Source organism: Legionella sp. ST3F1, assembly GCF_048553315.1.
GTDB lineage: Bacteria > Pseudomonadota > Gammaproteobacteria > Legionellales > Legionellaceae > Tatlockia > Tatlockia donaldsonii.
The window spans coordinates 1-109,546 of record NZ_JBLZIO010000011.1 but is presented as its reverse complement, the minus strand read 5'-3'; the positions used below and the strand labels follow the sequence as shown (position 1 = coordinate 109,546).

Sequence of the window (109,546 nt, the reverse complement as noted above, 5' to 3'; positions counted from 1 at the left end):
TTTTGTTAGCTATTTGCGCAAGTAAATTGCTAAACGAACACTAATGTTTCCAATACTCACTGCACGGGTAGGAACAGTCGCGTCTCTTGCTCGTGTTCTTTTTAATGTAGGTCGGGTCAAGACCCGACGAGCTGTTGGGCGAGGCGCCCAACCTACGTTGGAGAAAAACATGGAACTTAAGAGGATTAACAAACAAGATTTTATTCATTACTATACAGCGAAACAAAACCAGTTTTTTAAAGCCTTTGCGAGAGATTACTTAAATTATTTGGGTAATCCCAATCCTACCAACAAGCAGCTTGCTGAAGTACAAACCTTGTTGTCACTGGCGTGGGTGCAGCGGCCGCTTTGTATCGATGGGCGTTTAACCAAACGTGAGCAGCAGTGTTTGTATTTATCGTCTCTGGGGAAAAGTATTAAAGAGATTGCTACCTTTTTTGCTGTGTCGGAACGGCAGGTGGTCTGGCATCGCAATAACATTTTTCAAAAACTGGCGTGTAAAAACATTGCGGAAGCGATAGCTAAAGGTATACGTTATGGGGAAATCGGATCGCCTGCTTAAGGCCGGTGGTAAACCAGTGGTTTGCCGCCTCGCGGAAAGGAGGCACGGGAGAATAAGAGGACGGCGTGAGGAAGCGCTGTAACCGGATTAAATGACCGCTTTTACAACAGATTATGAAAAGGACAATCATGACACAATTATTAATCATTGAAGACAATTTCATTTGCCAGCAAATATACCGTTCATTATTGAGCGACGACTATCAATTAACGTTGGCAGAAACAGCGCAGCAAGCATTGGAAACACTGACCAACCAATTCTTTAATTGCATCCTTCTGGACTTGGGATTACCGGATAAGCGAGGCGAGGAAATCCTGCCATTGATTCGTGCGAATCCTTTGCATAAGGATACCACGATCATTGTCATTTCAGCCCATGTCGACGAACCCTTGGGGCAACAGTGTTTGGCTTTGGGGGCAAACCATATCTACATCAAGCCAATTTTGCCGACGATGCTGCGGCAAGCCGTGGAAAATGCGTTGGTTCATTAGAATTTTAAATCGGGAAACCCGGTTGCTAGCAACCGGGCTACCCAATACGTTGCTATGGGCAGGCTGTTTAGATGTGATTGCGCAGCATTAGCTCTTCAGGATAAGGCGACAAATAGCTCTGCATTTCCAGATAGGGTTGGGGATGGTGGCTTAGATGGTGCTTTAATAACGTGATAGGCACAATTAACGGCAAAAGCCCGCGTTGATAATTGCTAATCGTGTTCAGTAACTCTTGTTTATCTTGTGCACTTAAGACCTTTTTAAAATACCCCAAACAGTGTTGCAGGACATTGGCATGCTTGGCGGGCGTTGCAATAAAGCTTAAAATAGTCATCAAACCTTGCAGGTACTCAAGCATTAACGTCGAGCCATTCTCTTTATCCAGTGTACCGACCAGGCGCCCCAGCTCCCTGCTTTTATGCGGGTGATGAGCCATTAAGGTTAACTTATGGCGGGTGTGGAAGTTAATGAGCTCCTTCCCGGTAAAACCAGGCTCCATGGTGACTTGCCAATCATGGTAGATAAAAAGCCTTTCGATAAAATTTTCCCGAATCTTCGCGTCATTTAATCGCCCTTCTTCTTCAATGGGCAAATAGGGAAATGCCTTTTTCAATACACTGGCATATAAACCTTCCCCCAATAGCGGCGCCTGCTCTTTTCCCCGGTAAATTTTCACCCGCTTTAAACCGCAGGTGGGTGACTTGCTCTTTAAAATATAACCACTAATCGTAGTGAGTGCCTTCATCGTCTCATGGGCAAAGTCCAGCATCGGCTGCGTGTAATCGCGTTGGTGATTTTTGACCTCCACCAGGCGCGGGGAACCAGCCTCGCCAATCAAACGGATAGCCGGTCTGGGTATCCCCATACCAATAGCCACTTCCGGACAAACAGGTAGAAAATCAACATAATGGGAAAGGAGATCACAGATATAATTATCACGCTTGTGTCCCCCATCAAAGCGAACTTTCTCACCAAGAAGACAAGAAGAAACCCCGAGCAGAATCCGCTTTTTCATATTCTTTCCTATTGCTTACCGTTTAAAGCATTAACAACTGTGATAATCTGTAACGTTATAAAATAATGAAAGGGTTATCAATGTCTGCAGCAATTATTTGGTTTAGACAGGATTTACGTTGTCATGATAATCCCGCCTTTATCTCGGCTTGCAATAATCACCCTGTCGTCATCCCGCTTTATATTCTGGATGACCAAACCCTCCTCGGCAGCGCTCAAAAATGGTGGCTCCACCATAGTTTGCTGGCCCTGGAAGAAAGCCTGCAAAAACAGGGCTTACCGTTATTGCTCCGTCGTGGCAAAGCAATGGACATAATTTCTCAGCTAAGCCAGGAATTTAAAGTCGATACGGTCTATTGGAATCGATGCTATGAACCTTCGGCAATCCAACGTGATAGCCTGATCAAGAAAACACTGGGCGGGCAAGGGATTAACGTCCTAAGCTCTAATGGCAGCCTGCTCAATGAACCCTGGACCATTAAAAACAAAAGCGGAGGGTATTTCAAGGTATTTACGCCGTTCTGGCGGCATTGCCTTACAGAAATGAGTATTCCTGAGCCGATGGTTAAATATGGCCACCCCTCCGCGCCGCCTCTTTACAGCGAACCCTTGCAAGACTGGAATTTATTACCTGAAAAACCAAACTGGGCAGCAGCTTTTCATACCTATTGGCAACCGGGAGAGGACGGTGCGCAAAAACGCCTGGATCGTTTTATCAATAACGCCTTAAACGGTTACCACACATCACGTGATATTCCCGAGCTGGATAGCACGTCCAGGCTATCACCCCATCTTCATTTTGGTGAAATTAGCCCCTGGCATCTTTGGAGAACATTAAAACAAGCGCAATTTGCGAAGGATATCGATTCAGCGTCCATAGACCGTTTTTTAGCAGAACTGGGTTGGCGGGAATTTTCCTACCATTTGCTTTATCATTTTCCAGCACTTCCCGATTGCAATTTTAAATCCGAGTTTAACGCCTTTCCCTGGCAAATCGACGACAGCGGGCTACAGTGCTGGCAGCAAGGCATGACGGGATATCCCATTATTGATGCCGGGATGCGTGAGCTATGGCAAACGGGCTATATGCATAATCGTGTCCGTATGATTGTTGCTTCCTTTCTGACGAAAGATTTAATGATTGACTGGCGACAGGGTGCCGCCTGGTTTTTAGATACCCTGCTGGACGCCGACCTGGCAAATAACTCTGCCAGTTGGCAATGGGTAGCGGGAAGCGGTGCTGATGCGGCGCCCTACTTCCGCATTTTTAATCCCATCCTCCAAAGTAAAAAATTTGATCCCCAGGGAAACTATATCCGGCAATGGCTGCCAGAGCTTGCAAAAGTCCCAACCGAATGGATCCATCAACCCTGGTTAGCACCACAACCCGTCTCGGGCTTAATTGGCAAGAAGTACCCAAAACCAATCGTTGATCATGATGAAGCCAGAAAAAATGCACTCAGTCTTTATAAAATGCTCCAAAGCAATTAGGCAAATAAACCAGCTAAAGCATTGTTAAGAATGGGAACTAGAATGGGCGAGGCAAGCTGTCATAGATACACTCCTCTTCCAGGTAACTTTCCTCTTCTAAGCGGGATTTCTTTTTACCATCCTCATTATTTGCAGCCGAACGTTTCGGTTGCGATGCTCTGGGTTCTTCGTATTCCCTCTCGGTTTTTTCGTTTTGACTCATGTAGGAAGTGGTGAGCACTTCACCAAAGCAAGAAAAAATATCTCTGGCGTCATCGTCATTAGGCTCTCTTAATTTCAAAATGACCGTTTCTTGTTGCGGTATGATTGTCAAATTAAAAAGCGCCAGCGTGTGAGTCTCAGCAAGTGCTCGATACATTGGTTCCCTTAAGTTTTCATCGATTGAAAAGATTAAACAGGTTCCTTCTACTCTTGCATGACCTGAACGATACCTGTCAGCCAGTAATTGCATCATGGAATAATTGGTTTGAGTTTCCAAGGGAGCATCTGGATCTTCTGCTGCCAAGGGATCCTCCCCTCTTTCTGAAGGGCTAGGATTGCTGAAGAAAGTGGGGCTGTATTGCCTTCTCAATTCGAGTACAGGAAGAGTAAAAGAGCCTATTCTTACCGTTTGAAATTCTGATTCGGTTTCAACGGCATCAGGAGCACCGGCTTCTCCATCGGGGCTTACCTGAGCCTGAGAAAAAAACATTGCGGTAGCATCTGGTGAACCAGCAGGAAAAGGCGGCACAACGCTTTGTTGCTCGCTGGTTTCCAATACAGGAGGGGAAAAAGAACTCTCTTCTATTCCTTCTACATCATTGGCAAGGAATTCTTTGCGTTTAAAATGCTTCAAGAGGATGGCATGAGTCTCGGCGGGATTTAAGGTGGGTATGATTAAAGTTGGCTGAGGAGCTGTTTCTATTATCCAAATTTGTTCCCGTTTTAATTGGAATAGGGACATGGCTGCTTTTAGGATTTCTCGTGCGGCTTGCGGGGAATAAATAGCTAATTGCAAATCATTATATTGCTCTAATTTCAGACAATTTTCTAACATAAAGCGCGGGCTATCTATTAATTTTGGGTTGTCTATAATTAGCTGGACAGTGAGTTTTATGCCATCTACATGCAGCCCCTTTAAACGCTTGGTTAAATAGTTAGGATAAATACCAATTTCCCCTGCTGCCCCGGTTAGCGTCTTTTTCCCGAGAATAGCCTGCCACATAGTGGCTAAATCCACTTCTCTATTTAATTTGTTACCCGTTGTGTGTGGTTTATCATAAAAATCTTTAAATACTTCCTGTTCAGCTGAGCCCACAGACATTGTTTTGAGGTCTATCAAGCGAAGCTTCTCTCCGTTGTAACGAAACTTGGATAAAGAAATTTGTAAACTGCTAATGCTGACACCTAATGCTGCAACTGCATCATCAATCGCTCGACAATCGGCGAGCATAGAATGAACCTGCCGCCAGGTAGGAGCGGAGGCTTTTCTGGGTTTTGAAAATTTTACCGTATAAGAGTCACCAAAGAGTGTCGGTGCCTCTTCCAGACTAATTGTTTTTAAAAGATTAAAGGTAAGGGCACGGCCGTTGTATTGATAACGGGCCAAGCCTCGTTTCAGGCTGTCACGGCCTAATCCTAATTCGAATGCCAGGGAAGATAGACGTTTATCTTTATCATTCATTGCCAGCACATGAATCTCTTGCAAACTATAATCGCTTACTGATCCTTGTTTTAGAATTACCGGTTTATCGTAATCGCTACCAAATAGCTCTTTGGCTTTTTCTATGCTGAGTGTTGATAAGGTCTCAAAAGACAAGGTAAATCCCTTATAATCGGCTGCTTTTCTAAGGAAGGCCGCCAGTACCACGCTAACACCAAGTTTATTTTCAGCTTCTGAGATATGATTTGATTTGAGAATGGCTTGGTGTATCTGCGAAACTGTTTTGAGGGAAATTGTCTTTTTCACGAGAATTCTTATTGGAGTTAAATGGAAATGGGCAAAATTTTATCATAATTCCCTCATAAAGTGTTCGCTTTTTAAAAATGGCAACCGGAGAAAAACAAACATCAACGAGGTATCAATTCCTATCACCCAACAGGTAGGCGTGTATTTTTCAGCCAATATCGATTAAAATTTGCTACCCTCAACCGCTTGTAGACAACCGTTGATTATCACCGACCAACTGGAAGATGAGATCTGTACCCAGGGCTTCCATATTATTGATAATTTTCTTCCTATCGAGGATTATCAAACGCTGCGTGACATCGCTGACGAGATGCACACGAAGGGCCAATTCAAAAGTGCGAAAATAGGCCGTCAATTCGGAGCTGGCCATCACAGCGCCATTCGTAACGACCAAATCTGCTGGTTAGATGAAGAGTCTGCCAATCAATCCATCAAGGCCTATTTCAATAAAATTAGCCTGCTGGCAGACAAGCTGAATCAAACCTTATTTCTAGGCCTGGTCGATTTTGAAACCCATTTTGCTATTTACCAACCGGGGGCTTTTTATAAAAAACACGTTGATCAATTCGCGACAACCAAAGAGCGGCGGATTTCTTGTGTTTATTATCTTAATACTGACTGGCAAGAGTCCTTTGCTGGAGAATTAAACCTCTATGGGCTGAACGATCAGCTCATCACGTCAATTCTTCCTTGTGGAAACCGGTTTGTTTGTTTTAACAGTGAGCTACCCCACGAAGTTTGCCCAACCCGTCAAACCCGCTATAGCATAACGGGTTGGATGAAGACACGATCGATGTCCTTAGTCACGTAATGATTCAATGCCTCTACGGAACAACATTGAAAAGGCCGTCTTTGCATGCGTTAGCGAAGCAATCCGGACCGATCTTCAAACAAAATCCCTAAGGAAATTACTCTCTCATTATTCATAACCAACTTCTTGTGTATAATAGAGATTTGCTTGCCAAAGATTCTCATGTACGCCTTAGAAATTAACCAGCTGCGCAAAACGTATGCGAATGGTGTGGAAGCCTTAAAAGGCATTGATTTAAGAGTCAAGGCCGGTGATTTTTTTGCGTTGCTGGGTGCTAATGGGGCAGGAAAATCGACCACCATCGGTTTAATAACCACCTTACTAACAAAAACCTCAGGCAGTATCCATATCTATGGTCATGATCTGGATGAAAAACCCGAGTTGGCTAAATCCTGCCTGGGATTAGTCCCTCAGGAATTTAACCTTAATATTTTTGAAACCTGCGAGCAGATCTTAATCAGTCAAGCCGGCTATTATGGAATAACACGCGCCCAGGCGAAACCCCATGCCCAAAATTTATTGAAACAACTTGGCCTATGGGATAAACGGAACTCGATTGTGCGCCACTTATCCGGTGGGATGAAACGCCGGCTCATGATTGCCCGTGCCTTGATTCATCAACCCAAGGTTTTAATCCTTGATGAGCCTACTGCAGGCGTGGATATAGAAATTCGTCGGAGTATGTGGGAATTTTTAACTCAAACGAATAAACAGGGAACAACGATTATTCTCACGACCCATTATCTCGAAGAGGCCGAGCAGCTTTGTAAACATATCGCCATTATTGACCAGGGCAGCATTGTTGAAAACACATCGATGAATGCCCTCTTAAAAACGTTAAGGCATCAAACCTTTGTATTCAATACAGAAAGCCCCATCGATGAGTTGCCGGTGATAGAACCTTTCGTGACAACCCTGGTTGATAACTATACCTTTGAATTACGCGTCGATAATAACTGGTCACTGAATGATGTTTTTTCGGTATTAACGCAGCACGGTCTTCGCATTCATAGTATGCGCAATAAAACCAACCGCTTGGAAGAGCTTTTTCTGGATCTTATCAAACATGGCCATTAAACAACAAACGATTGCTCTTTATACGCTGGTAAGGCGGGAACTGGTCAGAATGTTCCGTATCGCCTCGCAGGTATTTTTACCACCGGTCATCACTACCGCGTTATATTTTATGATTTTCGGCAGTTTAATGGGGCAACGCATTGGCCCCATTCAAGGAGCCAGTTATCCTGAGTTTATTGCACCCGGTTTGATTATGATGTCCGTTATTACCAATGCATATAGTAACGTTTCTACCTCGCTCTTCAATGTGCGCTTTCAAAGGAGTATTGAAGAAATGTTAGTCAGTCCCATGCACAATGGTATTATTCTGCTGGGTTATATCCTGGGTGGCGTATTGCGGGGGCTAATTGTTGCGCTCCTGGTTTTTCTTGTTTCCTGTTTTTTTGTCGATCTGGATTTCCACAGTTTGCCGCTGACACTTTTTATTGTTCTTCTGGCCTCGGCCCTGTTCTCCCTGGCTGGATTTACCAATGCCATGGTCGCCCGCAATTTCGATGACGTGATGCTCATCCCAACTTTCGTTCTGACACCATTGATTTATTTAGGGGGTGTTTTTTACGCGACCAGTATGCTTCCGCCTTTTTGGGAAAAGCTCTCTCATCTGAACCCGATCTTATACATCGTTAACGCCTTACGTTATGCCATGATTGGTCAGCAAGAAGTCAGTATTTGGTTTGCAATCCTGATCATTTGTTTCATGGTAATCCTTTTAAGTGCCCTCAATATGGTCTTGTTGAAGAAAGGGGTAGGGTTGCGAGATTAGCCATGGCAGGTTCTGGAAATGAATAAAGACGACTTTTAAAAGGAGAACGCCGTCTCTATACCCGACAGAACGAAGTCTGGACTCACCTAAAATACCCTCTCCTTTAAGCTAATTGGCTCTAAAAATGCGCTTAAAGGGCAAATTTATGTTATATTTTGCCCTTTGATGTATAAAACAAGTCCAATTGATAGAGGTTCTTCTCGGCACAATGAATTGCTTATCAGCGCGTTATTAGCCCAATCGACCGATTAAATCCTATCCGTTAACGTTGAGGAAAAAGAATGGTAGTCAAAAAACTGATAGGCAGTTTATTCACTCTCTTATTTTCGATTCATTGCTACGCTTTTTACACCCAGGACGCGGTGATTTACGATAAGAATAACAAGCCGGTTAGCATTGATGGGATCTCCTGGTCAGGTTTTCAAGATTCTAAAATTTTCCAGGGATTAGCGTCCCATCCCTTTTATGCAGTCGGTGATATCCCCACTTCTTATAATAAAACCTATGGGATGCTGGATGCTCTGGTACACCCGTGGGATTTTATTGATAGTGGTGTTGATCATTCCACTGGCGTTAATTTCAAAACTGTTCGTGTCCCCATTCAACCAGGTGTACTCTACGATACGGCGTCATCTGTCGATTTAAATAAATCCATTAGCAACAAAGCTCAGCCCACCAAAGGGAATGGTGTTTTTTGTAAAACTTGGGCAAGTACAGGCTCGACCTGTGCTGCCGCCGTGTCACCCAAAGAGGCCTTTTGGATAAGCCTTGCCGAATTTAAAAAAAATAATGTCAAAGTCCTCATTGATATTCATCATGGCTATGGTTATGGCGATAACTATCGGGACGGTACAGTTTATAACCTGAATCAATATGAAGCCGATTTAAAATTAATACTGGCGGAGATTAAAGCCCGTGACCTCAGCAATGTCATTGGTATCGATGTTTTTAATGAACCCTATGCCCTCCATTGGTATCGCAGTAATAATAGTCAGCCTGCCTGGATAAAGGTTATCGCTACTGCAGCTAAAATCATTCAGCAAAATAATCCTGATTTACTCTTGTTTGTTGAAGGCCCTGGGCCCGGTTCAGGCGATCCTGATCAACCCGTTATCTGTGTGAAAAATGAGGAACTGATCCCTGATGAAGCTTATGCAATTATCAATGATCCAGCGAATTGCATCGCTCATACCAAGCGCCTGGAATTCAAGGGCAATTGGGGCGAAGATTTCAAAACCCTATTGGCAAAGAATCCAGCCAGGCAAGGAGACGCTCGTTTTGACAGAGCGGGATTTATTCAACAGTTGCAAGCAACGGGTTTAAATGAGACCGCGATAACCTGGTTAATGGGCGATGAAAATGCCAGCCACGCGCATCTGATTTTCTCACCCCATGTTTACCCGCGCGAGGTTGCTACCTGGGAATCCGCCCCCGGCAAACCAAGTGAATTGCGATTTGACTGGAGTTGGGGCTTCTTAAAAAAAGCGGGGTATTCCGTAGTCTTGGGAGAAGCGTCATGGAAAAGCACCGAAGGATTAGCCTTTTTTCAAAAGGCATTGATTCCTTATCTGGAAAAAAACAATCTGCAAAACAATCTGTTTTTTTGGGCCGTAGGCTATTTGGGCGATACGGTCAGCATGATCGATCCCAATTCTGCCAAACTTGATCTGCAAGCCCAAAGGGTTTTACATAACTTGTTTAACCAGAAAATAGATCAAGGAAAGTTGTCTATCACTTTTGCTGATCCTGGCTTCAACTTAACTGGTGCGGCAGAACTCAGGTTGCAGGAAACGGGGCAATCGTATACTTGCAGCTATGAAGGATGTTCATTCAATCTGGCTGGCGGAACCTACCACCTGTTGCTGGCAGACAGCTATCAATTGGATAATCAGGCTCATCAAAGTTACCGGGTTAAATCGAGTACCGCTCCTGTCGCTTTTCAGGTTACTGAAGGTCAAAACAATGCGCTAACTATTTCCCTGGAAGGCGAGCAAACAGGACCTCAACCTGCGTCAACGATCGATTATCAAATGAATCTACTGGATGAAAGTGGCAAGCCAGTGAATAATCAAACTGTCGCTGCCACTATTCAATTTCATTCAGAATTCAATCATCAAGAGACGATCAATTGTGTCGTTGAGCAACGCCATTGCACCACGTTGATTTACAATCAAACTATCAATAGCAAAACAGGGACTTTTGGCATCGAAACCTATCACATTGAACTTCCCCATACAGTTCATTATCTTGAGAAGACCTACACACTGGTCAGTGAGAAAACGGATAACAAGCTGATATTACCAGCCAAGCCTTCGGAAATAGTGCTTAATGCTTTTTACCAGGCAGGAACTACTTCCAGTGATCAACACTGTACTGTCAATTTAGTCTTACAAAATCGCTGGGAGGGTGGCGCAGTATTTCAAGGAACGATCACCAATACCAGTCAAGAACCTATCCATAATTTTAGTGTTAAATTGAGTTTTAACACTGACGACATTGCCAATCCAATGATTGTTAACCACTGGCTTGGTAATCATGCGTCCCTGGTAGAGTCCGAAGGAATTTTTACCTTAAGCGCGCAACCTTCCGACACGAGTAACGGTTTGCTTCCTGGTAAAACGCAGTCAATAGGATTTCAACTATCTGGAAACCTTTCGCAGAAACCGACGCTTAAGGTGTTAAGTTGCGAAGCGGAATAAGCAGTGACTCAGGCAAAAAATATATCGGATAATCATTAATAGTTGCAACGCATTGAATTTCTATCTTTTACCGATTATTTTATTCAGTCAAGGTAATTGAATAAGGATGTGGTGATGGTTAAAAAAATTGCCGTACTGGTAGGTAGTCTGCGCAAGGAATCATGGAATCGCAAGCTCGCTTTAACCTTAATCAAACTTGCCCCTTCTTCCCTTGCTTTGCAAATCATTGAAATCGGACAGCTACCGCTTTATAACCAGGATCCTGATGATCAAAATAGCCCCTTGGCTGAATGGGTCGCTTTTCGTGAAAAAATCAGCAAGGTAGATGGTCTTTTATTTGTTACCCCGGAATATAACCGCTCCATCCCTGCCCCCCTTAAAAATGCCATCGATGTAGGCTCAAGACCCTACGGTAAAAGTGTTTGGGATGGTAAACCAGGCGCAGTGATTAGCGCCTCTCCAGGTGCAATCGGCGGCTTTGGTGCCAACCAACACCTGCGTCAAACCTTCGTATTTTTAAATATCCTCTGCATGCAACAACCAGAAGCTTATATAGGCAGCGTTAATACGCTTTTCGATAAAGAGGGCAATCTGACCCAAGAGAAAACAGAAGAGTTTTTACGCCACTACATGGAAAGCTTTGCCAAATGGGTCGCGCAATTTTAGGCTTGTAAATATTACTCGATTGCATCCCTCCCCTGCAGGGAGGGGGGCATTTGCTATAATAAAATAGATAGTTAAGATTTGCTTAATAATTAACAACTATAGTAAGCCACGACTTAAAAAAATGGTTGTCTTATGGGTACAAGAAGTAAAACCCCGGTGACTTGGGAAGAATTTTTTAAGCGCAATCCTTATTTTGGCCGCATCAACTCGCGCCTTCAGGTCGTTGTCACTCAGCAAAGCAGCTCACCTGATACGAACAACAATAATGCACCAGTTGCACCAACTGGAAGCGGACAACCTCCAATCTCTGTTGCAAAAATACAGCAATTCTGGCGTAAAAAAACGTCAACGGATACTAAAGTAAAAGTACAGGCAGGATCAGCTCATCTTCCACCGCAAGCCAAATTGATGGCTAATATTCGCTCTGATAAGGAAGTCAAAAAAATACTGGAAGAGGCAGCAAGAAAAAAACGATTGCATACAAATCTTGTACAAACCATTTTACATCAGCCCAATGCAATCAAATGCGCGTATGAGTTATATAGAGAGAATAAATTAACGAAGGACCAGTTCTTTCGCATCACTGAATTGCATAAGAACTATATCAAGGACGAAGAACATGTTATTTATAAATCAGTAAATATTAGTAAAATCAAAAAATTAGCACAGTTAGTTAACAATGGACTTAGAAATGTTAATGATCCTGGGCATAACGATCAATTTGCAGAATTAAAAGAATTTTTAAAAGATCCAACGTTTCCCGAAATTGTTGTTGGTTTATATGACTCAAATTATAGTCATGGTATGCAAGCCCAGCAATTACTGACCTTACTCGAATTGTATCAGTCACAACTGCAACGCCCTGGATTGCGGCCAGTTAGAAATCGCGCTGGGGAAGTTGAAATGCTTCGATCGCCGCAACCTTATATTACCAGTATTAATCGAATACTTGATGAGAATGGGCTGTTTACTGAAGAAGCAAAAAAATTTCTGCTCCCTTTGTTAAATCAGCCAGGTCGTTTAAAATCCGTGAATGAAAATAACGACTATGAAGAGTTCCGACGCTTAGTGGCGCAATTACCACCATCAGAACAAATCTTTTATACTGTTATTGCATCCTCTACGGCACAATTGACACGGAATGTTCTGGGCGAATCCGCGGTGACAGAAATACCATTTCAATTGGCTGACCATTTTAACAAACTCGATGGCGTAAAAATTAGCGATGAGTTACCGTTGTTGATCCCAACTTGCGGTTTACGAAATGCCATTGGTATATTGCGCTATGGTGTAGACAATTATATACCAATAGAGCCGCAGTTCGGTGTCAAATCCATGACTGACATTGAAGAAGCGTATAGAGAACGTCACCATCGTTTGGCATTTTTATATTATCCTTATACACCCGATCCAGGTGCGGTGCATAATAGCCCTTTAGATACTTATCTTGGTGTATTTGCGCATGATAAATACCATAGTGATGTTGTTTCATCCATGCCTGATTATGCTAGAAATGGCCTTTTGCGATTTGCAGATATTATTCGCGGCAAAACAGGTATTGATTGGTCTGATGAGCTTTGGATCTGGATTGATGCTGATTTTCGTTATTTTAAATCGAATGAAGTTGATCCTTTGTCTGCACCCGGGATTGTCCACTTTTGTACCATGCTTGATACGCTTCAACTACCAGACATTGAGTCTGGTAAACCCTATGGACAAATCCTTATCAAAGGGATTGGGCCATCCTCTGTAGGCCTATTAGCCATGCTGGATATGGTTGAGAATAAAAAAGACTGGCAAGCGATAGGCCTCGATCCAGACTTGTTGCCTGATGCCAGTCAGATGCGTACTCTGCCCACAAGGCGTTCTACAAAGCTGTTACACAAGCCTTTAGACTATAAAAAATATTTTACGCGTATTGAAGAAATGGTTAATCACCATCAATCCATTTTAGCAAAACCACCCGCTGCGCAATTATTAGAAATCATGGTTTATTTAAGCCAACCCAACAAACTAGCCACAAAAGAGATCAGTGAGTTTGGCAACTTTGTCGATGAATTGCAAAAACAGGGGCTTTTAAAAATAGAAAAAGAAGGCATCAATATACATCTAAAATTTGCTGGCAAACATTTAGAATATAATGAGTCTCTCAATCATAACACGCTGCATCCTTTAATATTAATGTATAAAGTTTATCGTCAGAAAAGGGCCTATTGGAACAAAGATGATTTTGTGAAAGCGTATGATGAAAGCAATGCCGTGATGAATACAATGATAAGTTTACTTAAAGATAATAATCTCAAAGATCCTGCCAAAAATATATTGGACAGAATTATTCAAACAATTCTTCTGCAGACATCGAATCTTTCTACCGAGGATATCTCTTTTGATACCTTGAAAAAATCAATTGACGCCTACTCCACGAGACAAACCTATTTATTTCAGACACCGAAAGAAGAAAAGAAAACGTCTGATAAATTACTCGATAAGGTATTTGCGAATGCCTACAGTTATGACAAGAAGACGATTAGTTTGATTGAACTTATTGATTCAATTACTCAATATAAAGATAGCCTGACACAGGAACAACAAGTAGAAAAACAACAAACTACAATGACGCCCAAGAAGAAATGATCACAGCAATGATTGTTAGTTTTTCGAAGAATTACTAAGGGACATAAATCACAATAGATGCCCTAAAATGAATCAGACAATTTTAGATTTTAGAAATCGTTTGATCAGCTATGCACCAAGGGCAACAATCCCCTGAGTAATTGCTGTTGAACTTTCTTCCTCAATATCAATGCCTACTACATCATGCAATTTGTTGTGAACCAGGTTAACCCCTATTGAATAAGCATTAATCTCTGTTTTATCAGACAAAACCCCGGTAGCAACAGGCGTTTGAGAAATTAAATTTTCACCTTCAACTATCCATACACCAGAACGCTTTAATGTATTATGCCCATCGGCCTGAATGAGTAGACCCTGCCCGGTTTTAGGGGTAACAATCTGTTGGGCGCCATTATCCGAATTAACAAGATCACTACGTTTCTTAAACCCTTGAGATAAAGTCATTGAGCTGGAAGAAATGATTTGCACTGCCGGGCCGAACTCATCCTCACTAAACGAAGGAAATTGTTTACGCAGGTATTTTCCGATCACACCTTCAGCAGCATCAATGCATACGCTACCAGCAAAAGTGATCCCCTTAAATTGTTTAAGGTAATCGAGTTTCATAACCCGTCTATCTGCAGTTGCATGGTAATAAGAATTGCGTTCTGATTCGACCGATAACCGTTCATCCTCAGGAATATCGGCAGGCCCTTTATTGACTTTGTAGTTGATATAAACGACTTCTCCATTTTTAATGCCGAACAATATATTTGTTTTTTGTAATCTGGCCCTGTGTTCAAGAGACTTCCCCAACTCATCCACCACATTATCTTTCGTAGTAGCCGTGATATTGACCATGATTAACAATTCAGGAAATTCTTTACTGACCGCACAATAGCCGGCAAGCAATTGCTGTTGCGTATCATAAGGCATAAATAATCGGCTAGTCTCTCCACTCCTGCAATGACTATAAAATTCGGGTAGTACGCAAATAGCTGCCTCGTCAGGAAGCAAGGCTCCTTGCTTAAGCATGAGTTTATAGGCTGCGCCCACATGCATTGCAAATAAACCGACTTGTTCTTTAACCGTTCTTGGTGCAAGACGAGTGAAGCCTCCCGTTGGTGTGGCTACCGTCGCTACCCGCATAATCCGCTGCTCAGTTAAATGATCTTTTCTCTTTGTCATGGAAGGACTTGTCGCAAGCATGAATTTACCGAGCTCGGTGCTCATCGGTTTTACATTGATTTTTGGAACGGTGATTCTTAAAAAATGAGGGGTGAATTCAAGACTCATCTTTTGGCGAATGCTTGCAGGTATTTCCAAGAGTAACGCGCATTTTGCAAACTCTTTATAGGAGACATAAGCGACTGCATCAACTTGCAAATCATCATCAGCCCAACCAAAAAAATCAAGTTGAGTAACATGACGCAAAAATCTTACAGCGGTGGTGTATGTTTTTCTTCCCATAAAAATAAGCACACAAAAAGAACACAATGCGATAAATATAATCTTTTTTTATTAATAAAATATTAACTGCTATTTCAATGAGCATTTATTCATGCTATGTTTTGCTTGTTTAAAATTCAGAACAGCACACAGGAGTGGATAAAATGGTGCGATTAACGGCTTTACTTTTGCTTTTAGTGAATCAATTTGTGTCTGCAGCCACCTCAACCTGCGAAACAAAACGTGAATTGTTAATAGAAAATAAGCTGACCAAAGTCTGGAAAACCACGATCTGCCCTAAACAACAGTTACCTTTCCATACCCATCAATTTGCTCGAATCGTCATCCCGGAAGAAAGCGGCATCCTCAAAGTTATTTATCAGTCAGGAAAAGAAACCTTTATAAAATTGCATCCGAAAAAACCCATTTATCTCAGTGTTACTCAGGGTAAAGAAGCGCATCAGGATTTAAATATTGGCCAGGAAGCATTACATGTTACAGTCATTGAATTAAGACAAGGCTAACCTGATCCACAAAAATCTATGGCACAATCCAATATAACCCAATCGCTGTTTACGTCGCTGGATAATCCCTTCTGGCAATTTTCATTGCAGGTTTATCGCGACGAACAGGTTAAAGAGGCTTGCCTGGCTTTTCAGCAGCAGGAAGGCCTCAATGTTAATCTATTATTGCTTTGTTGCTGGCTGGCTTATGCTGTCGAAGAAATATCCCAATCGGAATTAGTAAATGCCTGCCATTGCATCAACGACTGGCATGAAAAAATAACCCAAACCTTGCGTTCAGTCCGTCAGCAATTGAAAGAAAGTTGTGCTGACGATTGGGTGAATACCTTTTATCAACAGATATTACGTGATGAACTTGACTCCGAAGCGTATCAGCAACATCGTCTATATCAATGTTTCGCCGCTCAACAGAAAACCACTGGCAGTAAAAATGAATCCCTGGCGATTCGTTATTTGCATTGGCTTTTTCTTAATAAACACTTAACGATGGATCGCCCTCTTGCTTCTCGAATAGAGCATTTTGCCCAAATAGTACTAGAAAAATTGCCCTAGATTAACAATTATTGTACAATTTGGAGATTTGTTAATTTTTGTGGTCTTATTATATGAAATTTGTTATTGAAAAGGTCGAACTGATTAGGGGTGAAAAACCCACTGTTATGATTAGCTGGTCATCAGGTACCACCGATTTTTACCCATGGCACTCCTACCCGGCGCTACCGGATTTAACTGGGTTTAAACCTTGGTATTATTGCAATACACCAGGCCTAACCTTATTTAGAGCCCCTGCTACTACGCCCCTCAGCGAGATAAGAATGCATAATATCCGGCATTATCAACGTGACCCGCAGCAAGCCCCTATTTTTGATCTTGCACAACGGTTGGAAAAAGCGGCCGATGAGATCGAAGATCTATCAAGACAACATTGTCTTTACCCTGTAAAACAAAAACAAGTAGTAACAACTAAAGCGCCAGTAGCAATAGCAAAATCTGCAGTGGCAGGAAAGATACCCGCTACTGAACACACAACGGAAGACAATCAAGACGAATCAACGCCAAGTTTTCCAGCCCTGACCTGAAACAGAAGGACAGAGATAGTTCATGAGGGGAAACCATTAGAACGTCTTTCAAGAAATTTTCAGATAGGGGAACTCGGCCTGCAGGATTTGGATGACCTGCTCCAAATCCACTTTGCTTTTGACAATAAGAAGCACCGTATCATCTCCCGCGATAGTCCCTAGAATCCCTGAGTTATTGGCTTGTTGCGGGTAAAAAGCGACATATTTTTTATCAATAAACAAAGCAAGGCTATTCGCATGGCCTGGCTGAGTATGTAAAACAACCAAACCATACTCTGATACCTGTGCATTTAAAACCAAAGGTAGATTTGGCGGATTAAAATCAACGACCCGATAAATGCCTGCCACTTTTGCAATTTTCAATTTTTTAAGTCGACGAGACAAGGTCGCTTGCGGGATATCATAACCCCTTTCTTTCAACGCCTGCTGCAAATCGCTTTGCTCAGCAATCTCGTGTATTTGCACGATACTCAATATGTGGCCATCAAGCAGATTATCATGTGACATTCCTCGCCCCCAAAATGAATGCAGAATCATAAAAATAGAAATTATATTCATTAATGATTGACATCACAAGGCAAAATCAAATATAGTCGTAAAATGGATATACTTTGGATATATAACTATTATGAGAAAACTGATACCCTGCCTGTTAAGTGCATCAATTCTTATTGTTTCTGGATGTGGCAACGAAAAAGAGAGGGGTAAAATCCATTTTGTCACCTCCGCAGAATATCCACCTTTTGAATATCAAGAGCAAGGTGAAATTAAGGGGTTCGATATTGATCTGGCAAAGCTTGTTGCTAAAGAATTAGGCAAAAAAGCCGTTTTTGACAATATGCAATTTAGCTCTATCTTACCAGCGCTAAGTGCGGGACAAGCTGACATTGCCATCTCAACGATTACCATCACTGAAGATCGGAAAAAGAATTTTGATTTTAGTACACCCTACTATTTTGAAGGAATGGCAGCGGTGTTTAATCAAACAGACCCCATCAATAACCCGTCACAACTGGCAGGAAAAAAATTGGCCTGCCAACTAGGCAGCACCATGGAAATTTGGTTGAAAAAACAGTTTCCCCAAGGAAATATTGTGGCAATGGATAATAACAACCAGGCAATAGAAGCATTAAAAGCCGGTCATGTGGATGTCGTTCTTGTCGATGGTGCTCAGGGAGCCATCTTCAGCAAAAAAAATCCCGGCTTAAACTACACCATTATTGCTAAAGCAACCGATGGTTACGGCTTGGTCTTCAAAAAGAATTCCTTATTGAAAGCACAGGTTAATCGAGCCCTCAATACGTTAAAAACCAAAGGGGAAATCGCCAAACTTCAAAAAATCTGGTTGGAGGGTGGCAAATGGACGAGTTAAAACAAAATCTCCTCTTTATCGGTCAAGGCACTTTACTTACGTTAGAACTCCTGGCAGGCGGGATGCTCATAGGCATCCTGCTGGGGACAATTCTTGCCATTTTGCGTTATAACGGGATGGCGAAATTACTGATTAATCGTTTTGTTTCAATAATAAGAGGAACACCATTAATTCTACAATTAAGCTTCATCTATTTTGCCGTACCTGGGTTGCTCGGTTTGCGACTCGATATCGTGGTTGCTGGAATACTGACCTTCGGTCTTAATAGCTCTGCTTATATTGCTGAAATTCTGCGATCCGGAATAGAAAATTTGCCTAAGGGGCAATTCGAGGCAGCAAAAACACTACAAATTCCAACCTTTTATTTATGGAAAGATATTATTTTACCGCAGGTCATCAAGAATATTTTGCCAGCCCTCATTAATGAAATGATCGCGCTTCTTAAAGAGACCGCTTTGATCTCCACTATTGGTGGTATGGATCTGATGCGCAAAGCACAATCCATTGCTGCCGAACAGTTTACCTATTTTTTACCGTTGTGTATTGCGGGTTGTTACTACTACGGTCTGGTTTTACTCATTGAATATTTAGGCAAAAAAATCGAACAAGGAGGGCATGATGCTGTACATCAATAATGCCTGCAAAAATTTTGGCTCTACCCCTGTATTAGATCAGCTGAATCTGAGTATTGCTGCCCATCAGATTATTGGGTTGGCTGGTCCTTCTGGTGGAGGAAAATCGACGCTGCTGCGTTGTATACAGAAATTGGAAGTCCTTGATTCTGGAACTATCGACTTCTCAGGTAAAAGCGGATTTATGTTTCAAGACTTCCAGCTGTTTCCTCATATGACGGTGTTAGAAAACTTAACTTACGCTCCCAAACTGCAAAATAAGGCAAGTCAGCACGACAAGGAAGCACTAGCCCTGTTAAATACACTTGGCATAGCAGACAAAACAGCGTCTTACCCTCATCAACTCTCCGGGGGACAAAAACAACGTGTAGCCCTGGCTCGCAGTTTGATGATGCAACCCAACTTATTACTTTGTGATGAACCAACTTCCGGCCTGGATCTGGCAACCATTGAAGACGTTGTTAGCTTACTGCATTCCGTTAAATCCATGGGGGTTACCATGGTGATTGCCTCGCATGATTTGGATTTTCTCACCAAAATGAGTGATCGCCTGGTCGTTCTCAAAGGCGGTCAATTGGTAGCTGATGTTAAACCCCAGGAATTAACCAACCCTGTTCACGACTTAAAGAAATACTATTAGGAGACACGAATGACCACAACCATTAAAAAAATTGCCTTAGCTTATTCAGGAGGCCTCGATACCTCTGTCATGATCCCCTGGCTGAAAGAAAACTACCAGGCTGAAGTGATTGCAGTCATTTGTGATCTTGGCCAACAAGAAGATTTGCAAGCCATTAAGCAGAAAGCGATTAACAGTGGCGCAACCAACGCTTATGTGGTCAATGTACAGGAGGAGTTTGTCACCAATTACCTGTGGCAATTGGTGAAAGCTGGCGCTTTGTATGAAGAGCAATATATTTTAGGAACGATCTCAAGACCTTTGATTGCACAAAAGCTGGTTGAAATTGCTTTGCAAGAAAACGCTGATGCGATTGCGCATGGCGCAACTGGCAAAGGCAATGATCAAGTTCGTTTCGAGTACACCGTGAAAGCACTGGCTCCTCAATTGCAAATTATTGCCCCTTGGCGATCCTGGGAAATTAAGTCACGCCAGGAAGCAATCGATTATGCCAAAGCACATGGTATTGATGTCCCGGTAACACCAAAGGCGCCTTATTCTCGCGATCATAATATTTGGTACATCTCCCATGAAGGCGGTGTCTTGGAAGATCCCAGTCAGGGGCAACCTGACGATTTATTGCTAATGACCGCGACGCTTGAACAGACACCTGATACGCCTGAACTGATGACTATCGATTTCGAACAAGGTGTCCCTGTGGCGTTGAATAATAAAGCCATGGAGCCAGTCGCTTTATTAACAGCGCTGAATCAGCGGGCAGGAGCCCATGGTATCGGTGTGGCTGATATCGTTGAAAATCGGCTGGTAGGGATGAAAATCAGGGGAGTCTATGAAGCACCGGCTGCCGCAGTGCTTTATAAAGCGCACAAGATGTTGGAAAGCCTATGCCTTGATCGAGCCACGCTCCATTTGAAGCAATCTCTACAACAAAGCTATGCCAATCTTGTTTATGAAGGGCGATGGTTTTCTCAAGCGAAAGAAGCCCTGGACGCTTTGATTGCAGTGACGCAGAAACATATCACCGGCACAGTCAAGTTAAAACTGTTTAAAGGCAATCTGATTCCCTGCGGTATGCAATCTGAATACAGTTTACATAATCCGGCTCTCGCTACCTTTGAAGAGGATAATGTTTACAATCAAAAAGATGCGGAAGGGTTTATCAACCTTTTCTCTCTGTCAGCAAAAGTATACGGCATGGTTCATAAGGGGTGGCAAGTATGACGAATAAAACCTGGGGCGGCCGATTTAAAAAGCCGCTTGATCCAAGTGTTGTGAAATTTAATGCGTCACTGGCTTTTGATCAGATCCTTTACCGTCATGATATTGCTGGCAGTCAGGCACATGCCAGCATGCTCGCACGGCAGGGTCTTTTAAGCCATGATGAAGCACAGTCTATTAATAAAGCACTTGCCGAAATTGAGTTGGAAATAACAAAAGGACAACATGTCCTTGATGAAAGCTGTGAAGACATTCACATGTTTGTTGAACAGTTGCTCATTCAAAAAACAGGCGATATTGGTAAGAAATTACATACTGGCCGCAGCCGTAATGATCAGGTCGCTCTCGATCTGCGACTTTATACCAGGGAAGCAGGTGCACAGATAAACAGCCTCTTGCAAACACTCAAGGAAGTTCTGCAGGATTTGGCCACCCGGCATGCTAATACCAAGATGCCTGGATACACTCATCTGCAACAGGCTCAGCCTATTTATTTGGGTCACTATTTTGCGGCTTTTGATGCCATGTTCAGCCGTGACCTGAGCCGCATGCATGATTGGCATGAACGAATGAATTTTTCGCCCCTTGGTGCTGGTGCCCTCGCAGGGAGTAATCTGCCTTTGGATAGACACTGGGTCGCCGAAACACTGGGCTTTAAGGGAGTGATTAGTAATACACTGGATGCAGTCAGCGATCGCGACTTTATCATTGAGTTTTGCTCTATTGCGGCTCTTATCATGATGCATTTATCACGTTTGGCAGAAGATCTTATTCTTTGGGCAACCCAGGAATTCAATTTTATTACCCTTGATGATGCCTTTTCGACCGGCTCGTCGCTAATGCCCAATAAGAAAAATCCTGACGTGCTAGAACTGATTCGTGGCAAAAGCGGGCGGGTCTTTGGTCATTTAACCGGTATCTTGACGGTGATGAAAGCCTTGCCGCTTGCTTACAACAAAGACATGCAGGAAGACAAGGAAAGTTTATTTGATACGGTCAATACACTGACTGCTTGCCTGCAAATTATTTCCCCTTTTCTGCAAAGCCTCACCTTCAATACCGAGTTAATGCACAGAAAAGCAACCAGTGGTTATTTGGATGCAACAGCGATCCTGGAGTCCCTGGTTTTACAAGGGATGCCATTCAGAGATGCACACCATCAAGTCGGTCTTTGGGTAAGCGAAGCCGTTGAAAAAAATTGCTCGCTTTCCGAGCTTCTTAAGGAGACAAAAAATGGCTTTCCTCATCTTGGCTGATGGCACTCTCTTTCAAGGGAAAGCGATTGGTGCAAAAACCCACGCCTTGGGAGAGATGGTCTTTAATACCTCACAAACAGGCTATCAGGAAATTTTGACCGATCCGTCCTATTTTGGCCAAATTATTAATTTTACGACCCCCCACCTCGGCAATGTCGGTGTTAATCAAGCCGATCATGAATCAGAAAAAATCCATGCCGCAGCGGCCGTGTTCAGAGACTACTCACCTCATTATAGTAACTGGCGCGCACAAGATAGCCTGGAGAATTTTCTTCTGAAACATCATATTGCTGCCTTGACAGAGATAGATACTCGCGCACTCACCCTGCATTTGCGCGAGCAAGGCAGTCAAAATGGTTGTATAGTGACCGTCGATTCCATCACGCCTGACCAGGCGCTGTTGATGCTACAAAGTGCGCCAGCCATGCAAGGGAGTAATCTGGCAACCTTGGTTTCGACCAAAAAAGCGTATCTCTATGCTGATCCCATCGATGCGTTAGCGCATATTGTCGTTGTTGATTGCGGCGTTAAGACAGCCATTTTAAAAACCCTGGCAACCTACCCTATCAAAATTTCAGTAGTACCCGATACGATTAGTTTTAGCGAATTAACACGCTTTTCTCCTGACGGAGTATTACTCACTAATGGCCCCGGCGATCCGGAAAGTTGTGAATCCGTGATTCTACTGGCTTCACAATTATTAGAGCAACAAATCCCTGTCTTTGGCATTTGCCTGGGCCATCAGATTTTAGCGCTGGCAGCCGGTGCAAAGACAAGGAAAATGAAATTTGGCCATCACGGTGCCAATCACCCCATTAAATGCTGTAAAACCGGTACGGTCTTTATTAGCAGCCAGAACCACGGTTTTGTCGTCGATGAGCGCTCATTACCCGAGCATTTAATCCCTACTCATATTTCCTTATTTGATGGAACAATTGCCGGGCTTGCCCATCGCAATGCCCCCGCCTTTTCCTTTCAAGGACATCCAGAAGCGAATCCAGGACCTAACGAACTCATGATCCTGTTCCAGCAGTTTTTTCACGAGGTGCAGTATGCCAAAAAACACTAATATTAAAAGCATTTTGGTAATCGGCTCTGGTCCAATCCATATTGGCCAAGCCTGTGAATTTGATTATTCAGGTACCCAAGCCTTAAAAGCCCTGCGTGAAGAAGGTTATCGAGTCATTCTCGTTAATTCGAATCCAGCTACTATTATGACCGATCCTGATTTAGCCGATGCGACGTATATTGAACCCATTACGACTGCTTCAGTGAGCGCAATTATTGCCAAAGAGCGCCCTGATGCCCTTATTGCTACCCTGGGCGGGCAAACCTCTCTTAATTGCGCTTTAGCGCTGCATAAAGAAGGTATTTTAGCCCAATATCAGGTTGAATTAATTGGGGCATCCATTAACGCAATCACGATTGCCGAAGACAGAACCTTGTTTCATGAGAAAATGACAGAGATTGGTTTAAATGTTCCTGAAAGTTACTCCGCTACCTGCCTGGATGGTGCTAAACAAATCATGCAGAATTTGGGCTTACCTCTCATTGTCCGCTCTTCCTTTACCCTGGGTGGTGCCGGAGCAGCCGTTGTACATAGTGAAGGAGAAGCCATAGCGGCGTTCAAACACGCTTTTTCCCAACCAGGTTGCCAGGAAATTTCCATCGATGAAGCGCTTATCGGTTGGAAAGAATTTGAATTAGAAGTGGTACGCGATAAAAAGGATAATTGCATTGTAGTCTGTGGTGTTGAAAATTTTGACCCCTTGGGAATTCACACGGGTGACTCGATCACCGTCGCCCCCATCCAAACGCTTACCGATGATGAATATCAAGCCATGCGTGACGCAGCCTTTGCCGTACTGCGTGCGGTTGGTGTTGACACCGGTGGTTCAAATGTTCAATTCGCTCTTAATCCGAAAAATGGCAGGATGGTGGTCATCGAAATGAACCCGCGGGTCTCTCGCTCTTCCGCGCTGGTTTCAAAAGCAACTGGTTTTCCCATTGCCAAAATTGCTGCCAAGCTTGCGGTCGGTTATACCCTGGACGAATTACCAAACGAAATTACCGGCGGCATCTTACCCGCTTCTTTTGAACCAAGCATTGACTACACCGTGGTCAAAATTCCTCGCTTTCATGATGAGAAATTTAACGCGCAAGACCTGGCTCGCGGCCCACAAATGCGCTCTGTGGGAGAAGTGATGGCGATTGGTAGTACTTTCGCGGAAAGTTTGCAACATGCCATCTTAAGTCTGGAAATTAATGCGTCGGGTTTCGATTCGTTACCTGAATTAGATGATGATGCGTTAAAAGTGTTACTCAAACGACATACCAGTACGCATCTCTGGTGTCTTGCGGAAAGTTTTCGTCGCGGCTTTAGCGTTGAAGAAGTGCATGCTGCTTCGTTTATTGATCCCTGGTTTTTACACCAAATTAAAACAATCGTTACCCTGGAACAAAACCTTGGCGGCCAATCGTTGTATGATCTCGATCAAACCACCTTGTTAAGTCTGAAAAAACATGGTTTTTCTGATCAACGGCTCGCCAAACTTATCCATAGCACAGAAGCAGAGGTGCGATCTTACCGGCAAGAACTTGGGATACAACCAGTCTATAAATGTGTCGATAGCTGTGCCGGTGAATTTCGAACAGCCACTGCCTATCTCTACAGCACCTACCAACAGTATTGCGAATCGAAGCCCGGTACGAAAACCAAGATTATGCTTATTGGCAGTGGTCCCAATCGTATCGGACAAGGCATCGAATTTGATTATGTCTGCGTCAAAGCCATGCAGGCATTTGCCAAGTCAGGCTTTGAAACCATCATGGTTAATTGCAATCCGGAAACCGTGTCTACTGATTATGATGTCGCTGACAAACTTTATTTTCTGCCACTAACCTATGAAAAAGTACGCGATGTGATTGAGCATGAAAAACCGACAGCCGTCGTTCTGCAATTTGGCGGACAAACGCCGTTAAATCTGGTAGACAAGCTCCATCAGGATGGCGTTCCTTTGCTAGGATTAACTGCTGAACTGGTCAACATCACCGAAGACAGGGATAAATTCCGGGATTTAATCGTCCATTTAGGCTTAAAACAACCTAAAAATCGAGCGATTACCCATCTTGATGAACTCGATCAGGCTTTAGAAACGCTTGGTTTTCCCCTGATTATTCGACCCTCTTTTGTCCTGGGTGGCCGTGGTATGGAAATTGTGGCCAATAAAGAGAGCCTGGTTGCCAAGCTTAAAACGCTCTTTAAAACGACATCACACGCGGTTTTACTGGAGGAGTTTCTTACGGGTGCGATTGAGGTCGATATTGACGCTGTATCGGATGGCGACGATATCTTTATTCCCACAGTCCTCGAACACATCGAAGCAGTGGGTGTTCATTCGGGTGATTCAGCATGTATAACGCCCCCTTATAAACTTCCTTTGGCTCTCACTAATCTTCTTCATAAACAAACGAAAATTCTGGCGCGTGCCTTAAAACTGAAAGGTCTTATGAATGTGCAATTTGCAGTAAAAGGGTCTGAGGTATTTTTGATTGAAGTCAATCCCAGAGCATCAAGAACCACTCCTTTTATCTGCAAAGCAACAGGTATTCCTTTAATAGAAATTGCAGTCAATTGCATGCTGGGCATTTCACTCAAAGAACAACGCTGTTTAACGCCCGTCACTTTACCCTATTATTGTGTGAAAGAAGCCGTCTTACCTTTCCGCAAGTTTTCAACGTCAACCCCACTCCTTAGCCCGGAAATGAAGGGTACTGGCGAAGTCATGGGTATCGGTTTGACACCTCATGAAGCCTACTTAAAAGCACAGATTGCTGCAGGTAATCACTGCGATGAGCAAAACGCCAAGGTTGTTTTTACTTCTGGTTTTGCTAAAAATGATCCATTGCTGATAACCCTGGCAAAGGCAGGATTTACGCTTATCGACGAACTCCAGCCAGGCAAGAATCCTGATCTGATCCTGGTGGTTGACGCTCATCTGGATTTTTTATCGTTTGCTCTGCAACACCATATTCCCTACGCGTCCACTTATGAAGCATCTGCAATGATGGTACAAAGTCTTTGCCATAACCGTGCAGAAGAACCTTTTGTCAAACCGTTGCAAAAACTCTATCAGCAAATCAGGCATCCTTCGAAAACCAGGCATGTTTTAACAGGGATGGAACTCAACGACCAGGATATCATGGCCATCTTGACACTCGCCAAACTCGTGAAAGAGAAACCAGAAAATTATTCTAATGCCTTATTGCATAAGAATCTGGCCATGATTTTTGAAAAACCCTCTTTCCGGACCCGGTTAAGTTTCTCTCTTGCCATGCAAAGTCTGGGGGGTACAGCTGTAGAAAGTGTCAGCACGACCCGAAAATCGGAAGAACCACGAGACCTGGTCCGAGTATTAAATGGTTATTGCGATTTCATTATGGTGCGAACCCATGATGATCAAGGTTTGGAAGAAATGGCGACTTACGCCAACGTCCCCCTTATCAATGGATTATCCGCCTTGTATCATCCTTGCCAGATCCTTGCTGATTTACTGACCCTACAGGAATATTTCGGTACCCTGGCCGGTTTAACGATGGCCTATATTGGTGATGGTAATAATATTCTTCATAGTCTGTTATTAATGGCACCCCAACTCGGCATAACAATAAACTATTGCTGTCCTGCAGCCAATCAACCTAATGAGGGGCTTCTTGCCAAGAGCATGGCGGCAACACCTGGAATGATTCACGGTCATTCAACACCGGAAACAGCAGTTCGTGACGCTCACGCAGTTTACACAGATGTGTGGACAAGCATGGGATTTGAGCAAGAAACCGACGAGACTTCATTTACTGATTTTCAGGTGAATGAACAACTCATGGCTCATGCCAAACCAGAAGCTATTTTTATGCATTGTATGCCGATGGTTCGTGGTAAAGAAGTCTCTGTAACCCTGCCAGACGAACCTGCAGCCGCCTTGTTTAGCCAAAGCGAAAATCGCTTGCATGTGCAAAAAGCCTTGCTGCTTTTTTTACATGCGTATTGCGCATAGGGACTTGTCTACCTAGGATGCAGAATAATAAGTACAAACCACAACACCGGGCTTAACTCGGTGTTGGATGTCTTTAAAATGGGCTTGTATCCTCATCCCGAAATAGACAAAACTTGCGCAAAAAGAATAAATAATATACACTCAAGCTACCTACCTAAACTAGAGGTTAACTATGAAAGGGATAGCATTGATACCGATAGTAGTCAGTCTAACTGGTTGTGGTTGTATGGATATGGCTGGAAGCGATTATACTGTTTCACCCGTTGTTGCCACCCCCTGTTGCGGAAATGTAAGAACTGCTGTTGTTGACAGTACTTGCTGTAAAACAGTCGTGGTTGCCAGACCTGTTGTTACCAAACGTTGTTGCCCAACCTGTTACGATGCTACTTGTTACTAATAGTTAAAGGTAATCCGGGTTAGGGGCTCACCTGATCCGGACGCCAATACCTCAATCAATACCTCAATACAGACTCTATAGAGACCGTTGACTCTAAGCTACCTTGTTATATTGCAATCCAAGTCTGAACAATACTTATCCGTACAAAGACTATAATAAGAGTATCAATACACAATTAACTTTTTCATTTAAAGAACATTTGTTCTTTTTAATATGCAATTTGTCAATTTTTAAAACTGTATATATACTATGTATGTCAACACTTATGCAAGGATGCTAATAAATGAAAACAATCATCTTTTTAGTAGCAATCGTCGGTTCTACTGCCCTGGTTTCAGGTTGTGGTCTCTTTTGTCCAGCATGCCCAGCCTACACGAGCACTAAATAATAAGGAAATGCCATGAAAACAATACTATTTTTAGTAGCAATCGTTGGCTCTACTGCCCTGGTTTCAGGTTGTGGTCTCTTTTGCCCAGCATGCCCGGCCTACACTAGCACTAAATAATAAGGAAATGTCATGAAAACAATAGTATTTTTAGTAGCAATCGTTGGCTCTACTGCCCTCGTTTCAGGTTGTGGTCTCTTTTGCCCATCATGCCCAGCCTATACCAGCACTAAATAAGTACCCTGTAGCAACTGTTTTGAATTTCCATTTCAAGACAGTTGCTACACCTATCCAGTGTATTATCGTATCTTGTTCAAAATTGCATGCTTTACATTAGCAATTGCGCACCGAATTTTTTGTTCAGCGCGAGGTCTGTAGAGGGGATTCAGAAAAGAATTAATATTTAAATAAGGTTCGCCTGCCGGTGATTGCTCGGAAAAAAAGTAATTGAATACACAACAGCGGGGCGCATCACATAAGACTTTATTAACAGAGTGCCAAGAAATGCGATTGGTTTCCATCACAACCAGGCGATTAAAAAAGCAGGGAACAACAATGCGATTTTTAAGTGATTGATCCCATAATTCGTAATTGCCGCCATTTTCTTCCTTCCAATTCGGTGAAACATAGAGAAGTAAATTAACAGTGCGATAGAATTTTTTATCGATATCATGCGAATTATCTAAATGAGGATTGATGTAATATCCCTTGAGTAACATACTGATACCACCCGCAAATCGCGAGGGATCGGGTATTTGGTTTTTGATCCCCGTAATCGCTTCAATTTCAGCAACCACCCGTGGGTTTTGAATCGCCTTGTTTATATCCTGTATCAGACTGGATGTATCCTTTAGATGACTATATCGTAGCTTTAATTCCCCACGATGACTTAATACATGCATGTCCTTGGGTTTAGGAAAGTTAGCATAGATTTCCTCTGCGATTTCCTTAGGAAGAAGATTATCCAGAGCGAAATGGCGTGCAACTTTTACAGGATGCTCAAAGGAAAATTGTTTTTTCAAATCGTCCCTGGCCTCACTTAACCTTTTTACGATCAAGTCAGTTAGCTGCTCCGGTAATTCAGTGTTCATATTGATAACCTTCTAAAATTTATCACTAGTCCAATGACACTTTGTTCTAAGATAACATCAATGTTATTGATCTAATTATAACAATGCCTGGCTTTGAAAAAGCAAGGCTCGTGTCATTCGGTTTTAATAACCTGACACCGTTAGACCATTAAAAACACGCCTTGGTCATTCTCTCCGACTCGTTAAGTCTCATTCCTTTCAGGTATCGATTTCAGACAATATTTCTCTGTATTATTCTCATCTAAAATGAGAAAATAAAAAACAAGGAATTCATTTAAATTACAACATGCATAAATCAATGATTAATTGAGGAAAAAAATATGAGCAGTTTGCGTATATCTATTGTTAATGAGCAAGCACTAAGGTTTCAAAATCTCGGGTAATATAATCTGCCTGCAGTAACTCTGCTTCCTGATAGGAAGTGAGTAGAGCAACGACAGGCATTCCAGCTTCTTTTGCGGCCCTAATGCCGTGCGGTGAGTCTTCAATAACCAAACATTGGTTAGGAAGAAGTCCTAATTTTTGCGCGGTGAGTAAATAGCCCTCAGGCGAGGGTTTTCCATAGCGCACCTCATCGGCTGTCACGATGGCATTGAAATGAGACACCTGAATGTCAGGCTCTAGTTTTTTCAATACGGTTAAAATTTCTTTTTGGGCTGCGCCACTGCAAATGGCAAGTTTTTTTGCTGCGTTAACAGCTTGTTTGATGTATTGGGCCACACCGTTAATAACCGGCAATGTCTTTTTATTACGAATGAGAGACGTAAAATAATTTTGTTTTTTATCGATCATTTGATCGATTTTATCCAATGGCAGACTCAATCTTTTACTAGCCAATAATTGCGGAAATAATGTTTTGTCAGCTAAACCTAAATAATTTTTTTTAAATTCTTCGTAATCAAGATTAAAGCCAATGTCTTTTAGTACATAGTTACAAGCTTCGAAGTGAATCGGCTCGCTATCCAAAATGACACCATCAAAATCAAAAATAATTGCGTTAAACAGACGGTAATTTGGCTTCATAGGAGCAGAGCAATTTAACTTATTAGGTGGGGAATTCGATTATCCAGAAATTTTTAACCAGCGACAAGACTTTCATTCCATTTAGGAATCAGGGGAAGATAATTTTTCGTTTTTTTTAATTTTTTGATTGTTATCAAATGATCCCCTTTTAATTCAAGGATCTAGGAATGACTTTTCTTGGTTTTAGTCTCTATGAGACAGAGGGCATTATCCAAATAAAACTTACCTCCATACAACCAGCAGATTCGGTGCCTGCCGATGGGGGACTACGGGCTAAAAGCTATTTTTTCAACAATGACTATATAGGTATGACTCTGAACTTTCATCCACATTTCCAGGACTTAAGCGATACTCTCAAAACGATTATTGGGGACAATAGACAAGAATATAAATTCCAGGCCTGTGTGGAGGGTATTTATAATGAATTTTCTATGGAGACTCGTTGTTGTGAGTTACCCAAAGATCGAATCCTGGCTCTTGCCCTGTTGGATTTTATAAATACCTTTACCAAGTTTACCAAAGATGATTTTACCTATCTTACCAACTATGACTATTTTGCTGTCGATCATAAGAGGCTCGAAGATAACTTTGTTGTAGACAAGGAGACAGGGCAAACTAGACTACCAAGCCCTCTCCACGATTATTTTCATGGCCAGTTCACGAATAAGCGGGATGTATTTCAAGCAATCCTTAAAGCGATCTTAACCTTCCGTAATACCGCAGATTATCAAGAGACTATGTCCATAGTAACTATGTTACTTAGGAACCCGGCTGATGAATTAGGGGAACCTCTAAGTAAAACCCTTTGTCTTCTTGGCTTTATAAAACAGCTTATTCAGAATGATCGCCAAATAGAGTTGGCTAGAATTATTCCTATACTCAATGAAATAACCAAAGGGGATCTCATGGCAATTGGGGAAGGGGCAATGATAAGAGGACGTGATTTTATGGAATCTGATGCACGTCTCTTCACTGAGCAAGCAACCTTTTTCTTAAGAGGGGATGGCAAGATAGGACTCTTTGGAATCAGTAATAATCCTATTTATCAGGTACGGTATGCGCCGGGCAGAATGCAAGAGAGATTTTTTGAACACGATATGAGGGAGTTGGCAGCGATTTTAAGGTTAGATTACGACCCTGAGAGTGATTTCCAAAAGAAGATTATTTTTACAGACGAGAGTTCTACACGGTTAAAACACATGGGCCTACATTTAAATTTAAATTATGTTAAACAGCTTCTATTTCAGAAAAATCGTCTTCGTTTCTTTATGTCTGAAATAGCGGATCTTGCACAACCCTGTTTACCTCCAGAACTAAGAAAACATATAGCCGAGCAAATTGACAAAGCAGAGTTAGTTCAGACAATAGCAGGAGCCGATCTCCCCGCTGATTTTGTAGAGCATGGCGCGCCTGCAATAGAACGTCCATCAGTAAGCATCTAATTCCAGGATTGAGGAATAGCCAGTTGGGTTTCGCAACCCAACTGGCTATAGAACCCCTGTATTATTAGACTTCTTCGGAAACTCGCTATAGAGAGAACGCTATTTAACCTCACAAGAAACAGGCCCATTATCCAGTTGCAGTTGATTACCCCCATAATCGGCCATAAACTGGCCGTCATAGCGTTGTTTTTTAGTATGGGCTTGCGCAGAAAGAAAGAGCCTCATGCGTGAAGCATCATCCTGATCGACTGCCACCAGAATTAAATTCTTATCTCTCAGACTAAACAGTATCGTCTTGACCGCATAAGGAAAATCGATCTGAGGCAAATCACCTGCTTTGCTCGGTACTACAAAGGAGATGGGATCTTTTAAACCCTGCAAAACACAACGCACTGATTGTTGTGCTGCATTTGCCACAATCATTGGGCTAAAAAATAACAGTATAACGATGCAGATTTTGTTCATCCGATTAGTCCTTTTCAATGAATTGATACGGTTAATACCCTTCCCATGCAGCTAAACAAATCGACCACGAATAAGCCCTATCCTCATTAATAAAATTTCAGCCGTTGACTAGCTTGTCACCGCTAAATAGATTAACTTAATTTAACAGCATGAGAAATGAGAATCGGATGATTACAGCCTACCTGGATCATGGTGCCCTGCAAGTTCATGAAATTACTGAAAATAATCTTCCTTTACTGAACGATGCCATTTGGCTTGATTTACTTCACCCTTCAAAGGAAGAAGAGCTACTCATTGAAAAATTCTTAAATTTAAATATTCCCACTCGTGAAGAAATGCTTGAAATTGAACTATCCAGCCGACTCTATAAAACCAAAGAAGCCCTGTTTATGACCGCGTTAATGATTGCACGATCAGCCTCTCCAGATCCCAAACATGACGCGGTCACTTTTGTGCTTACCAAGCAACAGCTGATTACTATACGTTATATCGAACCGCTGGCTTTTAAATTATTTACAGCAAAGGTACAAAAAATTGATATTAACTTCCATCAACCAGCTAACCTGCTCATCGAACTAATTGAATCGGCAGTCGATAGATTGGCCGATATGCTGGAAACTGTTGGCCACCGTTTGGAAGAAGCCTCCAATACCATTTTTCGCCAACAGCAAACCCCAAACGCTGAAAAACCGGATTATCAACAAATCATTCAACTCATTGGCGCCAATGCGGATCTAAACACCAAAGCGCGAGAGTGTCTGGTTAATTTTAATCGCTTGATTACTTTCTTTGGGCAGTCAGCTGGTCCTCAAATTGATAGTGAAGGGCAAATCAGGCTAGGTACTTTAGCCAAAGATGTTGGTGCACTGAGCGACCACGCTAACTTTATTTCCAGTAAAGTCAATTTTCTTCTTGATGCAACGCTGGGAATGATTAATATCGAACAGAACGCCATCATTAAAATATTTTCCGTAGCGGCTGTTATTTTCCTGCCGCCCACCTTGATCGCCAGTATTTATGGTATGAATTTCCATTTCATGCCGGAATTAAACTTCAAATGGGGTTATCTTGTCGCGCTTGGTCTCATGATTTTATCAGCCCTGATACCTTTTAAGTATTTTAAACGCAAGAAATGGCTTTAAGAATACAAAAAGTAAAATTTAAAATCAAAAACACCCAATTTAATACAGTCTTAATAATTCTTTTTTAAAATGACGCAAACTAGTTAGTCATAGTAGACGTCATGCCAACAGATAGCTTTAATTCAGAAAATGCGAATAATATCCGACTCCGCGGGATTGCATTAAAAGATAATTGTCGTCCCGAGAGAAAACGCCAAAGAAGATTGCAAGCCAACTATGAAGAATCTAGTTACCTTCCCGAGGTATTATTGAAATTTGCTGCAGAATTACACACGAATGAGAACGGTATTTTTGCATTCGCTGATGGAACAGTGCCTCATGGTAAATATCTTTATGTACGAATCTTGTCAGGAGCTCTCTTTGCTGCCAAAGAAGAGGATATTGCACATCATTCCTATCTAAGTAATGGCAAAAAAGTCACTTCAGCAGGTTATTTGGTCTTTGAAAAAGGAAAATTGTGTTTAGTCAGCAATGAAAGCGGCCATTATAGACCGACTAAGGAAGAAATGCTGGAAGATCTTCAGCATTACTATAACCTGTCAAAAAATGAACTTTTAGTTTATGAAGATCATTCAAGTATTCTTACTGAAAAATGTATTAAAGAGTTCTCCGTCAAAGCAATTGTAGCGAGTCAAACCTTTGATGACTTACTGCCTCTGGCTATTTTTGTTAAAGACTCGCGTTATAACAAGGCATTAAAAAAAGGTGAGCAAGTACCTGTTCCCGCAGCTCCCCCTCCAGGCCCAGTGCCTTCTGTCTCTGCCTCGAAGCTCAGTAAACCAAATAAAGCCGTAGCCACTTCACATTACCTGCCTGATCGTTTTTTCCTTCTTGATCCGTTAGATTACGAAGAGGACAAAAAACATCTAAAAGATCCCGAATTTCCTGGTTATGATGCTAATGAAAAATTATTTGTATAGCCCCCCCTATTCTTTCCTGGCTTGGCTTGTCAATAATTAAGTTTAGATGCTATAAAGATGAGTCAATTGCCAGGGAGAGCCCAGATGAGATTCTCTTTTATTATCTTAAATCTCATGGTGTTAAGTCTTACAGGCTGTGAACGAATAGCCTTAATGACTACTCCACAGAAGCGCGCTATTCCATCGCATAGCGAACTGGCTAAGAAAGCAGAACTTTTTTTTTGGGATACCTTGCATCAAGGACGCTATAACGATCTGAACAAAGCAGATTACTTATTGATGGCCGCTTATCTTCAAAATCCGAATGATCCCAAGCTTGCTGCCCATATAGGCTTTACCCATATCTGGAAGATCACCGAACGTCAACGCCTGCCCCAGGAATCACCTAAAATTACTAATGAAATTGTCTTGGCAAAAAAATATTTTTCTGATGCCTTTACTCTTGATCCGCACAATGCTGTCTTCGAAGGTTTCCTGGGGGATGCCCAATTAATTGAAGGCAAAATTTTTCATGATAAGCGCGAAGAAGTGCGCGGTTATTTTACCTTGCAGCGCGCGATCGCTAATTGGCCGGAATTTAATTATTTTACCGCAGGCTATCCAATGAGTACCTTAGCGCCGCAATCCGATTCTTTTAAAGAGGGCTTGGAATGGCAATGGCGTACTCTCGATTTGTGTGCAGGAAAGAAAATCGACCGCAAAAATCCTGATTATAACTCCTATATGGCTCGTGAAACGCAGCAAGGTAAGGCGCGCGCTTGCTGGAACTCATGGGTTGCCCCTCATAATTTTGAAGGATTTTTTATGAATATGGGCGATATGTTAGTGAAAGCCGGCGATTGGCAAACCGGTATCAAAATCTATCAAAACGCCAAACTTGCCAAAAATTATTCATCCTGGCCCTATCGCCAAATGCTGGAAAAAAGAATTTTGAACGCGAAGGCTAATGTTGCCAATTTTCAGAAAGACCATTCTGATCCAGACAAAGCAATCCTGTTTAACTCTGGCTATGGTTGCGTAGCCTGCCATCAACGCTGAGTATCCAGAAGAAGCAAAAGGCTGATACCCTTTATTCCTGAGGCTCTTCCTTCGTTTCTTTAGGACTCTTGCGTTTAAAACCCAAAGCACGTAGACGCTCATCAATCGAAGGATGAGTAGAGAAAGCATTACTAAATGATTTCACCGGATCAATACTGGAAGGATCAAACAGGTAAGAAGCATGCCGCACCTGTTCATGCGGTGTTTGCCCATATTGACCGCTATATTGCTCAGCGTGCTGTTGATGATCTTGGGTTATTTTCAGCAGTGCACGCGCCATGGGTTCATTATCGCGCATTAATTCAACGGATCCGGCATCTGCCATATATTCACGTGTACGGCTTACAAAGAGCGCTAAAACCACGGTAATGACAGGCAGGATATACCGTAGTAAAGTGATAACCAATACCAGGCGGTTATCTTCACGTCGATCACGCCGATAAATCACGCTGTAAAATAAAATATCAATTACAATCAACAGAATATTACTTAGCACTGCAACCATCAGTGTCAACTTGATGTCATGATGGCGAATATGACTTAATTCATGCGCCATAACGGCCTGTAATTCCGCACGATCCAATTTTTCCATTAAACCGCGAGTAATAGCGACCATGGCTGATTTTTCACTGTAACCACTGGCAAAGGCATTCATGTAGTCTGCTTCAATGAGATAAACCTTGGGCATATACCGCAGGCCTGCTGCAACCTTCATTTCCTCAACCACGTTATAAAGTTGTTTTTCCTGTAACGTTTGGGCAAGGTTCTCGTTAATCTCGCGTGAATCAGTACCGAGTAACATAATGCGATCATAGAGCGTATAGGTAACCAATAAGGAGATAGCTGCAAAAGCTATCATTAATATCGTTGCATAAGGCATGACACGCCAGGTGACCAGAGCATAGATACACTGCTGCAAAGTTGCCTGGGGATAGAGCGACTGCACAATAACCACATCCGCAAACATACCGACGCCCGCATAAACAGCAAGGAAAATCATAATTACCCAGAAAGTCCTGCGTTCATTACGGCGCAACTGCTCGCGCCAATTGCCTACGGATGCATGATAATCAGAAAGAGCCATAAATTACTCAAAATTTCACGGTATAGTCTTCGCGTGCCTTAATTTGATCATCAGGCAATGACCAATAGTCAAATACTTTATCCAATTTATCACGGAAAAAACTAACTACCATGGATTCAAAAAAGGATTTTTTCTTCGCGTAATAACGTTCAATACTATCGTTATAAGCTTGCTTGGAATAGGCCAGTTTATTTTCAGTATTGACGATTTCTTCTTGCAATTGCAAAACGTTCGAACTTGCCTTCAAGTCAGGATATTGCTCAAACACCACATTCAAGCCAGATGCAATTTGCGAAATCCCGTTTTCTGCCGCCATCCGGGCTTTTTCATCGCCAGCAGCCTTGGCTGCCTGCGCTTGATTACGTAACGCCACGACATCCTTCAAAGTGGTTTTCTCGTAATCCATGTATTTTTTTACTGATTCAATTAAGGATTCAAATACCTTGAAGCGCCTATCTAATTGAATATCAATTTGGCGTTTATTGTTATTAATCGCCTCAATTAAGCCAATTAAGCTATTAAAAATGCCTATCGCCCAGAAGACGAGTAACACAATGATGACTAAAATCGCTATGAGAAAGGTACTCATTGCTCTATCCTTTTGGTTTATCTCCAATAAGTTATAGCTCTAAACTAAGGGAAAAAGCAAACTCTTAAACAAGAGTCGCTCAAGGTTTATAAAAGTCCAGCTTGGGCCAGAGATGATAAAAATGATGTAACGGCCCATGTCCCAAGCCAATTTGCTCATTTTTCGCGGCGTCTATTGCCTTAAACACATAGTCTTTAGCTATTTTACACGCTTCCTTTAACTCAACACCTAAAGCCAGGCACGCACTGATAGCAGCGGATAAGGTACATCCCGTTCCATGTGTATTGTTTGAATTAATTCGGGTTCCCTCTAGCCAGCAAAACTCCCCCTCCCGGTTAAGAAGCAGATCATTCGAGTGGGATGCGGATAAATGCCCGCCTTTTAATAAGACATTTTGCGGGGCCAGTTTAATCAGCTTTTGCGCTAGCTCCAGCATGGTGTCACTCGCAGCATTCGTCTCACCAGTTAATGCCCAGGCCTCGGGTAAATTCGGTGTAATGATTGTTGCAAGCGGAATAAGCACTGATCTCATGGTATCCAGGGCATCAGGTAATAGCAGCCGATCGCCGCTTTTAGCGACAAGTACAGGATCAAGGACAATCGGGATTCCTGCTGCGTAGCGCCTGAGGAAATGGGCCACTAACTCAATAATATCTCGTTTAAAAAGCATACCGATTTTAATACTGTCTGGGCGGATATCTTCAAAAATAGTATGCAATTGATCATCAATAGCCTGTAAAGGCAGCTCATAACAAGCTTTAACCCCACGGGTATTTTGTACCGGCAACGCGGTTAGCACTGTCATACCATAACAGCCAAAAGCAGAAAAAGTTTTCAAATCGGCTTGAATACCCGCCCCACCGGAACCATCGAAACCTGCTATAGACAGGGTTTTATAGCGCATTGTCATTTTTCTATCTCAGTTAATCGAATTGAACGAGTCAACTATCTCAGAACCTGCAATCCACTCACCGAATAATTCCCAATCGGGTTTATATAATTTATCAATAAATACTTGTCGAAAACCGCCTGGTCCTTGTGTTTTATGCTGGGTTAGTTGTCCACATAAACCAAAATAAGCAGTCGCCAGTAGAGCAGCCTGGTACATGCTTAAGCCAATTGCCGCAAAGGCAGCGATTACAGCAGTCAGCGTGCAACCCATACCCGTCACCAAAGGCATCAGTGGTGAACCAAAGGGTAAATTGATTGCCTGTCTGCCATCGGTTATAAAATCAACCGGGCCACTCACTACAACAATTTTTGATGGTGAAACAGCCAGTTGTTGCGCAGCATTCATTGCCTGATTCACACTACGGGCCGATTCAACGCCTTTCGTATCACCTGCTTCATCGCTTAAAGCCAGAATCTCGCTGGCATTGCCGCGAATGATATCGACATGAGGGAGAAGCGATTTTGCCGCACTGGTGCGTAAACGACTTGCGCCAGCACCAACGGGATCCAGCACAACAGGCTTGTTTTGTGACTTGGCTATTTTTGCCGCCTCTAACGCTCGTTCATAAAAAGCGTGATCGAGGGTACCTAAGTTGATGTTAACGACTTGACTGATCGTAATCAGCTCTTCCATTTCATCCATCGCCTGACTCATCAAGGGTGCCGCCCCCGAGGCCAATAAGCTGTTAGCCATAAATTCCATAGTAACAAAATTGGTTAAACATAAAACCAAAGGCTTCGTTTGACGGAGGCTAACTAACGCCTCTTCCAAATCCTTCAACAGATTCATCATGTTTCACTTCCCTCCATTAATTGACGTAGCGTTGCTGCCATAAGCGCAGGGTTTTCCGCCTTATGAAGAGCACCAATTACCGCAATCCCCTTCGCTCCCGCTGCCATGACTTCCTTGACATTGTGTTGATCAATACCGCCAATACCGATCATTGGATGAGTCGAGCGTAAACTTAAACGGTGCAGCCCATCCAAGCCCCAGGTTGTACGAATATTCTTTTTATGCTGAGTAGGGAAAACAGCACTAGCGGCTACATAATCCACAACAGACTGATTGGCTCGCTGCAAATCATCTTCCGTTTCTATTGATAAACCGAGCAATTTATCCGGCCCCAAACGCTGTCTGGCAAGTTGTGGTGAACCATCAGTCTGTCCCAAATGCAGACCCTGTGCATCGACGGCTAAAGCCAGATCAAGATCATCATTGATGATCAGCGGAATATGGTGGTGATCTAAAAGACTCTTAAGTTCAGAAGCGAATGCTAATAGAAAAGCTGGGGGAGCATTTTTTTCGCGAAGTTGTACAGAACTAACGCCTGCACTGACACATTGTTCAATAAAGAGCAAATACTCCGCTAAAGGACAAGACCCGCGATGGGTGACCAACATAAGTTTGTAAAATGGAGCAGCCATAACATCCTTCTATTCATACAACAGAGGATGTGACGTCAAAGATAAGCCTGCTTAAAAGGCCATTAAATAAGAAAAATATCTCTAACCATCACACTCCCTCCGCAGGTATTAACCAGAGCAGGTTTTAAGGGTTTTTCTCAGCCTTGCAACACGAATCGCTGCAAAGCACCCCCGGTGATAAAAACGACCCTTAATTTAGTTGAAGCGAAAAAACTTGTCAACCTGCGTGCAATTTTGAGCAGAATTAGTAGTTATTTGTCTTGGGAAACTAAGCATCAAAGTTCTCTTATTGTAATGAAATTACAACTCTTTTATGATTAGGAAGACTATATTCATAAGAAATGGATCTTCTATGTTAAAAAAAATCATTGGATTGACCGCCTTTTCTTGCTCAGTTATAACGTCAGCCTATGCTGAGCCGGCGTCTACTCCAGCTACGGCACCTTCTAATTCCCAAGCCTCTGGCGCACCGCCTACCAGCTACATGCCCGTTATCATGCAAGAACCTTTTCAGACAGTTATGAAGCGCATGTCTGCTGCAAAAGACGCGATTAATAAAAAACAGCAGGATTTACTTAACCAGCGTTATGATTTAACCAACAACCCGTCGCAAAATGCGAAAATGTCAAATGGGAAACCCATTCAGGAAGGTGTACGCGTTAAGCTACCTCAAGGAACAACCTGGGATCAACTCGCTAAAATGACGCCCGAGCAAATTAAGGAAGAAGGGTTATATCCTCAAGGTTTCTTGCCTCTGCCGCACCCCAACCATCCTGAAGGGGGTATGCTTTTTCCAAAATTTGCTATCGATGAAATCAACAAGCAGGAACACCGCGATCTGACTCGCTTTGATCTGGATTTTGATATTCCCGATCATTTTTTACCACCCTTTCCTGCCCCGATCTTTTTGACAACACGTCCGGATCTTGGCGATGTATCACAAGGAAAGCTGGTAACTATCAATAATTATTTTGAATTATTTAACGGCATCCTTAACCCTAAACAATTGGAAGGTCTACGGTTGTTGGTAACCCCTTTCCCACAACAACAATTTAACCAAACCGATGATCGGCGCACCATAGAACCCAGCCGTGGTGTTGCTTGTCTTGATTGCCATGCCAATGGCCATACCAACAAGGCAACTCATCTGGTTGGAGACATTCGCCCACAAGAGTTTCGTCATCGTATTAATACCCCGACTTTGCGTGGTGTAAATATTCAGCGGCTCTTTGGCTCACAGCGCGCATTAAAAACAATCGAAGACTTTACTGAATTCGAACAACGTGCTGCTTATTTTGATGGCGACCCGGTCATTGCGACCAAAAAGGGAGTCAATATTCTTGAGCGTGGCAGCCAGGTCCACTTCATGGCTGAATTTCAGGAAATATTGGATTTTCCACCTGCTCCCAAACTGAGTTGGGATGGGAAACTGGATCCAGCTAAAGCAACGCCAGCAGAATTGCGCGGCCAGGAACTTTTCTTTGGTAAAGCAAGATGTGCCACTTGCCACACCCCTCCTTATTACACCGACAACACGATGCATAACCTGCATACGGAACGTTTCTTTAATCCACAAACCATCAATGGGCTCAGAGCAGTAGGTGATGGACCGATTAAAACCTTTCCTTTACGCGGTATAAAGGATTCTCCACCTTACCTGCATGATGGTCGTCTGTTGACTTTGGCTGATACGGTTGAATTCTTTAATTTGGTTCTACAGTTACAATTAAATACTCAGGAAAAAGCGGATCTGACTGAGTTTATGAAAGCCCTTTAATGACCTACCTGCCGTGCTATAGGCACGGCATCTAAAAGTGCTGTTCAAAATAAATCGGTCGAGCCCTCAGAGACTGAGGCTTGGTATAAAATTAGCGACCACATGCCGGTGACTGTTCTGATCTGTTTTTTATTGCTAAAGTAATCTGGTTTTCAATAATGCTGATTAACGCACTTAAAATTGGTTTATCAATTTTTCACAGGGATTAAGTGGATCATGAAAAGATATCAACTCTTATTAGTAGACGATTCCAAGCCAGCCCAGGAAGCGTTTAAGGCCATTTTAGAAGACTTTCACTGTGACGTCATTGTAGCTGAGTCAGGTGAAGAAGCCCTGGAAGAATGCAACCTGATGCATTTTGATCTTATCGTGATGGACTTAAGCTTGCCCAGACATAATGGATTTGAGGTTACAGAGCTAATTAAAACCACCAGCCTGCTTAATAAAAAGACTCCCGTTGTCGCTTTGAGTGTGCATAGTGAAGCGCAATTTGCCAGACAAATTCAAAAAGCCAACATCTCCGGTTTCATCTCTAAACCATTTACCCGCAGAGAAGCGACAGAATTAATGAATAGACTTGAACAGGGTTTCTGAACTCAAATGCATTTGATCATCTGCAAAAACATCGGGCGTGCATCTATTTGAAGCGTTTATATTTCATTAAAGAAGCGAGGGTGAGACCAGCCAGAACTACTGAGTCAATCTCCCCCTCTGTACTGGAAATTATCGTCCTATGAGCCATAGGTTATTATTTCCAGTTACTGGTGGAGCGTAGCCTCCGCTAACATATTGCTGCCAGGTTTCGGCAGGTTGAAGACAAATATTACATCGAACCATGTGCCATCCAGTTCCTGAAAATCCTTCTTGCACGGTACAAGATGCGCATGCAGCTTGGCTTGTTCCCGCTACTGCAATCATCGATGTAGCGAATACTAACCCAGCTATTGTGGATTTAATCTTCATAATAAATCTCCTTATACTACGCTGCATCATTATGATGCAGAATCCCACGGGTTAATTATAGACCAGGTTAAAAGCGACGACAGCAAAAATATTGTTTAACAACATAAATATGTTGTTTTAGATACAATATTTATTGAAAAGGAATAAATTGAAAGCATGGTGTCGGCCAGAATAACAGAGAACTTCTAATGAAAAAATACAACTACACAAGCACATACCACCTATTCTTTACTCAGGTGCCATTGGGGAAACGCGGTCTAATACACCGGTTATTTTAGCTTCAATAATGGACTGCCCGATATAGATAGCCGGGTTAAGAGGACTGCCCAACATGGTTTAGAAAAATTTTGTTTTTTTCTGTGGGCACGGGTCCTCTTCATCTTCTGATGAAGATTCCTTTCTGACATAACTTTTCCCGAAAACACCCTTTAGTGCTAAGGAATTTGGGTAGCCTGGAGTAACTTCAGTGTCTACTTCTTCCTTGCCGGAGGAAGACGTGAACCGATGTTCTTTCTCATCATCGAGTTCGGTTGTAAGCCTATCGACAGCATGCCTCAGAAGGTGTTCAGGCTTGGGTAGCGTATCTTTAGAGAATTTCTTTACGGCCTCTGTATAGCCGTATAACATTAATTGCGCCCGGTGATCGGGGTCAATTTTATCCCCCATTACTAAAATCGCAGCGTCTTTATCAAGCCTATTACTTGAATTATCTGTACTGGTTACTATAACTGCATCAATGACAACAGGTTTGTCGCTGTCATTCAGGTTAAGTTGCGCTCTTACTTCTGGCGAAGCAAGTAAGTAGTGTGTTGCCAGTGGTGTATAACTTTCCTGATGACAGAGTGCTCTTAACAATTGATGTCGGTGGTGATGTGTTTCTTTTATTTGGCCATTCGTATCGATCGTTTCACTCAGTACTCGCTGCCCAGCCGAGCGCAATTGACAGTAGGTCACAAACTGATTCGATTGATGGGGTTCAAAATCCGAATCACTCTCTTGCGCTCCACTTAATCGTCCAAGTCCTTTCAAACAGGCCCTTACTATTTTTTGATATTTCTCCTCGTTAAGCCTATTTTTTAACAGCTCAAGAATCAAGGAATAACGGGCTTTATCATTCAACCCTTCACTCACAAATAAAGAATCAACGAGTTCATCAGCAACACTCCAATAGAAATGGACTAATTGTTTTGGTAATTTGGAATTAGCACTATCTATCTCTGGGTATGCCGTTTTCATCTGCATTAACAACCTGATAATCTCAGCGGTATCCTCTTTCTCAGAGGCAGCCAGTAATGGCTGTACATACCTCTGTTGCAACAATTGATTACGAGCTAACAAACGATCTATCTGAGGACGCAGTTTTGTATCAAGCTCGAATTTGGTCAAATAGATATTATCTTCTAATGCTTCAACCAAGGCCGCCTCGGTCTGGTCGCTAATAGCGTTACCCTCAAGACCCAGTGCAGTTAAACTCGTGTTAGCCCTGATGACTCTGACAAATGATAGTATATTTTCATTCCCCAGTTGCAAGTCACTAAGTAATACGGCGGTTAATGAGCTGTTTTCCATGAGTACTTCGGCTATCCTGGCACCAAGCTTCCCCTGATTATCCTGGCTAGTATAAATTTCATTCGAAGACAGGTCGATTGTAGTCAAAGTGCGATTAATTTTTAGCGCCTCAAATAGAGCTAAAACCCCTTGATAATCGATTGCATTTGCAAAAAGGTTAAGTACTTTCAACGTATTATTCTTTTTTAATACCTTTGCCAAAACGGAAGCACCGGCACTGGTTATTTCATTTTCGGAAAGATTAATCTCCGTCAGAGAAGTATTATTCTCCAAGGCCTGTGCTGAAGCGGCAATTACATCATCTGTAATGTCGTTATTATTAAGAATAAGAATAAGTGGTTTTGGAAATCGCCTTGTCGCCAGCTTCGATAACAAAAAGGTCGCATTTCCACCCATTTCGCTATCCCCCAACTCAAGAAAAACCAAATTAGGATGGCTATTTACCGCCTCAGCCAACGTGGCTAACACAAAACCATCATTAAAATTGTTACCTCCGAGGGCAAGCTTGATCAGACCGGTATTCCTTTTTAAGCTCTTGACTAGCAGGAAGGTCCCTACGCTGGTGAATTTATTACCATAAAGCTCCAGATCCGTTACGGTCGTATTCGATTTCAGGAATTTGCCAATGAGATCCGCGCCAAAAGAGTCAAGCCCATCACTAAAAAAAGAAAGGCAAAGGCCAGGTCCTTTTGCTTCCTCTAACGATTTCTTGATTCGCTCGATGCTGCCTTGCTCGGATGGCATAATTATCTCTTAAATTGTATAAAAATTGCATCTTAGGGTGGGCGACTGTTAGGATCAAGAAATTTTTGCCCTTTTCGCTTCAATGACGGTATTTTACTTAGATTTCTTCTTCGCTTTATCTAACAAAGGCTTTAAGAATTGGCCGGTATAAGAATGCTTACACTCCGCAACCATTTCCGGTGTACCGGTTGCGATGATTTGCCCGCCTTTATGTCCCCCTTCAGGGCCAAGATCAATCAACCAGTCGGCTGTCTTTATCACATCAAGATTGTGCTCAATGATGACAATGGTGTTGCCCTGCTCACGCAAACGGAATAAAACAGCAAGCAGTTGTTTGATATCGTGAAAATGTAACCCTGTCGTGGGCTCATCGAGAATATAGAGTGTACTGCCGGTATCCCGTTTTGATAATTCGCGAGCCAGTTTGATACGCTGCGCCTCCCCTCCTGACAGGGTAGTAGCACTTTGTCCCAAGCGGATATAAGACAAACCGACATCAATTAACGTCTGGCATTTTCTGGCTAGCACCGGTACCGCATCAAAAAAGACACGCGCATCTTCTACGGTCATATCCAGAATTTCGTGAATATTTTTACCTTTATACTGAATTTCTAACGTTTCCCGATTATAACGTTTGCCCTTGCACACATCGCAAGCCACATAAATATCAGGCAGAAAATGCATCTCTACTTTGATCAACCCATCACCCTGACAAGCTTCGCAACGCCCGCCACGGACGTTAAAACTAAAGCGGCCTGGCTGATAACCGCGCGCTCTTGCCTCTGGTGTCCCTGAAAATAACTCACGAATCGGTGTAAACAGGCCAGTGTAAGTCGCTGGATTAGAACGTGGTGTGCGGCCAATGGGGCTTTGATCAATATCAATCACTTTGTCACAAAGCTCCAAACCCTTAATATCGCGAAGCGCCCCCGGCGTTAAAAGGCTTGCGCGATTTAATCGATTCGCAGCGATGGGATAGAGGGTGTCATTAATTAAACTGGATTTACCGGAACCAGAAACCCCTGTTACACAAGTAATCAATCCCAAAGGAATACTAACGCTAATATCGCTTAAATTATTGCAAGTCACGCCGGTTAAATGAATCATCTTTTTTTCATCAACAGCAACCCGCTCCTTGGGAACAACAATTTCTTGTTTGCCGGACAAGTATTGTCCAGTCAAGGAGGATGGCTTGGCCATGACTTCTTCCGGAGTACCGCTGGCAACTATTTTCCCGCCATGTACACCCGCTCCAGGACCAATATCCAGAACATAATCGGCCGACCGAATCGCATCTTCATCATGTTCAACCACGATGACGGTATTGCCGAGATTACGCAAATGAAAGAGAGTCTGCAGTAAACGCTCATTGTCACGTTGATGCAAACCAATCGAGGGTTCATCAAGGATATACATAACGCCTACCAGGCCAGAACCAATCTGGCTGGCGAGACGAATTCGTTGCGCTTCACCGCCGGACAACGTTTCCGCACTGCGGGTAAGGGATAAATAATCCAGACCTACGTTAACCAGGAACCCCAGACGTTCGACAATTTCCTTATTAATCTTGGCTGCAATCTCGCCTCGATAGCCCGGTAATTGCAAATTTTTAAAAAATTCATGCGCTTTTTCGATCGAATAGGCAGTAATTTCAGGTAAATTTTTATCAGCAACAAATACATGGCGCGCTTCTTCTCTTAATCGTGTTCCATGACAGGTCATGCAAGGACGCGAAGAGAGGTATTTCGCTAGTTCTTCCCGAATCATCGCTGAATCTGATTCCCGATAACGACGCTGCATATTAGGAATAATCCCTTCAAAAACATGCTTTTTGACCATATAGCCGCCATGGGGACGCTGGTAATGAAACTCAATTTCATCTTGCCCGCTGCCATAGAGCACAATTTGCCGTATCTTCTCTGGTAAATCACAAAAGGGGCGTTCTATATCAAATTTATAGTGCTTGGCCAGTGACTCCAACATCGGGTAATAATAAGTGGTTTTCTTATCCCAACCCCTGATAGCCCCTTCTGCCAGGCTGGCTGTCTGATCATGTACTACCCGATCCGGATCAAAGAATTGATCAACACCCAGGCCATCACAGGAAGGACAAGCTCCCATTGGATTGTTAAAGGAAAAAAGCCGCGGCTCTAATTCACTCAAACTATAGCCACATTCCGGACAGGCAAATTTCGATGAGAAAACGATCTCATCAAACTCACCCTCCATCGATGCCACGATCACCAAGCCATCAGCCAGATTAAGGGCATTCTCAAATGACTCACTTAAGCGCTGCGCCAAGTCCTCCCTCACCTTGAAGCGATCCACCACCACGTCAATACTGTGTTTTTGCCTCAAAGCCAATTTAGGCGGATCATCCAGCTCACAGAGCTCACCATCGATACGGGCACGAACATAGCCTTGAGCCTGCAATTGCTGCAATAACTGCACATGCTCGCCTTTGCGTTCTCTTACCACTGGTGCAAGAATCATCACCTTAGAGTCTTCTGGCATGGTTAAAACCTGATCCACCATCTGACTGATCGTCTGCGCGTGTAAACTTACATGATGAGTCGGGCAACGCGGCTCACCCACTCGTGCATACAGTAAGCGCAAATAATCATAAATTTCCGTAATGGTTCCCACTGTTGAGCGAGGATTATGAGACGTTGCTTTCTGCTCGATTGAAATAGCTGGTGATAAACCTTCGATGGAGTCAACCTCCGGTTTTTCCATCATTGATAAAAATTGCCGCGCATAAGCCGAAAGCGATTCGACATAACGACGCTGGCCTTCCGCATACAAGGTATCAAAAGCCAATGACGATTTGCCAGACCCAGAAAGGCCGGTAATCACAGTTAATTGATTACGCGGTAAATCCACATCAATATTTTTTAGATTATGTGTTTTAGCACCGCGAATAATAATGGAGTTGGATTGCATTGGACTCTTGGTTTTAACCACAAAAAGAAGCAAATTATACTCTGCTATACTCATTAAACAAATAGACGTTTGTGAAGAAGTCTAATGATTGTTTTATGTCTTATTTGCTAAGCACAGTATAAGGATGATCATGAAAGGAAATCGACTAGCACGCATGCTCCTGATAGGGTTTCTGGTTTTTCCTCCTCTCAATTACGCGGCTAATATCGATGTATCAACCTGGACTCAGAAAGTCCTTCTTGCCACGTTAACTATCGATTACAACATAAAACTACCTGACGACATGGCCGAAGTACGAAAAAATTACTCGTCCAATGCCTGGGAAGGCTTACAAGCCTTTCTTGGTGACAAAATTGATATAGTACGTAAACAGAAACTAAGCTTGCATCCTGTGCCTGTAGGGCCACCCATGATCGTTACCTCCGGTGTCAATTCCGGGATTATCTTTTGGCGGATTAATCAGGTGATTAGCGTTCCAGAATTAAACGCAGTCATTGAATTTTCGGTGATTGTGAGTCTGGCGGATCCTTATTTAATCCAAACTGTGTCGATGATTAAGGGAAAAGTATGAGGATAGATAACGGAATTTTTCACCAAAAAAGCAAAAAATGCATGGAAACCAATACCCATCGAAATACCTAATCGCGGCAAATGTCATCAATCTCATGGTTCCATGTCTGAGAAAAAAGGCAACAGGCCCCCTTCCCAGAATTTTTTATTGTCTTCAACGGCATGATTAATCGCAGGCACAAGAAATTTTGCAAAATGCGCTTCAGGGAAATATTTGACATAATTGGCGGCGATATGAAATCGATCTGTCTCCGAAGTTGCTGATAACAATGTTTTCATCATATCAGCACTCTCACTCGTGGAAAAAAAACCATTTAAATTGAAAAGACCAGACAATCCGTGAAGCCTGGATGATTTATACCCCTCATATTGATTAATTACCTTTTGAATATCGTCTCTGGTGAGTTTGGGCATACAGTCTTGATTCGTGTATAAAGATTGCCGGATATCTCGAGCTCGTGGATCAGCCGCGCTCCGAACGGGGGATTTGAGACCATGTTTATGAATTTCTTTTCCTGATGATGATATTCCTGGTGAGGCTAATAAATGATCAGGATAATAATCCACACGTAGGCGGCTTTGCTCAGATTTGGGCTCAGCCCGTAACGTCTGCAGAAAAGCTTGAGCGACTGGTAGTGCTTTGTTGATGTGATCACAAAAAAATAATTTCAACCTTAAAATTTTTGGATCATCAAGTAATCCATCAGCAATCATCCGCCTGGCAATCTCTTGGACACTAATCGTGTTTTTTCCATCTGTGACGTTATAATTGGCCTGCGATGTTCCATGCAAAGAAATGTAGATCTTTGCATTTGAAGGAATATGGCTTAATTTATCACCATGATAAAGAATGATCACGTCTTTGTGATTTATTCTTTCATTATGGAGCCAACGATCTTTAGCTGCTCTCTCTTCTTCAGAAAGCTCGCTTTCCTTAAAAGGAAAATACATATAATAGGGCATATTGATATCTAAGAAGAGGAATGTTCATAGATTATATGATAATTTATTGAGCACATCAATTAAATAATGAACACCATAGTTGACTATCTAAACAACCTTGTTTTCATTGGGTGATTGATGATCAGCAACGTTCTCTCGTTCATTTGAAAGTTTCTATTTTCATGAATCGCTGTTCAACTGTTTTAAGATCGCAAGAGAGGTTTTTCTAAGGAACAAAAAGAATTTACAATCGGCAAAACCTGTTCAGTTAATTGCTTTAAATGGAGGTCACGCCCTGGCATATCGCGAACTAGCACCATTCGGTAATTTGAAATTAAAATGAGAGGGTGCTTTAATGAGGGACAAAAAGGATTTACCAATCGACAACCCTGTTCAATGAATGGCTTTAAATTGAGGCCCCACATTACGACATTTCTTATACAAAATTTAACATTCTAAGGAAATTAAGCATTATGTTATATAAAAAAATTATGGTAGCTACTGATGGCAGTGACCTATCAAATAATGCACTGCAAGAAGCAATTCAATTGGCAACAGACCAAAAAGCACATTTACGGATCGTCTATGTGGTTGATGAAGGATTTGTCTACCATGGAGGACCAGGCTTTGATTATTCTCTGATTCTTAAAGCGTTTAAAGAGGAGGGACAAAAGATTTTAGATAAGACCGCCGCCATTGTTTCCAAACAATCATCCATCAAATTCGACACAACCCTTATTGAATTAAATCCATTTCAGGGCCGTGTTAGTGAAGTCATTGTTGAGAAAGCAAAAGAATGGCCTGCTGATTTACTGGTTATAGGCACTCATGGTCGACGAGGTTTAAGTCATTTATTTTTAGGCAGCGTAGCTGAACAGATCATTCGAACTGCAACAATGCCCGTGCTACTCATTAGAGGGCAATCCACTTAAGAAATCAGAGCATAAGTTCCGTCTTGTTTAATGAACCCGTAAGCAAAAATGTTCTAATGTTTTTGCTTCAGCACTTTCAGGATTATTTCTAGCTCTGTTTTTTAACGTATTCATTTTTGATGTGCTATCACCAAAATACAGGGAGAGTCTTTGAAAAAAGGAGGCTCCATTTCGCGAATAACCCTGTTTAATAAGTAAACCATTTTTAGACATCACTGATTGGGCGATTTTGTTGTTAACTAAAGCTATTTCAGATTTGTTACCTGGATTTGATAAGAGCTGCCCTAAAATATGGCTGACTATATCGAAAGGCAGTTTTTTTTGTTTTACTAAAGACAACATTGGCAATAAGGCTCTTGCAAAAGCGGCTTCACCATTATGTGACAATTGAAGTCGACCGTTTTGCTCAAAAGGTTGCAAACTTTTCAGCAAACAATCGCGTTCAATAATGGTTTTGTTGGTAAATAAATTATTCTTACCGACATTGATAGAAGTTACTGTTGCAGGAATTGCTTTTAAAAGGAGTACCAATTCGGCTGGAGTGAATTTGTCTAACCCATTATCACTCAAATCCAGTGAGGTTATTGTTCCAGGAATCGCTCCCAAAATCTGGATTAATTCATCAACAGATTTCTCACCCAAATTACTCTGACTCAAATTAAGGGCGATTACGCCTTTAGGAATCGCAGCCAAGGCCTGGCTTAATTCACCACTGGATTTGAGATTAAATCCATTGCCACGTAAATCAAGGGAAGTCACACCCGGAGGAATTGCTGCCAGGAGTTGCGCCAATTCCGTACCGGATTTATGGTTAAGGCCATTCCCACCTAACTTGAGGAAAGTCACCTGTGGGGGAATTGCAGCCAACACTTGAATCAACTCCGCAGCAGATTTTAAGTAAAGACCATTCCCACTTAAATCAAGAGAAACCACACTCGCAGGAACTGCTGCCAAGGCTTGGACCAATTCTGGCACGGATTTATAGTGAAGGCCATTCTCACTTAAATTAAGAAAAGTCACATTCGCAGGAATTGCTGCCAAGGCTTGGCTCAATTCAGCACCGGATTTGAAATGAAGGGCATTCCCCGTCAAATTAAGGGAAGTCACGCCCTTAGAGATGGCCGCCAAACCTTCAGCTAATTCAGCACCGGATTTGAAGTGAAAATTATTCCAGCTTAAATTAAGAAAAGTTACGCTTGCAGGAATTGCTGCCAGACACTCAGCCAATTCAGCGCCAGATTTAAGATTAAGGCGGTTACGACTTAAATCAAGAGCAATAACATTTGCAGGAATTGCAGCCAAGACCTTGGCTAATTCAGCACCGGATTTGAGATTAAGCGAATTTTTCCCCAAGCTAAGGGAGGTTACATGGGGAGGAATCGCTGCAAAGGCCTCCGCCAATTCAACATCAGATTTTTTGCCAAACTCATTCTCGCTTAAATCAAGAAAAGTCACACTCGCAGGAATTGCTGCAAAGATCTTGGCCAACTCAGTCCCAGATTTCAGATGAAAGCCATTATCACTCAAATCAAGACGAGTTACGCTCACCGGAATGGCTGCCAGGATTTGCACCAACTCATCAACACTATAGTGGTAAAGGAAATTTTTGCTCAAATTAAGGAAGGTCACGCTCCGGGAGATTGATGCCAATAGGCAAGCCAATTTAGTACTAGCCAGGTGATGAAGACGATTATTTCTCAAATTAAGAGAACTTACGCTCCGAGGAAGCTTTGCCAAAAGACGAGTCAATTTAGTACCAGGTTTGAGGCCAAGAAAATTGTCGCTCAAATTAAGGGAAGATACGCCATAAGGGATTTCTGCGAACTCTTTAACTATTTCAGCAATGGTTTTACTACCAAGATTTCTTATCGCATAATGCACGTTAAAGCTCCTTCCGCTGTGATTAGACCTACTAGTATGAGCGCAGGGAAAACAGATGGAACATGTGTTAAAAGCCAAGGACGTAGAATGCACCCTGCGGTGCCTCACGTCGATCTTTTAAAAATATCTTTTTAAACTCCAGGATAGTAATACGGACAGAACCTGACCTTGACATGTTCCCAGCCTCCTATCAGACCCGGGAACATGTAGCCATAGGCATTGATACCTAAATGCAGGTACCTGGTTACAAAAAGAGAACTATTGCCTTCGATCGAACCGATCCAAGTTCATCACTTTGGTCCAAGCGGCAATGAAATCCTCAACAAATTTTTTCTTTGCATCCGCGCTGGCATAGACTTCGGCCAAGGCTCTGAGCTGCGAATTTGAACCAAAAATGAGATCAACCCGAGTAGCAGTCCACTTAAGTTCGCCAGTGACCAGATCACGCCCTTCAAAAACGTCAGTGTCTTTTGAAGTAGGCTTCCATCTTGTCCCCATGTCGAGCAGATTCACAAAAAAATCATTAGTCAGTACCTGTGGTTGTTTGGTAAAAACACCATGTGGCGAGTATCCGACATTCGCATTAAGAACTCTTAATCCAGCGATTAACACCGCCATTTCAGGTGCAGTGACTGTGAGTAATTGTGCTCGATCCACCAACAGCTCTTCAGCCGACGCAGTAAATCGTGTCTTTTGATAGTTGCGGAAGCCGTCTGCGACTGGTTCCATGGCAACAAAAGACTCTACATCCGTTTGTTCCTGTGATGCATCCATACGACCTGGTGAAAAGGGAACCGTCACCTCATGTCCTGCTCTTTTTGCCGCTTGCTCGACACCAGCACAACCACCAAGAACGATGATGTCAGCGAGTGACACTTTTTTTCCACCCGACTGAGCGCTGTTGAATTCTGACTGAATACTCTCCAGGATTGTGAGTACTTTCGCAAGCTGCGCAGGCTGATTAACGTCCCAATCTTTTTGCGGCGCAAGACGAATACGAGCTCCATTAGCGCCCCCGCGCTTGTCAGAACCTCGAAATGTGGATGCGGATGCCCAAGCTGTTGCGACCAGTTCCGAAACACTTAGACCGGAAGCAAGAATCTTTCCCTTAAGAGAGACAATATCTTTTTCATCAATCAGCTTGTGATTCACTGGAGGAATCGGATCCTGCCATATAAAATCTTCACCTGGAACATCAGGACCAAGATAACGTGCACGCGGCCCCATATCTCGGTGCGTCAATTTGAACCATGCTCGGGCAAAAGCCTCTGCAAACTCCTCTGGATTCTCGAAGAAGCGCCGTGAAATCTTTTCATAAACAGGATCGAAGCGTAAAGCGAGATCAGTCGTTAGCATCGTTGGCGCATGGTGTTTATTCGGATCATGGGCATCAGGAATAGTCCCTGCCCCTGCGCCATCTTTCGCAACCCATTGATGGGCACCCGCAGGGCTTTTCGTCAGTTCCCACTCATAACCAAACAAGTTTTCAAAAAAATTGTTACTCCATTGTGTCGGTGTTTTAGTCCAGGTCACTTCGAGGCCGCTGCTAATGGTATCGCCTCCTTTGCCAGTTCCAAAGCTGCAGTTCCAACCAAGGCCTTGCTCTTCAATACCGGCTCCCTCTGGTTCTGGCCCTACAAATTTTGCTTCACCTGCACCATGCGTTTTGCCGAAGCTGTGGCCGCCCGCAATCAGTGCAACGGTTTCCTGATCGTTCATCGCCATACGAGCGAATGTCTCACGTATATCCCGCGCGGCAGCAAGCGGGTCTGGGTTACCATTTGGCCCCTCTGGATTCACGTATATTAGGCCCATTTGAACAGCAGCGAGTGGATTTTGAAGAATACGGTCGCCAGAATAACGTTTATCACCCAACCAGGTAGTCTCAAGACCCCAATAAATATCTTCATCTGGTTCCCAAATATCCTTACGGCCGCCACCAAACCCCAATGTTTTGAATCCCATTGATTCCAGTGCGACATTACCAGTAAGAATTATCAGATCAGCCCAGGAAATTTTTCGGCCATATTTTTGCTTGATTGGCCACAGTAACCTGCGTGCTTTATCGAGATTAACATTGTCTGGCCAGCTATTCAGTGGTGCAAACCGCTGACTGCCACTGCCTGCACCACCACGGCCGTCCCCGATACGATAGGTTCCCGCACTATGCCATGCCATACGAATAAAAAAAGGTCCGTAGTGGCCAAAATCAGCCGGCCACCAGGGTTGTGAGTCCGTCATCAGTCCCTGAAGGTCTTGCTTGACGGCCTCCAGATCGAGACTTTTGAATTCTTCCGCGTAATTATAATCTTCACCCATTGGATTAGACACAGATGGGTGTTGATGCAAAATATTGAGTTTAAGCTGATTTGGCCACCAATCACGGCTTGAAGTTCCCCCTCCCGCAGTGTAATGAAATGGACAATTGGTTTCGGTCGACACGCCTGCTCCTTGGATAGTCATCACTTACTGCTCATGTTACGCAAAAACGATAGTTTAACCAACTAAATAAGTTTGAATTTTCGCAGACTCAACACGAAAGCTTATACTCTCACCATTGCAAGCCCTTTTTCGTTGCCTGGATCAGTAGGATTAAGGTTTGCTCTTGCTGTAATACGCCTCCATTGATCACCGCCAATCAGTCTGTTCCTGGCTTCACTCAAAAATACACGGCTATGTTCTTCGTTATCTTTTACAAGCCGCACTCTTCCTATTGCAACATTGACGCAGACATCAATATTATTGCCTAAGCACCTTGGCTGCCAATTTTCCGGTAACACTGCACTTAATATACTTGTCGCTTTATAGGCCAATCCTATGCATGCCAAAGCCACTAGTGGTGATTCAGGACCAAGAGAGCTTAAAGCCCATAGCGTGGTTGCTGCAGCCAAAAACAAACCACTTGTAAGATGATAGTCTTTATGTGAGTAGGAAATGTGTCGCTTGTTTAATTCTTCATAAATAGGATTGGATATACTGGCAGAACTACTCACAGGGTTACCATAATCTCCACCATATAAACGCGCCGTGATAGCACCTTCTCCCATTGTTTGCAATTCAGTTATCATTGCTGAAGTTATCTTGGCCGCAACAACCGGCGTATCAATATGAGCGACAGCAACTCCGTGCGGAGACTCCAAAACAACGACCACACAGGTTTGTGCTCCTGGTGACACAATCTCATCAGTAGGCCCAGCTGTGCGCTTTTTTTTAACGGTATAAGTACCCATAGGAACAATTGTTGATGGCATAAAAATAAATTCTCTTAATGTTATAAAAGGATGCGATGTTATGTGCCTCTAGTGAGGCCTACTTGAAAAAGTCTGAAAAACAGGCAATTGAATAGATATTAGAACAAACAAATCCTGATCACTCCGCTCTTACTCTAGTCAGAATGAATTATTACACTTTCATTAGGCCTTAACAATAAATGCCTTAAGTTTCCATTAATATTCGAAGCATATAATTAATACAGGTAGTCCAAATATGGCTTATGAAAATGATAGATATCGATTCTACCAGAGATGAAGTCCTAGCAGCCGTCGCTGAAAATGCTTTTGAACTATTTAAGGCACATCCTGAAATACAAGCAGATAGAGAAATACTATTTACTGCTTTAGCGCAAAATGGCTATATCCTTCACAGTCTTCCCGAAGACCTCAAAAATGACGAAGAGATCGTTCTGGCTGCCGTAACCCAAAATGGCTATGCCCTTCAATATGCATCAGAAGATTTAAGAAGAAATGAACGCGTCGTCCTTGCCGCTCTAGCGCAGAATGGAATGGCTCTCAAATTCGTTTTAGAACCGCTAAGAAGCAAGATAGAAATAGCTCTTGCTGCCGTGAGCCAGAATGGCTATGCCCTTCAATATGTGCCAGAGTTTCAAGACAATAAATACGTTGTGACTACCGCTGTAGCCCAGCAGGGAGACGCACTCCCGTTTGCTTCCGAAGACCTCCAGCAAGACGAATACCTTGTCGAATTAGCTCAGTTTGGCGCCTTTCCGGTTCTCAATTTACTTTTGCCTTTAAAAGAAAAATTAAGGAACGAAAAAAATCCCGACCTTATTCCTGCTATGACAACGATGATTACTTCAATAGAAAAAGCCATGGTTACCTGCGGGAAAGAGTGTACAGAGTTTGAGTTTTATCCTGAGAAATTAGAGTCTGCTCGTGAAAAATTTATAAGTTCCTTTAATTCTGCCATTGATGGAGCAAACTCAGTATTGGAGCAACAAACAGGATGGCGGAAAATCGTTGATGATTGTGCCAATCGAATCATTGATTTTTTCAAGTCTGCTACAAAAGACTTATTTTCGAAGAGGGAAGCCTCTCCTCAAGAAGCAGAGCTGCCCAAAACAGAAGCTAGCAAGAGCCGATTTAGCTTTTTTGCTAATCCGAGTCCTGTGAAAGAAGAAGTTGGGCGCCTTCAACAAACGTTCACGCCCCCAGCGGAACCACCGAAAGCCTAGGGTAATGAGTTGGTGCGTTATACCCGAAATTGACTGATTACTCATGGGTGCTACCTAATTTTAACCGTTTGTGCCCCTTTTCCACCGTAGGGGGTTGCGTAGTATGAAAAAAGAATTTCGATCGTTCTCCTTCTGAAAAAACTGTTTTTTGGGTTTCGTTGGACTCACTAATAATCATTTGCAACCACTCATTATCATTATCACTAACCTGCGCAGGGTTAGCCCCTCTTTTTAGGAGTTCTTGGGCTGCTGCGACATGTCGATGGTTACAAACAATCGCCAGTGGTGTCATTCCCGCCTGATTTTTAGCATTTATTTCAGCACCCTTGGCAATTAATTGAATTATTATCTCTACAGAGCCTGATTCGCAGGCATTATGCAGCGGGGTAGAGAGATCTTCAGCTTGAACGTTCACATCAATATCAGGATGGGCAAGTAAGCAAGAAGCGATGGCTACATCCCCCTGCTCACACGCGAGGTGCAAGGGAGTTGTGCAATCATCAAACAATTGAATGTTTACTTTAATATCAGGATTGCCTAAGAGAATTTTCACACAGCCTTCGTGACTGTTTAGTACCGCTACATAGAGAGGTGAGCTGCCATCTTCCTCAGCCTGGTTATTTACATTTGCACCAGCTCGTATCAAATTAAAAACAATATTTTCATTACCCTTTTCCGCAGCAACATATAAGGGGGATGTACCATCCTCTGCCGGTTTATCAATGTCAGCCCCTAGTGCAATGAGCTGCACACATAGATTGAGATGATTATTTTTAGCCGCAACATAAAGTGGTGTTTTCTTTTCGGGGCCTTCAAAATCAATATTGGCTCCTAAACTTAATAAATAACGGAAGCACTCCTCATGTCCATTTTGAGCCGCAAGATAAAATGCATTCATCCCTTCACAATCAGTTTGTTCTAGTCTTTCTTTCGTGGCTAAAAAATGAAGGGTTTGCAAATCATTATTTTGTGCAGCGAGCATTGTAGCACTCATACCATCCTTGCTGACTCGAGCAGACAAAGTGCTCGAGTCAGCAGGGAATGGCGTATTTTCCTGGGCGGTGAAATGCTGTTCGAAACAGATTGTATGGACAGAAAGTGGAATATGTTTCGTATCACAATCTAATTTTGACATTAATTCTTGAACAACGTCATAAATATCTTTGCAAAGGACATGGCCTTCAGGATTATTGGGATCGTAGAAAAAATAAGTACCTGACAAATAGAGGAGTCCAAAGGCATGGCTGTCAGAGTTGAGTAGCAACATCTCCTCTTGCTGAGCCTCTTTTTCTAAAAAATTTATTAATTCAGCCAACTCCCAAATTAACGATTTCACGCGCTTGCTTTTAAGATTGGGGATAGTTAACTCTTTTTTCTTATGGCGGTTAAGCTTATCGGGTTGGATGTGGTAGGCAAGATTGCCTGGTCTCTGCATGGTATCGTTAAACGCCAAAAACAATTCAAAGGCTTCATCATCGAATACAGTTGTCGTACTAATCCCATCCCACCCTGAAATTTGCTCATAATTTGCATATAAATTAGTTAAATCGCGCTGCTTCGCGTGCAATAACCAGATAAGTGTTCTTCGTAGACAATCCCCATTAGAATCAATCTGGAGGGTACGCTTTTTTTGTGTGAGCCACTTATTGACTTGCTCATTAAGATGTTTCTGACTTAGATTCATCATGCTCCCATTAGATCTCAGTAACAATTACTGGTTATCGACGAGCATTTTATCGTGAGCGTATTAAGAAAATATTAGGGAAATGACCCACGTTTAAATTGGTAGGAAGCCATTTGATATTGCTATTTCTAATCTCTCAGATTTTTTTAAAAATCTTCATTTGCATCATGAGAGCCATTGATGTCTGAACTAGTTGGGTCAACAGAGTCGCCAGGTATTTTTCTGGTTTCACGAGCCCACTCACCTAAATCAATCAGTTTACAGCGCTCGGAACAAAAAGGTTTGAAGCTGTTTTCAGGGCACCAGGTATTTTTTTTACCGCAGGTAGGGCAGGCGATTTTCTTTAGGTTATTCATAGCAATTAGCAGTTAATCGATTTAGGACTGAAGTATGTAATACAGTATGCCAGAACTTCAACATCCAGGTACATGCTCCAACCATCGATAATTATTGTACTGAATAAAACCCGCAGCTTCCACTTAGCGCGGATACTTACGGGCGCGCCTCCTTGCGCGCGCTCGTCGCCCAGTTCTTGTTTCAGAAATCTAACATAAAATGCACTTATTCATGTCGTCTTCCTTTTCCTCTTTGACGAACTGTTGTGTAAAATGAGCAGGCTGCCAATGAGGCCCGGCTCTGTCTCGATCAGGTTCTTTCCCACCCTCGTCTCTCATGCTAGTCTCGGAAACTTGTCGAGGCGTAGCAACTCGCTCCGATTTCCCTCGACCCGAGAAAAATTGGGGAGAATAAGATTGTCGAGCTTGGGGACTTAATTCGCTTAGTCCCTCAGCCCCAGCTTCTCCACGTTCGAAAGGGTTTGCTCCCAGTGACTGCCCTCTACATTCGGGATTTACCCTTGGAGTATCAGCCATAAACTGTTTCTTAAACTCTTCAAATCCTGGACTACCAGCCACATCACTCAACGCGGAAGATAAAGCGGCATTTTCTTTATTATCATTTCCTTGTGTTCCTGGGTTACCCCCCTGATCGATATAGTCCGGTATCAGCATTTTCCACAGATCATCAAATTTAAGACCCGCTGGGACCTCATAATCCCCTGACGAGAAAGAAAAATTTTCTTCCTTAATTCCAATTTCTTTCTCACTGCCATCGTTTCTTACATCGCCCTGAATTTCCTCTGTCACTTCTTCGCCAATACTCCTGTCCCTAATGCTGGACTTTTTCCTCCACTCAATTAGCTTCCCATTGACAGTAACTGTCCCATCTTTATGAATTTTCGCAGCTTTCTTGGCTTTTTTACCTACCACCTCTCCGGTGTCTTTAAACACATAAGTTCGCTTTAGAAAACCCCTTCTTGTAATAGGACTTTCTTCCCCTATTTTTATTAATTGAGAGATATCCGCAGATTTTATCCTGGTATTCCATTTAATTAGCCTTCCTTGGACAGTGATTGTTCCATCTTCAAACAATACCGCATGATATAATGCACGGCGACTCACTTTTTCTTTTGTATCCTGAAAAATGTAATGACGCTTAAGAAAAGCATCCACAGTAATGGTACGCGCTGCAATAGTAATTCTCTGATGAGATGGCATGTTTCTAATACTCTGGCCCAAGTCACCTGTATGGTTGGAGGATGATGGGAGGTTATGCCTAACCTCTTCTTCTTCATCTCCCTGCGCGCGCCCTCTTTCCGTAGCACGAGTACTTACTGAAACCGCATCGACTTTAGTTCGCTTCAGATTAACTGGTAGGGAGCTGGAAGGGATTTTCCTTTTCTTTGTCTGTATCCGCTGTATGGCAATCTTGTCATAGCCCACATTGTAGCTGCTAACATACTCCTGAGATTTATTCGTCATAGAGAAATCTTTTCTAGGCTTGCCTCTCCGTGCATCATTTTCACCCATCCTTCCAGCAATGATTATTTTCCTTTCCGCCAAGGCTAGTTTGCTTTCTTGCTTTTCTCTCATAAATACCCCAATTAATTCTCATCTGAAGTGATAATCAACCTAATGGCTATTATTCGAACACAGAAAATAGACGCTTTAAAAAGGAATTTTTGGGAAAGTGATATGCCAATTTGGAATGGCTGCAAGCAAATAAACGCCGGCCGTATTCCTACACGCTGCTCACCATAATCAATAATACAATGCATATTAAAAACAGCCTTAGCAAGAGATAGCGTTGTGCCTTTTTTAAGCCATGATTAGCCATTATTTTTATATGAGCAATTTTATTTTGTGATTTTTTCCACAATCCAAACCTATTTTTATAGATAACCTTTCCCTTGCTTGTGAAGCGAGCCATCGGGCTGCTTTTAAAGGAATTTTCTCCATAATTAGCAAGTAGTTGCTCCCCTATTAAAATATCTCTGGTTGCTTTAAAAAATATAACCTCTATTCCGTTCAAATGGTGACTAATTGTTTTTAAATTCGCATCAAGTAACCGGGAATCAGAGCCATTCTTTGATTCTGGCGCATGATTTACAAAGCGCGAAATATTTCCATACCTGGAAGCATCCATATGCATGTTCAAGCAATCGGCATGACATTCAAATGCATAACCTTTACGTTTGGAATCAAAAATTCTTTTTTCACCACTATAAGGAAATAGAATTTCATCCTTGCGGATGAAATCTCTGGTGAAGAGACCAAACCTCACAACAGGATCAAGGTAACGTAATTCAAATCTGTCCAAATCACAGGGCTGCTTTAATAAATTAACAAGCTCTTTTTTTGTTTCAAAAAGTAAATCCCCATCAATCGAATTGGGGAGATCCTTTGTATTAAAACTATCCTTTATCAAAATATAATTTATAAATTTGAAATTATAACCACTTAGTTCGCTAATCAAACCTTCAAAGTCCTCCATATTGATTGCTTCGTTGGCGGGTTGATTACCCTTTATGGAACAATAAATTTGTCCTTTGGTATTTGAGTCAATGAAATTTGCTGATGGATGAATATTAAATCGGCAATTCGATGGCTCACTCGCTTGTAATAGAACGGAATAAACATACCTAGTTGATTCAAATAAGCCCTCTATATCTTCATACTGATAATGATAAATACCATTCAATGGCAGGATTTCAGGCTGAACAAGCAATGGATGTTCAAACCCAATATTGATTAACGCCTGTTTTTTAAGTTGCTGATTATCTTCAAGCAGGAATAGGCTGGTATCGGTATTAAAAGTAATGCTACGACATTTGGAACGAATATTGTTATTGGAGAGAACAAGATGTACCAATGATTTCTTCCAACAGTGGTTTCATAGTCTTTAATCTAGGGCTTTTAAGTCTCAGAAGCAAGCGTACCTCTCACCGAATTAGCCCTCATTCAAGTACTTTTACAGGAGGCATTTTTAATAGCTCTATGCGAACGAGTACTATAATTAGTGCAATACGTTAAGGAGAAATTTATGAAAAGGACTCTGGGACTGCTTTTTACCGTGCTTTCTTTAATTACAACCTATGCTAACGCGACTATTAACCCTGGATTAAATAACGTTGGGCCGCAGAGTAATTTTGGGCCTCATAACAATCCCGGATTAAATAACTTCGGGCCGCAGAGTAATTTTGGGCCCCATAATAATCCTGGATTAAATAACTTCGGGCCGCAGAGTAATTTTGGGCCCCATAATAATCCTGGACTGAATAACTTCGGGCCGCAGAGTAATTTTGGGCCGCACAATAATCCTGGATTTAACAATCTTAGACCAAGAACTTTTAACTCTCGTTTTTAATGAGGCAATGCGATCAAAGCTTTCATAGCAAAGTACTATAATTTAGTTACACCACCTTGAGGAGAAAGTAATGAAACGGACTCTTCTAATCTTGTTGGCCTCGTTTTCTTTAGGGAGTGCAACCTACGCAAATACCACCAATAATTCAGGATCAAATGCTACAAAGAATAATGCGCCCAAAACCGGAATAAGCCATCAAAGAGGGAACATGCCCACTACACCGGGCATCGTTAACCCACTACCCGGCACTACAATTCCCAATCCTCAGTTAACCCCTGGCAGTAAGACTAACCCATATAACCCACCAAGTACGAATACTGATACTACTCATTAAAAATGATAGCAATTGATTTAATAATAGGGGGGCAAACCAAGTATGATCATAATAATGAGGTAATAAAAATGAAATGCTAAGAGTTTTTTGAGACATGTTGTTCTGTTTTATCAACCTCGTCATCCGCAGCAAGTAGTTGTTGAGTCTCCCTTAAATCCTGTTTGTAGTTTTTTGTTGTTGCTGTTGAGCTTGAAATTTGCTGAGTATTAGGACTATCCCACTGTTTAACTTGACGCCAGTGAGTCGATTCACCATTTTGAAACATTCGACAAAAGATACTGCCATTGTATTGACCTTTATCATCTTTTTTAAAATGCAGTTGTAATAGTTCCTTGTGTGCAGCAACTGCGTCTACTTTATTGGCGCTATTTTTTATATCATCAACGAGTGCATCTTTTATCTGCCTCCACAGAGTGGCGTTATTGGTTGCTCGAGCCTTGAGCATTATCTCTTTTAGACGAACATGATCTTGCAAAGGAAATTCAAATTCCATTTTCTTCGCTTTATCAAAAGTTGGATCGGTAGAATCTCGTATATCACTTTGAATTTCGTCCCATCTTTTTTTGTCTCCTAACCCCATTGCCCAATTAAGCAGATAAACTGCCCGGCTTCCATTTGTGGGCGGCGCATCATACTTTACATGAACATCCTGTGCTAACGCTCTTGTGCCATGGCAATTTTTAAATTCCCCTTCCTCTCCATTGAAATTAAGGGAAAAACTAAACGCACTTTCATCTAAATTATGCCGTGCACCAGAAAAAGTGGTCATGTCTGTAAGCCTAATATTTTTTTCATCATCATCGATCTGGCTTTGCAGGGCATCAAATAAAGGCCTATCAAGCAGGGTACCGCCTCGTGTTTCCCACGCATAGTCACGTTGCTCATCATAGTGTTGTTTATTCCAGGCAATCACTACTTCCACTTGCGCGCCTTCGGGGGCATGTTTTAACATTTGCTGGATGACTTGTTTTCCTTCATCACTCTCTAATTGAGCGGCATTAATTCCTCCTGGCAAATGAATCATTGAAAGGCGAACGATATCCCCAGCCTGATCTTTGATCCGAAAGCACAAAGCGACGCAGTCTGTCATACCAGAAGTAAAAACACCATTTCCATCTTCAGGACCAATATTCACAACATTTTGTGGTGATAATACGGGCTCATATTTTGCATAGGAATAGGCGAAGGGATCATCATCTATAATTGCAGGCTCTTCTCCAGGCATCATAATATCTCACGTCATGAATAATTTAATTATATGCGTAGAGACCAAAATTTGCCCAAAAGAATCCATACCACCCAGCTAATAAGGCTAATTTGCAATTTTATGAATTCTCGAGCCCAATCAGGCGGGGTAGAAGCTTCTATACTAATCCCAGCTTGCTGCTTTAATCGTTTTCACTTCAATCAATAGCGACTTGAGTCGTTCGAAGGCGAGCATCATACTCCCTGCTCGCTTGCTCCAATGCTGTTATGTCATCGCTACAAATATGGTTTTTTAAGACATTAAATTTATCCTCATGCCAAGAGTAAATGTCTAACTTTAGGATTCGTTCGATGATGTCTTGCGCGAAGCGTTTTTTTATTATTTTGCCAGGACTTCCGGCCACGATGCTATAAGGCTCAATATCCCTGGTCACAATGGTATTTGCAGCTATTATCGCCCCTTCTCCAATAGTGACACCCGGCATAATTATTGAACGCATTCCGAGCCAAACACCATCCTTAATCACTGTATCTCCCTTCCCTTCATAGGCATCAACATACCTGTCTGCAAAAGGATAAAGACAAAACCAATCTGTACGGTGATTATGATTTCCGCCCAACATAATAATGACCTCGGCAGCAATACAAACATAATTACCAACATAAAGTTGATCAATTGGCCATTGCGGCTGCCAATTTTTTAGACTGTATTCATCTCCATAAAGATATCGGACTACGGTTTCCTCAAAACTCCCTGTCCATGCATCACTATAATAGCTATGCGTTCCTTTGATATGGATATTGGGATTTTTAACATGTTGATGTAAATACTCTATTTTGGACCAGTGTTTTTCTTCTGTCTTTTCCATAGCCATTTATTGGTGAATCAAAAAGGCAAATTTTAATCAGCAAAGAAAATTTGGCAAGCAACTTCATTCAACGGCTTAGGCCTTTGACCCCAAAATGAATTTAATTTTGACAAACCGCACTATTTAACTACACTAAATTTATATGTCTCTACACTAATGGAATAAAAACATGAAGTTAGAGAAAAACTATCAAACACAACATCCCCAAACCCCTCGCTATAAAGAGAGATTTCTGGATAACCCAACGCAATGTATTACAAAAAAGTCTATGGCTACAGTTGAATTAGACCATTTTAAACCAAGTGCTGAGTGGGGCGCTTAAAGGATGATGAAAAAACACTTATTTTACAAGTTAGGGAGTAAAATCTACCCGCTGCGCTGGTATCTCATCATCCTATGGGTGATTATAATCCTGGCCTGTGTTCCTCTGCTCATCCACATTGTTGCCCCTTTTAAAACAACCGGTTTTAAAGATGAGAATTCACAAAGTGCCAAGACCCAGGAATATATCGATAAGAAGCTGGGTTACGATAGCGCTAATAAATTTCTGATTATCTATCAGAGTAAAACTCTTCGGGCTGACCAATCCCTATTTAATAAGAAAATCAAACAATCTCTTTCGGGTTTGGAAAATTTCCCTATTAAACATGACATTTTCCTCCCCTCAGACAACAAACATCAAATTTCCAAGGATAAGCATTCTGCCTATGTCGTCGTCATTGTTAAAAGCCAGGAACCTCTTAATGCGAACACGCTAGCCAAATTTACAGCTGCAATAAAAAAACCATCCAATATGACTATTGAAATGGGCGGGCAGGCTATTTTTGTTAGAGAGATCAATAAAGAGACTCAGCATGACCTCTATAAGGCCGATTTTATCGCAACACCGGTGGCAATTATTACCTTACTAGTCGTTTTTGGCTCCCTAACTGCCGCTTTGCTGCCTATTCTTTTGGGGGGCGGATGCGCGCTCATAATCCTTACCGCCCTTTATATTTTAGGAGAATCCTGGACTCTCTCGGTGTATACCTTGAATATTGCTTTATTGTTAGGTCTCTGCCTGAGTCTGGATTATTCTCTATTTATCATCAGTCGCTTTCGCGAAGAATTACATAATGGCATCGATGTAAGCGAAGCCATTGCCATTACTGCAGAAACAGCGGGAAAAGCTATTTTTTTCAGTGGCCTAGCCGTTCTTATCAGTATTAGTGCTCTATTTCTTTTCCCTATTAATATTTTATTTTCTATGGCTGTTGGCGGGATCGTTGCCGTGGTGGTTGCAGTAATTACTGCGGTCATCGTACTCCCAGCTTTTCTTGCTGTTCTCAAAAACAAAATTAATCTTTTTTCGATCCATCTGCCCGGAAGAAAGAAGGAGCATAGCTCACCTGCCTGGCGTTGGCTGGCAGAAAAAGTTGTTGCTCATCCTTTATACTTTTTTTTCCCGATTCTTATTTTATTGCTCCTGCTTGGTTATCCATTCTTGTCGGCCAAATTTGGCGTATCAGATTATCGCATTACACCCAAAGAGTCCGAGAGCCGACAGTTTTTTAATACCTACGAAGAAGAATTTGATGTCAAATCATTAACCCCAATTTTGTTATTAGTTCAATCTCCCCATCATTATATTTTGTCGCAAGATAGTCTTTCCAAAATCTATACTTTAGTACAAAAACTAAAAGACCATCCCTCTATTGATGAGATTAGCGGAGTCGTCTCCTCTGATGGGAAATTAACCAAGAAACAATATATCAACCTCTATTCCACGCCTAAGAAATTTTTGGCTGCTAATATAAAAAAATTATTAGCAACAACGACAGGCTATTCTTTTGCTGTATTAAATGTGAGTAGTAATTATGAGAGCAATGACGCTCAAACCATACAACTGGTTAAGACTCTAAGAAATACCCAAGTGTCTTCTGGACTGACTATGGAAATTACTGGGACACCGGCCATAAACGTGGATGTTTTAAACCGTATTTCCCAGATTTTACCTTGGGCTTTGTTATGGATTATAGTTTTCACTTATCTCATTTTACTTCTGCTATTACGTTCTTTATTTATCCCTATTAAAGCCATTCTCATGAATTTATTAAGTCTTAGTGCCTGCTATGGTGCGCTTGTACTCGTATTTCAGGATGGTTATTTAGCGAAATACCTTAATTTTGAACCACAGGGAATGTTGGATATCAGTCTTTTAGTCATCATCTTTTGCGCCCTCTTTGGGTTCTCGATGGACTATGAGGTTTTTCTCTTATCGCGAATAAAAGAGGCTTATGAAAAAAATGGTCATCATAACAATAAAAGTATTATTTCGGGCATTGAGCGGAGCAGTCGCATTATTACCAGTGCCGCACTCATCGTTATCTTCATTTGCGGTTCATTTTTAGTTGCCGATGTATTAATGGTGAAAGCCTTTGGGCTTGGCATCGCAGTGGCGATTTTTGTGGATGCTTTTTTAATTCGGACGCTCCTCGTTCCCTCCACTATGGTATTGCTTAAAGAATGGAATTGGTATCTGCCTAAATGGCTAGATAGGATTTTGCCAAAACTATAATAATAGAAAGTGGAGTCTAGATTACTTTGATAGGAAGGAAGAAAAATTGAAAAGGAAAACAGCCAATACCCTGCATGAAATGTTTGAGCTACAAGTTAAACAAAGACCACAAAAAATTGCAGCTATTTTTGGAAGACAGTCCATTAGTTACGCGCAATTAAATCAGAGGGCAAATCAGCTAGCCCATTATTTGCGGACATTGGGCGTGACCGCAGAAACGCAAGTTGCCCTCTGCATGAATCGCTCCATCGATTTTCTTATTGCGATTATGGCAATTCTAAAGGCAGGGGGAGCCTATATTCCTTTAGACCCGTCATCTCCGGAAGAGCGGTTATTACTCATTTTACATGAAGGATCAACGTCCATTCTCATTACGACGAGTGAATGGAAAAGAAAATTGTCTCGCTACCAGGGAAAAACCCTTCTTTTTAATGAAGAGGAAGAATTTCGCAAGCAATCACCAGATAATCTTCAATCAGTAACGTCCCCTCATCACCTGGCTTATATAATTTATACGTCTGGTTCAACTGGTAAGCCTAAAGGGGTACTCATCGAGCATGAGGGGGTTGTCAATTACGCGAAGTGGTTTGCTGATTATTGCACGTTAAACACACAACAATTGGTTGATTTTTCTTCCAACCCGTCTTTTGATTTTGCGCTAACAACCTCGCTTGTGCCCTTGACAATTGGCTTAACCGTTGTGATTTGTGAAGATAAAGTTAAAAAAGATCCTGGTCTGTATCTGAATTATCTTGTCACCAGCAAAGTCAGTTTCATTAAAATAACGCCCAGTTATTTTAGAGTCTTGTTACATCAGCTAAAAATGAAGTGCAGGCCTCTTCATCATCTGAAAAAAGTCATGTTGGCAGGAGAAAATTTAGCCGCTAGTGATTGTGCAGCCTGGTTGAGTTTTTATCCCAAACATCGTTTGTTTAATGAATACGGTCCTACGGAAACCAGTGTTGCTGTTTGTCTATATCAAATTGATTCTAAAAATATTTCCAGTCTGGGAGCAAATGTACCTATTGGTAGGTTGGTTCCTAATTGCCAATCTTATCTCCTTGATGAAAATGGCTTGCCTGTTGCTGATGGAGAGATCGGTGAACTTTATCTGGGCGGTTGTTGTGTAGCCCGTGGATATTTAAACAATAAGGCATTAACAGAGCGATACTTTATTAAAGACCCTTTCAACAATGCCCCCAATGCCCGCTTGTACAAAACCGGCGATTTATGCCGCCGCCTGCCGAAGGGGGAACTGGAGTGCATCGGAAGGATCGATCATCAGATAAAGATACGAGGATTTCGAGTAGAACCAGCCGAGATTGAACACTGTTTAGCGGCTCATCACCAGCTCAAATCCGCCGTAGTCATTACTGCCGATGGCTATCGCAAGGAGAAAATATTAGTCGCTTATTACATTCTGAAAGATAAAAATCAGGCTGTAAGTGACAATGAACTGCGGCAATATTTAAAGCTGTACTTGCCTGATTTCATGATTCCTTCTTGTTTTGTCTGCATGGAATCCTTTCCACTCAATGCCAATGATAAGCTAGACACCGTCGCCTTGCCTGCTCCCTCCTTCACTCCAACCATAGGACAGGTGGCACCCCAGACCCCCCTGGAGAAAATACTTGCTGAAATTTGGTCGGAGGAACTAGGTATAAAACCAATTGGTATTCATGATGATTTTTTTGATTTGGGAGGACATTCTTTGTCGGCAGCGAGAATTATTACAACCATTAATCACGCTCTAGGAAAAGAAATCAGTTTACAAAATTTTTATCAGAAGCCAACCATAGCAGCTGTGGCCAGCTTGCTCGATCAATTACAAGAAATAAGGCAGCAAACAGATAGTTATGCGGAGACTTATAAGGATAAGAATCAGCTGCCATTGAGTGATTTCCAATTCACTTTATGGCTATCAAATACCTTTGAATCGAAGGCCAAAAAATTAAATATCTGCGCGCGAGAACGTGTGCAAGGGATGTTGGATTTGGAAAAACTAAATGCTGCCTTGGCTTTGATTATTAGAAAACATGAAACCTTATGCTACCGAGTATTCTCTTTTCGGCCTGTCCAGTCTCTCCAGAAAAATCGTCCTCCCGAGATCACAGTAAAAAATCTCGCCTCGCTGTCTGAGAAAGAAAGCGAGATTGTTTTAGAGACTTCCTTCAATGAGTTAAGGGCACTCTATCCCTGGCCTAAAAATCAACCGCTGATAATGGTTCGTTTATTTTATTTAAAGGGCAGAAACACAGAAATCCAACTTTGTATGCCTCATATTATTTCTGATCATGTTTCACCTGCAATCTTGCTCGCTGACTTATCCAATTTTTACCTATCTGCTCAGTCGCCCTCTTTGGACAGAGATACCCGTTATCGAGAATATATATTCAAAGAACAAGCCTATACTCAAACTTATTTTAATCGCGACTTGATGTTCTGGGAGGACTATTTGGAGGATGCTTCTTTATTTACCTTTCCCGCGGAATATGTTGTAGCCAATATGAAGAAAAGCAAAACTCCTTATTCAACCTACACAGAAATCTCTCAGGAGGCACTGCAAAATCTGCGACTATTCTGTGCTCATAACCATATAAGCCTTAATGATGGTTTGAGTAGTGTCCTTTTGTTAGCGCTGCGTAATTGTTGTGGCGATAAGCTCAATGCACGTTCTTCCATCTGTATTACTAAAGTTAAATCTACTCGCGATGATCATAAATATGACAAGACCATCGGTTGCTTCTTGGAGCTGGAGCTAATTAAGGCGCAGATTAACAAACAATCTACCTTAAACTCGGTCTGCAAACAGGTTCATGAATCGATCATGACTACCAGCCCTTATCAAAAATGTTCTAATTTGGTAAAGCTCGCCAGTATAGGCACCTTTCGAGAACCTAAAAAAATTAAAGAATATGGTGTCAAACTATTAACCTGGTTATATAGTTGTTTATTCCCTACCCTTCAATTAAACCGAAAAATCCTCAACTGCTGTGGCCGCTTAAGTTCTTTTAAAGGTAATAATTTTCTCATCAATATCAATATGCATAGTGATTTTTTAACCTCAGAAAGGGAGAGCACCTCGTTATTTGGATTAAAAACACAACATGTAAACAATTATCAATATGATTTATTGGAAGTAGACAATTTTCTCGATATTTGCTTTCTGCGTATGGCCGATAACAGACCCCACATGGCTATTTCAGCCAATTTGACTACCGAGTTTCGTGAGAGGCTTGCCAAAGAAATCCTGCGAATTATGAAAGAGGATACCAAACAATATTATCCAAAAGATCAATCAATGTTTTGTGCTTAAGCTGAATTCTGATAAAGTCTTGAGGAAAATCATTAAATTATCAAGGAGCAAGGATGATAAGAAAGTTTTTTATTATCATCACTGCCTATCTGTTTGTTCAAACTGCAGTGGCATGTGATAGAGCTTTACCTACAAACGATGCGAACTTTTGCTCATCGTTTAAATCCGTAGCTGCCTGTTACTGCACATCCTCGGGACTTCCATCTGGAATGTGTCAAGATGTGAAAAAGCTATACGCACGATTGTTAATTATATATGGTTCTCTTCAAACAGCTTGTGACCGCCAGAAGTATACGACCCCTCAGGATTGTATGGATAACTGGAATTGCTATCTGTTTGGTAGGGTTAATTCTCCAGGCCGGATTTGTAGTAAGGCCTGCCAATAATTTTGTTAGCGAAGTTATCTCCTCCTTTCTTAGGAAAGAAATGAGGAGATAAGAGAGAGAGTGTTTATTGTGATTGTCAAAAATTTGTTACTAGCCAGTATGTTACCCTTGTATTTGTATTCAATGAATAGCCATGCTGGTGAAGAAGGGCTTCCCTTTCATCCTCGTTTTTATATTGGCGCACTTGGGGGTTACGCTTCAACGACTTGGCACGGCTTAGTACCCTCCCAAGAAAATCAAAACTTAGCCCTAAATGTTTCCACTCCAATTCATACCAGAGAAGGCGGTGCAGGTTGGGGGGCTTTTGTTGGACATGAATTTTCCCGCTCTTTCGCTATCGAATTTAGTTATATGCATTACCCTAAAGCGGAAATCTCATTTGATGCTGCGAGCTTATTCAGCTTTGAGAATAATGAATCGACAACCTTTTCTACTAAAACGGAAACAGTCAGTTTAACCGGCAAAATTATGCTGCCTATCTACAATACTTCCCTTAGACTTTTTTCCAGTGCCGGTGTTGCAGGCGTACATCGAGATGATTTACTGGTGGAAGACTGGCGTCTGAGCCCAACATTCAGTGTCGGATTAAATACCCCCCTGGGAGAACACCTCATGGCTGAAATCGCTGGAAATTATACCGCTGGATATGGGGAGTCGCAGTTAAACCCTGTAAATACCTTTTTTCCTTTTTTATATTCGGTTGTTGGACGCTTAGCTTATTTTTTTTAAGGAGCAGCCACATCGGGCTGTTCTCCTAACTCATTTTCATGCTGGTATATACTTGTAATAGAGTACTCACCAAATCATGGAGTGATCATGCATAAATTAATTGAGATTGAAGGAATTGGCGAACAATATGCTGCGCTTCTGCAAACGGCCGGTATTGAAAACCAAACTCAATTGTTAGACGTTTGTGGTCATCGCAATGGCCGACAAACCATTGCGGAACAAACAGGTATTAGTCCTAAGCTAATCCTGAAATGGACTAATCAAGCTGATCTGGCACGCATCAAAGGTATCAGTGAGGAATATAGTGAATTATTAGAACGCAGTGGAGTGGATTCAGTTCTGGAGTTGGCACAACGTCGCCCGGACAATTTGCATCAAGCACTCCAGGCAACCAATGAACATACTAGACTGGTGCGCCAGCTGCCAAGTTTATCGCAAGTTGAATCCTGGATAATCCAGGCCAAAAAACTACCTCGCGCGGTATACCATTAAGTTAATCGCGTCTGACATGAGCGTTCAGGCCCTGAAAGATGCAGGGCCTCTTCTTCACACCGATCTAACGTCGTTTTATGCCTAAAGCAGTCAATAAAGAACGCATTAGATCACGCATAATTTGCCGTACCACCTGACGAAATAAGGTATTTTTACTTATCTGCTCTATCATGCCAGGCTCCTGAGGGTCTGCCGTGCCTCTCTTGGTTGTGGTCTCGGTAGTATTTGTTTGCGTTGCACTCGCCACTTGCTTGGCCAGTATCTCTTTAGCCGATTCGCGTTCTATGCGCTGTCCATAGCGAGCGATTAACGTTGATTGCGCCACAACAGCAGCTAACTCCTGCGGGTTGAGCACCCCCATGCGTGATTCCGGAGCACGGATCAAACATTCAACAAGCGGTGTCGGCTCTCCTTTGGCATTCAAACCGCTGACCAAGGCTTCACCAATTCCTAAAGCAGTCAATAATTGCTCTGTATTGTAATACGTAGAAGGTGGGAAGTTTTGTGCCACCAGTTTCATCGCCTTGCGATCTTTCGCAGTGAAAGCACGTAAGGCATGTTGTATTTTTAAACCAAGCTGGCTCAATACCGCATCGGGAATATCATTGGGTGTTTGCGTACAAAAAATTAAACCAACCCCCTTGGAGCGAATTAATTTAACCATGGTATCCAATAAACTTAATAAGGCTTTACTGGCATTACTGAAAATTAAATGGGCCTCATCAATAAAGAGAATTAGCTTTGGCTTAGGCGGATCACCGAGTTCGGGCATCACGCGATAAACATCAGATAATAACTTCAGCATAAACGTAGAAAATAATTTTGGTTTATCTTGCATATCCAACAAACGCAAGATTGAAATTATCCCCTGGCCTTGAGCATTAGTTCGCACCAAATCCATGACGTTAAATGCTGGCTCGCCAAAAAATTTGTCACCGCCCTGAGCCTCAAGCTCAATAATTTTACGAACAATAGTCCCCACTGATGAAGTGGCTACAGAACCAAAAGAAGCTTCAATTTTTGCGCTACCGGCATCGCTTTGGGCAAATTGTAATAACGCTTTAAAATCAGCCAGTTCAATCAAGGGTAACTTATTATCTTTTGCATATTCAAAAAGAACAGTGATAACGCCTGCTTGTGTTTCATTCACATCAAGCATGCGGGAAAACAGGACTGCACCAAAATCACTAATGGTTGAGCGTAAAGGAACACCTTCCTGGGTTGACTCATTTAAAGTGAGCATTTCAACCGGAAAGGCACGTGGAACATAACTAAGATTTAACGATTTGCTGCGTGATAATAAAAACTCAGAAGCCTCCCCTGGCATAGCCAAGCCCGAGACATCTCCCTTGATATCCATCACTAAACTAGGAACACCTTGTAAGGAAAGTTGCTCACTAAGCACTTGGATGGTCTTGGTTTTACCACTACCGGTTGCACCAGCAATTAGGCCATGGCGATTTAAGGATTTAAGCACCAAATTGACTGGGGAATCAGCAAGTAATTCTTCATTAAGAAGAATACCGCCTAATTGCAAGGCAGGAAATCCTTCCTCATGATAAGGATTACGTAAATCATCGTACATAGCAACGTCCTTGTTGACCTTTAATCCATTAATTATAACTCAGATTTTTGCAGCAGATTCAATTAGTTTACAATTCTGTTTTAATTGTAAAGGCTATTCTTCCACCTTCTCCGAGTTATCAGAGTCGCTGCTCAACTCGCGGCTGATCCCCATCCTGGGTAGGAGCATGCTCCTGAGTAGTATCCGTAGTTTGAGGCGTTGACCAAAACAAGGAGCGCAAAGAGCTAACATAACTCATTGAACTCTGGACCAGCTCACCTGCCTTTTTGCGCGACAACCAGCTTTCCTGAGAAGAGGCTGCTCCTAAGCTGCGTTCTTCCTGGATACTGTGATCTATAACAACAACACGCTCATGCTGTTCAGGCCTATCATCTCCTGTCATTTCCTCTGTCCTGGCAGGCTTTGACCAGTTAAAGATATTCGGAACGTATTGAGTAATACCAGCTAACAAGCCAGAGAAAAATTTGTAAATGGATTGACCAACACTAATCTTTACTTGGGCATCCAAAACAGGAACTTGCACATCCAAAGGTATCTGTTCCTCTAATTGCTCTGGCCCAGCCAGATCAAAAGTATCGCGCACGAATCCAATGCCCGCGTTAATTACAGCCAAACAAAACGCTTTTTTGCGCTCAAATAACCATCTACGCGTTTCATCATCCTTCTGTGGATTCAGAGCAAAATCCTCATCCAAAAAAGTTGTAGAGGCGACTTTAATTATCGCGTTACGTATAAAACCTTCTCTATCCTCTAGCTCCTGGGACCATAGCTCTATAAAATCAACAGGCGTTTCATAAGCACTGATTGGGAAAGGAAGCAGCTCTTTTGAAAGTTCATGGTATAGATAATCATTTTGCTCCGGTGTAAATGCACTCTCTACACTAGCGATAAATTGACCAAAAAAATCACCTTTTTTTATCTCAGCCCACTTCTGACGCGCTGCTTCCCGAGCCTCTTCAGCAAGCCGCTCCTCTTCCTCTCGTCTTTCTTCCTGTATTTCAACCGTTAAAGGCAGGTGCTCATAGGCTAATAATTCGACCGCTTGTCCTTGAACAGTTGAAAAGGGATTATATTTTGCCTTCATGCTTTCAGGGTATCGTCCCCATCCGGAAGGAAGGTAGTGTTCTATTATTTTAACTCCATACCTCGTTATACCCGTGTCATGGTAAAGAATACCATCTTGTACGCGGTAAAATTCGTTTCTAAGGGGGGCTTCTTCTCCCAGACTATAATTAACAGACCAAATACCCTCCCCCTCTGGACTCCATTCGCCTGCCAAGGAAGGATTATCTTCGCGAGCAGAAGCACTTTCAGCGCGTACCAGGCCATCTTCCTGTACAAAACGCACCCATTTATTGTCTTTTTGAGACCAGAATGTTCCAATAATCATAATTAGATACCGTTTGATTTATTGATCAGCGATCCAGCATAGCATAAAAAGATTAAGAAAAGCTTAAAGTCTAAACATTAAGTCTTTACTGAGCACACTACTTAACGAATCTGACAGGCTGGGCACAGACCATAAATATTCAAAGCATGGTCAGTCATTTTAAAATTGGCTTCCTCTGCAATCATACGTTGCCGTTGTTCGATAATTTCATCAATAAATTCTTCGACCCTGCCGCATTTTACACAGACCAGATGGTCATGATGTTCCCCCTGGCTGAGTTCAAATACCGAATGACCACCTTCAAAATTATGACGGGCGACTAAACCAGCTGCTTCAAACTGCGTGAGCACACGGTAAACCGTTGCCAAACCAACATCCTCCCCCATATCCAGTAACGCTTTGTATACGCTCTCTGCACTTAAATGATGATCTCGTGATTGCTCTAAAATCTGTAATACTTTCAAGCGGGGCATCGTGATCTTTAATCCGGCGTCTTTTAATTGCTGGCTCTCTTCCACAAGCACTCCTCTGCGTGATATTCAACACCTTTGATCCAGGTGTCTTTCTATTGATGGCATGCTATTATGGCGAAATTTTTCACGACAGGCAAAAAAAATGCGAATTAGAACCATTCTCATTAGTATCGCGTTGACCTTAACACTCACCCACTGTGTGGACTATGATTTTTCCAGACGGATTGTGCAACAAGGTAATTTATTACCCCAAAGCAAAATTGAACGTTTAAGACTAGGTATGAGTAAACATGACGTTGCAATTCTCATGGGGACCAGTTTACTAAGCCCCACTTTTAACAATGAGCGCTGGGACTACGCCTATACCTGGCGTAAAGGCGGCAATGGCATGCATGTACGCAACTTAAGCTTGTATTTTTCTCATGGCGTGTTATCGCGTATTGAGCATCATCCATAATGACTGAATCCAGTGATACCAGGGTCCTGGCATCACTGGATTCGGCTAACAGATATCAAGTTAATCCTTTGCCTTGGCGCGTTGTCTTCTTTTCTCTTTCGGATCCACCGTTAAATGCCTGTAGATTTCAAGGCGATCGCCTGGTTTTAATACCGTATCCATCGCAACACGTTTGGTAAAAATCCCTATCGGCAACGTTTGCACCTCTGGATGGGTCTCAAAAATACCTGACTCCTTAAGCGCATCCGCAACGGTTGCTCCCGCTTGTAAAGCGAGTTTTAATTGTATGGTTGTCTGATCAGCGGCTATATAAACAATTTCAACGTTTACCATAAAGCATCTCAGCGCGATCGCAAAAGGCATCTACCATCTTGTCGGTAACTTGTTCAAAGACAGGGCCTAAAAGCATTGAAAACATACGGCCGGCAAATTCAAATTCCAAATCAAATGACACTTTACAACCTTCCGGAACTTCATCAAAACGCCAAAACCCCTCCAGATGGCTAAAGGGCCCATCGACTAAACGAATTTCAATCATCTTATTCGCTTGCAAACGATTACGGGTAGTAAATGATTTGCTCATTCCCGCCGCTGCAATGACTAAGGTTGCCTGCACTTCATCCTCATCACGATGATGCACCAGACTTTGTGAGCAATAAGGTAAAAACTCGGCATACTGCTCGACATTATTAACCAGGCCATACATTTGCTCACATGTAAAAGGAACCACACGGGATTTTTTTACAACAGTCATCAAAAGTCTCCTTTTACTTGGGTTCTGATCCAACGAGCCAAATCAGCAATTTCCTCGGCACAGATAGCATGATCCATTGGATATTCATTAAAGGTTAAGTTTTTATACCCTGTTGCGGTTAACCAGGCAGCTGTTTGCTTAGTCCAGACAGGTGAAACAACAGAATCATATTGTCCGCCAGCAAGAAACAGTGGTGTATTTTTAGCAAGAACGGGTTTGCACTGAGTTGCCAATAGCAAATAAGCAGATAGAGCCACAACCCCAGCAAGCGGCGTTGTCAGATTTAAAGCCGTATATAAAGCCATTGCCCCACCTTGAGAAAAGCCAGCCAACATAATTTGATTTGTCGAAAAGCCTTGCTCAATCTGGGCATCAACAATCTGGCGAATATAGTTTTGCGAAGCCAAAATACCTTCTCGATCTTCGCGATCGGTCAGTTGCATACCAAGAATATTGTACCAGGCACGCATCGACATACCATTGTTGATAGTAACCGGCCGGACTGGCGCATCAATAAAAACATGGCGAAGTGCTACATCACCAAGGGGCAATTGTTCCACTAACCCCATCATATCCGAGGAATCAGCACCTAAACCGTGCATCCAAATCATACAAGCTTTCGCCTGCTGTGTTGGCTCTTTTACATAAACGTTCAACATAGCTCCAACAAAAAAACTCAAATTATCACCAAAGCGCTTCCCTATAGCAATAGACCTCTTTCGAAACTCCTGGGTCGATTAACATTTCGCCAGATTGAGTCTAAAAGCGTTGATTTACGCGCAGCGCAACACCGTTTACAGGAGAGTCAATGAGCAGCGTAGCCTGGCAAATCAACGCTTTTCGGCCTGGATAGCAGAAATGTCAACCGTCCCTAATAGCGCTTTCATGATGAATTCACTATACTCTGTTATTTATTATTGCAGATTATGCATGATGCGCTTGCTTACCATTATACTTATTATTTGGGCATCCTTAGTATTATCAGCTTGCGGGCAAAAAGGCCCTCTCTATCTGCCTACTGATACGCAAACACCAAAAAAATCCCAGTTGCCACAATGAATTAATGAGCCGCTAAATGACTATTCAATTTACCAAGATGCACGGTTTAGGGAATGACTTCATGGTGATCGATGCCATTCGCCAGCAAGTCGATTTATCTCCGCAACAAATTGCCCTCCTTGCCAAACGTGATACAGGAGTCGGTTTTGACCAGTGTTTACTCGTTGAAACCAGCAAAGAAAAAGGCATTGATTTTTTTTATCGCATTTTTAATGCAGATGGGCAGGAGGTAGGGCAATGTGGTAATGGCGCCCGTTGTCTGGCTCGTTTTGTTTTTCATTATGGTTTAACTACTAAAAAAAGAATAACTGTTGCAACCTGTACGACCAAAATGCACCTGGAACTGCATGACGATCAAACTGTTACCGTTAATATGGGACAACCTAATCTTGTGCCTGACGCGATTCCTCTGCAAGTAAAACAACAGGCCCCTTTCTATTCGTTGCCACTCAACGATGGCACACTATGGCAAGTACATGCCTTAAGTGTAGGTAACCCTCACGCAGTCAGTGTCGTAAAAAATCTTGCTGAAATAGCAATAGACCGTCTGGGAAAAGAAATTAGTGAACACACCTTGTTTCCCGAGCAATGCAATGCAGGCTTCATGCAACTGATTAGCACCAATCAAATTCGTTTACGCGTTTATGAACGTGGCTGTGGTGAAACCCAAGCCTGTGGTAGTGGTGCCGTCGCTGCTGCAGCAATCGGCAGACTTTATCACCAGCTTGCACCTCAAATTCATATTACGCTGCCTGGCGGGGAATTGATTGTTGATTGGCCGGATATCAACGGCCCTATCTATCTAAGAGGCCCTGCAACCTTCGTCTATGAAGGAGTATTAATGTCATGCGTATAGTCATTTTAGGGGCTGGACAGGTTGGAGGGACACTGGCACGTAATCTGGCGCGTGAAGACAATGATATCACGCTGGTCGATCTTAATGAGGATCGCTTGCGCGAATTACAGCATAAGCTTGATATCAAAACAGTACTGGGTTCAGCTGCCCACCCGAATATTCTCATTACTGCGGGTATAGAACAGGCGGACATGATAATTGCAGTCACTGATAGCGATGAAATTAATATGATGGGCTGCCAAATTGCCTATAGCTTGTTTCGCACCCCCACAAAAATTGCCCGCATCCGCTCGCGCTATTATTACGATTACCCCCAATTATTTTGCAATGAACATGTGCCTGTTGATGTATGTATTAGCCCAGAAAAACTGGTAACCGAACATATTGAAAATTTAATTGACTACCCAGGTGTTACCCAAGTTCTCGAATTTGCTGAAGGAAAGGTTTTACTGGTTACTATTAAACCCCAGTCCGCCGGCGTGATGGTAGGTAAAACTGTTGAGCAGCTTTATCAACATTTAAAGCCCATTGAAACGCGAGTGGTTGCGATTTTTCGCGATAAAATTGCTATTGTCCCACAGGGTGATTGTGAAATTATGGCCGATGATGATGTTCTTTTCGTGGCCTCGCCCCCGGCAATTCAACAGCTCCTTATCGCCCTGGGACGTTATACCCATCCCAATCGCCGCATTATGATTGCAGGTGGTGGACACATTGGGACCAAGCTGGCCCAGGCATTGGAAAAAAAATACCGTATCAAGGTGATCGATCGCAATTTGACCCATGCCAGTAAATTAGCCTCTCAATTGCATAAAGGGACTGTTTTACAAGGTGATATTGCCGATCGCGATCTGCTCGTTAGTGAAAATATTGAATTTACCGATGTATTCTGTGCTGTCACCAACGATGATGAAGCTAACATCATGTCCTGTTTGCAAGCCAAGCGTCTGGGAGCACGCCATGCCATTGCGTTGGTTAATCGCAATGCCTATGTCGAACTTATTGAAGACAGCCCCATTGATCACGCCATTTCTCCGCAATTAATCACTATCGGCAGTATTCTTACCAAATTACGGCGTGGGAACATGATCAAAGTGTATCGTTTACAAAATGACGAGGCTGAAACGATTGAGTTGATTACTCACGGCGATCAGTTAACTTCCCAGGTTGTCGGACGTCAATTATCAGAAATTAAATTACCTCCCAGTTGTTCTATTGTCGCTGTTGTAAGGGGTGAAAAATTACTTATGGCAAATCCGCAACTGGTGGTTGAATCGGATGATCATGTCATCTTGCTGTTGCTAAAAAAACGCTATGTCCGTCAAGTAGAATCGCTATTTCAGGTAAACCTGGCCTTTACCAGTTGAAAACAGCAGACTTCTTGCGAAACTCGCTGCAGTGAGAGCAGCGCGAGGAGAAACGGCGCGCAGAACCGCAGTGTACACGTCAGTACATGAGGATTCGAGCACCGGTTCGACGAAGCGATGCGCCAATGCAGTAGAGGTTCGAAAGAAGTCTCTGATTCCGCTATTGACCACTGCCCTCAACCTGGTGTTATGATTATCAGCCCAAAACCACTCCATTTGGCCAAGGTGAGATTAAAGTAAGTAATGCAAATTAAAACCATCCTGCGCCTTTTAGGTTTGCTGTTAATGATGTTTAGCGTCAGTATGCTTACACCACTCATCATTAATCCGATATTTAATGAACATTTTTGGCTGCCCTTCGTCGCGGCCTTCACCTGTACTTTTGTTACTGGTAGCGCACTTTGGCTGTGCTTTAGAACCCAGCATCACGAACTCAAAATCCGCGATGGTTTTCTGCTTGTCGTCTTATTTTGGTTTGTCCTTTGTTTTTTCGCTTCCCTACCGTTTATATTCGCCCTTCGTCATGAAAATCATGGTTTAACTGACGCACTGTTTGAATCGGTATCTGGATTTACAACGACTGGGGCAAGCATTATCAGGCATTTAGACGGCTTACCTCATGCGATTTTGTTTTATCGTCAACAATTACAGTTTTTAGGAGGTATGGGTATTGTAGTCCTGGCAGTAGCCATCTTGCCTATGCTTGGCGTGGGCGGCATGCAATTGTTCAGGGCAGAGACACCAGGACCAATGAAAGATAGTAAATTAACTCCTCGCATTGCCCACACCGCCAAAGCATTATGGTTTATTTATGTTCTATTAACGTTCCTTTGTATGTTGAGCTATTGGGCTGCAGGTATGGACTGGTTTGATGCCTTGGGCGAAAGCTTTACGACCGTCTCCACTGGCGGATTTTCGATGCACGATAATAGTTTTGCTTATTATCAAAACGATGCCATCGAGTTAATTGCCTGTTTTTTCATGTTATTGGGCGGCACCAACTTCGCCCTGCATTTTATTGCTTTTAAAAAGCGCAGCCTCATCCATTATTGGCAAGATGAAGAGTTTCGTCTCTATGTTGCTTTTTTATTTACAGCCAGCTGCCTGGTAACGCTCAGTCTCGTCATGTACGGTTTTTTTGCCGCTGATCCGCACGCGCTGGTGAAAAGTTTATTTAATGTGATTTCAATGGCCACAACAACCGGTTTTATTTCTGCTCCATTTAACAGCTGGCCAACTTATGTACCCCTTTTACTGATGCTGCTATCAATTGTTGGCGGCTGTGCAACCTCAACAAGCGGCGGTGTAAAAGTCATCCGTGCCCTGTTGATTTATAAACAAAGTAAACGTGAAATGGTGCGTTTACTACACCCCCACGCCATCATCCCCATTAAATTTGGTAGACATACCCTGCCAGAGCCTGTTTTACAATCCATGTGGGGCTTTATATCGGTGTTTATTGCCCTCTTTGTGGCTTTTATACTTTTATTTATGGCGTTAGGGAATGATTTGATTACCTCATTCTCAGCCATTACTGCAACGCTATCTAACGCGGGTGCCGGGATAGGTAATATCCATGACAATTTTGCTGATCTCAGCGCCCCCAGCAAGTGGCTGCTTATCTTTTCCATGATCGCAGGCCGTTTGGAGATATTTTCTCTTCTTATCCTTTTTTCGCCTCATTTTTGGCAAAAATAGCAATCCTCTAATTTGGCTTACTCTTGTTAAATAAAGTAAGCCCTGTAAAGAAGGTAAAGGCCAATAAGCAGATAGATAATGGCGGCGATAACAAGGTAAGCAGGGTTACGTAACCACCATTGCGCTACTTTTGTTAATAAATCCGGATTAATCAAGCGGAAAACTCCCCCGACCAAAACCAGCCAGGCTATTAGAGTAATAATGACGGGCCAACCCATTACCCAAACATTATGACTTATCACCAAAAGCAAGCCCAAAACCACCGTTAATAGGGCAATAAAGAACATTAATGCCCTCTGCCCTAAAATATCGACGATAATCGCCTTTAATGCCTGTTGGCAAAACAACATATACAGACTGATAATCACAAAGTACCAGCCAATCACTCTGGCTAAAAAAAGGGTTAAGTCCATGGTTTTCTCCCTCTATCAGCTACTCTATTTAAAGTATAGTAAGAGCCGTCTTTTTTCGTCCTGTGGAGTGGACACTCGTATTTAAAAATGTCTATTTAGTCTTGTTAATATTGTGTTAATTTTCTTCACATAGAATAGACCACGCTAGAAGCTATAAAAATTAATAATACTTGCACTCTTAGCTAATTTTTTATACAATACAGTGCTTGAAGTACTAGATGGGGACATTAACCATGCTTGGATCAGTAAAGAGATATGCTCAACCCGCGCTTGATTCAGTAGAACGTATTGCCAAAGTCGCAATCAATTTTCTCGACAAAGTTTTCGGGGCTATTGCAGGGGTTACTTTATTCTCGCTTACCTCTCTCATGCTGAATCTGCTCATGTCGCTCGCTCTCTTGGCATTCACGTTAACTGTTCGTGTTGCTCTTCCAATAGCCGCAGCATTCTGGGCTTACAAAGTAACTCACAGCTTTTCTTTGACTCTTTTTAGTACAGTAATGGCGCTTGGTCTTAATCGCCTAATCCTTCCGCCCTTACTAGTCATCGGTAGCGTAAGATTAGTGCTCAAAGCAATTGAAGACTTAGCCTATACGGTTCCTTATGGTTTAACCGAGGGTTATAACAAAGGCTTGGTTCATGTTGTTAAACAATGGTGGAAGATTCCATTTAGCTTTTTTAATTATTTGCGTGCAGAAGATGAGAATACCCAAGCAATTAACCAAGACTTTTTTGATCTGCCCACTCCATCATTCAACCTCCTTCAGGTGGCGTTACAGCGATCCTTTACTCATCCTCAGCCTACGGCGAAAGATACACTAACGGCAAAGGAGTTTGAGGAATTTAATTTAGGAAAACCACCGGCTCTGAAAACGCCATTTGTTCCTTTAAGTGACGAAGAACTTCTTACTGCTGCTTCAATACCAGAGCTTAATAGTGTATTGGGTCATTATAAGGACTTATATAAAACGCTGGACAGTTATGATAAAAATCCCAACAGCTTTGATGATCAACAGATCCCCATGGTAGAGATAAACACACCCATTATTCTGGTTAAACAAGTACGTACAGTAACCAGCCCCGAGACTTGGGAAACATTACCTGCTTATATTTGGTTAGCGGGTAAAGAGAACCTGCAGCAATGGATGGAAAGGAATACGGAACTCCCTACCAACCGAAATAAGCTTAATGGTACAGATTACGAGGATGGTAAGCCAACTCGTTACCGCTATTATAGTTACGAAACAGGGAGTAAGAATTCGCCGGAGCTTCATAAGATGGCTGCGACAATTCGCTCCAGATTAACGCCGTCTGAAAAACCGGTTCAAACAGAAGATCAAGGTTTCCTCGCAAGTCTCTCTGGTTTCTTTGGAAGAGGTGCAAGCCGCGTTAGTACGCCGGTTGTAAAAGCGAGCACCCCAGATACTTCTACCTCTCCTTTCATCGCCTAGACTATTACTGCTTTTATCTTGCTTTTGTTTTGGCAATTTTTATCTAGCTAAGCACCATTGCAAGATAAAAGCTCGTAACGATAATCTTGTGCAAGCTTCACAGGGTACGTCTATTTCGTCGTTGCAAGCCTCAAATTTGTAACGATGACGACAGTTTTTTATCTGGCTCTTAAAGACATACCTCGCGAAACGCTTATAATTTTATAGTGAACTAGCCTCTGTATTTGCGCCCCCCCCCCGAATTCTAATGCAAGAAAAGAGGGCTAGATTGCACAAACAATCTCATCAGAGTTCTGAGCCTTCTTATTGTTCTCTGCGAGCTCTGGGCGGACTTCTTTTATACGATTATTGCTGTCGACGAAGACAACCTTAGGATGATGCTTCTGGCAAAGCTCTTCAGGAAGCTGAATAAAGGTTGCAATAATAACAATGTCGCCAGGCGTGACTAAATGAGCGGCGGCACCATTGACACAGACGTCTTTAGACCCTTTTTCACCCGTTATAGCATAGGTTTCAAATCGCGTCCCTGCTGTCACATTCCACACATTGACGGCCTCATTGGGTAAAATATTAGCCGCTGCAAGTAGTTCTGGGGACAGGGTGATACTCCCCTCATAATCCAAATCAGCTTGGGTAATACAAGCGCGATGAATTTTTGATTTCAACATTTTTCGATAAAACATGCCTAATCTCACCGTTTATTAATGCCACATGGCCAAGAAAAGGAGCTAATGGTAACATATAAACCAACCACGGTAATGATGTTCCAGCCATTATTTCGATTTAGAGTCGGTACAGGGCAAAAATGTTTATTGTCGTTGTGAACAAAAACAAATTTTTGTTCAGAATCAAGCTCGCTCGCTTCGCTAAATGCCCGCAAAAGACTCGATTCTCAAGTTTTGTCCTCTATAGAGAGAGTTGGACCTATTTTATTTATGATCCAAAGTCGTTCTATACTTAAAAAAAAATGAGTATGGGATGCGTCTATGGCAAAGGCCTGTCTTCGAGTCGTAGTAACGCTGTTTTTTTGCTTATCTTGTCATGTAAATGCCACTGTTAAAATTGGCACGCCAATCTATGATCCGCCCTTTGTAGTTAATAATCCTGCCTATCCAATTGGGGGATTCGATATTCAATTGATGAATACAATCTGCGCACGCCTGCATTGGCAATGCCAATATATTGGTATGCGGTATTACGAGTTACTTTCCGCCTTGCAAGCGAACAAAGTCGATTTTGTACTGGGGGCCATTATTATTACACCCTATAGTCAATCACACTATTTATTTAGCATTCCTTACATGCCTAGCTCTGCTGTATTTGTTACCCTGAAGCAAGCTCCCTTCAGACATGCAAAAGATTTAGCAGGAAAAAAAGTAGGTTGTTTAAAAGGAAAGGAATATTTCAATTACCTTGAGCAAAATTTTGTTGACCAGTTAATCGTAGTACCCTTTGAAGAGCCTAGCAATTTAATCCAGGCTCTTAATTCGAATACCATTGATGCTGTTTTCATGAACACCTACACCGCGATGTTTTTTATGCATCAATATCCCACACGTGTACGAGCACTTCCGGAGCAATTTTCATTAGGTGATGGTATTGCTATTGCAACAACGATGGACAACAGAGAACAAATTGAGCAAATAGACGCGGTCCTGGAGCAAATTCTAAATGATGGCACTTTTGTACGAATGTATAATTACGATTTTGAGTTTTTTATTCCCAGTAATTAATGCGGGGGGCGCCATAAAGCCATTTATCTCGGTAAACGAAGGTTATTTTTCTTTTAATTTCCAGCGTTTATGTAACCACAACCATTGTTCTGGGTGGGCTAAAATAATGCGTTCCAACGCCTGATTATAAGCAAGGGTATTGCGATAAATTGATTCTTGGGTACTACCATAGTCTTGCCATTTGATCGGCTCATGAAATTCAAGCACATGACGCCCATCAGGTAGCCGGTAACCTGCAGCAGGAACCACTGGTACTCCTGTGTGACGCGCAAAGCTTGCCAGACTGCGATAAGTTCCAGCTTTCTTACCAAAAAATTCCGCTGCAATACCATCACGATTGACTATCGAGGCATGTTGATCTAAAACAAAAACCACCGCGTGATTTTGATCCAGTGCGTCACAAACCTGTTGCAGTGAGTTTTTCTTGGGAATCACATTTAACCCTGCACGGTAATAACGGCTAAACAAGATGCGCTCTAATGTTTTATTTCCTAAAGTACGGCGGATAAAATGAAATTGGCCTTGAAACTGCTTAAAATTGAGAATTCCGCCAAGCGGTGCAAATTCCCAATTACCAAAGTGACCCGTTAATACCAACACCCCTTTATTTTCAGCAGCAATCGCCAACAAACGCTCATACCCGCGTACTTCCACACGTTCGCTAAGTGTCTGTTCGCTCATAAAACGCAACTGAATTGCTTCTTTGATGGAGGTAGCCAGGTGCGAATAAAATGCTTTAGCAAGATGGGTTTGCTGCGCGATAGTCAAGTGTTCACCAAATACTTGCGCAATATTAGCCATAATGACCTTACGGCGATAAGGTAGATAACGGTATAAAAAACGCCCGCTCCATGATAAGGGCAGGCTATTAATCTTATCGGCTAATTCAGTCACAAGCTTTGATCACCAAACAAGCATTCATACTGGCAAACCCACGATTGAGCATGACAGCCTTTTTATTACCTTGTAATGGACGATGATGAGCGCTTATGTTTAATGGCTCGCATACAGAGGCGGCCTGATTGAAGTTAGCGATACCGGGGACACAATCGTTACGCAAAGCATAGGTTGTCAATACCGTATCCAAAACACCTGAAGCACAAAGCGTATGCCCCATTGCCCATTTAAACGCAGTAACCGGTACAGGGTTATCACCAAAAACACGCTGAATCGCTATCGCCTCACTGTCATCTGATTTGCTATTGCCATTGCCATGAGCCACTAGCAAACCGACTTCGGAGGAATTAATTTGGTAAGTCTCAAGGGTATTCGACATCAGCTCAGCCAAATGGTTGCCTTCTGCTTCAATAGAAAAAAGCCCGGATGCCTCACTGGCAGACAGACCTCCGACAATTTCTCCATAACAAGTCGCAGAACGCGCTTGCACACTTGCTTCACTTTCAAGAATCAATGCAGCGGCCCCCTCGGCTAAGACAGTCCCATCATGTTCTTTATCAAAGGGCTTTAAATGATTTGCACTCATGACTCCCAATTTTTCATAATAAAAAAGTGCCTGAGGTTCAATCCCTATATCGTAGCCAACGACTACTGCGCGTTCAGCCTGTCCCTGCCTAATCGCATGATAAGCCTCTAAAATAGCCTGTGTGCCACTAACTGCATGGTTAGTGATATTGTGATTAGGCCCTTTAAAACCATAGCTAATACCGGTATAAGCCAGAACATTATTAGGTAAAATGCGCAGTAACCACATGGGATGCACTTCATTAAACAGCTGTGTAGCAAACTGCTGCATATCACTGCCTGTTTTGGCGAGCAAAGGCAAAAAATCATATTGTTGGAAATATTTATTCCCGGGCGAACCAACATACACAGCCGTTTGATCATTAAAAGATTCTGTAGCAGCCAGGGTTTCACGATAAGGAAGAAGCTGGCTATGATTGATGGCTTGCATCGCTGCATTAATACCCATCGCATCCTGACGCGAAATAACTTTCATTAGTTTGCGATCAGGGAGCATCTTGGCAGGTTGAAAATTCTTCAGTTCTCCCCCCAACCGGTGAGCCCACGTTGATAAATCCCATTGACTGATTTCACCGATACCACTTTGGCCGGCAAGCAGCGCATCCCAGGTGCTGTCAGCCGTTTCACCACAAGCAGTTAAAGCACTTAGTCCTGTAATAAAAACACGATTGGCGTTACTCATTTACCAGCTCCTTCAAATTCGGGATGCTTGAATAGCAAACAGCTATTTGAACCGCCAAACCCAAAAGAATTGGATAGTACCACACCTAATGATTTTTCGCGTGGACCATCAACGACATAATCCAGGTTACACTCAGGATCGGCTACCGTTAAATTGGCTGTTTTGGGAACTTGTGCATGTTGAATCGATAAAACAGACAAGACAGCTTCCAATGCCCCAGCAGCGGCAATCAAATGGCCTGTCTGGCTTTTTGTAGAGCTGACTGGTAATTGATAGGCCTGTTCCCCAAAAACGGCTTTAATTGCATTCGTTTCACTTAGATCATTCATTTTAGTTGAGGTTCCGTGTGCATTGATGTAATCAACATCACTCGCTTGCACACCCGCATCTTGCAAAGCCCGTTCAATCGCTTGGATAGCGCCATCGCCATTAGGATGGGAATCCGTAATCCGATAAGAGCTTAACGAGTTGCCTTCCCCCGCCAATTCAGCATAGATTTTTGCGCCGCGAGCCCTTGCCTTGCTCCACTCTTCCAATATTAGGAACGCTGCACCCTCACCCAGGACAAACCCATTACGAGTACCATCAAACGGCCTGCTTGCTGTTGTTGGTGTCTCATTATAAGTAGATAAAGCGCCTAACAGGCAGAAACTGGAAAGGCCTAAAGGATTGATCATGGAATCAAAACCACCTGCCAACATAAAATCAGCCTCACCGCGGCGAATAACTTGCATGGCCAGCCCTAAAGCCTGTCCTCCAGAAGCGCAGGCTGTATGCACAGACGTTGCAAAACCTTCAATACCAAATTCCTGAATAAGCGAAGACAAACCGGAGTTTGAGGTTGTTTTTCCAAAATCAACCAACCTATAAAAATCCTGGGTATTATTCTGCAATTGACTCCAATCGATCTCACCCGTTGCAGCGCAAGTTTGTTGAAACCGTTGCAGATAAGAAAATTCGGCAGTCATCATTCCACTTCCGGTCACCACTCCCCAACGCTTGGCAGTCGGCTTTTCCGGTCGAATTCCTGCATCTGCAAAAGCTTGCTGTGCAGCATCCAGAGCATATTGGGTAAACGGCATGGTAAACCGCTTGTGCTTCCCGCCACTAGCCAGATTTGATGTAAACCCTTTGACTTCTGCTGCAATATAGGTAGGAAAAGCACTGGCATCAAATTGTCTTATCTCAGCGACACCGGATTGACCTGCCAGCAGATTAGTCCAAGTAGATTGCACATCATTGCCTAAGGGCGATACAACTCCCAGACCAGTAACTGCCACGCGTCTATTTTTCATGTTTCGTACCTTTCGCCTTCATCACTACATCTAAAACACATACTCGTTTACCAGCCACTTCACTGCGATAGCTTAACACCAATTGTTGTTCATCTTGCTCTTTGACTTTGACATAACAGATTAGAACGTCGCCGGGGTAAACAAATCCACTCATTTTAATTTTACGGAATTCACTGACTACATAGGCATTAGAGAAAGAGGCACGTCGCACAAATTCTTGCGCCAAATTCAATTTACACTCTAATAAAATAGTCAGGGGTAAAACCGGTTTGTTGGGGAAATGATCTGGAAAATAAGGAGCAGCCCGAGTGATAGATTTTATTGCACTCAAGCTTACACCTGGCTCTGAAGTCAGAATATGGTCAAACGACATAGGAGCCACACACCTAGGGAGCCCAGTAATACGAGTGGAATCAGGTTTTTCGGTAACAGCCCCCTCAACAAAACTCTGCGGAGGCCATTCACCGGGTCTATTTACCTCATTAAATTGACGACGCACCTCATCCTGAGCAATAAAATCTGCCATAGGCAGCATAGGCCCTAAAGCCCCCTCAATATTGAAAATCACTTCGTCACCAACACGAGCTACGCTATGGTACTGTACAGCATCATCATCCAGACGCTCAATAAAGGACTCCAACAACAACGTTTCACCGACATAGGCAGGGCGATGCAAGCGTGCGCTTGCTACAACCCCAGCAACAGGTCTTAATGTGAAATCATTGAAAGACATGGCATTCCAAGCTGCTAACTGCCCCAACGTCTCGCCAATCAAAGAAGGCATAAAACAGAGAGGGCCTTCAGCACTTGGACAAAGGTAGGTATCATCCTGTGTAATGTGCTTTACCCCCCGCACCATTTCACCAGGGGACAATTGCAGGATTCTATCAACAAATAGAAAGCGCATCAGGCGACAGTTTCACAAGCGTTCTGCTCGCTGACAGCAACAACAACCAGCTTACAAAAGGTTTCTACCGTAAACAGCATAGGAATTTCATTGACCTTCATATTAGCCTTGAAATGTTCAGCAGGGACTTCACTTAGATAATTTTTAAGTGCCTGCATCCCTTGTGCTGTTAACACGCCACCTTTCTCAAATTCATCTTCCGCCAAATCGCCACGAGCATTTTTCTCTAATTGACCTCGTGGTATTTTGATAGCAAATTCTTTTTCTAACTGAAAAACCAAATCGAGAAAATCGATAGATTCAGCACCCAAATCAGCAATCAATCGACTGTTTAAAGAGACTTCTTCTTCGTCGATAACCAGTACGTCAGCGATAATTTCCCTCACCTTGGGGTATACGCTATCTACATTCATGTTCTATCCTCAGAGCTCAGCTAGTTCAAAAAACTTCAGATTGTATCACAAACTTTTAGCGCTCAGCTACGTCGACATACATTAGATGTATATCATTTATACAAACATGGGGGTTAATATAAGAATTTTTTTCGTTAGCATGAAAATAAAGAAAGAATGAAGCATAATTGGGAACTAGTATTTGCAACCCTCGGCTTTTTTAGCGCCAAAGGATTCTGATTAATGCATAAAATAATAACAACTAGCTTATTAAGCCTGGTTTTGCTGCCTTTCACACAGAGTTTACCCGCCGCAGCTTTACCATCCAGCCCAACAATTACTCTCCCCTCAGCCAACCAACAAAATAATGAGTTTCGCGACACAGTCATCCAGTATGTCCGCTCCATTGCAGCCTATACGCTCTTTAATACTCCTCTACCAAATGCTCAAATACTGGATAAACGATGGGATACACAATATGCACATAGATACTGGTATGTGAGTGTAATTGCCTATTTTCAAGGGCAACAACTCGGTGTGGGGACCGCAAATGAAGCCTCGTTATCCAAAACGATTGCAAAAGCAACAGAGCGTGCTTTGGAACAAAGCCGCTTAAAACCTATTGGTACAAAAGAATTGGCTGCATTTCGCTTCCAGGTTATTTTTGACTACCCACCCCGCCGCTATTATTCATTCATTGAGGACAAGGGAAAAGGATTGGAATTGCAAAGCAATCGTGTAGTCATACGTTATTTAGACAGCGATTTAATTAAACAACAGATTTATTCCAGTCAACATTATCTACTTAACAACCTGCATCCGCAATTGCATGGCTTTTATAAAAAATACGATGTAGCAGAAGACAAACGCAGTAGCAAATTACACACCATTTATAGTGCTTCAAGTTTATATACCCTTTTGAAAATTTACCGTTTGAATCAAGATCCGCAGCTGGAAAAACACTTCAAGGCAATCGCTGCTTTCCTACTCGGGATGCAAGTCACACAAGGAAAACAGGCAGGTAGTTTTTATTATTCTTATGATATCAATACCAAGGAAAAAACTTGCTTTCTGTCAGTTGGCACTACGTCCAAAACGATTTTTACGCTCTTGGAACTTTATCGTTTTTATCACGAGGAAGCTTATCTCAGTGCCGCTAAACGAGCAGGAGATTGGTTATTAACTATGATAAAGGATAATGGCCAGGTGATATCTGGGGTGCGCTGCAAAGCAGACAATTGGAGTTTTAACAAAAAACAATCCTTTCTCTATTCAGGACAAGTACTCTCCGCCCTTTCGCGCCTTTACTTAATCACCAACGATGAACGTTATTATGATGCGGCCAGCAAAATCGCACAGTACATGACTATTGCAGCAAATAAACAAGGTGATTTTGTTGGTGATGATTTCCGTGCCCCCAATACCATATCGACGAGTTGGGTTCTAATGGCATTAATCGACTACAGTAAAATAAATAACGGTTCTCTTTATCGCGAAGTAATAGACAAAACTGCGTCAGCGATTTTAGCAAGGCAGATCGATGATCCCAATGATGCTTACAACCATGGGCGCTACCTTGACACGATGGCCACAAGCGGCAATGGCTGGATTAATGAAGTGATGGGTGAATTACATCAATCTTGTCTTAACCAGGGCAAGTCTAATTGTAAGCAATACCGCGATGCGATTATCTTAACTACCCGCTGGCTATTGCAAAATGCTTACACGGAAGCGAATAGTTATGACATCCGAAATCCTTCGCAGGCCATTGGTGGTTTTATGCGTGATTTTATCAGCCAAAGCATACGTACAGATGCTGTTTGCCACGGGGTGAATAGTTTAATCACGCTATTGACTATCATTGACCAACAAAATCAGAGCCTGGTAACTCTGGCAGAAAAACCTTTTGATGAAACAATAGGCTTGCTGCGTATCGGTAAAGTCCCTTAGACGTCACTAATAACGCCTGCTTGGCATTTATCCTACGCGACTGTATCCTGCATCAACAAATAAGGTATGCCCATTAATCATTGCTGCCTCCGGTAAACAGAGCAGATAAATCGCATTCGCTACATCCTGGGGTGTTAATGGTCGCGCCGATAAGGAGTGCGCTTGATATTCATCAAGCAGCTGCTCACGGTTAGGGAAATGTTTTAAGGCGTCCGTGTCAACTACCCCGGCTGAAACCGTATTCGCTGTGATACCATATTCTGCAAGCTCAAGCGCCAGGGAACGTACCAGTGCTTCCAGCGCCGCCTTAGACGCGCCAATGAAAGCATAATTAGGAATAGCTCGTTCAGCCCCCAGGCTTGATAAGGCCACCACACGACCTCCCTCTGACATCAACTCCCGTCCCTCTGATACTAAATGATTCAGGGCCAAGGCATTCGTTTCCATGCACCAACGCCAATGTTTAGTCGACATTTTCAACGCGGGTTTTAAAACACCACTCGCTGCATTACTAATCAAGAAATCGAGCCGGTTAAAATGTTCGCGGAATTTCGTATACATTTCTTTAACCGATTGATGATCAGCAACATTCGCTTGTATAGCGATGGCTTTGCGTCCTAAGCCTTGTAGTTCTGTTACCAAGGCTTGCGCTTCATCAGAACTGTTATAATAAACAATAGCGATATCACATCCAGCTTGCGCTAATTTCAATGCGGTAGCCTTTCCAATACCACGCGCACCGCCTGTAATTAAAGCTACTCTATTGGCGAACTGCAAAGCCATTCCATTTCCCTCTCGTTTAAAAATGCCTCAAACTACAGCGAATCAGATAGTCTGTCAATCGCAGTCGATCATTGCTCTATTTTTAGCGAATTAATTAACAAGATCTATGATATTCTTGTCTCTCAGACGTTAACTTTGTACCATCAGCACATCGTATTATGGGCATACAATTATCAATGAAGCATTCCTCCTGGTTCAACAGTGTTTTACCTATAGCAGCAATTTTTTCATTCCGCATGCTGGGATTATTTATGTTAATTCCTGTTTTTACCGTTTTTGCCGCTCACCTTCAAGGAGCAACGCCTGCTCTCATAGGTTTGGCACTAGGCAGCTATGGTTTAAGTCAAGGGTTATTGCAAATGCCTTTCGGCATGTTATCTGATCGTTATGGGAGAAAACCGCTATTAACTATTGGGTTACTGCTCTTTGCCAGCGGTAGTCTCATTGGTGCCTTGAGTCACTCAATTTATATGATGATACTTGCCCGTACTTTACAAGGAACCGGCGCAATTGGCAGCGTTTTAATTGCCTTACTCGCCGATCTAACTCCCGACGAACAGCGTACAAAGGCGATGGCCGTTATTGGAATGACCATTGGCTTGTCATTTAGCCTGGCTATGGTAATTAGCCCAGCAATTACTCATCATTATGGCTTACCAGGTATCTTCTATCTCACCACTGGAATGGCTTTCCTGGGTTTATTTTTGCTCCATGGCGTCATACCAACACCGAAGAGAGAGCGATTTCATATCGATAGCGAAGCCACCCCATCTCTGTTCAAAGCGGTTATCCATAACAAGCATTTACAGCGCCTCAATATGGGCATTTTTTTCCAGCATTTTATTTTAACTGCGACTTTTTACGCCATTCCCATGATGCTCCAGGAGCAACTCAAGCAAGGCCATTTGACACATCAATGGCACTTCTATTTGCCATTGATGATCTTCGCTTTTATTTTTATGGTTCCTTTTATTTTACTTGCCGAGAAAAAACGGCAAATGAAGCCTGTTTTCATAGGCTCCGTATTAGTTACCAGCCTAACCCAGTTTCTCCTCGCGTTCTCAAACCAATATTGGCTCTCCCTGTTTGCATTAATGCTTGCCTATTTTCTGGCCTTTAATATTCTCGAAGCAAGTTTACCCTCACTGGTGTCTAAACAAGCCGACGCCAATAGTAAAGGAACTGCAATGGGCATTTATTCTTCCAGTCAGTTTTTAGGTATCTTTGCCGGCGGGGCACTAGCTGGACTACTTTACCAATGGGCAGGTGACAAAGGCATCTTTCTTACCAATGGGCTTTTAGCACTTCTCTGGCTGTTTATTTCTTTTTCTATGCAACCCCATGCTTATTTATCAACCCTCATTGTGAATTACCCCGCGAATCTGAAAAGAGGGGAGGATGAACTCATACAACACCTTAAAAAACTCCCAGGCATTAAAGAGATCATGCTAGCTCCGGAAGAAAAAGTGATCTACTGTCGCCTGGATAAAGCTATTTATCAAGGTGGCAGCATTGAAAAAGTATTACAGCAACTCGCTACTCCAAACGGCAGCAAATAGATCACGGCTAAATAGTGTTAGATAACCGATTAGATAACTTTGATTCCTATTTGATTCCTATTTGATTGCTATTAGATTACCATTAGATTCCTATTTGTTTACTATTAGATTCCTCCTAGATTAGGTATAATTACTGGTCTAACAACTTTCGCACGCAGGAGAAAAAATGGCCCGTGGGATTAATAAAGTCATCTTGGTCGGTAACGTTGGTTTGGATCCTGAAGTTAGATACATGCCCAATGGTAACGCAGTAACAACCCTATCCGTAGCTACCAGTGAAACCTGGAAAGATAAACAAACCGGTGACAAGCAAGAGCGTACAGAATGGCATCGTGTCGTCTGTTTTAATCGCTTAGGCGAAATCGCTGGTGAGTATGTACGTAAGGGTTCCAAACTCTATGTTGAAGGCAGTCTACGTACTCGCAAATGGCAAGATCAGCAAGGGCAAGATCGCTATACGACTGAAATCGTAGCCACTGATATTCAAATGTTAGATAGCAAAGGCAACTCAGGTAATTATGACGAGATGTCACCTCCTCCAGCCCAACAGCAGCAAGGTAGTCCAGCGCGTAAACCACAATCAGCAGCTCAGTCTGCTCAAGCAGCGCAAGATGCTTTTGATGAATTGGACGACGATATACCATTCTAACTTTGTGATTGGAGAGTGTGTGGCTATACGCACTCACTCTTCTATCTCCCTGTCAGCTTAACTCCTTGCGAAGAAAATAAAATATCGAATTCTTTTCAAAGCCTTTTCGTTCGAATTCCACATAAAATCCAAGCTTCTTATAAAATTCAAGCGCTTCCCAATCGAAGGTATTTACTGCCATAAAATTACATGCACTCCTTCTTGCCAGCTCTTCTGCTCTGTGCATCAACTTGGTACCATAACCCATGCCTCTTAACTGCTCTTGTACCCATAGCTGGCCAACAAATAACCCACCGTACAGATTATCACCAGCACATCCCCCCACAATATTGCCGTTCTCGTCACGCATAAAAAATGCAAAGAAATCAAGTTGTTTCATACCTTTTTTCTTCTTAGCCTGTTCCATAATGCCATCATTTAATAGTTGTATATCTTCAAATTTTGGATTTGCTTCATAACTAATTGGATAAATCATTCTTAATTCCTCTTTTGCGATAAAGAAACAAATTACTTCCCTTTCAACCTAAACAGAAAGCATCTCAGGTTACTGTGCTGTAGACTTGCAGGAAATGCACAATGGAAATATTATTGGAACCGTACAACAACTAACCTACTAATAGTTGTCATCACCCGAGATCAGATTATGGAAAAGAAGAGTTACGCCTTGCAAGATCTTGCAGCCCCCGATGGCATTTGTTTTGGTTGTGGTTCAAAAAATCTGCATGGCCTGAGGATCAAAAGCTATTGGGATAATGACAATTTGCACGTTGTAACAACACACATGCCAGATAGGTGCTACACCGGTTGGCCAGCGCTTGTATATGGCGGGTTACTCAGCTGTCTCATCGACTGCCATTCTAACTGGACAGCGATGGCAAACCACTATCGCAGTGAAGGCCGCGAGGCAGGGACACTCCCACGGATCGATTGCGTAACGGGATCCCTTGGCGTGAAATACATCAAACCAACGCCAATGGGCATTCTGTTAACGCTCAAGGCACGAGTCGAAGGTAAAATTGAACGTAAAACCCGTGTACTATGTGAGGTATATGCTGGTGATACACTCACAGCGCTTGGCGACTCAGTTTTTGTTCGTGTGGACGTTGGCCATTTAGCAAAAACAGCACAACCGGTTTAAAGACTTTTTTAATCACGGATTACGGCTCCCGGCTTTCACCTGGACTACCGGATCATAATGCATTAGCAAAAAAAACCCGCCTTAGCGGGTTTCATAATCCTACAGCCTTGATTATTCCTCGTCAGAGGCTTCAGCAGCTACTGGACGATCGACAAGCTCAACAATGGCCATTGGTGCATTATCACCTGGACGGAAACCACATTTTAAAACTCGTACATATCCACCAGGACGCTCAACATAACGTGGGCCTAAGGTAGTAAATAGTTTTCCTACCGCACTCTTAGAACGTAGTCTGTCAAAGACATAACGACGTGATGCAACAGAATCAGACTTACTAACTGTAATCAAAGGTTCAATATAACGACGCAGTTCTTTAGCCTTTGGCAGAGTTGTTTTAATCAACTCATGCTCAATTAGAGAAGTACACATGTTAGAAAACATTGCTTTTCTGTGACTGCTTGTGCGGCTAAATCCACGGCCAGAATTACGGTGACGCATGACTAAAACTCCTAATATTACTCGCCAAGATTAGCTGGCGGCCAATTCTCTAGTTTCATTCCCAATGACAAAGAACGTGACGCTAATACGTCCTTAATCTCAGTGAGGGATTTCTTACCTAAATTGGGTGTCTTTAATAATTCATTCTCAGTTTTCTGCACCAGATCACCGATATAATAAATATTTTCGGCTTTCAGACAATTTGCTGAACGAACTGTCAGCTCCAGATCGTCAACTGGACGCAATAATACTGGATCAAAATCGTTTCGCTCTTTACTATCAGCACGTGACTCTTCAAACTTCATATCAACAAAAGCATGCAATTGACGTTGCAAAATAGAAGCAGAGATACGAATGGCTTCTTCAGGATCCAAAGTGCCATTTGTTTGCAAATCAATAGTCAGTTTATCAAGATCCGTACGATTCTCTACACGAGCACTGTCAACAAAATAAGCCACTTTTTTGACCGGTGAGAAAGTATTATCAATCTTTAGTTTGCCAACTGATTTTTGTTCCATTTCCTCGTCAAACGCTCTGACAAATGAATCAGTAGAATGAAAACCAACACCTTGCTCAACTTTCAAGGTCATATTCAGCTTGCCATTCTCATTCAAAGTGGCAATAACCAAGTCAGGATTAATGATTTCCTGGCCATGAGTCAACTGAATATCACCAGCGGTAACTTGACATGGGCCTTGCTTACTTAGAGTGAGGTAGGCCTCAGTACCAGTAGTCAGTTTAATAGCAACCTGCTTCAGATTCAGTAGAATATCAACTACGTCCTCTTGCACCCCTTCAATGGTACTGTATTCGTGTAATACACCATCAATGGAAGCTTCAGTAATGGCAGCACCTGGCATTGACGACAGCAGGATGCGCCGTAAAGCGTTTCCAAGCGTATGACCATATCCACGCTCCAAAGGCTCAAGCACAATCCGAGCATGGTAGGGCGTATTAGCAAGTACTTTAAGTACAGATGGCGTCAGCATTTCGTTTATCATTCGGCTAGGTCTCCGAGCTTACTTAGAGTAAAGTTCTACAACTAAATTCACGTTATAAAGAGATGATACGTCATTTAGCGTAGGCACTGTCGCAAAGGTGCCTTTGCAAGCACTAGAATCAACAGTTAACCAATCACAAGGAGCACGTTGTTCAGACAATGCGATAGCCGCCTGAATACGCCCTTGCGTTTTTGCCTTCTGACGAATGGCAATTACATCACCAGGGTTAACCAAGTAAGAAGGTATATTTACCACTTTCTCATTAACCAAAATTGCTTTATGCGCGACTAATTGTCTCGCTTCAGCACGCGTACTTGCAAACCCCATGCGATAAACAACATTATCGAGGCGTCTTTCAAGTAATACCACCAAATTCTCACCGGTGGAACCTTTCTGACCGGCTGCTTTTTTGTAGTAATTGCGGAATTGCTTTTCCAAAACACCGTAAAAGCGTCTGATTTTTTGCTTTTCACGTAATTGTATACCGTAATCGCTTAAACGTGGACGTTTATCAGCGTGTTGACCAGGTTGCTTTTCTGATTTGCACTTAGCTTTGAAATCACGAACACCGCTTTTCAAAAATAAATCAGTCCCTTCTCTACGGGACAACCTGCATTTTGGACCAAGGTATCTAGCCATTAAAAACTCCTGAATCTTATACGCGACGTTTCTTAGGTGGCTTACATCCGTTATGAGGTATGCCAGTCACATCTGTTATCTCTACTATTTTAAAATCCTGGGATATCAACTCACGAATAGTTGATTCGCGACCAGGGCCAGGACCATGTACAAATACAGCCACAGACTTCATGCCATATTCTTTTGCTACCTGTGAAGCTCTCTCAGTAGCAATTTGAGCAGCATAAGGAGTACTTTTCCTGGATCCACGGAAACCTGAACCACCAGCAGTTGCCCAGCATAAAGCATTACCTTGACGATCTGTGAAAGTCACAATGGTATTGTTAAAAGAAGCATGGACGTGGACTATACCATCATTTACGACGCGTTTTACCTTCTTTCTTACTTTTTGTTGCTTTGCCTTAGTTATAGCCATCTTTATTTCCTACATATAAATTAGTTACTGCTACCTTTACGTCGGCCTTTTCGAGTACGCGCATTTGTTTTAGTGCGTTGACCACGCAGTGGCAAACCACGACGGTGTCTAAGTCCACGGTAACAACCCAGATCCATAAGTCGTTTTATGTTCATCGTAACAACACGACGCAGGTCACCTTCAACCGTCATTTTTGCAATTTCAGTACGTAAAGCTTCTAATTTTTCTTCACTTAACTGAGATACTTTTGTTGACGGTTCAATGCCAACTGCTTTACATAAATTCATTGATGTAGTTTTGCCAATTCCGTAAATCGACGTAAGCGCAATCACGATGTGTTTGTGATCGGGTATGTTTACACCTGCAATACGAGCCATTAATCTCTCCGAACGTTATTTTTTGCTCTGTCAGGAAGGGACAGAAGAATACTATTATAATGAACCAAAATCAAGCAAGGATTTTAACCTTGCTTTTGCTTATGCCTTGCATCTTTACATATAACGCGGATGGTACCTTCACGCTTAATGATTTTGCAGTTGCGGCAGAGGCGCTTTACTGATGCTCTAACTTTCATTAATAACTCCGATAATAATCATAAAAGACCGGGCAACTTGGTCCCTTTAAAATTGGCTTTCTTCATCAAAGAATCATATTGTTGTGTCATAAGATGGGCTTGCACTTGAGCAACAAAATCCATAATTACAACAACAATAATCAACAGTGAGGTTCCACCAAAATAAAAAGGCACATGCCAGGTATACATTAAAATTTGTGGCAATAAGCAAACCAGTACCAAGTACAGTGCGCCAACCAAAGTTAAACGCGTCATTACTGAATCAATATATCTGGTTGTTTGTTCCCCTGGACGAATTCCAGGGATGTAAGCACCAGATTTCTTCAAATTGTCAGCTGTATCCTTGGGATTGAATACTAATGCAGCATAAAAGAAAGCAAAGAACAAAATTGCTGCAGCATAAACAATCAAATATAACGGTTGGCCAGGTGAAAGTGCCATACCTATATCTGCCAGCCAATCCATTCCCTTCCCCTTTGCAAAAAACTGCGCAAGTGTAGCAGGTAAAAGAATGATACTGGACGCAAATATGGGAGGAATAACCCCTGACATATTAATTTTCAATGGTAAATGGCTTGTTTGAGCAGCATAAACCTTACGTCCATGAGTTCTTTGTGCATAATTAACCCGAATGCGACGTTGCGCTCTTTCCACAAAAACAACAAACCCAGTTACCGCAACCACAATAACTGCAACCAAGATTAAAGTAAGTGCTTGCATTTGCCCTTCTTTAACTTGTTGTAATACCGAAGCAATCGCGTTCGGCATGCTTGAAACAATACCGGAAAAAATAATCAGTGATATTCCATTACCAACACCTTTTTCAGTGATTTGCTCTCCTAACCACATCAAAAACATTGTGCCTGTTACTAAAGTAACGACTGCGGTAAAATAGAAGAGTAAATCAGGCTGTAACGCTATTTGCTGACCGGCTAACCATCTAGCCATACCCAACGACTGAAACACGGCTAGAATCAAAGTCAGGTAACGTGTGTACTGATTAATCTTTCTCTTGCCTGACTCGCCTTCCTTCTTCAATTGCTCCAGCTTAGGTGAAACCACTGAAAACAGCTGAATTATAATTGAGGCAGAGATATAAGGCATTATACCAATAGCAAATACAGTTACCCGGGATAATGCACCACCGGAAAACATGTTGAACAAACCAAATATCGTATTTTGCTGTTCCCCAAAGAAATTAGCTAATTTCTGAGGGTCTAGTCCAGGGACAGGGATATGAGCACCGAGTCTGTAGACCAAGATAGCAATTACAACAAACAGCAATCGTGACTTAAGTTCTGCCAATCCACCACGGGATTGGCTAGCAGTTTGCCTTTGGTTATTCATAATTACTCTTCAATGCTGCCACCCGCCTGCTCTATTGCTGCACGTGCACCTTTGGTAACGCGCAAGCCTTTAAGCTTCAGGGGGATGTTCACTTCACCAGAAAGAATAACTTTCACCTCTCGAATTGCTTTGTTAACCAAACCGGCTGATTTCAAGGCTTCCAAATCAATAAGCTCTGCACTTACAGCAGCCAACTCGGTCAAAGTTACCTGGTCAATCGTTCTACCAACACGGGATTTGAATCCCATTTTAGGTAAACGACGTTGAATAGGCATTTGTCCGCCTTCAAAGTTGATTTTGTGGAAACCACCCGCTCTGGCTTTTTGTCCTTTGTGACCCTTACCACTTGTTTTACCCAAGCCAGAACCTATACCACGACCAAGGCGTTTTTTACTTGGTTTTGAACCAGGATCTGGAGATAGTGTATTTAAATTCATTACGCACACTCCTCGACTTGTACCAGGTAATAAATTGAATTAATCAAACCACGGATACAGGGATTATCACTTTGAATTACTGAACTATTCAACTTACCTAAACCCAGTTGCTTCGCAATTTGAACATGCTTTGGCTTTCGACCAATAGTACTTTTTACCAAAGTAATTTTTAATTTTTTACTCATGCTTGTTCCGCCATTATTTCTGCTACTGTTTTTCCGCGTTTAGCAGCAACATAATCAGGTGTTCCAATATTAGTAAGAGCGCCAATGGTAGCCCGAACAATGTTACTTGGATTGGTTGAACCTATACTTTTTGCCAGAATATTTTGTACACCAAGTACTTCCAATACTGCACGCATTGCCCCACCAGCAATAATCCCGGTACCTTCACTGGCTGGCTTCATGAATACTTTAGAAGCACCATAGTTCCAAGTAATTTCGTGATGGATAGTTTTGCCAGCCAAAGGAATATAAGTCATATTTTTTCTAGCTTGCTCCATCGCTTTTTGGATTGCGATAGGTACTTCTCTAGCCTTACCACGGCCAAAGCCTACTTTGCCTTTTCCATCACCAATAACTACCAATACTGCAAAGCCAAAAACACGACCACCTTTAACTACTTTGGCTGTACGTGTTACAGATACTAATTTTTCTTGGTATCCATCGGTTTTTTGTGATTCATCAAGTGCCATAACTGTTCCTTAAAAATTCAACCCAGCTTCACGCGCACCTTCAGCCAGAGCTTTCACTCGGCCATGATATTTATAACCTGCACGGTCAAATGAAACATCAATTATTTTCTTGGCTTTTGCGCGTTGGCCAAGCAACTTACCAACTTGTTGAGCTCGCTCAACTTTTGTGCCTTTAAGAGCGGCCTTCAACTCTTTGTCAACTGTGGATGAAGAAACAAGAACAACATCACCATTCTCACCACGTGTAACAATTTGTGAGTAGATATGAGCACCGCTTCTATACACCACCAATCGAGGTCTGCTTGAATGGCGAAGGATTGCTTTTGCTTTTAAACCACGTCGAGTACGGGCTTTCTGTTTATTCATGATTTATACCTTATTTCTTCTTGGCTTCTTTACGAACAATAACTTCGCCAGCGTACTTGACTCCCTTACCTTTGTAGGGCTCAGGCGGCCTGAAAGCACGAATTTCAGAAGCAACTTGACCTAACAATTGCTTATCAATACCGCGAATGATAATCGTAGTATTGTTTGGTGTTTCTACTGCCACTCCCTGTGGTAACTCATATTCAACTGGGTGAGAAAACCCTAACGAGAGAGTTAAAGCTTTGCTGCTCGCTTGTGCACGATAGCCTACACCAACCAGTTCCAAGGTCAGATCGTAACCTTTAGTAACACCATCAACCATATTTTTAACTAACGCACGCACTGTTCCAGCGTGAGCCCACGCATTAGGATCATTTGAAGCAGGTTTAAACAATATTTTATTATTGTCTTCTTTACACTTACTAACATCTACATGCTTATTATAGTGTTGAACCAGCGAACCCTTCGGACCTTTCACTGTTAAAGTGTCTTTCCCTACTGTGAGTTCAACGTTAGCAGGTAATTGAATGGGGGCTTTTGCGACTCTAGACATATTATTACTCCCAAGTATTAAGCCACTTCACAAAGAACTTCACCACCAACACCTTTCTTTTTAGCTGTAACATGAGTCATTACACCATGAGAGGTGGAAAGAATTGCTACACCAAAACCTGGGATTGAAGGTAACTCTTTAGAAGATTTATACACTCTTAAACCGGGGCGGCTAATACGCAAAATACGCTCAATTACTGGCCTACCGTGATAGTACTTTAATTGCAACGTGATTGATTTAAGATTGTTTTCAAGAGGTTGTACACTATAGTCTAATATATAACCTTCTTCTTTTAACACCCTAGCTATTTCTTCTTTCAATTTAGATGAATTCAGGGTAACGCTCTGATGTTTAGCTTGTTGACCATTACGAATTCTAGTCAACATGTCAGCTACAGGATCATGCATACTCACAGTTGTTCTCCATAGAATAAAATTTACCAGCTGGACTTGCGACCACCAGTGACATTACCTGCCATCAGTTGTTGTCTTAAGCAAATCCTGCAAAGTCCAAACTTGCGATAAACGGCATGTGGACGACCACATTGCTGGCAACGCGTACTATGTCGCACAGGATTGGAATTTAAAGGAAGCTTTGCAAGTTTGGCTTGCGCTTCCATAATTTCATCAAAATCCTGAGACGATTTAATTAAAATCTTTAACTCAGTTCTTTTCTCTCTGTGTTTCGCGACAAGTTTTGCTTTTTTCTTTTCGCGTTCAAGCATTGATCTTTTAGCCACGGTATTACCCTTTTTAGTGTTTATCTCTGTCTTTCAAAGGCAGGTTGAATGCTTCCAACAAAGCCTTTGCTTCTTCATTTGTTTTTGCACTCGTAGTGATGCAGATATCCATACCACGAATAGTATCTATCTTATCGAAATCAATTTCAGGAAATACGATTTGTTCATGGATACCCATGCTGTAGTTTCCAGTACCATCAAAAGATTTTGGATTCAAACCACGGAAATCTCTTACCCGCGGCAATGTGATTGTAATTAATCTATCCAAAAACTCATACATGCGACTACGGCGTAAAGTCACTTTACAACCAATAGGCCACTCTTCACGGATCTTAAACCCTGCGATAGATTTTTTCGCTTTCGTAACAACAGGTTTTTGTCCAGATATCAAAGTCATGTCTTCAACAGCATGATTCATAACTTTCTTATCGCCTACCGCTTCGCCAACACCCATATTCAGGGTAATTTTAACAATCTTCGGCACTTCCATAACACTTTTATAGCCGAACTTCTTCATCATCATTTCGACTATTTCTTTTTCATACAAATCTTTCAATCTAGCCATTTTTGTCACCTAATTAGACAGCGTCAATAACTTCATTGTTAGATTTAAAATATCTAACTTTTTTCTTGTTACCGTCTTTTTCAAGAAATTTGAAGCCGACTTTATCCGCTTTCTTTGATACCGGATTGTAAATAGCAACATTGGAAACATCTAAGGGTGCTTCTCGAGTAATTATTCCGCCACGTTGCTCCAATTGTGGATTTGGCTTGACATGCTTCTTAATAAGGTTAGCACCTTCAACAACAACGCCGTCAGCTATCACACGCGTCACCTTGCCAATATGACCTTTACTCTTACCTGCGATGACAATAACAGTGTCACCTGATTTTATGCGCTTCATAAACTAATCCTTCTCACAATACTTCAGCCGCTAGAGAAATGATTTTCATAAACCGCTCTCTAAGCTCACGAGTTACAGGACCAAATATACGTGTACCTATAGGCTCATTTTGGTTATTCAAAAGCACTGCTGCATTACCATCAAAACGTATAAGTGAACCATCATCACGACGCACACCCTGGCTAGTTCTAACAACAACAGCCTTCATTACCGCGCCCTTTTTTACCTTGCTACGTGGAATTGCATCTTTAATGCTTACTTTAATGACATCACCAACACGGGCATAACGTCTGTGTGATCCGCCAAGCACTTTGATACACATCACTTTGCGTGCGCCGCTGTTATCTGCGACATCGAGCACTGTCTGCATTTGTATCATTCTATTCTCCAGCTCAAATCCAACCAGAAAAAGGCTGCTGATTATATCAGCCCTCTTGGTATTTTAAAAGTAAATCATGAAGATCAGGAAATTACTTCAACAAGTACCCAACTTTTCATCTTAGAGAGTGGTCGAGATTCACGTATTCTTACAGTATTTCCAATTTTACCAATCTGGCCTTCATCATGTGCATGGAGCTTTGTTCTACGCTTCATGATTTTACCGTATTTAGGATGTTTAACAGTACGCTCAACCATTACAACAATGGTTTTTTGCATCTTGTCACTAACAACCTTTCCTACAATTGTTCTGCCACTTGTTTCACTATTAGTCGACATGACTCTTTCCCGCCTTTTCAGTCATAATTGTTTTAACTCTAGCAACAGCTTTTCGGACCTTCGTGATATGATGAGTCTTATCTAGAGAGCCGCTAGCTTTTTTCATGCGTAAATTAAACTGCTCTTTACGTAATGAGAGGAGCTCGGCTTGCAATTCGTCAGGGGTTAAATTTCTTAACTCTTTAATATCTTTCATTACATCACCTTGCGCTCTTCAAATATAACTTTGAAAGGTAGTTTTGCCTTAGCAAGATCAAACGCTTCCATTGCTAATTCTTTGCTTACACCTTCCATTTCAAACAGCACTTTACCAGGCTGGATTTGTGCCACCCAATATTCAACGCTACCTTTACCCTTACCTTGCCGAACTTCAAGAGGCTTTTGGGTAATTGGCTTATCAGGAAATACTCTGATCCAGATCTTTCCGCCACGCTTGATGTGCCTTGTCATTGCCCGTCGAGCGGCCTCGATTTGACGTGCTGTCAAACGACCTCTCTCCAGCGCTTTAAGACCAAACTCACCAAAGCTGACTGTGCTACCTCTTTGGGCCAAACCTCTGTTTCGCCCTTTCATTTGTTTACGATATTTCGTACGTTTTGGCTGTAACATGATTGTTATTCCTCACTCACTTACCGCTTTCAGCATTACGCTTCTTCTGTGGAAGGATTTCTCCTTTGAAGATCCAGACCTTTACGCCTATGATTCCATAGGTTGTCTTTGCTTCAGCAGTACCATAATCAACATCAGCACGGAATGTATGTAGAGGAACTCGTCCTTCGCGGTACCATTCGCTACGTGCAATCTCAGCGCCACCAAGTCGTCCACTAACACAAATCTTGATTCCTTTGGCACCAGCTTTCATTGCGGAAGTCACAGCTCGCTTCATCGCGCGTCTAAACATGACCCGCTGTTCTAATTGCTGGGCAATTCCTTCAGCAACAAGAGTTGAATCTAACTCTGGCTTACGTACTTCCTCTATATTCAGATGGACTGGAACGCCAAGCTTTGTAGCAATTTTAGCTCTCAAAGCTTCGATCCCACCACCTTTCTTACCGATAATAACGCCTGGTCGGGCAGTATGAATTGTAACAACTGCATTATTCGCCGGACGCTCAATACGGATACTACTTACCGCAGCCGCCATAAGTTCTTTCTTCAGGTCTTTTCGGAGATTGATATCTTGATTCAGCAGTTGTGCATAGTTTTTACTTGCAAACCATTTGGAATTCCAATCTCGAATTATACCTAAGCGTATGCCTATAGGGTTTACTTTCTGTCCCATTGCTATTCCTCGTCAGACACTTTAATTGTGATGTGGCAGGTTCGTTTGCAAATACGATTAGCACGACCTTTAGCTCGAGGACTAATTCTCTTTAAAGTTGCTGCCTCATCTACAAAAACCACACCTACTTTTAATTCGTCAATATCTGCGCCGTTGTTGTTTTCTGCATTAGCAATAGCAGACTCCAACAATTTCAACATCAATTGTGCACCTTTTTTAGGGGTAAATTTCAGGACATCAATTGCGCGAGAAACGTCCATCTTACGAATCATATCTGCAATCAATCTGCCTTTTTGGGCAGAAAGCGGTGCATTTCTTAACTTTGCTGTTACTTCCATCATTGCCTCTTACTTACCTTTGGCTTTTCTGTCACCAGAATGGCCTTTGAATGTACGAGTCATGGCAAACTCACCTAATTTATGGCCTACCATGTTATCAGTAATATATACCGGCACATGATCTTTACCATTGTGTACTGCAATTGTGAGATCAATCATCTCAGGTACAATTGTTGAGCGTCTGGACCAAGTTTTAATTGGTTTTTTGGACTTCGATTCGATCGCCGCTTCAACTTTACTCATCAAGTGATGATCGATAAAAGGACCCTTTCTAATAGAACGTGCCACCTTGATATCCTCTTAGCTAATTATTTCTTCTTACGTCTTCTGACGATAAAACGGTCAGTACGCTTATTACTTCTAGTTTTGTACCCTTTTGTTGGTACACCCCATGGTGTGACTGGATGACGACCACCTGAAGTACGTCCCTCACCACCACCATGTGGATGGTCGACAGGGTTCATTGCTACACCACGCACAGTTGGCCGAATTCCACGCCAGCGTTTCGCACCTGCTTTACCAAGCGCACGCAAGCTATGCTCACTATTGCTAACTTCACCAATAACAGCACGGCAAGTAGCTAATACTTTACGCATTTCACCAGATCGCAGTTTCAGTGTGGCATAAGCACCCTCTTTAGCAACGATTTGCCCACTGCAACCAGCACTTCGTAACATCTGCGCACCTTTGCCAGGCTTGAGCTCTACGCAGTGAATTGTTGTACCAACAGGAATATTTCTCAACGGCAAACAGTTGCCATTGCTAATTGGTGAATCTTCACCACTGATAATCGTATCATCAGCTTTCAAACTTGAAGGTGCAATAATGTATCGTCGTTCACCATCTTTGTAAACGACTAAAGCGATAAGTGCAGAACGATTGGGATCGTATTCAATTCGCTCAACTTTAGCTTCTATACCGTCTTTATTTCTTTTGAAGTCAATCAAACGATACTTAGCACGAACACCGCCACCAATGTGACGTACTGTTATTCGCCCCTGGTTATTACGTCCACCTGTCTTATTTAATTTTTCAACCAAGGCAGCGTGTGGCTGTCCTTTGTGAATATTCTGATGGACAACTCGAATTTCACCACGCTTACCGGGTGATGTGGGTTTAGATTTTAATAATGCCATCTTAATCTGCCTTATTCTGTCACGCTAAAGTCGATGTCATAATTATCGTGTAAAGAAACAAACGCCTTTTTCCAATCGCTACGCTTACCATTCAATTGTTTAAAACGTTTTGTTTTACCCTTTACATTGATAGTTGACACATTCTTGACCTTGACATTAAACATGTGCTCAACAGCTTGCTTAATTTCTTGCTTCGTAGCTGTCTTTAACACTTTAAAAGTGAATTGCTTAAACTTGTCAGCCATCACTGTCGTTTTTTCAGAGGTATGCGGTTCTCGAAGAATCATTAACAAACGTTCAGCATTCATTGTAACTGCTCCTCTAAACTTTTAATGGCATCTTGAGTCATTAACACTTTTTCAAAGCGCAACAGACTGACAGGATCTAAAGAACTCACATCACAAATGTCATATTGAATCAAATTACGAGAAGCCAAGTATTCATTCTCACCGACTTCATTCATAACGATCAACGCATTTGGCAACTCTAATTCATTCATTTTGCTAATAAAATCTTTGGTTTTATGTGATTGACATTGAAAATCACTGACAACCACCAGATTTCCAGCACGATGAAGCTCGGAGATTATACTACGCAATGCGCGTTTGTACATTTTTTTATTAAGTTTTTGGCTATAATCTCTCTTTTTAGAAGCAAAGGTTACCCCGCCAGAGCGCCAGATCGGACTACGAATAGTTCCTGCCCGTGCTCTACCAGTGCCCTTTTGGCGCCAAGGTTTCTTGCCACCACCACTCACTTCGGAGCGTGTCTTTTGCGCACTGTTACCACTACGAGCATTATTCATGAACGTAACAACAGCTTGGTGTATTAGACCTTCGTTGTAGTTGTATCCAAATACCTCTTCATTAACCTTTAATTGGCTGTTGGTATCTTTTGTTTTCAGTTCCATTATTTGCCCCTTACATTCTTCTTAACAGCGGGCCTTACCTCAACTCTTGCACCCGGACAGCCTGGTATAGCGCCTTTGATTAAAAGTAAATTACGCTCTTGATCAACGCGAACCACTTCAAGGCTTTGCGTTGTACATCTTGCATTACCCATATGGCCAGCCATTTTCTTGCCTTTAAATACACGGCCTGGAGTTTGGTTTTGACCAATAGATCCAACTACACGGTGCGATCTTGAGTTACCATGCGTTGCATCCTGAGTACGAAAGTTGTAGCGCTTGACAGTACCAGCAAAGCCCTTCCCTTTAGAAAGAGCTGATACATCAACCAGTTGCCCTGCATTGAAAATCTCGTCTACTGATATCACTTGACCCGCAGTAAAAGTATCAATTGCATCTACACGAAATTCACAAAGCATATCGCCAGCATCAATTCCAGCCTTGGCAAAATGACCTGTTAAAGGCTTATTTACATGACTTGCCTTTTTCACGCCACCTGCTATCTGAACAGCTGTATAACCATCTTTCTCGATAGTTTTAATCTGTGACACACGGTTAGGTACAACCTCAACAACAGAAACAGGAATTGAAACGCCTTCCTCTGTGAAGACCCGTGTCATACCGATTTTACGGCCTAATAACCCAATCGTCATTCTAACACCTCATTAATAACCTTGCCTGTTAGGACTATTCGTCATCAAGGCTAATCTGCACATCAACCCCTGCAGCCAAATCCAACTTCATCAATGCATCAACTGTTTTTTCAGTGGGATGTACGATGACAACCAGGCGTTTATGAGTGCGTAGTTCATATTGATCGCGCGCGTCTTTATTAACGTGCGGAGAGATCAATACAGTAAATTTCTCTTTCTTAATCGGCAGAGGTATAGGGCCACGTATTTGTGCCCCTGTACGTTTCGCTGTCTCGACAATTTCGCGAGTTGATAAATCAATCAGCCGATGATCAAAAGATTTTAGACGTATTTTAATATTTTGATTGTTACTCATTATTATTACTCAATGATTTTTGCGACTACACCGGCACCAACTGTGCGGCCACCTTCACGAATTGCGAAACGCAATCCTTCGTCCATAGCAATTGGCGAATGCAGGTTAACAATCATTTGTACGTTGTCACCTGGCATTACCATTTCTATACCTGCTGGTAAATCGCAAGAACCGGTCACGTCTGTCGTTCTGAAATAGAACTGCGGACGGTAGCCGTTGAAGAATGGTGTATGACGACCACCTTCATCTTTTGATAACACATAGACTTCTGCTTCAAATTTTGTATGAGGCTTGATTGTTCCTGGCTTCGCCAATACTTGACCACGCTCAACTTCATCACGCTTCGTTCCGCGTAATAGCACACCAACGTTATCCCCAGCGCGCCCTTCGTCAAGAAGTTTGCGGAACATCTCAACGCCTGTGCAGGTCGTCTTCTGGGTATCACGTATTCCTACAATCTCAACTTCTTCACCAACTTTAACGATACCACTCTCGATACGGCCTGTTACTACTGTTCCGCGTCCAGAGATTGAGAA

Annotated in this window: 114 protein-coding genes, 1 pseudogene and 1 riboswitch; of the genes and pseudogenes, 46 read left to right on the top strand and 69 right to left on the bottom strand. The window is 42.4% G+C overall.

The features are described from left to right. Window positions 1-43: 43 nt before the first annotated feature. Both ACN4Z1_RS09385 and ACN4Z1_RS09380 read left to right on the top strand, forming a co-directional pair. Window positions 44-562: a LuxR C-terminal-related transcriptional regulator gene (locus ACN4Z1_RS09385; RefSeq protein WP_419386636.1), complete on the top strand. Its 519-nt coding sequence runs from the start codon at window positions 44-46 to the stop codon at window positions 560-562. A gap of 128 nt (window positions 563-690) precedes the next feature. Next, on the top strand, window positions 691-1,053 hold the full coding sequence (locus ACN4Z1_RS09380) for a response regulator (RefSeq protein ID WP_419386635.1): 363 nt from the start codon (window positions 691-693) through the stop codon (window positions 1,051-1,053). A 67-nt stretch (window positions 1,054-1,120) separates the two neighbouring features. Here ACN4Z1_RS09380 and ACN4Z1_RS09375 read toward each other — a convergent pair whose 3' ends face one another. After that, window positions 1,121-2,068 (bottom strand): YbgA family protein, encoded by a 948-nt coding sequence (locus tag ACN4Z1_RS09375; protein ID WP_419386634.1) that lies wholly within the window; start codon window positions 2,066-2,068, stop codon window positions 1,121-1,123. 80 nt (window positions 2,069-2,148) lie between these two features. Here ACN4Z1_RS09375 and ACN4Z1_RS09370 point away from each other — a divergent pair, with 80 nt between their 5' ends. Next, on the top strand, window positions 2,149-3,558 hold the full coding sequence (locus ACN4Z1_RS09370; RefSeq protein ID WP_419388126.1) for a cryptochrome/photolyase family protein: 1,410 nt from the start codon (window positions 2,149-2,151) through the stop codon (window positions 3,556-3,558). Between the two features lie 37 nt (window positions 3,559-3,595). Here ACN4Z1_RS09370 and ACN4Z1_RS09365 read toward each other — a convergent pair whose 3' ends face one another. Further along, window positions 3,596-5,506, bottom strand: a complete 1,911-nt coding sequence (locus ACN4Z1_RS09365) for a hypothetical protein (protein WP_419386632.1) — start codon at window positions 5,504-5,506, stop codon at window positions 3,596-3,598. Between the two features lie 199 nt (window positions 5,507-5,705). Between ACN4Z1_RS09365 and ACN4Z1_RS09360 the strand changes: the two genes are divergently transcribed. The 6 genes from ACN4Z1_RS09360 (at window position 5,706) to ACN4Z1_RS09335 (ending at window position 14,156) form a co-directional block, all read left to right on the top strand. Further along, on the top strand, window positions 5,706-6,317 hold the full coding sequence (locus tag ACN4Z1_RS09360; protein ID WP_419386638.1) for a 2OG-Fe(II) oxygenase: 612 nt from the start codon (window positions 5,706-5,708) through the stop codon (window positions 6,315-6,317). Window positions 6,318-6,479: 162 nt separating this feature from the next. Further along, a complete protein-coding gene (locus ACN4Z1_RS09355) occupies window positions 6,480-7,394 on the top strand; it encodes an ABC transporter ATP-binding protein (protein WP_228363810.1) in 915 nt (304 codons plus the stop codon). Further along, window positions 7,384-8,157: an ABC transporter permease gene (locus tag ACN4Z1_RS09350; protein WP_228363809.1), complete on the top strand. Its 774-nt coding sequence runs from the start codon at window positions 7,384-7,386 to the stop codon at window positions 8,155-8,157. Before ACN4Z1_RS09355 ends, ACN4Z1_RS09350 begins: the two co-directional genes overlap by 11 nt. Window positions 8,158-8,438: 281 nt before the next feature. After that, on the top strand, window positions 8,439-10,856 hold the full coding sequence (locus ACN4Z1_RS09345; protein WP_419388125.1) for a cellulase family glycosylhydrolase: 2,418 nt from the start codon (window positions 8,439-8,441) through the stop codon (window positions 10,854-10,856). A gap of 108 nt (window positions 10,857-10,964) precedes the next feature. Continuing rightward, window positions 10,965-11,522 (top strand): NADPH-dependent FMN reductase, encoded by a 558-nt coding sequence (locus ACN4Z1_RS09340; protein WP_370634582.1) that lies wholly within the window; start codon window positions 10,965-10,967, stop codon window positions 11,520-11,522. Window positions 11,523-11,654: 132 nt separating this feature from the next. Next, window positions 11,655-14,156: a hypothetical protein gene (locus ACN4Z1_RS09335; protein WP_228363806.1), complete on the top strand. Its 2,502-nt coding sequence runs from the start codon at window positions 11,655-11,657 to the stop codon at window positions 14,154-14,156. A 108-nt stretch (window positions 14,157-14,264) separates the two neighbouring features. Here ACN4Z1_RS09335 and ACN4Z1_RS09330 read toward each other — a convergent pair whose 3' ends face one another. Continuing rightward, window positions 14,265-15,605, bottom strand: coding sequence for a hypothetical protein (locus tag ACN4Z1_RS09330; protein WP_228363805.1), 1,341 nt, complete (start codon window positions 15,603-15,605; stop codon window positions 14,265-14,267). A gap of 143 nt (window positions 15,606-15,748) precedes the next feature. On the opposite strand from ACN4Z1_RS09330, the gene ACN4Z1_RS09325 reads away from it, so the two are divergent. From ACN4Z1_RS09325 to ACN4Z1_RS09315, 3 genes are read left to right on the top strand one after another with little or no spacing between them, the layout of a single operon-like run. Beyond that, window positions 15,749-16,108 (top strand): hypothetical protein, encoded by a 360-nt coding sequence (locus tag ACN4Z1_RS09325; protein ID WP_228363804.1) that lies wholly within the window; start codon window positions 15,749-15,751, stop codon window positions 16,106-16,108. A gap of 18 nt (window positions 16,109-16,126) precedes the next feature. Beyond that, complete coding sequence (locus ACN4Z1_RS09320; protein ID WP_228363803.1) at window positions 16,127-16,660, top strand: TIGR02444 family protein; 534 nt, start codon at window positions 16,127-16,129, stop codon at window positions 16,658-16,660. Window positions 16,661-16,713: 53 nt separating this feature from the next. Then, window positions 16,714-17,187, top strand: a complete 474-nt coding sequence (locus ACN4Z1_RS09315) for a hypothetical protein (RefSeq protein ID WP_228363802.1) — start codon at window positions 16,714-16,716, stop codon at window positions 17,185-17,187. A gap of 48 nt (window positions 17,188-17,235) precedes the next feature. On the opposite strand, the gene ACN4Z1_RS09310 is transcribed toward ACN4Z1_RS09315, so the two are convergent. Continuing rightward, on the bottom strand, window positions 17,236-17,694 hold the full coding sequence (locus ACN4Z1_RS09310; protein ID WP_228363801.1) for an arginine repressor: 459 nt from the start codon (window positions 17,692-17,694) through the stop codon (window positions 17,236-17,238). A gap of 121 nt (window positions 17,695-17,815) precedes the next feature. Here ACN4Z1_RS09310 and ACN4Z1_RS09305 point away from each other — a divergent pair, with 121 nt between their 5' ends. The 8 genes from ACN4Z1_RS09305 to ACN4Z1_RS09270 all read left to right on the top strand — a co-directional run bounded on the left by ACN4Z1_RS09305 (window position 17,816) and on the right by ACN4Z1_RS09270 (window position 27,756). Beyond that, window positions 17,816-18,559 (top strand): substrate-binding periplasmic protein, encoded by a 744-nt coding sequence (locus ACN4Z1_RS09305; RefSeq protein ID WP_419388124.1) that lies wholly within the window; start codon window positions 17,816-17,818, stop codon window positions 18,557-18,559. Next, window positions 18,547-19,194: an amino acid ABC transporter permease gene (locus ACN4Z1_RS09300; protein ID WP_419386627.1), complete on the top strand. Its 648-nt coding sequence runs from the start codon at window positions 18,547-18,549 to the stop codon at window positions 19,192-19,194. Before ACN4Z1_RS09305 ends, ACN4Z1_RS09300 begins: the two co-directional genes overlap by 13 nt. Continuing rightward, on the top strand, window positions 19,178-19,831 hold the full coding sequence (locus ACN4Z1_RS09295; protein ID WP_115220303.1) for an amino acid ABC transporter ATP-binding protein: 654 nt from the start codon (window positions 19,178-19,180) through the stop codon (window positions 19,829-19,831). The genes ACN4Z1_RS09300 and ACN4Z1_RS09295 overlap by 17 nt, the downstream gene beginning before the upstream one ends. A gap of 9 nt (window positions 19,832-19,840) precedes the next feature. Beyond that, on the top strand, window positions 19,841-21,052 hold the full coding sequence (locus ACN4Z1_RS09290; RefSeq protein ID WP_419386626.1) for an argininosuccinate synthase: 1,212 nt from the start codon (window positions 19,841-19,843) through the stop codon (window positions 21,050-21,052). After that, window positions 21,049-22,305, top strand: coding sequence for an argininosuccinate lyase (gene argH, locus ACN4Z1_RS09285; RefSeq protein WP_419388123.1), 1,257 nt, complete (start codon window positions 21,049-21,051; stop codon window positions 22,303-22,305). The genes ACN4Z1_RS09290 and argH overlap by 4 nt, the downstream gene beginning before the upstream one ends. Next, complete coding sequence (gene carA / locus ACN4Z1_RS09280; protein WP_419388122.1) at window positions 22,283-23,374, top strand: glutamine-hydrolyzing carbamoyl-phosphate synthase small subunit; 1,092 nt, start codon at window positions 22,283-22,285, stop codon at window positions 23,372-23,374. Before argH ends, carA begins: the two co-directional genes overlap by 23 nt. After that, window positions 23,358-27,359, top strand: coding sequence for a carbamoyl-phosphate synthase large subunit (gene carB, locus ACN4Z1_RS09275; RefSeq protein ID WP_228363794.1), 4,002 nt, complete (start codon window positions 23,358-23,360; stop codon window positions 27,357-27,359). The genes carA and carB overlap by 17 nt, the downstream gene beginning before the upstream one ends. A gap of 172 nt (window positions 27,360-27,531) precedes the next feature. Beyond that, window positions 27,532-27,756: a hypothetical protein gene (locus ACN4Z1_RS09270; protein ID WP_131753200.1), complete on the top strand. Its 225-nt coding sequence runs from the start codon at window positions 27,532-27,534 to the stop codon at window positions 27,754-27,756. A 684-nt stretch (window positions 27,757-28,440) separates the two neighbouring features. On the opposite strand, the gene ACN4Z1_RS09265 is transcribed toward ACN4Z1_RS09270, so the two are convergent. Together ACN4Z1_RS09265 and ACN4Z1_RS09260 are read right to left on the bottom strand one after the other, a co-directional pair. Then, window positions 28,441-29,232 (bottom strand): 2OG-Fe(II) oxygenase, encoded by a 792-nt coding sequence (locus ACN4Z1_RS09265; protein ID WP_115220298.1) that lies wholly within the window; start codon window positions 29,230-29,232, stop codon window positions 28,441-28,443. Between the two features lie 345 nt (window positions 29,233-29,577). Then, a complete protein-coding gene (locus ACN4Z1_RS09260) occupies window positions 29,578-30,255 on the bottom strand; it encodes an HAD family hydrolase (RefSeq protein ID WP_228363793.1) in 678 nt (225 codons plus the stop codon). Window positions 30,256-30,422: 167 nt separating this feature from the next. Between ACN4Z1_RS09260 and ACN4Z1_RS09255 the strand changes: the two genes are divergently transcribed. Continuing rightward, window positions 30,423-31,697, top strand: a complete 1,275-nt coding sequence (locus tag ACN4Z1_RS09255) for a hypothetical protein (protein ID WP_419388121.1) — start codon at window positions 30,423-30,425, stop codon at window positions 31,695-31,697. Window positions 31,698-31,796: 99 nt separating this feature from the next. On the opposite strand, the gene ACN4Z1_RS09250 is transcribed toward ACN4Z1_RS09255, so the two are convergent. Next, entirely contained in the window at window positions 31,797-32,162 is a 366-nt protein-coding gene (locus ACN4Z1_RS09250) for a hypothetical protein (protein ID WP_228363791.1), read from the bottom strand. Window positions 32,163-32,329: 167 nt separating this feature from the next. On the opposite strand from ACN4Z1_RS09250, the gene corA reads away from it, so the two are divergent. The 3 genes from corA (at window position 32,330) to ACN4Z1_RS09235 (ending at window position 35,262) form a co-directional block, all read left to right on the top strand. Further along, on the top strand, window positions 32,330-33,304 hold the full coding sequence (corA, locus tag ACN4Z1_RS09245) for a magnesium/cobalt transporter CorA (RefSeq protein WP_228363790.1): 975 nt from the start codon (window positions 32,330-32,332) through the stop codon (window positions 33,302-33,304). Window positions 33,305-33,405: 101 nt separating this feature from the next. After that, complete coding sequence (locus ACN4Z1_RS09240; protein WP_228363789.1) at window positions 33,406-34,224, top strand: hypothetical protein; 819 nt, start codon at window positions 33,406-33,408, stop codon at window positions 34,222-34,224. 84 nt (window positions 34,225-34,308) lie between these two features. Continuing rightward, entirely contained in the window at window positions 34,309-35,262 is a 954-nt protein-coding gene (locus ACN4Z1_RS09235; RefSeq protein WP_228363788.1) for a hypothetical protein, read from the top strand. 31 nt (window positions 35,263-35,293) lie between these two features. Here the strand turns inward: ACN4Z1_RS09235 and htpX are convergent, their stop codons facing one another. The 5 genes from htpX to thiE form a co-directional block, all read right to left on the bottom strand. Continuing rightward, window positions 35,294-36,346, bottom strand: a complete 1,053-nt coding sequence (gene htpX, locus ACN4Z1_RS09230; RefSeq protein ID WP_419386826.1) for a zinc metalloprotease HtpX — start codon at window positions 36,344-36,346, stop codon at window positions 35,294-35,296. A gap of 7 nt (window positions 36,347-36,353) precedes the next feature. Continuing rightward, window positions 36,354-36,935 carry a LemA family protein gene (locus tag ACN4Z1_RS09225; protein WP_058446875.1) on the bottom strand — a complete coding sequence of 194 codons (582 nt, stop codon included), beginning with the start codon at window positions 36,933-36,935 and terminating at the stop codon, window positions 36,354-36,356. 79 nt (window positions 36,936-37,014) lie between these two features. Next, window positions 37,015-37,845, bottom strand: coding sequence for a bifunctional hydroxymethylpyrimidine kinase/phosphomethylpyrimidine kinase (gene thiD, locus ACN4Z1_RS09220; RefSeq protein WP_419388120.1), 831 nt, complete (start codon window positions 37,843-37,845; stop codon window positions 37,015-37,017). Window positions 37,846-37,854: 9 nt separating this feature from the next. Further along, a complete protein-coding gene (gene thiM / locus ACN4Z1_RS09215; RefSeq protein WP_228363785.1) occupies window positions 37,855-38,679 on the bottom strand; it encodes a hydroxyethylthiazole kinase in 825 nt (274 codons plus the stop codon). After that, the gene (gene thiE / locus ACN4Z1_RS09210; RefSeq protein WP_228363784.1) at window positions 38,676-39,311 is read right to left on the bottom strand and encodes a thiamine phosphate synthase; all 636 of its coding nucleotides are present in this window, start codon (window positions 39,309-39,311) and stop codon (window positions 38,676-38,678) included. The genes thiM and thiE overlap by 4 nt, the downstream gene beginning before the upstream one ends. A 76-nt stretch (window positions 39,312-39,387) precedes the next feature. Further along, a riboswitch (TPP riboswitch) is annotated at window positions 39,388-39,494 on the bottom strand. Between the two features lie 169 nt (window positions 39,495-39,663). On the opposite strand from thiE, the gene ACN4Z1_RS09205 reads away from it, so the two are divergent. Continuing rightward, window positions 39,664-41,088: a cytochrome B6 gene (locus ACN4Z1_RS09205; RefSeq protein ID WP_228363783.1), complete on the top strand. Its 1,425-nt coding sequence runs from the start codon at window positions 39,664-39,666 to the stop codon at window positions 41,086-41,088. A gap of 216 nt (window positions 41,089-41,304) precedes the next feature. Then, entirely contained in the window at window positions 41,305-41,682 is a 378-nt protein-coding gene (locus ACN4Z1_RS09200; protein ID WP_058446867.1) for a response regulator, read from the top strand. Between the two features lie 129 nt (window positions 41,683-41,811). Here ACN4Z1_RS09200 and ACN4Z1_RS09195 read toward each other — a convergent pair whose 3' ends face one another. From ACN4Z1_RS09195 to uvrA, 3 genes are all read right to left on the bottom strand, one after another. Then, window positions 41,812-42,051, bottom strand: a complete 240-nt coding sequence (locus tag ACN4Z1_RS09195; RefSeq protein ID WP_058446864.1) for a hypothetical protein — start codon at window positions 42,049-42,051, stop codon at window positions 41,812-41,814. Window positions 42,052-42,387: 336 nt separating this feature from the next. Beyond that, window positions 42,388-44,364 carry a hypothetical protein gene (locus ACN4Z1_RS09190; protein WP_419388119.1) on the bottom strand — a complete coding sequence of 659 codons (1,977 nt, stop codon included), beginning with the start codon at window positions 44,362-44,364 and terminating at the stop codon, window positions 42,388-42,390. A 93-nt stretch (window positions 44,365-44,457) separates the two neighbouring features. After that, a complete protein-coding gene (uvrA, locus tag ACN4Z1_RS09185) occupies window positions 44,458-47,307 on the bottom strand; it encodes an excinuclease ABC subunit UvrA (RefSeq protein ID WP_228364090.1) in 2,850 nt (949 codons plus the stop codon). A 130-nt stretch (window positions 47,308-47,437) separates the two neighbouring features. On the opposite strand from uvrA, the gene ACN4Z1_RS09180 reads away from it, so the two are divergent. Continuing rightward, window positions 47,438-47,878: a DotI/IcmL/TraM family protein gene (locus tag ACN4Z1_RS09180; protein WP_228363781.1), complete on the top strand. Its 441-nt coding sequence runs from the start codon at window positions 47,438-47,440 to the stop codon at window positions 47,876-47,878. Between the two features lie 92 nt (window positions 47,879-47,970). On the opposite strand, the gene ACN4Z1_RS09175 is transcribed toward ACN4Z1_RS09180, so the two are convergent. After that, window positions 47,971-48,840 (bottom strand): hypothetical protein, encoded by an 870-nt coding sequence (locus ACN4Z1_RS09175; RefSeq protein ID WP_419388118.1) that lies wholly within the window; start codon window positions 48,838-48,840, stop codon window positions 47,971-47,973. 452 nt (window positions 48,841-49,292) lie between these two features. Here ACN4Z1_RS09175 and ACN4Z1_RS09170 point away from each other — a divergent pair, with 452 nt between their 5' ends. Next, window positions 49,293-49,751 (top strand): universal stress protein, encoded by a 459-nt coding sequence (locus ACN4Z1_RS09170; RefSeq protein WP_228363779.1) that lies wholly within the window; start codon window positions 49,293-49,295, stop codon window positions 49,749-49,751. A 27-nt stretch (window positions 49,752-49,778) separates the two neighbouring features. Here the strand turns inward: ACN4Z1_RS09170 and ACN4Z1_RS09165 are convergent, their stop codons facing one another. The 3 genes from ACN4Z1_RS09165 to ACN4Z1_RS09155 form a co-directional block, all read right to left on the bottom strand. Then, window positions 49,779-51,632, bottom strand: a complete 1,854-nt coding sequence (locus tag ACN4Z1_RS09165) for a hypothetical protein (protein WP_228363778.1) — start codon at window positions 51,630-51,632, stop codon at window positions 49,779-49,781. A gap of 258 nt (window positions 51,633-51,890) precedes the next feature. Next, the gene (gene katG / locus ACN4Z1_RS09160; RefSeq protein WP_419388127.1) at window positions 51,891-54,089 is read right to left on the bottom strand and encodes a catalase/peroxidase HPI; all 2,199 of its coding nucleotides are present in this window, start codon (window positions 54,087-54,089) and stop codon (window positions 51,891-51,893) included. Window positions 54,090-54,175: 86 nt separating this feature from the next. After that, window positions 54,176-54,883: a hypothetical protein gene (locus ACN4Z1_RS09155; RefSeq protein WP_115220280.1), complete on the bottom strand. Its 708-nt coding sequence runs from the start codon at window positions 54,881-54,883 to the stop codon at window positions 54,176-54,178. 248 nt (window positions 54,884-55,131) lie between these two features. Between ACN4Z1_RS09155 and ACN4Z1_RS09150 the strand changes: the two genes are divergently transcribed. Then, window positions 55,132-56,103 (top strand): DUF4116 domain-containing protein, encoded by a 972-nt coding sequence (locus ACN4Z1_RS09150; RefSeq protein WP_228363776.1) that lies wholly within the window; start codon window positions 55,132-55,134, stop codon window positions 56,101-56,103. 37 nt (window positions 56,104-56,140) lie between these two features. On the opposite strand, the gene ACN4Z1_RS09145 is transcribed toward ACN4Z1_RS09150, so the two are convergent. The 4 genes from ACN4Z1_RS09145 to ACN4Z1_RS09130 form a co-directional block, all read right to left on the bottom strand. After that, window positions 56,141-57,790: an ankyrin repeat domain-containing protein gene (locus tag ACN4Z1_RS09145; protein ID WP_419388117.1), complete on the bottom strand. Its 1,650-nt coding sequence runs from the start codon at window positions 57,788-57,790 to the stop codon at window positions 56,141-56,143. 143 nt (window positions 57,791-57,933) lie between these two features. Next, the gene (locus ACN4Z1_RS09140) at window positions 57,934-58,143 is read right to left on the bottom strand and encodes a DNA gyrase inhibitor YacG (protein ID WP_228363774.1); all 210 of its coding nucleotides are present in this window, start codon (window positions 58,141-58,143) and stop codon (window positions 57,934-57,936) included. Between the two features lie 189 nt (window positions 58,144-58,332). Beyond that, window positions 58,333-59,718: a hypothetical protein gene (locus ACN4Z1_RS09135; protein ID WP_228363773.1), complete on the bottom strand. Its 1,386-nt coding sequence runs from the start codon at window positions 59,716-59,718 to the stop codon at window positions 58,333-58,335. Between the two features lie 148 nt (window positions 59,719-59,866). After that, window positions 59,867-60,826 carry an SET domain-containing protein-lysine N-methyltransferase gene (locus ACN4Z1_RS09130; protein WP_228363772.1) on the bottom strand — a complete coding sequence of 320 codons (960 nt, stop codon included), beginning with the start codon at window positions 60,824-60,826 and terminating at the stop codon, window positions 59,867-59,869. Window positions 60,827-61,562: 736 nt separating this feature from the next. Between ACN4Z1_RS09130 and ACN4Z1_RS09125 the strand changes: the two genes are divergently transcribed. Beyond that, window positions 61,563-61,826 (top strand): hypothetical protein, encoded by a 264-nt coding sequence (locus ACN4Z1_RS09125; RefSeq protein WP_228363771.1) that lies wholly within the window; start codon window positions 61,563-61,565, stop codon window positions 61,824-61,826. A 76-nt stretch (window positions 61,827-61,902) separates the two neighbouring features. Here ACN4Z1_RS09125 and ACN4Z1_RS09120 read toward each other — a convergent pair whose 3' ends face one another. Then, window positions 61,903-63,054 carry a hypothetical protein gene (locus ACN4Z1_RS09120; protein ID WP_419388116.1) on the bottom strand — a complete coding sequence of 384 codons (1,152 nt, stop codon included), beginning with the start codon at window positions 63,052-63,054 and terminating at the stop codon, window positions 61,903-61,905. Between the two features lie 175 nt (window positions 63,055-63,229). Then, window positions 63,230-63,907, bottom strand: a complete 678-nt coding sequence (locus ACN4Z1_RS09115; protein WP_419388115.1) for a CatB-related O-acetyltransferase — start codon at window positions 63,905-63,907, stop codon at window positions 63,230-63,232. A gap of 163 nt (window positions 63,908-64,070) precedes the next feature. On the opposite strand from ACN4Z1_RS09115, the gene ACN4Z1_RS09110 reads away from it, so the two are divergent. From ACN4Z1_RS09110 to ACN4Z1_RS09090, 5 genes are all read left to right on the top strand, one after another. Further along, window positions 64,071-64,223, top strand: a complete 153-nt coding sequence (locus ACN4Z1_RS09110; RefSeq protein WP_228363768.1) for a hypothetical protein — start codon at window positions 64,071-64,073, stop codon at window positions 64,221-64,223. A gap of 3 nt (window positions 64,224-64,226) precedes the next feature. Then, on the top strand, window positions 64,227-66,458 hold the full coding sequence (locus tag ACN4Z1_RS09105) for an MMPL family transporter (protein WP_228363767.1): 2,232 nt from the start codon (window positions 64,227-64,229) through the stop codon (window positions 66,456-66,458). A gap of 46 nt (window positions 66,459-66,504) precedes the next feature. Next, the gene (locus ACN4Z1_RS09100) at window positions 66,505-69,774 is read left to right on the top strand and encodes a non-ribosomal peptide synthetase (RefSeq protein WP_419388114.1); all 3,270 of its coding nucleotides are present in this window, start codon (window positions 66,505-66,507) and stop codon (window positions 69,772-69,774) included. A 446-nt stretch (window positions 69,775-70,220) separates the two neighbouring features. Continuing rightward, the gene (locus tag ACN4Z1_RS09095) at window positions 70,221-70,889 is read left to right on the top strand and encodes a hypothetical protein (protein ID WP_228363765.1); all 669 of its coding nucleotides are present in this window, start codon (window positions 70,221-70,223) and stop codon (window positions 70,887-70,889) included. A gap of 87 nt (window positions 70,890-70,976) precedes the next feature. Next, a complete protein-coding gene (locus ACN4Z1_RS09090; protein ID WP_228363764.1) occupies window positions 70,977-71,381 on the top strand; it encodes a DUF4332 domain-containing protein in 405 nt (134 codons plus the stop codon). Window positions 71,382-71,445: 64 nt separating this feature from the next. Here ACN4Z1_RS09090 and ACN4Z1_RS09085 read toward each other — a convergent pair whose 3' ends face one another. The 3 genes from ACN4Z1_RS09085 to fur form a co-directional block, all read right to left on the bottom strand. Beyond that, window positions 71,446-72,966 carry a helicase HerA-like domain-containing protein gene (locus tag ACN4Z1_RS09085; protein ID WP_228363763.1) on the bottom strand — a complete coding sequence of 507 codons (1,521 nt, stop codon included), beginning with the start codon at window positions 72,964-72,966 and terminating at the stop codon, window positions 71,446-71,448. Between the two features lie 118 nt (window positions 72,967-73,084). Then, window positions 73,085-74,356, bottom strand: a complete 1,272-nt coding sequence (locus ACN4Z1_RS09080) for a hypothetical protein (RefSeq protein WP_228363762.1) — start codon at window positions 74,354-74,356, stop codon at window positions 73,085-73,087. A 101-nt stretch (window positions 74,357-74,457) separates the two neighbouring features. After that, window positions 74,458-74,874 (bottom strand): ferric iron uptake transcriptional regulator, encoded by a 417-nt coding sequence (gene fur, locus ACN4Z1_RS09075; RefSeq protein WP_115220266.1) that lies wholly within the window; start codon window positions 74,872-74,874, stop codon window positions 74,458-74,460. 66 nt (window positions 74,875-74,940) lie between these two features. Between fur and ACN4Z1_RS09070 the strand changes: the two are divergent. Beyond that, window positions 74,941-75,286 (top strand): annotated as a pseudogene (locus tag ACN4Z1_RS09070) (outer membrane protein assembly factor BamE). Window positions 75,287-75,346: 60 nt separating this feature from the next. On the opposite strand, the gene ACN4Z1_RS09065 reads toward ACN4Z1_RS09070, so the two are convergent. The 3 genes from ACN4Z1_RS09065 to ACN4Z1_RS09055 are packed head-to-tail and all read right to left on the bottom strand — an operon-like array spanning window position 75,347 to window position 76,699. Next, on the bottom strand, window positions 75,347-75,619 hold the full coding sequence (locus ACN4Z1_RS09065; protein WP_228363761.1) for an RnfH family protein: 273 nt from the start codon (window positions 75,617-75,619) through the stop codon (window positions 75,347-75,349). Continuing rightward, complete coding sequence (locus tag ACN4Z1_RS09060; protein ID WP_228363760.1) at window positions 75,606-76,040, bottom strand: type II toxin-antitoxin system RatA family toxin; 435 nt, start codon at window positions 76,038-76,040, stop codon at window positions 75,606-75,608. Before ACN4Z1_RS09060 ends, ACN4Z1_RS09065 begins: the two co-directional genes overlap by 14 nt. After that, window positions 76,040-76,699: an alpha/beta hydrolase gene (locus tag ACN4Z1_RS09055; protein ID WP_228363759.1), complete on the bottom strand. Its 660-nt coding sequence runs from the start codon at window positions 76,697-76,699 to the stop codon at window positions 76,040-76,042. Before ACN4Z1_RS09055 ends, ACN4Z1_RS09060 begins: the two co-directional genes overlap by 1 nt. Before the next feature lie 271 nt (window positions 76,700-76,970). Here ACN4Z1_RS09055 and lptM point away from each other — a divergent pair, with 271 nt between their 5' ends. The 4 genes from lptM to ACN4Z1_RS09035 all read left to right on the top strand — a co-directional run bounded on the left by lptM (window position 76,971) and on the right by ACN4Z1_RS09035 (window position 81,020). Next, complete coding sequence (lptM, locus tag ACN4Z1_RS09050) at window positions 76,971-77,099, top strand: LPS translocon maturation chaperone LptM (protein ID WP_419388113.1); 129 nt, start codon at window positions 76,971-76,973, stop codon at window positions 77,097-77,099. A gap of 16 nt (window positions 77,100-77,115) precedes the next feature. Then, entirely contained in the window at window positions 77,116-77,955 is an 840-nt protein-coding gene (gene dapF / locus ACN4Z1_RS09045; RefSeq protein WP_228363758.1) for a diaminopimelate epimerase, read from the top strand. Then, entirely contained in the window at window positions 77,946-79,322 is a 1,377-nt protein-coding gene (gene trkA / locus ACN4Z1_RS09040) for a Trk system potassium transporter TrkA (protein ID WP_228363757.1), read from the top strand. The genes dapF and trkA overlap by 10 nt, the downstream gene beginning before the upstream one ends. Window positions 79,323-79,565: 243 nt before the next feature. After that, window positions 79,566-81,020, top strand: a complete 1,455-nt coding sequence (locus ACN4Z1_RS09035) for a TrkH family potassium uptake protein (protein ID WP_228363756.1) — start codon at window positions 79,566-79,568, stop codon at window positions 81,018-81,020. 26 nt (window positions 81,021-81,046) lie between these two features. Here ACN4Z1_RS09035 and ACN4Z1_RS09030 read toward each other — a convergent pair whose 3' ends face one another. Continuing rightward, window positions 81,047-81,433, bottom strand: coding sequence for a hypothetical protein (locus ACN4Z1_RS09030; RefSeq protein ID WP_115220258.1), 387 nt, complete (start codon window positions 81,431-81,433; stop codon window positions 81,047-81,049). A gap of 233 nt (window positions 81,434-81,666) precedes the next feature. Here ACN4Z1_RS09030 and ACN4Z1_RS09025 point away from each other — a divergent pair, with 233 nt between their 5' ends. Beyond that, on the top strand, window positions 81,667-82,884 hold the full coding sequence (locus ACN4Z1_RS09025) for a hypothetical protein (protein WP_419386734.1): 1,218 nt from the start codon (window positions 81,667-81,669) through the stop codon (window positions 82,882-82,884). Window positions 82,885-83,147: 263 nt separating this feature from the next. Here ACN4Z1_RS09025 and panD read toward each other — a convergent pair whose 3' ends face one another. After that, complete coding sequence (panD, locus tag ACN4Z1_RS09020) at window positions 83,148-83,567, bottom strand: aspartate 1-decarboxylase (protein ID WP_228363754.1); 420 nt, start codon at window positions 83,565-83,567, stop codon at window positions 83,148-83,150. Window positions 83,568-83,870: 303 nt separating this feature from the next. Between panD and ACN4Z1_RS09015 the strand changes: the two genes are divergently transcribed. Beyond that, window positions 83,871-84,617: a transporter substrate-binding domain-containing protein gene (locus tag ACN4Z1_RS09015; RefSeq protein ID WP_228363753.1), complete on the top strand. Its 747-nt coding sequence runs from the start codon at window positions 83,871-83,873 to the stop codon at window positions 84,615-84,617. A 42-nt stretch (window positions 84,618-84,659) separates the two neighbouring features. Here ACN4Z1_RS09015 and ACN4Z1_RS09010 read toward each other — a convergent pair whose 3' ends face one another. The 5 genes from ACN4Z1_RS09010 to ACN4Z1_RS08990 are packed head-to-tail and all read right to left on the bottom strand — an operon-like array spanning window position 84,660 to window position 89,396. Beyond that, window positions 84,660-85,511, bottom strand: a complete 852-nt coding sequence (locus tag ACN4Z1_RS09010; protein WP_228363752.1) for a lysophospholipid acyltransferase family protein — start codon at window positions 85,509-85,511, stop codon at window positions 84,660-84,662. Continuing rightward, complete coding sequence (locus ACN4Z1_RS09005; RefSeq protein WP_228363751.1) at window positions 85,504-86,781, bottom strand: beta-ketoacyl-[acyl-carrier-protein] synthase family protein; 1,278 nt, start codon at window positions 86,779-86,781, stop codon at window positions 85,504-85,506. The genes ACN4Z1_RS09010 and ACN4Z1_RS09005 overlap by 8 nt, the downstream gene beginning before the upstream one ends. Continuing rightward, entirely contained in the window at window positions 86,778-88,076 is a 1,299-nt protein-coding gene (locus ACN4Z1_RS09000) for a beta-ketoacyl-[acyl-carrier-protein] synthase family protein (RefSeq protein ID WP_228363750.1), read from the bottom strand. Before ACN4Z1_RS09000 ends, ACN4Z1_RS09005 begins: the two co-directional genes overlap by 4 nt. Continuing rightward, the gene (locus ACN4Z1_RS08995) at window positions 88,066-88,983 is read right to left on the bottom strand and encodes a hydroxymyristoyl-ACP dehydratase (protein ID WP_228363749.1); all 918 of its coding nucleotides are present in this window, start codon (window positions 88,981-88,983) and stop codon (window positions 88,066-88,068) included. The genes ACN4Z1_RS09000 and ACN4Z1_RS08995 overlap by 11 nt, the downstream gene beginning before the upstream one ends. Next, a complete protein-coding gene (locus tag ACN4Z1_RS08990; RefSeq protein WP_058447280.1) occupies window positions 88,983-89,396 on the bottom strand; it encodes an acyl carrier protein in 414 nt (137 codons plus the stop codon). Before ACN4Z1_RS08990 ends, ACN4Z1_RS08995 begins: the two co-directional genes overlap by 1 nt. A 222-nt stretch (window positions 89,397-89,618) precedes the next feature. Here ACN4Z1_RS08990 and ACN4Z1_RS08985 point away from each other — a divergent pair, with 222 nt between their 5' ends. After that, complete coding sequence (locus ACN4Z1_RS08985) at window positions 89,619-91,325, top strand: glycoside hydrolase family 76 protein (RefSeq protein ID WP_228363748.1); 1,707 nt, start codon at window positions 89,619-89,621, stop codon at window positions 91,323-91,325. A 27-nt stretch (window positions 91,326-91,352) separates the two neighbouring features. Here ACN4Z1_RS08985 and fabL read toward each other — a convergent pair whose 3' ends face one another. Further along, on the bottom strand, window positions 91,353-92,108 hold the full coding sequence (gene fabL, locus ACN4Z1_RS08980; RefSeq protein ID WP_115220250.1) for an enoyl-[acyl-carrier-protein] reductase FabL: 756 nt from the start codon (window positions 92,106-92,108) through the stop codon (window positions 91,353-91,355). Between the two features lie 176 nt (window positions 92,109-92,284). On the opposite strand from fabL, the gene ACN4Z1_RS08975 reads away from it, so the two are divergent. Both ACN4Z1_RS08975 and ssb read left to right on the top strand, forming a co-directional pair. Beyond that, window positions 92,285-93,667, top strand: coding sequence for an MFS transporter (locus ACN4Z1_RS08975; RefSeq protein WP_228364088.1), 1,383 nt, complete (start codon window positions 92,285-92,287; stop codon window positions 93,665-93,667). A 166-nt stretch (window positions 93,668-93,833) separates the two neighbouring features. After that, on the top strand, window positions 93,834-94,316 hold the full coding sequence (ssb, locus tag ACN4Z1_RS08970; protein ID WP_228363747.1) for a single-stranded DNA-binding protein: 483 nt from the start codon (window positions 93,834-93,836) through the stop codon (window positions 94,314-94,316). Window positions 94,317-94,368: 52 nt separating this feature from the next. Here the strand turns inward: ssb and ACN4Z1_RS08965 are convergent, their stop codons facing one another. Continuing rightward, on the bottom strand, window positions 94,369-94,791 hold the full coding sequence (locus ACN4Z1_RS08965) for a GNAT family N-acetyltransferase (RefSeq protein ID WP_228363746.1): 423 nt from the start codon (window positions 94,789-94,791) through the stop codon (window positions 94,369-94,371). A gap of 168 nt (window positions 94,792-94,959) precedes the next feature. Here ACN4Z1_RS08965 and ACN4Z1_RS08960 point away from each other — a divergent pair, with 168 nt between their 5' ends. Beyond that, window positions 94,960-95,454: a PaaI family thioesterase gene (locus tag ACN4Z1_RS08960; RefSeq protein WP_228363745.1), complete on the top strand. Its 495-nt coding sequence runs from the start codon at window positions 94,960-94,962 to the stop codon at window positions 95,452-95,454. 111 nt (window positions 95,455-95,565) lie between these two features. Here the strand turns inward: ACN4Z1_RS08960 and rplQ are convergent, their stop codons facing one another. From rplQ to ACN4Z1_RS08815, 29 genes are all read right to left on the bottom strand, one after another. Continuing rightward, window positions 95,566-95,952, bottom strand: a complete 387-nt coding sequence (gene rplQ, locus ACN4Z1_RS08955; RefSeq protein ID WP_058447268.1) for a 50S ribosomal protein L17 — start codon at window positions 95,950-95,952, stop codon at window positions 95,566-95,568. Between the two features lie 17 nt (window positions 95,953-95,969). After that, window positions 95,970-96,953: a DNA-directed RNA polymerase subunit alpha gene (locus tag ACN4Z1_RS08950; RefSeq protein ID WP_040916731.1), complete on the bottom strand. Its 984-nt coding sequence runs from the start codon at window positions 96,951-96,953 to the stop codon at window positions 95,970-95,972. Between the two features lie 18 nt (window positions 96,954-96,971). Beyond that, a complete protein-coding gene (rpsD, locus tag ACN4Z1_RS08945) occupies window positions 96,972-97,592 on the bottom strand; it encodes a 30S ribosomal protein S4 (protein ID WP_115220245.1) in 621 nt (206 codons plus the stop codon). A 16-nt stretch (window positions 97,593-97,608) separates the two neighbouring features. Next, a complete protein-coding gene (rpsK, locus tag ACN4Z1_RS08940; protein ID WP_019217901.1) occupies window positions 97,609-98,007 on the bottom strand; it encodes a 30S ribosomal protein S11 in 399 nt (132 codons plus the stop codon). Between the two features lie 20 nt (window positions 98,008-98,027). Beyond that, window positions 98,028-98,384: a 30S ribosomal protein S13 gene (rpsM, locus tag ACN4Z1_RS08935; RefSeq protein WP_115174374.1), complete on the bottom strand. Its 357-nt coding sequence runs from the start codon at window positions 98,382-98,384 to the stop codon at window positions 98,028-98,030. A gap of 83 nt (window positions 98,385-98,467) precedes the next feature. Beyond that, complete coding sequence (gene rpmJ / locus ACN4Z1_RS08930) at window positions 98,468-98,581, bottom strand: 50S ribosomal protein L36 (RefSeq protein WP_082646647.1); 114 nt, start codon at window positions 98,579-98,581, stop codon at window positions 98,468-98,470. 18 nt (window positions 98,582-98,599) lie between these two features. Further along, a complete protein-coding gene (secY, locus tag ACN4Z1_RS08925) occupies window positions 98,600-99,928 on the bottom strand; it encodes a preprotein translocase subunit SecY (RefSeq protein ID WP_115220244.1) in 1,329 nt (442 codons plus the stop codon). 2 nt (window positions 99,929-99,930) lie between these two features. Further along, the gene (rplO, locus tag ACN4Z1_RS08920; protein ID WP_058447256.1) at window positions 99,931-100,365 is read right to left on the bottom strand and encodes a 50S ribosomal protein L15; all 435 of its coding nucleotides are present in this window, start codon (window positions 100,363-100,365) and stop codon (window positions 99,931-99,933) included. After that, a complete protein-coding gene (gene rpmD, locus ACN4Z1_RS08915; protein WP_115220243.1) occupies window positions 100,365-100,550 on the bottom strand; it encodes a 50S ribosomal protein L30 in 186 nt (61 codons plus the stop codon). The genes rplO and rpmD overlap by 1 nt, the downstream gene beginning before the upstream one ends. Further along, window positions 100,547-101,059, bottom strand: a complete 513-nt coding sequence (gene rpsE, locus ACN4Z1_RS08910) for a 30S ribosomal protein S5 (protein WP_058447252.1) — start codon at window positions 101,057-101,059, stop codon at window positions 100,547-100,549. Before rpsE ends, rpmD begins: the two co-directional genes overlap by 4 nt. 9 nt (window positions 101,060-101,068) lie before the next feature. Further along, the gene (gene rplR, locus ACN4Z1_RS08905; protein WP_115220242.1) at window positions 101,069-101,425 is read right to left on the bottom strand and encodes a 50S ribosomal protein L18; all 357 of its coding nucleotides are present in this window, start codon (window positions 101,423-101,425) and stop codon (window positions 101,069-101,071) included. Between the two features lie 10 nt (window positions 101,426-101,435). Further along, the gene (gene rplF, locus ACN4Z1_RS08900; protein WP_115220241.1) at window positions 101,436-101,978 is read right to left on the bottom strand and encodes a 50S ribosomal protein L6; all 543 of its coding nucleotides are present in this window, start codon (window positions 101,976-101,978) and stop codon (window positions 101,436-101,438) included. Window positions 101,979-101,995: 17 nt separating this feature from the next. Beyond that, a complete protein-coding gene (gene rpsH / locus ACN4Z1_RS08895; protein ID WP_115220240.1) occupies window positions 101,996-102,391 on the bottom strand; it encodes a 30S ribosomal protein S8 in 396 nt (131 codons plus the stop codon). 23 nt (window positions 102,392-102,414) lie between these two features. Then, a complete protein-coding gene (gene rpsN / locus ACN4Z1_RS08890) occupies window positions 102,415-102,717 on the bottom strand; it encodes a 30S ribosomal protein S14 (RefSeq protein ID WP_115220239.1) in 303 nt (100 codons plus the stop codon). A 13-nt stretch (window positions 102,718-102,730) separates the two neighbouring features. Then, window positions 102,731-103,282, bottom strand: coding sequence for a 50S ribosomal protein L5 (rplE, locus tag ACN4Z1_RS08885; protein ID WP_115220238.1), 552 nt, complete (start codon window positions 103,280-103,282; stop codon window positions 102,731-102,733). A gap of 13 nt (window positions 103,283-103,295) precedes the next feature. Continuing rightward, the gene (rplX, locus tag ACN4Z1_RS08880) at window positions 103,296-103,622 is read right to left on the bottom strand and encodes a 50S ribosomal protein L24 (protein ID WP_115220237.1); all 327 of its coding nucleotides are present in this window, start codon (window positions 103,620-103,622) and stop codon (window positions 103,296-103,298) included. 13 nt (window positions 103,623-103,635) lie between these two features. After that, complete coding sequence (rplN, locus tag ACN4Z1_RS08875; protein WP_028388517.1) at window positions 103,636-104,001, bottom strand: 50S ribosomal protein L14; 366 nt, start codon at window positions 103,999-104,001, stop codon at window positions 103,636-103,638. Window positions 104,002-104,084: 83 nt separating this feature from the next. Then, window positions 104,085-104,339, bottom strand: coding sequence for a 30S ribosomal protein S17 (rpsQ, locus tag ACN4Z1_RS08870; RefSeq protein ID WP_019217914.1), 255 nt, complete (start codon window positions 104,337-104,339; stop codon window positions 104,085-104,087). Then, window positions 104,329-104,535, bottom strand: a complete 207-nt coding sequence (rpmC, locus tag ACN4Z1_RS08865) for a 50S ribosomal protein L29 (protein ID WP_115220236.1) — start codon at window positions 104,533-104,535, stop codon at window positions 104,329-104,331. The genes rpsQ and rpmC overlap by 11 nt, the downstream gene beginning before the upstream one ends. Beyond that, a complete protein-coding gene (gene rplP, locus ACN4Z1_RS08860; protein WP_019217916.1) occupies window positions 104,535-104,948 on the bottom strand; it encodes a 50S ribosomal protein L16 in 414 nt (137 codons plus the stop codon). Before rplP ends, rpmC begins: the two co-directional genes overlap by 1 nt. Window positions 104,949-104,964: 16 nt before the next feature. Then, a complete protein-coding gene (gene rpsC / locus ACN4Z1_RS08855) occupies window positions 104,965-105,621 on the bottom strand; it encodes a 30S ribosomal protein S3 (protein WP_058447236.1) in 657 nt (218 codons plus the stop codon). A 2-nt stretch (window positions 105,622-105,623) separates the two neighbouring features. Continuing rightward, entirely contained in the window at window positions 105,624-105,959 is a 336-nt protein-coding gene (rplV, locus tag ACN4Z1_RS08850) for a 50S ribosomal protein L22 (protein ID WP_058447234.1), read from the bottom strand. A gap of 9 nt (window positions 105,960-105,968) precedes the next feature. Beyond that, a complete protein-coding gene (gene rpsS / locus ACN4Z1_RS08845; RefSeq protein ID WP_058447232.1) occupies window positions 105,969-106,247 on the bottom strand; it encodes a 30S ribosomal protein S19 in 279 nt (92 codons plus the stop codon). A gap of 20 nt (window positions 106,248-106,267) precedes the next feature. Continuing rightward, a complete protein-coding gene (rplB, locus tag ACN4Z1_RS08840; protein ID WP_228363744.1) occupies window positions 106,268-107,095 on the bottom strand; it encodes a 50S ribosomal protein L2 in 828 nt (275 codons plus the stop codon). An 11-nt stretch (window positions 107,096-107,106) separates the two neighbouring features. Next, complete coding sequence (gene rplW, locus ACN4Z1_RS08835) at window positions 107,107-107,403, bottom strand: 50S ribosomal protein L23 (protein ID WP_115220234.1); 297 nt, start codon at window positions 107,401-107,403, stop codon at window positions 107,107-107,109. Beyond that, a complete protein-coding gene (gene rplD / locus ACN4Z1_RS08830; protein WP_115220233.1) occupies window positions 107,400-108,005 on the bottom strand; it encodes a 50S ribosomal protein L4 in 606 nt (201 codons plus the stop codon). Before rplD ends, rplW begins: the two co-directional genes overlap by 4 nt. Further along, window positions 108,005-108,655: a 50S ribosomal protein L3 gene (rplC, locus tag ACN4Z1_RS08825; protein ID WP_228363743.1), complete on the bottom strand. Its 651-nt coding sequence runs from the start codon at window positions 108,653-108,655 to the stop codon at window positions 108,005-108,007. The genes rplD and rplC overlap by 1 nt, the downstream gene beginning before the upstream one ends. A 34-nt stretch (window positions 108,656-108,689) precedes the next feature. Beyond that, window positions 108,690-109,010, bottom strand: a complete 321-nt coding sequence (gene rpsJ / locus ACN4Z1_RS08820) for a 30S ribosomal protein S10 (RefSeq protein WP_058447223.1) — start codon at window positions 109,008-109,010, stop codon at window positions 108,690-108,692. 5 nt (window positions 109,011-109,015) lie between these two features. Continuing rightward, the coding region (locus ACN4Z1_RS08815) for an EF-Tu/IF-2/RF-3 family GTPase (RefSeq protein WP_419423044.1) at window positions 109,016-109,546 on the bottom strand (531 nt) is incomplete at its 5' end.

Bases quoted from the DNA above. Each gene is read 5' to 3' on its own strand.
- ACN4Z1_RS09385 (WP_419386636.1), top strand. From the start codon at position 44: ATGTTTCCAATACTCACTGCACGGGTAGGAACAGTCGCGTCTCTTGCT.
- ACN4Z1_RS09380 (WP_419386635.1), top strand. From the start codon at position 691: ATGACACAATTATTAATCATTGAAGACAATTTCATTTGCCAGCAAATA.
- ACN4Z1_RS09375 (WP_419386634.1), bottom strand. From the start codon at position 2,068: ATGAAAAAGCGGATTCTGCTCGGGGTTTCTTCTTGTCTTCTTGGTGAG.
- ACN4Z1_RS09370 (WP_419388126.1), top strand. From the start codon at position 2,149: ATGTCTGCAGCAATTATTTGGTTTAGACAGGATTTACGTTGTCATGAT.
- ACN4Z1_RS09355 (WP_228363810.1), top strand. From the start codon at position 6,480: ATGTACGCCTTAGAAATTAACCAGCTGCGCAAAACGTATGCGAATGGT.
- ACN4Z1_RS09350 (WP_228363809.1), top strand. From the start codon at position 7,384: ATGGCCATTAAACAACAAACGATTGCTCTTTATACGCTGGTAAGGCGG.
- ACN4Z1_RS09345 (WP_419388125.1), top strand. From the start codon at position 8,439: ATGGTAGTCAAAAAACTGATAGGCAGTTTATTCACTCTCTTATTTTCG.
- ACN4Z1_RS09335 (WP_228363806.1), top strand. From the start codon at position 11,655: ATGGGTACAAGAAGTAAAACCCCGGTGACTTGGGAAGAATTTTTTAAG.
- ACN4Z1_RS09330 (WP_228363805.1), bottom strand. From the start codon at position 15,605: ATGGGAAGAAAAACATACACCACCGCTGTAAGATTTTTGCGTCATGTT.
- ACN4Z1_RS09325 (WP_228363804.1), top strand. From the start codon at position 15,749: ATGGTGCGATTAACGGCTTTACTTTTGCTTTTAGTGAATCAATTTGTG.
- ACN4Z1_RS09320 (WP_228363803.1), top strand. From the start codon at position 16,127: ATGGCACAATCCAATATAACCCAATCGCTGTTTACGTCGCTGGATAAT.
- ACN4Z1_RS09315 (WP_228363802.1), top strand. From the start codon at position 16,714: ATGAAATTTGTTATTGAAAAGGTCGAACTGATTAGGGGTGAAAAACCC.
- ACN4Z1_RS09310 (WP_228363801.1), bottom strand. From the start codon at position 17,694: ATGTCACATGATAATCTGCTTGATGGCCACATATTGAGTATCGTGCAA.
- ACN4Z1_RS09305 (WP_419388124.1), top strand. From the start codon at position 17,816: ATGAGAAAACTGATACCCTGCCTGTTAAGTGCATCAATTCTTATTGTT.
- ACN4Z1_RS09300 (WP_419386627.1), top strand. From the start codon at position 18,547: ATGGACGAGTTAAAACAAAATCTCCTCTTTATCGGTCAAGGCACTTTA.
- ACN4Z1_RS09295 (WP_115220303.1), top strand. From the start codon at position 19,178: ATGCTGTACATCAATAATGCCTGCAAAAATTTTGGCTCTACCCCTGTA.
- ACN4Z1_RS09290 (WP_419386626.1), top strand. From the start codon at position 19,841: ATGACCACAACCATTAAAAAAATTGCCTTAGCTTATTCAGGAGGCCTC.
- argH (WP_419388123.1), top strand. From the start codon at position 21,049: ATGACGAATAAAACCTGGGGCGGCCGATTTAAAAAGCCGCTTGATCCA.
- carA (WP_419388122.1), top strand. From the start codon at position 22,283: ATGGCTTTCCTCATCTTGGCTGATGGCACTCTCTTTCAAGGGAAAGCG.
- carB (WP_228363794.1), top strand. From the start codon at position 23,358: ATGCCAAAAAACACTAATATTAAAAGCATTTTGGTAATCGGCTCTGGT.
- ACN4Z1_RS09270 (WP_131753200.1), top strand. From the start codon at position 27,532: ATGAAAGGGATAGCATTGATACCGATAGTAGTCAGTCTAACTGGTTGT.
- ACN4Z1_RS09265 (WP_115220298.1), bottom strand. From the start codon at position 29,232: ATGAACACTGAATTACCGGAGCAGCTAACTGACTTGATCGTAAAAAGG.
- ACN4Z1_RS09260 (WP_228363793.1), bottom strand. From the start codon at position 30,255: ATGAAGCCAAATTACCGTCTGTTTAACGCAATTATTTTTGATTTTGAT.
- ACN4Z1_RS09255 (WP_419388121.1), top strand. From the start codon at position 30,423: ATGACTTTTCTTGGTTTTAGTCTCTATGAGACAGAGGGCATTATCCAA.
- ACN4Z1_RS09250 (WP_228363791.1), bottom strand. From the start codon at position 32,162: ATGAACAAAATCTGCATCGTTATACTGTTATTTTTTAGCCCAATGATT.
- corA (WP_228363790.1), top strand. From the start codon at position 32,330: ATGATTACAGCCTACCTGGATCATGGTGCCCTGCAAGTTCATGAAATT.
- ACN4Z1_RS09240 (WP_228363789.1), top strand. From the start codon at position 33,406: ATGCCAACAGATAGCTTTAATTCAGAAAATGCGAATAATATCCGACTC.
- ACN4Z1_RS09235 (WP_228363788.1), top strand. From the start codon at position 34,309: ATGAGATTCTCTTTTATTATCTTAAATCTCATGGTGTTAAGTCTTACA.
- htpX (WP_419386826.1), bottom strand. From the start codon at position 36,346: ATGGCTCTTTCTGATTATCATGCATCCGTAGGCAATTGGCGCGAGCAG.
- ACN4Z1_RS09225 (WP_058446875.1), bottom strand. From the start codon at position 36,935: ATGAGTACCTTTCTCATAGCGATTTTAGTCATCATTGTGTTACTCGTC.
- thiD (WP_419388120.1), bottom strand. From the start codon at position 37,845: ATGACAATGCGCTATAAAACCCTGTCTATAGCAGGTTTCGATGGTTCC.
- thiM (WP_228363785.1), bottom strand. From the start codon at position 38,679: ATGATGAATCTGTTGAAGGATTTGGAAGAGGCGTTAGTTAGCCTCCGT.
- thiE (WP_228363784.1), bottom strand. From the start codon at position 39,311: ATGGCTGCTCCATTTTACAAACTTATGTTGGTCACCCATCGCGGGTCT.
- ACN4Z1_RS09205 (WP_228363783.1), top strand. From the start codon at position 39,664: ATGTTAAAAAAAATCATTGGATTGACCGCCTTTTCTTGCTCAGTTATA.
- ACN4Z1_RS09200 (WP_058446867.1), top strand. From the start codon at position 41,305: ATGAAAAGATATCAACTCTTATTAGTAGACGATTCCAAGCCAGCCCAG.
- ACN4Z1_RS09195 (WP_058446864.1), bottom strand. From the start codon at position 42,051: ATGAAGATTAAATCCACAATAGCTGGGTTAGTATTCGCTACATCGATG.
- ACN4Z1_RS09190 (WP_419388119.1), bottom strand. From the start codon at position 44,364: ATGCCATCCGAGCAAGGCAGCATCGAGCGAATCAAGAAATCGTTAGAG.
- uvrA (WP_228364090.1), bottom strand. From the start codon at position 47,307: ATGCAATCCAACTCCATTATTATTCGCGGTGCTAAAACACATAATCTA.
- ACN4Z1_RS09180 (WP_228363781.1), top strand. From the start codon at position 47,438: ATGAAAGGAAATCGACTAGCACGCATGCTCCTGATAGGGTTTCTGGTT.
- ACN4Z1_RS09175 (WP_419388118.1), bottom strand. From the start codon at position 48,840: ATGCCCTATTATATGTATTTTCCTTTTAAGGAAAGCGAGCTTTCTGAA.
- ACN4Z1_RS09170 (WP_228363779.1), top strand. From the start codon at position 49,293: ATGTTATATAAAAAAATTATGGTAGCTACTGATGGCAGTGACCTATCA.
- ACN4Z1_RS09155 (WP_115220280.1), bottom strand. From the start codon at position 54,883: ATGCCATCAACAATTGTTCCTATGGGTACTTATACCGTTAAAAAAAAG.
- ACN4Z1_RS09150 (WP_228363776.1), top strand. From the start codon at position 55,132: ATGATAGATATCGATTCTACCAGAGATGAAGTCCTAGCAGCCGTCGCT.
- ACN4Z1_RS09145 (WP_419388117.1), bottom strand. From the start codon at position 57,790: ATGATGAATCTAAGTCAGAAACATCTTAATGAGCAAGTCAATAAGTGG.
- ACN4Z1_RS09140 (WP_228363774.1), bottom strand. From the start codon at position 58,143: ATGAATAACCTAAAGAAAATCGCCTGCCCTACCTGCGGTAAAAAAAAT.
- ACN4Z1_RS09135 (WP_228363773.1), bottom strand. From the start codon at position 59,718: ATGAGAGAAAAGCAAGAAAGCAAACTAGCCTTGGCGGAAAGGAAAATA.
- ACN4Z1_RS09125 (WP_228363771.1), top strand. From the start codon at position 61,563: ATGAAACGGACTCTTCTAATCTTGTTGGCCTCGTTTTCTTTAGGGAGT.
- ACN4Z1_RS09120 (WP_419388116.1), bottom strand. From the start codon at position 63,054: ATGATGCCTGGAGAAGAGCCTGCAATTATAGATGATGATCCCTTCGCC.
- ACN4Z1_RS09115 (WP_419388115.1), bottom strand. From the start codon at position 63,907: ATGGCTATGGAAAAGACAGAAGAAAAACACTGGTCCAAAATAGAGTAT.
- ACN4Z1_RS09110 (WP_228363768.1), top strand. From the start codon at position 64,071: ATGAAGTTAGAGAAAAACTATCAAACACAACATCCCCAAACCCCTCGC.
- ACN4Z1_RS09105 (WP_228363767.1), top strand. From the start codon at position 64,227: ATGATGAAAAAACACTTATTTTACAAGTTAGGGAGTAAAATCTACCCG.
- ACN4Z1_RS09090 (WP_228363764.1), top strand. From the start codon at position 70,977: ATGCATAAATTAATTGAGATTGAAGGAATTGGCGAACAATATGCTGCG.
- ACN4Z1_RS09085 (WP_228363763.1), bottom strand. From the start codon at position 72,966: ATGTACGATGATTTACGTAATCCTTATCATGAGGAAGGATTTCCTGCC.
- ACN4Z1_RS09080 (WP_228363762.1), bottom strand. From the start codon at position 74,356: ATGATTATTGGAACATTCTGGTCTCAAAAAGACAATAAATGGGTGCGT.
- ACN4Z1_RS09065 (WP_228363761.1), bottom strand. From the start codon at position 75,619: ATGGTAAACGTTGAAATTGTTTATATAGCCGCTGATCAGACAACCATA.
- ACN4Z1_RS09060 (WP_228363760.1), bottom strand. From the start codon at position 76,040: ATGACTGTTGTAAAAAAATCCCGTGTGGTTCCTTTTACATGTGAGCAA.
- ACN4Z1_RS09055 (WP_228363759.1), bottom strand. From the start codon at position 76,699: ATGTTGAACGTTTATGTAAAAGAGCCAACACAGCAGGCGAAAGCTTGT.
- lptM (WP_419388113.1), top strand. From the start codon at position 76,971: ATGATGCGCTTGCTTACCATTATACTTATTATTTGGGCATCCTTAGTA.
- dapF (WP_228363758.1), top strand. From the start codon at position 77,116: ATGACTATTCAATTTACCAAGATGCACGGTTTAGGGAATGACTTCATG.
- trkA (WP_228363757.1), top strand. From the start codon at position 77,946: ATGCGTATAGTCATTTTAGGGGCTGGACAGGTTGGAGGGACACTGGCA.
- ACN4Z1_RS09035 (WP_228363756.1), top strand. From the start codon at position 79,566: ATGCAAATTAAAACCATCCTGCGCCTTTTAGGTTTGCTGTTAATGATG.
- ACN4Z1_RS09030 (WP_115220258.1), bottom strand. From the start codon at position 81,433: ATGGACTTAACCCTTTTTTTAGCCAGAGTGATTGGCTGGTACTTTGTG.
- ACN4Z1_RS09025 (WP_419386734.1), top strand. From the start codon at position 81,667: ATGCTTGGATCAGTAAAGAGATATGCTCAACCCGCGCTTGATTCAGTA.
- panD (WP_228363754.1), bottom strand. From the start codon at position 83,567: ATGTTTTATCGAAAAATGTTGAAATCAAAAATTCATCGCGCTTGTATT.
- ACN4Z1_RS09015 (WP_228363753.1), top strand. From the start codon at position 83,871: ATGGCAAAGGCCTGTCTTCGAGTCGTAGTAACGCTGTTTTTTTGCTTA.
- ACN4Z1_RS09005 (WP_228363751.1), bottom strand. From the start codon at position 86,781: ATGAGTAACGCCAATCGTGTTTTTATTACAGGACTAAGTGCTTTAACT.
- ACN4Z1_RS09000 (WP_228363750.1), bottom strand. From the start codon at position 88,076: ATGAAAAATAGACGCGTGGCAGTTACTGGTCTGGGAGTTGTATCGCCC.
- ACN4Z1_RS08995 (WP_228363749.1), bottom strand. From the start codon at position 88,983: ATGCGCTTTCTATTTGTTGATAGAATCCTGCAATTGTCCCCTGGTGAA.
- ACN4Z1_RS08990 (WP_058447280.1), bottom strand. From the start codon at position 89,396: ATGAATGTAGATAGCGTATACCCCAAGGTGAGGGAAATTATCGCTGAC.
- ACN4Z1_RS08985 (WP_228363748.1), top strand. From the start codon at position 89,619: ATGCATAAAATAATAACAACTAGCTTATTAAGCCTGGTTTTGCTGCCT.
- fabL (WP_115220250.1), bottom strand. From the start codon at position 92,108: ATGGCTTTGCAGTTCGCCAATAGAGTAGCTTTAATTACAGGCGGTGCG.
- ACN4Z1_RS08975 (WP_228364088.1), top strand. From the start codon at position 92,285: ATGAAGCATTCCTCCTGGTTCAACAGTGTTTTACCTATAGCAGCAATT.
- ssb (WP_228363747.1), top strand. From the start codon at position 93,834: ATGGCCCGTGGGATTAATAAAGTCATCTTGGTCGGTAACGTTGGTTTG.
- ACN4Z1_RS08965 (WP_228363746.1), bottom strand. From the start codon at position 94,791: ATGATTTATCCAATTAGTTATGAAGCAAATCCAAAATTTGAAGATATA.
- ACN4Z1_RS08960 (WP_228363745.1), top strand. From the start codon at position 94,960: ATGGAAAAGAAGAGTTACGCCTTGCAAGATCTTGCAGCCCCCGATGGC.
- rplQ (WP_058447268.1), bottom strand. From the start codon at position 95,952: ATGCGTCACCGTAATTCTGGCCGTGGATTTAGCCGCACAAGCAGTCAC.
- ACN4Z1_RS08950 (WP_040916731.1), bottom strand. From the start codon at position 96,953: ATGATAAACGAAATGCTGACGCCATCTGTACTTAAAGTACTTGCTAAT.
- rpsD (WP_115220245.1), bottom strand. From the start codon at position 97,592: ATGGCTAGATACCTTGGTCCAAAATGCAGGTTGTCCCGTAGAGAAGGG.
- rpsK (WP_019217901.1), bottom strand. From the start codon at position 98,007: ATGGCTATAACTAAGGCAAAGCAACAAAAAGTAAGAAAGAAGGTAAAA.
- rpsM (WP_115174374.1), bottom strand. From the start codon at position 98,384: ATGGCTCGTATTGCAGGTGTAAACATACCCGATCACAAACACATCGTG.
- rpmJ (WP_082646647.1), bottom strand. From the start codon at position 98,581: ATGAAAGTTAGAGCATCAGTAAAGCGCCTCTGCCGCAACTGCAAAATC.
- secY (WP_115220244.1), bottom strand. From the start codon at position 99,928: ATGAATAACCAAAGGCAAACTGCTAGCCAATCCCGTGGTGGATTGGCA.
- rplO (WP_058447256.1), bottom strand. From the start codon at position 100,365: ATGAATTTAAATACACTATCTCCAGATCCTGGTTCAAAACCAAGTAAA.
- rpmD (WP_115220243.1), bottom strand. From the start codon at position 100,550: ATGAGTAAAAAATTAAAAATTACTTTGGTAAAAAGTACTATTGGTCGA.
- rpsE (WP_058447252.1), bottom strand. From the start codon at position 101,059: ATGGCACTTGATGAATCACAAAAAACCGATGGATACCAAGAAAAATTA.
- rplR (WP_115220242.1), bottom strand. From the start codon at position 101,425: ATGAATAAACAGAAAGCCCGTACTCGACGTGGTTTAAAAGCAAAAGCA.
- rplF (WP_115220241.1), bottom strand. From the start codon at position 101,978: ATGTCTAGAGTCGCAAAAGCCCCCATTCAATTACCTGCTAACGTTGAA.
- rplE (WP_115220238.1), bottom strand. From the start codon at position 103,282: ATGGCTAGATTGAAAGATTTGTATGAAAAAGAAATAGTCGAAATGATG.
- rplX (WP_115220237.1), bottom strand. From the start codon at position 103,622: ATGAAGCGCATAAAATCAGGTGACACTGTTATTGTCATCGCAGGTAAG.
- rplN (WP_028388517.1), bottom strand. From the start codon at position 104,001: ATGATACAAATGCAGACAGTGCTCGATGTCGCAGATAACAGCGGCGCA.
- rpsQ (WP_019217914.1), bottom strand. From the start codon at position 104,339: ATGTCGACTAATAGTGAAACAAGTGGCAGAACAATTGTAGGAAAGGTT.
- rpmC (WP_115220236.1), bottom strand. From the start codon at position 104,535: ATGAAAGATATTAAAGAGTTAAGAAATTTAACCCCTGACGAATTGCAA.
- rplP (WP_019217916.1), bottom strand. From the start codon at position 104,948: ATGTTACAGCCAAAACGTACGAAATATCGTAAACAAATGAAAGGGCGA.
- rpsC (WP_058447236.1), bottom strand. From the start codon at position 105,621: ATGGGACAGAAAGTAAACCCTATAGGCATACGCTTAGGTATAATTCGA.
- rplV (WP_058447234.1), bottom strand. From the start codon at position 105,959: ATGGAAGTAACAGCAAAGTTAAGAAATGCACCGCTTTCTGCCCAAAAA.
- rplB (WP_228363744.1), bottom strand. From the start codon at position 107,095: ATGGCATTATTAAAATCTAAACCCACATCACCCGGTAAGCGTGGTGAA.
- rplW (WP_115220234.1), bottom strand. From the start codon at position 107,403: ATGAATGCTGAACGTTTGTTAATGATTCTTCGAGAACCGCATACCTCT.
- rplD (WP_115220233.1), bottom strand. From the start codon at position 108,005: ATGGAACTGAAAACAAAAGATACCAACAGCCAATTAAAGGTTAATGAA.
- rplC (WP_228363743.1), bottom strand. From the start codon at position 108,655: ATGACGATTGGGTTATTAGGCCGTAAAATCGGTATGACACGGGTCTTC.
- rpsJ (WP_058447223.1), bottom strand. From the start codon at position 109,010: ATGAGTAACAATCAAAATATTAAAATACGTCTAAAATCTTTTGATCAT.